Annotated in this window: 102 protein-coding genes, 1 tRNA gene and 1 riboswitch (1 of these 104 cut by a window edge); of the genes, 44 read left to right on the top strand and 59 right to left on the bottom strand. The window is 68.5% G+C overall.

The features are described from left to right. The 9 genes from ACIA12_RS05255 to dop all read right to left on the bottom strand — a co-directional run. Positions 1–551, bottom strand: partial view of a lysophospholipid acyltransferase family protein gene (locus ACIA12_RS05255; protein ID WP_396365545.1) — the 5' portion only. The gene continues 181 nt to the left of window position 1, outside the view; 551 of the gene's 732 nt are visible here — the first part of the coding sequence; the start codon lies at positions 549–551; its stop codon lies beyond the left edge, outside the window. Beyond that, positions 548–1,234: a (d)CMP kinase gene (gene cmk, locus ACIA12_RS05250; RefSeq protein WP_396365544.1), complete on the bottom strand. Its 687-nt coding sequence runs from the start codon at positions 1,232–1,234 to the stop codon at positions 548–550. Before cmk ends, ACIA12_RS05255 begins: the two co-directional genes overlap by 4 nt. 10 nt (positions 1,235–1,244) lie before the next feature. Then, a complete protein-coding gene (locus ACIA12_RS05245) occupies positions 1,245–2,318 on the bottom strand; it encodes a prephenate dehydrogenase (RefSeq protein WP_396365543.1) in 1,074 nt (357 codons plus the stop codon). Then, entirely contained in the window at positions 2,315–2,683 is a 369-nt protein-coding gene (aroH, locus tag ACIA12_RS05240; protein WP_396365542.1) for a chorismate mutase, read from the bottom strand. The genes ACIA12_RS05245 and aroH overlap by 4 nt, the downstream gene beginning before the upstream one ends. Positions 2,684–2,783: 100 nt before the next feature. Beyond that, positions 2,784–3,626: a bifunctional 5,10-methylenetetrahydrofolate dehydrogenase/5,10-methenyltetrahydrofolate cyclohydrolase gene (locus ACIA12_RS05235; RefSeq protein ID WP_396365541.1), complete on the bottom strand. Its 843-nt coding sequence runs from the start codon at positions 3,624–3,626 to the stop codon at positions 2,784–2,786. 30 nt (positions 3,627–3,656) lie between these two features. Then, a riboswitch (ZMP/ZTP riboswitch) is annotated at positions 3,657–3,737 on the bottom strand. Positions 3,738–4,068: 331 nt separating this feature from the next. Next, positions 4,069–4,941: a proteasome subunit alpha gene (gene prcA, locus ACIA12_RS05230; RefSeq protein WP_396365540.1), complete on the bottom strand. Its 873-nt coding sequence runs from the start codon at positions 4,939–4,941 to the stop codon at positions 4,069–4,071. A 32-nt stretch (positions 4,942–4,973) separates the two neighbouring features. Further along, positions 4,974–5,816, bottom strand: a complete 843-nt coding sequence (prcB, locus tag ACIA12_RS05225; RefSeq protein ID WP_396365539.1) for a proteasome subunit beta — start codon at positions 5,814–5,816, stop codon at positions 4,974–4,976. Positions 5,817–5,824: 8 nt separating this feature from the next. Further along, positions 5,825–6,034 carry a ubiquitin-like protein Pup gene (locus ACIA12_RS05220; RefSeq protein WP_328324267.1) on the bottom strand — a complete coding sequence of 70 codons (210 nt, stop codon included), beginning with the start codon at positions 6,032–6,034 and terminating at the stop codon, positions 5,825–5,827. Positions 6,035–6,094: 60 nt separating this feature from the next. Next, positions 6,095–7,615, bottom strand: coding sequence for a depupylase/deamidase Dop (dop, locus tag ACIA12_RS05215; protein WP_363824009.1), 1,521 nt, complete (start codon positions 7,613–7,615; stop codon positions 6,095–6,097). Between the two features lie 73 nt (positions 7,616–7,688). Between dop and ACIA12_RS05210 the strand changes: the two genes are divergently transcribed. From ACIA12_RS05210 to ACIA12_RS05200, 3 genes are read left to right on the top strand one after another with little or no spacing between them, the layout of a single operon-like run. Next, entirely contained in the window at positions 7,689–8,924 is a 1,236-nt protein-coding gene (locus ACIA12_RS05210) for a phosphotransferase (protein WP_396365538.1), read from the top strand. 36 nt (positions 8,925–8,960) lie between these two features. Then, positions 8,961–9,593 (top strand): RNA polymerase sigma factor, encoded by a 633-nt coding sequence (locus ACIA12_RS05205; RefSeq protein WP_396365537.1) that lies wholly within the window; start codon positions 8,961–8,963, stop codon positions 9,591–9,593. After that, the gene (locus tag ACIA12_RS05200) at positions 9,590–10,447 is read left to right on the top strand and encodes a hypothetical protein (RefSeq protein WP_396365536.1); all 858 of its coding nucleotides are present in this window, start codon (positions 9,590–9,592) and stop codon (positions 10,445–10,447) included. Before ACIA12_RS05205 ends, ACIA12_RS05200 begins: the two co-directional genes overlap by 4 nt. On the opposite strand, the gene ACIA12_RS05195 is transcribed toward ACIA12_RS05200, so the two are convergent. The 4 genes from ACIA12_RS05195 to ACIA12_RS05180 all read right to left on the bottom strand — a co-directional run bounded on the left by ACIA12_RS05195 (position 10,444) and on the right by ACIA12_RS05180 (position 15,993). Next, positions 10,444–10,785, bottom strand: coding sequence for a hypothetical protein (locus ACIA12_RS05195; protein WP_396365535.1), 342 nt, complete (start codon positions 10,783–10,785; stop codon positions 10,444–10,446). The two genes, ACIA12_RS05200 and ACIA12_RS05195, sit on opposite strands and share 4 nt — an antisense overlap. 87 nt (positions 10,786–10,872) lie before the next feature. Then, entirely contained in the window at positions 10,873–13,092 is a 2,220-nt protein-coding gene (locus tag ACIA12_RS05190) for a hypothetical protein (protein ID WP_396365534.1), read from the bottom strand. 129 nt (positions 13,093–13,221) lie between these two features. Next, complete coding sequence (gene arc / locus ACIA12_RS05185; RefSeq protein WP_363824026.1) at positions 13,222–14,967, bottom strand: proteasome ATPase; 1,746 nt, start codon at positions 14,965–14,967, stop codon at positions 13,222–13,224. Between the two features lie 69 nt (positions 14,968–15,036). Further along, entirely contained in the window at positions 15,037–15,993 is a 957-nt protein-coding gene (locus ACIA12_RS05180; RefSeq protein WP_396365533.1) for a tRNA (adenine-N1)-methyltransferase, read from the bottom strand. A gap of 39 nt (positions 15,994–16,032) precedes the next feature. Between ACIA12_RS05180 and ACIA12_RS05175 the strand changes: the two genes are divergently transcribed. Continuing rightward, positions 16,033–16,554, top strand: a complete 522-nt coding sequence (locus tag ACIA12_RS05175) for a DNA glycosylase AlkZ-like family protein (protein ID WP_396365532.1) — start codon at positions 16,033–16,035, stop codon at positions 16,552–16,554. Positions 16,555–16,614: 60 nt separating this feature from the next. On the opposite strand, the gene ACIA12_RS05170 is transcribed toward ACIA12_RS05175, so the two are convergent. Then, on the bottom strand, positions 16,615–17,766 hold the full coding sequence (locus ACIA12_RS05170) for a M50 family metallopeptidase (RefSeq protein WP_396365531.1): 1,152 nt from the start codon (positions 17,764–17,766) through the stop codon (positions 16,615–16,617). Between the two features lie 34 nt (positions 17,767–17,800). Beyond that, positions 17,801–18,424 carry an intradiol ring-cleavage dioxygenase gene (locus ACIA12_RS05165; protein ID WP_396365530.1) on the bottom strand — a complete coding sequence of 208 codons (624 nt, stop codon included), beginning with the start codon at positions 18,422–18,424 and terminating at the stop codon, positions 17,801–17,803. 303 nt (positions 18,425–18,727) lie between these two features. Between ACIA12_RS05165 and ACIA12_RS05160 the strand changes: the two genes are divergently transcribed. The 6 genes from ACIA12_RS05160 to glpK (ACIA12_RS05135) all read left to right on the top strand — a co-directional run bounded on the left by ACIA12_RS05160 (position 18,728) and on the right by glpK (ACIA12_RS05135) (position 27,600). Further along, a complete protein-coding gene (locus ACIA12_RS05160) occupies positions 18,728–19,615 on the top strand; it encodes a RecB family exonuclease (protein ID WP_396365529.1) in 888 nt (295 codons plus the stop codon). Positions 19,616–19,700: 85 nt separating this feature from the next. Further along, entirely contained in the window at positions 19,701–21,386 is a 1,686-nt protein-coding gene (locus tag ACIA12_RS05155) for a ribonuclease J (protein WP_396365528.1), read from the top strand. 553 nt (positions 21,387–21,939) lie between these two features. Next, positions 21,940–22,698, top strand: a complete 759-nt coding sequence (locus ACIA12_RS05150) for an ABC transporter ATP-binding protein (protein ID WP_396365527.1) — start codon at positions 21,940–21,942, stop codon at positions 22,696–22,698. Further along, complete coding sequence (locus ACIA12_RS05145) at positions 22,698–25,223, top strand: ABC transporter permease (RefSeq protein ID WP_396365526.1); 2,526 nt, start codon at positions 22,698–22,700, stop codon at positions 25,221–25,223. Before ACIA12_RS05150 ends, ACIA12_RS05145 begins: the two co-directional genes overlap by 1 nt. Before the next feature lie 81 nt (positions 25,224–25,304). Beyond that, positions 25,305–26,063, top strand: coding sequence for an IclR family transcriptional regulator (locus ACIA12_RS05140; RefSeq protein WP_396365525.1), 759 nt, complete (start codon positions 25,305–25,307; stop codon positions 26,061–26,063). 28 nt (positions 26,064–26,091) lie between these two features. Next, a complete protein-coding gene (gene glpK, locus ACIA12_RS05135; RefSeq protein ID WP_396365524.1) occupies positions 26,092–27,600 on the top strand; it encodes a glycerol kinase GlpK in 1,509 nt (502 codons plus the stop codon). Positions 27,601–27,603: 3 nt separating this feature from the next. Here glpK (ACIA12_RS05135) and ACIA12_RS05130 read toward each other — a convergent pair whose 3' ends face one another. Genes ACIA12_RS05130 through ACIA12_RS05115 form a run of 4 tightly spaced genes read right to left on the bottom strand, consistent with a single transcriptional unit; the run spans position 27,604 to position 32,600 of the window. Beyond that, positions 27,604–28,410 carry a GNAT family N-acetyltransferase gene (locus tag ACIA12_RS05130; RefSeq protein ID WP_396365523.1) on the bottom strand — a complete coding sequence of 269 codons (807 nt, stop codon included), beginning with the start codon at positions 28,408–28,410 and terminating at the stop codon, positions 27,604–27,606. A gap of 18 nt (positions 28,411–28,428) precedes the next feature. Next, entirely contained in the window at positions 28,429–30,141 is a 1,713-nt protein-coding gene (locus tag ACIA12_RS05125) for a glycerol-3-phosphate dehydrogenase/oxidase (protein WP_396365522.1), read from the bottom strand. 56 nt (positions 30,142–30,197) lie between these two features. Then, positions 30,198–31,715, bottom strand: a complete 1,518-nt coding sequence (gene glpK / locus ACIA12_RS05120) for a glycerol kinase GlpK (protein ID WP_396365521.1) — start codon at positions 31,713–31,715, stop codon at positions 30,198–30,200. 27 nt (positions 31,716–31,742) lie between these two features. After that, positions 31,743–32,600, bottom strand: coding sequence for an MIP/aquaporin family protein (locus tag ACIA12_RS05115; RefSeq protein ID WP_396365520.1), 858 nt, complete (start codon positions 32,598–32,600; stop codon positions 31,743–31,745). Between the two features lie 221 nt (positions 32,601–32,821). Between ACIA12_RS05115 and ACIA12_RS05110 the strand changes: the two genes are divergently transcribed. The 6 genes from ACIA12_RS05110 (at position 32,822) to ACIA12_RS05085 (ending at position 37,985) form a co-directional block, all read left to right on the top strand. Next, positions 32,822–33,544: an ABC transporter ATP-binding protein gene (locus ACIA12_RS05110; protein ID WP_396365519.1), complete on the top strand. Its 723-nt coding sequence runs from the start codon at positions 32,822–32,824 to the stop codon at positions 33,542–33,544. After that, complete coding sequence (locus tag ACIA12_RS05105) at positions 33,541–34,311, top strand: ABC transporter permease subunit (RefSeq protein ID WP_396365518.1); 771 nt, start codon at positions 33,541–33,543, stop codon at positions 34,309–34,311. Before ACIA12_RS05110 ends, ACIA12_RS05105 begins: the two co-directional genes overlap by 4 nt. Before the next feature lie 40 nt (positions 34,312–34,351). After that, complete coding sequence (locus ACIA12_RS05100; RefSeq protein ID WP_396365517.1) at positions 34,352–35,542, top strand: sensor histidine kinase; 1,191 nt, start codon at positions 34,352–34,354, stop codon at positions 35,540–35,542. Then, on the top strand, positions 35,539–36,201 hold the full coding sequence (locus ACIA12_RS05095; RefSeq protein WP_396365516.1) for a response regulator: 663 nt from the start codon (positions 35,539–35,541) through the stop codon (positions 36,199–36,201). Before ACIA12_RS05100 ends, ACIA12_RS05095 begins: the two co-directional genes overlap by 4 nt. 66 nt (positions 36,202–36,267) lie before the next feature. Beyond that, positions 36,268–36,792, top strand: coding sequence for a SigE family RNA polymerase sigma factor (locus ACIA12_RS05090; RefSeq protein WP_396365515.1), 525 nt, complete (start codon positions 36,268–36,270; stop codon positions 36,790–36,792). Beyond that, positions 36,789–37,985, top strand: a complete 1,197-nt coding sequence (locus ACIA12_RS05085; RefSeq protein WP_396365514.1) for a hypothetical protein — start codon at positions 36,789–36,791, stop codon at positions 37,983–37,985. Before ACIA12_RS05090 ends, ACIA12_RS05085 begins: the two co-directional genes overlap by 4 nt. 69 nt (positions 37,986–38,054) lie before the next feature. Here the strand turns inward: ACIA12_RS05085 and ACIA12_RS05080 are convergent, their stop codons facing one another. The 7 genes from ACIA12_RS05080 to ACIA12_RS05050 all read right to left on the bottom strand — a co-directional run bounded on the left by ACIA12_RS05080 (position 38,055) and on the right by ACIA12_RS05050 (position 46,605). Next, positions 38,055–39,113 carry an ABC transporter ATP-binding protein gene (locus ACIA12_RS05080; protein WP_396365513.1) on the bottom strand — a complete coding sequence of 353 codons (1,059 nt, stop codon included), beginning with the start codon at positions 39,111–39,113 and terminating at the stop codon, positions 38,055–38,057. 14 nt (positions 39,114–39,127) lie between these two features. Continuing rightward, positions 39,128–40,153, bottom strand: coding sequence for an ABC transporter ATP-binding protein (locus ACIA12_RS05075; RefSeq protein WP_396365512.1), 1,026 nt, complete (start codon positions 40,151–40,153; stop codon positions 39,128–39,130). Next, on the bottom strand, positions 40,150–41,163 hold the full coding sequence (locus tag ACIA12_RS05070; protein ID WP_396365511.1) for an ABC transporter permease: 1,014 nt from the start codon (positions 41,161–41,163) through the stop codon (positions 40,150–40,152). The genes ACIA12_RS05075 and ACIA12_RS05070 overlap by 4 nt, the downstream gene beginning before the upstream one ends. An 88-nt stretch (positions 41,164–41,251) precedes the next feature. Next, positions 41,252–43,009 (bottom strand): ABC transporter substrate-binding protein, encoded by a 1,758-nt coding sequence (locus ACIA12_RS05065; RefSeq protein WP_396365510.1) that lies wholly within the window; start codon positions 43,007–43,009, stop codon positions 41,252–41,254. Positions 43,010–43,095: 86 nt separating this feature from the next. Continuing rightward, positions 43,096–44,091, bottom strand: coding sequence for an ABC transporter permease (locus tag ACIA12_RS05060; RefSeq protein WP_396365509.1), 996 nt, complete (start codon positions 44,089–44,091; stop codon positions 43,096–43,098). Between the two features lie 244 nt (positions 44,092–44,335). Beyond that, complete coding sequence (locus ACIA12_RS05055) at positions 44,336–45,931, bottom strand: ABC transporter substrate-binding protein (protein WP_396366029.1); 1,596 nt, start codon at positions 45,929–45,931, stop codon at positions 44,336–44,338. Between the two features lie 23 nt (positions 45,932–45,954). Next, positions 45,955–46,605 carry an HAD family hydrolase gene (locus ACIA12_RS05050; protein WP_396365508.1) on the bottom strand — a complete coding sequence of 217 codons (651 nt, stop codon included), beginning with the start codon at positions 46,603–46,605 and terminating at the stop codon, positions 45,955–45,957. 144 nt (positions 46,606–46,749) lie between these two features. On the opposite strand from ACIA12_RS05050, the gene ACIA12_RS05045 reads away from it, so the two are divergent. The 3 genes from ACIA12_RS05045 (at position 46,750) to ACIA12_RS05035 (ending at position 49,392) form a co-directional block, all read left to right on the top strand. After that, the gene (locus ACIA12_RS05045; protein WP_343972602.1) at positions 46,750–47,595 is read left to right on the top strand and encodes a PAC2 family protein; all 846 of its coding nucleotides are present in this window, start codon (positions 46,750–46,752) and stop codon (positions 47,593–47,595) included. 80 nt (positions 47,596–47,675) lie between these two features. After that, complete coding sequence (locus ACIA12_RS05040; protein WP_396365507.1) at positions 47,676–48,461, top strand: L,D-transpeptidase; 786 nt, start codon at positions 47,676–47,678, stop codon at positions 48,459–48,461. A gap of 34 nt (positions 48,462–48,495) precedes the next feature. After that, positions 48,496–49,392: a hypothetical protein gene (locus tag ACIA12_RS05035; RefSeq protein WP_396365506.1), complete on the top strand. Its 897-nt coding sequence runs from the start codon at positions 48,496–48,498 to the stop codon at positions 49,390–49,392. A gap of 242 nt (positions 49,393–49,634) precedes the next feature. Here the strand turns inward: ACIA12_RS05035 and mshC are convergent, their stop codons facing one another. From mshC to ACIA12_RS05015, 4 genes are read right to left on the bottom strand one after another with little or no spacing between them, the layout of a single operon-like run. Further along, positions 49,635–50,855 carry a cysteine--1-D-myo-inosityl 2-amino-2-deoxy-alpha-D-glucopyranoside ligase gene (mshC, locus tag ACIA12_RS05030; protein ID WP_396365505.1) on the bottom strand — a complete coding sequence of 407 codons (1,221 nt, stop codon included), beginning with the start codon at positions 50,853–50,855 and terminating at the stop codon, positions 49,635–49,637. Positions 50,856–50,914: 59 nt separating this feature from the next. Then, positions 50,915–51,706 carry an SCO1664 family protein gene (locus ACIA12_RS05025; protein ID WP_396365504.1) on the bottom strand — a complete coding sequence of 264 codons (792 nt, stop codon included), beginning with the start codon at positions 51,704–51,706 and terminating at the stop codon, positions 50,915–50,917. Beyond that, positions 51,703–52,278: a DUF3090 domain-containing protein gene (locus ACIA12_RS05020; protein ID WP_396365503.1), complete on the bottom strand. Its 576-nt coding sequence runs from the start codon at positions 52,276–52,278 to the stop codon at positions 51,703–51,705. Before ACIA12_RS05020 ends, ACIA12_RS05025 begins: the two co-directional genes overlap by 4 nt. 13 nt (positions 52,279–52,291) lie before the next feature. Next, positions 52,292–53,002 carry a histidine phosphatase family protein gene (locus ACIA12_RS05015; RefSeq protein WP_396365502.1) on the bottom strand — a complete coding sequence of 237 codons (711 nt, stop codon included), beginning with the start codon at positions 53,000–53,002 and terminating at the stop codon, positions 52,292–52,294. A 49-nt stretch (positions 53,003–53,051) separates the two neighbouring features. Here ACIA12_RS05015 and corA point away from each other — a divergent pair, with 49 nt between their 5' ends. After that, positions 53,052–54,035 carry a magnesium/cobalt transporter CorA gene (gene corA / locus ACIA12_RS05010; protein WP_396365501.1) on the top strand — a complete coding sequence of 328 codons (984 nt, stop codon included), beginning with the start codon at positions 53,052–53,054 and terminating at the stop codon, positions 54,033–54,035. A 36-nt stretch (positions 54,036–54,071) separates the two neighbouring features. Here the strand turns inward: corA and ACIA12_RS05005 are convergent, their stop codons facing one another. Together ACIA12_RS05005 and ACIA12_RS05000 are read right to left on the bottom strand one after the other, a co-directional pair. Beyond that, positions 54,072–54,899 (bottom strand): undecaprenyl-diphosphate phosphatase, encoded by an 828-nt coding sequence (locus ACIA12_RS05005; RefSeq protein ID WP_396365500.1) that lies wholly within the window; start codon positions 54,897–54,899, stop codon positions 54,072–54,074. Positions 54,900–54,905: 6 nt separating this feature from the next. Further along, entirely contained in the window at positions 54,906–55,964 is a 1,059-nt protein-coding gene (locus tag ACIA12_RS05000) for an LLM class F420-dependent oxidoreductase (protein ID WP_396365499.1), read from the bottom strand. Positions 55,965–56,015: 51 nt separating this feature from the next. Between ACIA12_RS05000 and ACIA12_RS04995 the strand changes: the two genes are divergently transcribed. Together ACIA12_RS04995 and ACIA12_RS04990 are read left to right on the top strand one after the other, a co-directional pair. Continuing rightward, positions 56,016–56,957 carry an aldo/keto reductase gene (locus ACIA12_RS04995; RefSeq protein WP_270138833.1) on the top strand — a complete coding sequence of 314 codons (942 nt, stop codon included), beginning with the start codon at positions 56,016–56,018 and terminating at the stop codon, positions 56,955–56,957. A gap of 34 nt (positions 56,958–56,991) precedes the next feature. Continuing rightward, positions 56,992–57,177: a DUF5703 family protein gene (locus tag ACIA12_RS04990; protein WP_185445878.1), complete on the top strand. Its 186-nt coding sequence runs from the start codon at positions 56,992–56,994 to the stop codon at positions 57,175–57,177. On the opposite strand, the gene ACIA12_RS04985 is transcribed toward ACIA12_RS04990, so the two are convergent. Both ACIA12_RS04985 and ACIA12_RS04980 read right to left on the bottom strand, forming a co-directional pair. Continuing rightward, a complete protein-coding gene (locus ACIA12_RS04985) occupies positions 57,174–57,917 on the bottom strand; it encodes an N-acetyltransferase (protein ID WP_396365498.1) in 744 nt (247 codons plus the stop codon). The genes ACIA12_RS04990 and ACIA12_RS04985 overlap by 4 nt on opposite strands. Next, positions 57,874–59,115 carry an MFS transporter gene (locus tag ACIA12_RS04980; protein ID WP_396365497.1) on the bottom strand — a complete coding sequence of 414 codons (1,242 nt, stop codon included), beginning with the start codon at positions 59,113–59,115 and terminating at the stop codon, positions 57,874–57,876. Before ACIA12_RS04980 ends, ACIA12_RS04985 begins: the two co-directional genes overlap by 44 nt. A gap of 73 nt (positions 59,116–59,188) precedes the next feature. Here ACIA12_RS04980 and ACIA12_RS04975 point away from each other — a divergent pair, with 73 nt between their 5' ends. Continuing rightward, positions 59,189–60,070 (top strand): LysR family transcriptional regulator, encoded by an 882-nt coding sequence (locus tag ACIA12_RS04975; RefSeq protein ID WP_396365496.1) that lies wholly within the window; start codon positions 59,189–59,191, stop codon positions 60,068–60,070. A gap of 4 nt (positions 60,071–60,074) precedes the next feature. On the opposite strand, the gene ACIA12_RS04970 is transcribed toward ACIA12_RS04975, so the two are convergent. Genes ACIA12_RS04970 through ACIA12_RS04960 form a run of 3 tightly spaced genes read right to left on the bottom strand, consistent with a single transcriptional unit; the run spans position 60,075 to position 67,282 of the window. Continuing rightward, entirely contained in the window at positions 60,075–64,370 is a 4,296-nt protein-coding gene (locus tag ACIA12_RS04970) for a protein kinase (RefSeq protein ID WP_396365495.1), read from the bottom strand. Continuing rightward, a complete protein-coding gene (locus ACIA12_RS04965) occupies positions 64,354–66,261 on the bottom strand; it encodes a P-loop ATPase, Sll1717 family (RefSeq protein WP_396365494.1) in 1,908 nt (635 codons plus the stop codon). The genes ACIA12_RS04970 and ACIA12_RS04965 overlap by 17 nt, the downstream gene beginning before the upstream one ends. 34 nt (positions 66,262–66,295) lie before the next feature. Then, positions 66,296–67,282 (bottom strand): helix-turn-helix domain-containing protein, encoded by a 987-nt coding sequence (locus ACIA12_RS04960; RefSeq protein ID WP_396365493.1) that lies wholly within the window; start codon positions 67,280–67,282, stop codon positions 66,296–66,298. A 140-nt stretch (positions 67,283–67,422) separates the two neighbouring features. Here ACIA12_RS04960 and ACIA12_RS04955 point away from each other — a divergent pair, with 140 nt between their 5' ends. Continuing rightward, positions 67,423–71,430, top strand: a complete 4,008-nt coding sequence (locus ACIA12_RS04955) for a S8 family serine peptidase (protein ID WP_396365492.1) — start codon at positions 67,423–67,425, stop codon at positions 71,428–71,430. Positions 71,431–71,471: 41 nt separating this feature from the next. Here the strand turns inward: ACIA12_RS04955 and ACIA12_RS04950 are convergent, their stop codons facing one another. Beyond that, a complete protein-coding gene (locus ACIA12_RS04950) occupies positions 71,472–72,233 on the bottom strand; it encodes an SDR family NAD(P)-dependent oxidoreductase (protein ID WP_396365491.1) in 762 nt (253 codons plus the stop codon). A gap of 5 nt (positions 72,234–72,238) precedes the next feature. After that, complete coding sequence (locus ACIA12_RS04945) at positions 72,239–73,567, bottom strand: M20/M25/M40 family metallo-hydrolase (protein WP_396365490.1); 1,329 nt, start codon at positions 73,565–73,567, stop codon at positions 72,239–72,241. 90 nt (positions 73,568–73,657) lie between these two features. Here ACIA12_RS04945 and ACIA12_RS04940 point away from each other — a divergent pair. The 4 genes from ACIA12_RS04940 (at position 73,658) to recD (ending at position 82,279) form a co-directional block, all read left to right on the top strand. Further along, positions 73,658–73,742, top strand: a tRNA-Leu gene (locus ACIA12_RS04940). Positions 73,743–73,908: 166 nt separating this feature from the next. Next, complete coding sequence (gene recC / locus ACIA12_RS04935) at positions 73,909–77,217, top strand: exodeoxyribonuclease V subunit gamma (RefSeq protein ID WP_396365489.1); 3,309 nt, start codon at positions 73,909–73,911, stop codon at positions 77,215–77,217. Further along, positions 77,217–80,513, top strand: a complete 3,297-nt coding sequence (locus ACIA12_RS04930; RefSeq protein WP_396365488.1) for a UvrD-helicase domain-containing protein — start codon at positions 77,217–77,219, stop codon at positions 80,511–80,513. Before recC ends, ACIA12_RS04930 begins: the two co-directional genes overlap by 1 nt. Continuing rightward, on the top strand, positions 80,510–82,279 hold the full coding sequence (recD, locus tag ACIA12_RS04925; protein ID WP_396365487.1) for an exodeoxyribonuclease V subunit alpha: 1,770 nt from the start codon (positions 80,510–80,512) through the stop codon (positions 82,277–82,279). The genes ACIA12_RS04930 and recD overlap by 4 nt, the downstream gene beginning before the upstream one ends. A 15-nt stretch (positions 82,280–82,294) precedes the next feature. On the opposite strand, the gene ACIA12_RS04920 is transcribed toward recD, so the two are convergent. The 5 genes from ACIA12_RS04920 to ACIA12_RS04900 all read right to left on the bottom strand — a co-directional run bounded on the left by ACIA12_RS04920 (position 82,295) and on the right by ACIA12_RS04900 (position 86,376). Further along, positions 82,295–83,578, bottom strand: a complete 1,284-nt coding sequence (locus tag ACIA12_RS04920; RefSeq protein ID WP_396365486.1) for an NAD(P)/FAD-dependent oxidoreductase — start codon at positions 83,576–83,578, stop codon at positions 82,295–82,297. A gap of 141 nt (positions 83,579–83,719) precedes the next feature. After that, positions 83,720–84,175, bottom strand: a complete 456-nt coding sequence (locus ACIA12_RS04915; RefSeq protein WP_396365485.1) for a carboxymuconolactone decarboxylase family protein — start codon at positions 84,173–84,175, stop codon at positions 83,720–83,722. Positions 84,176–84,220: 45 nt separating this feature from the next. After that, positions 84,221–84,685, bottom strand: a complete 465-nt coding sequence (locus ACIA12_RS04910; RefSeq protein WP_396366028.1) for a cupin domain-containing protein — start codon at positions 84,683–84,685, stop codon at positions 84,221–84,223. Positions 84,686–84,804: 119 nt separating this feature from the next. Next, on the bottom strand, positions 84,805–85,698 hold the full coding sequence (gene sigJ, locus ACIA12_RS04905) for an RNA polymerase sigma factor SigJ (RefSeq protein ID WP_396365484.1): 894 nt from the start codon (positions 85,696–85,698) through the stop codon (positions 84,805–84,807). 39 nt (positions 85,699–85,737) lie between these two features. Beyond that, positions 85,738–86,376: an HD domain-containing protein gene (locus ACIA12_RS04900; RefSeq protein WP_396365483.1), complete on the bottom strand. Its 639-nt coding sequence runs from the start codon at positions 86,374–86,376 to the stop codon at positions 85,738–85,740. A 93-nt stretch (positions 86,377–86,469) separates the two neighbouring features. Here ACIA12_RS04900 and ACIA12_RS04895 point away from each other — a divergent pair, with 93 nt between their 5' ends. The 7 genes from ACIA12_RS04895 (at position 86,470) to ACIA12_RS04865 (ending at position 92,191) form a co-directional block, all read left to right on the top strand. Beyond that, positions 86,470–87,477 carry a GlxA family transcriptional regulator gene (locus ACIA12_RS04895; protein WP_396365482.1) on the top strand — a complete coding sequence of 336 codons (1,008 nt, stop codon included), beginning with the start codon at positions 86,470–86,472 and terminating at the stop codon, positions 87,475–87,477. A 62-nt stretch (positions 87,478–87,539) separates the two neighbouring features. Beyond that, on the top strand, positions 87,540–88,115 hold the full coding sequence (locus tag ACIA12_RS04890; protein ID WP_396365481.1) for a TetR/AcrR family transcriptional regulator: 576 nt from the start codon (positions 87,540–87,542) through the stop codon (positions 88,113–88,115). 69 nt (positions 88,116–88,184) lie between these two features. Continuing rightward, the gene (locus tag ACIA12_RS04885) at positions 88,185–88,973 is read left to right on the top strand and encodes an oxidoreductase (RefSeq protein WP_396365480.1); all 789 of its coding nucleotides are present in this window, start codon (positions 88,185–88,187) and stop codon (positions 88,971–88,973) included. Between the two features lie 93 nt (positions 88,974–89,066). Beyond that, positions 89,067–89,570 carry an MFS transporter gene (locus ACIA12_RS04880; RefSeq protein ID WP_396365479.1) on the top strand — a complete coding sequence of 168 codons (504 nt, stop codon included), beginning with the start codon at positions 89,067–89,069 and terminating at the stop codon, positions 89,568–89,570. Continuing rightward, positions 89,567–90,124, top strand: coding sequence for an MFS transporter (locus ACIA12_RS04875; protein ID WP_396365478.1), 558 nt, complete (start codon positions 89,567–89,569; stop codon positions 90,122–90,124). The genes ACIA12_RS04880 and ACIA12_RS04875 overlap by 4 nt, the downstream gene beginning before the upstream one ends. 22 nt (positions 90,125–90,146) lie before the next feature. Then, positions 90,147–90,341, top strand: a complete 195-nt coding sequence (locus ACIA12_RS04870; protein WP_396365477.1) for a MerR family DNA-binding transcriptional regulator — start codon at positions 90,147–90,149, stop codon at positions 90,339–90,341. 41 nt (positions 90,342–90,382) lie between these two features. After that, complete coding sequence (locus ACIA12_RS04865; RefSeq protein WP_396365476.1) at positions 90,383–92,191, top strand: glycoside hydrolase family 127 protein; 1,809 nt, start codon at positions 90,383–90,385, stop codon at positions 92,189–92,191. Between the two features lie 48 nt (positions 92,192–92,239). Here the strand turns inward: ACIA12_RS04865 and ACIA12_RS04860 are convergent, their stop codons facing one another. From ACIA12_RS04860 to ACIA12_RS04850, 3 genes are all read right to left on the bottom strand, one after another. Further along, entirely contained in the window at positions 92,240–95,191 is a 2,952-nt protein-coding gene (locus tag ACIA12_RS04860) for a glycoside hydrolase family 3 C-terminal domain-containing protein (protein WP_396365475.1), read from the bottom strand. A gap of 122 nt (positions 95,192–95,313) precedes the next feature. Next, positions 95,314–96,096, bottom strand: coding sequence for an ABC transporter permease (locus tag ACIA12_RS04855; protein WP_396365474.1), 783 nt, complete (start codon positions 96,094–96,096; stop codon positions 95,314–95,316). Next, entirely contained in the window at positions 96,093–96,992 is a 900-nt protein-coding gene (locus ACIA12_RS04850) for an ABC transporter ATP-binding protein (protein ID WP_396365473.1), read from the bottom strand. Before ACIA12_RS04850 ends, ACIA12_RS04855 begins: the two co-directional genes overlap by 4 nt. 143 nt (positions 96,993–97,135) lie before the next feature. On the opposite strand from ACIA12_RS04850, the gene ACIA12_RS04845 reads away from it, so the two are divergent. After that, a complete protein-coding gene (locus ACIA12_RS04845; protein WP_396365472.1) occupies positions 97,136–98,308 on the top strand; it encodes a sensor histidine kinase in 1,173 nt (390 codons plus the stop codon). Further along, on the top strand, positions 98,305–98,979 hold the full coding sequence (locus tag ACIA12_RS04840) for a response regulator (protein WP_396365471.1): 675 nt from the start codon (positions 98,305–98,307) through the stop codon (positions 98,977–98,979). The genes ACIA12_RS04845 and ACIA12_RS04840 overlap by 4 nt, the downstream gene beginning before the upstream one ends. 47 nt (positions 98,980–99,026) lie before the next feature. Here the strand turns inward: ACIA12_RS04840 and fusA are convergent, their stop codons facing one another. From fusA to ACIA12_RS04820, 4 genes are all read right to left on the bottom strand, one after another. Further along, complete coding sequence (gene fusA, locus ACIA12_RS04835; protein WP_396365470.1) at positions 99,027–101,093, bottom strand: elongation factor G; 2,067 nt, start codon at positions 101,091–101,093, stop codon at positions 99,027–99,029. A 27-nt stretch (positions 101,094–101,120) separates the two neighbouring features. Continuing rightward, entirely contained in the window at positions 101,121–101,261 is a 141-nt protein-coding gene (locus tag ACIA12_RS04830; protein WP_396365469.1) for a hypothetical protein, read from the bottom strand. Between the two features lie 122 nt (positions 101,262–101,383). Continuing rightward, positions 101,384–102,229 carry a glycosyltransferase family 2 protein gene (locus ACIA12_RS04825; RefSeq protein ID WP_396365468.1) on the bottom strand — a complete coding sequence of 282 codons (846 nt, stop codon included), beginning with the start codon at positions 102,227–102,229 and terminating at the stop codon, positions 101,384–101,386. A 20-nt stretch (positions 102,230–102,249) separates the two neighbouring features. Further along, complete coding sequence (locus tag ACIA12_RS04820) at positions 102,250–103,152, bottom strand: glycosyltransferase family 2 protein (RefSeq protein WP_396365467.1); 903 nt, start codon at positions 103,150–103,152, stop codon at positions 102,250–102,252. 161 nt (positions 103,153–103,313) lie between these two features. Between ACIA12_RS04820 and ACIA12_RS04815 the strand changes: the two genes are divergently transcribed. The 3 genes from ACIA12_RS04815 to ACIA12_RS04805 all read left to right on the top strand — a co-directional run bounded on the left by ACIA12_RS04815 (position 103,314) and on the right by ACIA12_RS04805 (position 107,142). Continuing rightward, positions 103,314–105,179 (top strand): glycoside hydrolase family 76 protein, encoded by a 1,866-nt coding sequence (locus ACIA12_RS04815; RefSeq protein ID WP_396365466.1) that lies wholly within the window; start codon positions 103,314–103,316, stop codon positions 105,177–105,179. A gap of 155 nt (positions 105,180–105,334) precedes the next feature. Beyond that, positions 105,335–106,309 carry a glycoside hydrolase family 16 protein gene (locus ACIA12_RS04810; RefSeq protein ID WP_396365465.1) on the top strand — a complete coding sequence of 325 codons (975 nt, stop codon included), beginning with the start codon at positions 105,335–105,337 and terminating at the stop codon, positions 106,307–106,309. Between the two features lie 80 nt (positions 106,310–106,389). Next, positions 106,390–107,142, top strand: a complete 753-nt coding sequence (locus ACIA12_RS04805) for a GntR family transcriptional regulator (protein ID WP_396365464.1) — start codon at positions 106,390–106,392, stop codon at positions 107,140–107,142. On the opposite strand, the gene ACIA12_RS04800 is transcribed toward ACIA12_RS04805, so the two are convergent. Next, a complete protein-coding gene (locus ACIA12_RS04800; protein ID WP_396365463.1) occupies positions 107,122–107,772 on the bottom strand; it encodes a TetR/AcrR family transcriptional regulator in 651 nt (216 codons plus the stop codon). The genes ACIA12_RS04805 and ACIA12_RS04800 overlap by 21 nt on opposite strands. A 60-nt stretch (positions 107,773–107,832) precedes the next feature. Here ACIA12_RS04800 and ACIA12_RS04795 point away from each other — a divergent pair, with 60 nt between their 5' ends. Beyond that, complete coding sequence (locus ACIA12_RS04795) at positions 107,833–108,258, top strand: nuclear transport factor 2 family protein (protein WP_396365462.1); 426 nt, start codon at positions 107,833–107,835, stop codon at positions 108,256–108,258. Then, positions 108,258–109,112 (top strand): SDR family oxidoreductase, encoded by an 855-nt coding sequence (locus ACIA12_RS04790; RefSeq protein WP_396365461.1) that lies wholly within the window; start codon positions 108,258–108,260, stop codon positions 109,110–109,112. The genes ACIA12_RS04795 and ACIA12_RS04790 overlap by 1 nt, the downstream gene beginning before the upstream one ends. A gap of 24 nt (positions 109,113–109,136) precedes the next feature. Here the strand turns inward: ACIA12_RS04790 and ACIA12_RS04785 are convergent, their stop codons facing one another. The 6 genes from ACIA12_RS04785 to ACIA12_RS04760 all read right to left on the bottom strand — a co-directional run bounded on the left by ACIA12_RS04785 (position 109,137) and on the right by ACIA12_RS04760 (position 113,361). Continuing rightward, on the bottom strand, positions 109,137–109,820 hold the full coding sequence (locus ACIA12_RS04785; RefSeq protein WP_396365460.1) for a GAF and ANTAR domain-containing protein: 684 nt from the start codon (positions 109,818–109,820) through the stop codon (positions 109,137–109,139). A gap of 177 nt (positions 109,821–109,997) precedes the next feature. Beyond that, positions 109,998–110,384: a hypothetical protein gene (locus ACIA12_RS04780; RefSeq protein ID WP_396365459.1), complete on the bottom strand. Its 387-nt coding sequence runs from the start codon at positions 110,382–110,384 to the stop codon at positions 109,998–110,000. 14 nt (positions 110,385–110,398) lie between these two features. Then, entirely contained in the window at positions 110,399–111,037 is a 639-nt protein-coding gene (locus ACIA12_RS04775; RefSeq protein WP_396365458.1) for a hypothetical protein, read from the bottom strand. A 70-nt stretch (positions 111,038–111,107) separates the two neighbouring features. Beyond that, positions 111,108–111,551 carry an Hsp20/alpha crystallin family protein gene (locus ACIA12_RS04770; RefSeq protein WP_396365457.1) on the bottom strand — a complete coding sequence of 148 codons (444 nt, stop codon included), beginning with the start codon at positions 111,549–111,551 and terminating at the stop codon, positions 111,108–111,110. 108 nt (positions 111,552–111,659) lie between these two features. Then, positions 111,660–112,676: a DNA topoisomerase IB gene (locus ACIA12_RS04765; protein WP_396365456.1), complete on the bottom strand. Its 1,017-nt coding sequence runs from the start codon at positions 112,674–112,676 to the stop codon at positions 111,660–111,662. Further along, positions 112,657–113,361 carry an HAD family hydrolase gene (locus ACIA12_RS04760; RefSeq protein WP_396365455.1) on the bottom strand — a complete coding sequence of 235 codons (705 nt, stop codon included), beginning with the start codon at positions 113,359–113,361 and terminating at the stop codon, positions 112,657–112,659. The genes ACIA12_RS04765 and ACIA12_RS04760 overlap by 20 nt, the downstream gene beginning before the upstream one ends. Before the next feature lie 35 nt (positions 113,362–113,396). Between ACIA12_RS04760 and ACIA12_RS04755 the strand changes: the two genes are divergently transcribed. Together ACIA12_RS04755 and ACIA12_RS04750 are read left to right on the top strand one after the other, a co-directional pair. After that, a complete protein-coding gene (locus ACIA12_RS04755) occupies positions 113,397–114,446 on the top strand; it encodes an NAD-dependent epimerase/dehydratase family protein (protein WP_396365454.1) in 1,050 nt (349 codons plus the stop codon). A 66-nt stretch (positions 114,447–114,512) separates the two neighbouring features. Then, a complete protein-coding gene (locus tag ACIA12_RS04750; protein WP_396365453.1) occupies positions 114,513–114,743 on the top strand; it encodes a hypothetical protein in 231 nt (76 codons plus the stop codon). Positions 114,744–114,846: 103 nt separating this feature from the next. Here the strand turns inward: ACIA12_RS04750 and ACIA12_RS04745 are convergent, their stop codons facing one another. Continuing rightward, entirely contained in the window at positions 114,847–115,260 is a 414-nt protein-coding gene (locus tag ACIA12_RS04745) for a CBS domain-containing protein (protein ID WP_396365452.1), read from the bottom strand. Positions 115,261–115,343: the final 83 nt, after the last annotated feature.

Genomic DNA, 115,343 nt, shown 5'->3' with positions numbered 1-115,343 from the left:
ACCCGGCTGCCGCGCGGCGGGAAGTGCTCGATATTGCCGCCGGTCAGCCGTGTCCCGAGCAGCGCCACCGGGAGGATCGGCGCTCCGGTGACCATGGCGAGGTAGGCCACACCGCCGCGGATCCGGCGGAAATCGCCCGGACCCCGGTTCCCCTCCGGATAGACGCTCAGCGCGCGGCCTTCGCGCAGGATCTGGATCGCCCGCCGGATCGCCAGCACGTCGTACTGCGAACGGTCGATCGAGATCTGTCCGGCCCGGTGCAGCATGAAGCCCTGGATGCCCTGGAACGCCTCGACCTTGCCGAGCTGGTGCAGCATCCGCGGCGCGATGGCGCCGAGCAACGGACCGTCGAGCAGACTGAGGTGGTTCGGCGCGATCAGCACCGGGCCGCCGGCCGGGAAGCGCTCCTCGTGGTGGATCGTCAGGTCGTAGCGCCAGCGCATGTAGGGCCTGACGACGTGACGCAGGACACTGCCCAGCCGATGCGGGATCGCGGGCAGATCGTCGGTCCGGGGCAGATCGAGATGCCCGGTCAGCTCGTCAGCAGTCATGAGTCCCGGTCGCGTGACGCGGCCTCGGCCTCCTTCGCCAGTCGGGAGATGACGTCGATGACCTCTTCCAACGTCAGGTGGGTCGAATCGATTTCCACCGCGCCGTCGGAGGCCACCTGGAACTGCGAGACGGTCGAGTCGTCGGCGTCCCGGCGGACGATCTGGTCCCGCAACTGCTCCGCGGTCACCGAGCCGTCGGCCAGCTCAGCCTTGCGGCGGGCCATCCGGGCGTCCTGGTCCGCGGTCAGCAACACCTTCAGCTCCGCCTGCGGCGCCACCACGGTCGCGATGTCGCGCCCCTCGACGACCGCGCCACCGGTCGGCTGCGCGGCCTCGATCAGCTCACGCTGACGCCGGATCAGCTCGGCCCGTACGTCGAGATTGGTGGCGATCTTGCTGACGCTGGCGCTGATCCGGGGATCCCGGATCGCCTCGGTCACATCGACTCCGTCCGCCGCGAACCGGGCCCGCTGTGGATCGGTACTGATCGACAGCCGTACCGCCCGGGCTCGCTCCGCCACCGCCGCGAGGTCGTCCAGGTCGAGCCCGTGCTCCAGCGCCGACCAGGTCACCGCCCGGTACATCGCCCCGGTGTCCAGGTACTGCAGACCGAGCCTGGTCGCGACGCCGCGGGCCGTGCTCGACTTACCGGACCCGCTCGGGCCGTCAACAGCGATGATCATGGGGCGAAGATTACCGGTGGACGGACCAGCCCCGCTCGGTCAGTACCTCCACCAGCTGATCCACCGACGCCGGCTTGACCGACAGCTCGACCTCACCGACCGGGCGGCCGGGACTGTGGTCGATCCGCAGGTCCTCTACGTTGGCGCCGGACTCGGCCGCGTCCGCGAACAACCGGGCCAGCTGGCCGGGCCGGTCAGGGATGGTGACGAGCACGGGGACCAGGTCGATATGCGGGGTGCCGTGCTTGCCCGGCACCCGGATCGCGCCGGAGACGCCGCGATTCAGGACCGCGGTCACCTCGTCGGTCGCCTCTTCCTTGCCGAGGGCAATCAGCAGCCGGTCGAGCTCGTCGCGGATCCCTTCCAGCAGACCGCTCAGGGCCGGCGAGTTGGCCGAGACGATCTGGGTCCACAGGCCGGGGTCGCCGGCCGCGATCCGGGTGACGTCGCGGACACCTTGCCCGGACAGCTCCAGATGCGCGGCTGGCGCGTCGACGAGAGTGCCGGCCGCCAGCGACGACATCAGCTGGGGCAGGTGCGAGACGCGGGCCACGGCGAGGTCATGGTCCGCCACGGACAGCTCGACCGTGCGGGCTCCGGCAGCCTCGGCGAGGCGGCGTACCAGCTCTACTGCGTCGGGGTCGCTGGTCTCGTGCGGGGTGATCGCCCAGGTGGCGCCCTCGAAGAGGTCGGCCCGGCCGGCCAGCGGGCCACTGCGCTCCGAACCGGCCATCGGGTGGCTGCCGACGTACCGGGAAAGGTCCTCCGGGGATGCGACCAGGGCCCGGGCGTCGTGGAGTGGCTTCGACTTCACGCTCGCTGCGTCGGTGACGATCGCGTCGGTCTGCTGGAGTTGCTCGACGATGACCGCGCCGACGTGGTCCGGCGGGACGGCGACGACGACCAGTTGCGGCTCGATCTGGACCAGCCGTGAGCCGGCCCCGATCCGCTCGGCCATCAGGGCGTTGTCCGGGTCGGCGTCGACGAGCTCCACGACCACACCGAGCCGCCCGAGCGCCAGGCCGATCGACGTACCGATCAGGCCGGTGCCGACGATGCGGACCGGGCCGCGCAGCTCGGTCACTGGGCGCCGGTCAGGTCGGGGCGCAGACTGACGGCACCGTGCAGGTAGATGTGCTGGATCTTCTCCCGCGACCGCGGCGAGTCGGCGTGCACCATCATCCGGACCACCCGCGGCAACGCGTGCGGCACGTCGATCTCCTGCATGCACATCAGCGGTACGTCGGTCAGCCCGATCTGCCGGCCGGCCACCGCCGGGAACTCCGAGTGCAGATCCGGCGTGACGGTGAACAGGATGCTGATCAGGTCCGCCGACTCGAGGTCGTTGGCCTCCAGCACGGCCCTGACCAGCTCCGCGGACCGCGCGAGCAGATGCTCCCGCTCGTCCACCTCGAGCTGGGTGGCACCGCGGATCGCCCGTACCGCCACAGCGTCTGCCTCCTGGTTCGATGATCTCTACCGTCTCAACCCTAGGACAGAACGTCCATCCGGTGCTCGGCCGTCTCGGATACTGCCCGGTTGCGCCGGCTCAGCGGACCTGCGCTTCGGCCGCGTCGACGGTCTGCTCGAGCAGCAGCGCGATGGTCATCGGGCCGACGCCACCGGGGACGGGCGTGATCAGGCTCGCCACCTCGGCCGCCTCGGCGAAGTCGACGTCACCGACGTTGCCCTCGTTGTATCCGGCATCGATCACGACCGCGCCCGGCTTCAGCCAGTCGCCGCGGACGAAGTTCGCCCGGCCGACGGCGGCGACCACGATGTCCGCGGTCCGCACGATGCCGGCCAGGTCGCGGGTCCGCGAGTGCGTGTAGGTGACCGTCGCGTTCGATGCCAGCAGCAACATTCCGGCCGGCTTGCCGAGGATCGGGCTGCGGCCGATCACGACGGCATGGGCGCCTTCCAGCGGTACGTCGTACGCCCGCAGCAGCCGCAGGATGCCGCCGGGCGTACAGGAGACGAAGCCCGGTTCGCCGAACGCCATCGCCGCGAACCCGTGCATGGTGACGCCGTCGACGTCCTTGCCCGGAGCGATCGCCTCGAACGCGGCCCGCTCGTCGATCTGCGCCGGCACCGGGTGCTGCAGCAGGATCCCGTGCACCTCGGGATCAGCCGACAGCTTCTCGAGCTCGGAGACCAGCTCCTCGGTGGTCGTGGCCGCGGGCAACACGACGCTCCGCGACCCGATCCCGGCCTTCTTGCTGCGGTTCTGCTTCATCCGCACGTAGGTCGCCGAGGCCGGATCATCGCCCACCAGTACCGTCGCCAGACACGGTTGCACACCGGTCTCCTCGTGCAGCTTCCTGGCCCGCTCCCCCGCCCTGACCACCATCTCGGCGGCCAGCTCGGTCCCGACCATCAACTTCGCGCTCACAACCCACTCCTCCAGGCATCGACAGACCAACTCGGATGCCCAGGCGCGCGGCTCAACCAGCAGACCGTTCCCCGGTGGTACCCCACCTCAGCGCCAGTCGCGGTCCACCGACCAGTTTACTGCGTGAGTTGCTAGAGCAATCCGGCATGGTCGAGGGCGACATACGCGGCGTCTGTGCTCGTCATGGCTCCGGCCGCTCGCAGAGCCGAGGACATCCCAGGCGGAGTTCCGGCCACCCGGCATCTGGAACTGCCGCTTCCAGACCTTCTGGTAACCGTCAGCTCCTCCCCCAGCAGAACCCACGGCTCCGGATCCCCAGGCCGAGCAACGGGCGCGGATTCATCGGACAGCCCGCCGTCAGCCCTATCGTGGGCCGTGGACGCGGAGTCGCCGACGCCGTCCGCCCCGGGTGTAGGGCCCGAGGCGGACGGCGTTGACGGTGTCACAGGGGGCGGTTGGTGTCCGGGTCTTCGGGTGGGGCGATCGGGGCGTCGTCGGCGGGTGGTGCCACCGGGGCGTCGTCCGTCGAGGGTGCCGTGTCGCTCTCGTAGGAGCCGCCGTTGACGGTCTCCGCCGGCTCGGCGTGGGCGGCCGGCTCCGTCGGGGACGTGTCGGGGCGCGACTCGGACAGGATCCGGGCGAGCGTCTCGTCCGAGATCCGCTTGAACTTCCGGACCTGGGTCCGGGTCCGGTCCAGCACGGCGACCTCGATCTGGTCCGGCTCGAGCTGCCGGGTCTCGGTGCCGTCGTGGCCGAGCGCGTCGACGGCGAGCCGCAGTGCGCCCGCCAGCGAGATGCCCTCGGAGTAGTGCTCACCGACGTAGTCGGCCACCTGCTCGGCCGGGCCGCCCATCACGGCGTACCCGCGGACGTCCGCGATCGAGCCGTCGTAGGTGAGCCGGTAGATCTGGTCCTCGGCCGTGCTGGCGCCGATCTCGGCGACCAGGATCTCCACCTCGAGCGGCTTCTCGCCACCGGAGGAGAAGATCGCGCCGAGCGTCTGCGCGTACGCGTTCGCCAGCGCGCGGCCGGTGACGTCGCGGCGGTCGTAGGAGTAACCGCGCATGTCGGCCAGCCGGACGCCGGCGATCCGCAGGTTCTCGAACTCGTTGTACCGCCCGACGGCCGCGAAGGCCATCCGGTCGTAGATCTCGGCGACCTTGTGCAGCGCCGGGGACCGGTTCTCGGCGACGAACAAGATGCCGTCGGCGTACTGCAGCGCGATCGCGCTGCGCCCCTTGGCGATGCCCTTGCGGGCGAAGTCGGCCCGGTCCCGCATCAACTGTTCGGGCGAGACGTAGAACGGCGTACTCATCTGGGGTGTCGTCCTCTATCAGTCGATGGTGGTCAGGTCAGCGGCGCGGACGGGCCGTCGGGTCGCTCGTGCCGGGCGGCCATCACGGTGTCGACGATCGTGCCGACCTCGTCTTCGGGAAGCCGCCGGTAACCGTCGGCGGTGACCACGCCGACCACCGGGAAGATCCGCCGCAACATGTCCGGACCACCGGTCGCGGAGTCGTCGTCGGCGGCGTCCACCAGGGACTGGACCAGCACGGTCGCGACCTCGGACTCGTTCAGGTCCGGGCGGTAGAGCTTCTTCAGCGCGCCGCGGGCGAACAACGAGCCGGAGCCGACGCTGTGGTAGCCACCGAGCTCCTCGTACCGGCCGCCGGTCGGGTCGTAGGAGTAGATCCGGCCCGCCTTCCGGTCGTGGTCGTAGCCCGCGAACAGCGGTACCACGGCCAGCCCCTGCATCGCCATCGCCAGGTTGCCGCGGATCAGCGCGGTCAGCCGGTTGGCCTTGCCGTCGAGGCTGAGGGTGGTGCCCTCGAGCTTCTCGTAGTGCTCCAGCTCGACCTGGAACAGCCGCACCATCTCGATCCCGAGCCCCGCCGTGCCGGCGAAGGCGACGCACGAGTACTCGTCGGCCGGGAAGACCTTCTCGATGTCGCGCTGGGCGATCACGTTGCCCATCGTCGCCCGCCGGTCACCGGCCATCACGACGCCACCGGGGAAGATGGCGGCCACGATGGTCGTGCCGTGCGGGACGTCCTTGCCGAAATCACCCGCCCCCAGGTCGCGCCGTCCGGGCAACAGGTCGGGCGCGTGCCCGGCCAGGAAGTCCATGAAGGACGAGCCACCTGGGGTCAGGAAGGCTTCCGGCAACCGGCCGGAGGCATCGAATGTCATCTAGCGGTTCACTCCCCACCCTTTTGCACGAAGCCGCGGACGAACTCTTCCGCGTTCTCCTCCAGCACCTCGTCGATCTCGTCGAGGATCGAATCCACGTCGTCGTCGAGCCGTTCCTTGCGCTCGGCCACGTCCTCACTGGACTTGGTCTCGGCGACCTCTTCCTCGGTCGACGAGCGCTTCGGCTGCTTGTGCTGCTGTCCGCCGTCTTTCGCCATGGCACACACACCTCCTAGAACCGCTGTGGAGGACCGCCCAACCGGTCCTCTACAGCGACCCTACCCGGCAGCGCCCCCAGTAATGGTGCGAACCAGGTCACTCGCGGTGTCGCACTGGTCCAGCAACGCTCCGACATGCGCTTTCGTGCCACGCAACGGGTCGAGCGTCGGGATCCGTTGAAGCGATTCACGGCCGGGCAGGTCGAAGATCACCGAGTCCCAGGACGCGGCGGCGACCTGACCGGCGTACTGCTGCATGCAGCGGCCGCGGAAGTAGGCGCGGGTGTCGGTCGGCGGGTGCGAGACGGCCATCCGGATCTCCTCGTCGCTGACCAGCCGTTGCATCCGGCCACTCTTGACGAGTTTGTAGTACAGGCCCTTGTCCGGGCGCAGATCGGCGTACTGCAGGTCGACCAGGTGCAGCTTGGGGTCGTCCCACTCCAGCCCGTCGCGGTCGCGGTAGGACTGCAGCAGCTTGTACTTCGCGACCCAGTCGAGCTGGTCGGACAGCTTCATCGGGTCGGTCGCGAGCTGGTCGAGCACGCTCTCCCAGCGTTGCAGCACGTCCTTGGTCTGCCGGTCCGCGTCGTCGCCGTACTTGTCCTCGACGTACTTGCGGGCCTGCTCCAGATACTCCACCTGGAGCTGGACGGCGGTGATCTTGCGGCCGTCCTTGAGCGTCATCAGGTGGGTGCAGGTCGGGTCGTGGCTGATCTCGTGCAGCGCGCTGACCGGCCGGTCGACGGACAGGTCGTCGGTCAGCCAGCCGTCCTCGATCATCGCCAGCACCAGGGAGGTGGTGCCGACCTTCAGGTACGTCGAGATCTCGGCCAGGTTCGCGTCGCCGATGATCACGTGCAGCCGGCGGTACCGGTCGGGGTTGGCGTGCGGCTCGTCGCGGGTGTTGATGATCGGCCGCTTGAGCGTCGTCTCCAGACCGACCTCGACCTCGAAGTAGTCGGCCCGCTGGCTGATCTGGAAGCCGTTGGTGTTGCCGTCCTGGCCGATCCCGACCCGGCCGGCCCCGGTGACCACCTGGCGGCTGACGAAGAACGGCGTCAGGTGCCGCACGATCGACGCGAACGGCGTCGACCGGCGCATCAGGTAGTTCTCGTGCGACCCGTACGACGCGCCCTTGTTGTCGGTGTTGTTCTTGTAGAGGTTCAGTTGTGGCGCGCCGGGGATCTGCCGGGCCTGCCGGGCGCCCTCCATGATCACCAGCTCGCCGGCCTTGTCCCAGACCACCACGTCACGCGGGTTGGTGCACTCGGGCGCCGAGTACTCCGGGTGGGCGTGGTCGACGTACAGCCGGGCGCCGTTGGTGAGGATGACGTTGGCCAGCCCGGTCTCCTCGTCGGTGAGCTGGCTGGAGTCGGCCACCTCCCGGCTCAGGTCGAAGCCGCGCGCGTCCCGCAGCGGGTGCTCCTCGTCGAAGTCCCACCGCGTCTTGCGCGCCAGTGGCTGCGTCTGGGCGTAGCCGTTCACCACCTGACTCGAAGTCAGCATCGGGTTGGCCCCGGGCTGGCCCGGAACCGAGATGCCGAACTCGGTCTCGGTCCCCATGATCCGCCGAACACTCATGCGATCGAGCCTACGCGGTACAGCGGACTAAATCCGGTGAAGTGTCCACAGGGTTATCTGTGAGACTTCGGAAATGGACGAACTGGTGGCTCTGCTGGACGCTGACGGCCAGGTGTGCGGGTCGGCGCCACGCTCGGTGATGCGGCGCGAGAACCTGCGCCACGGGGCAACCGGCGTACTGGTCCGGAACAGCGCCGGTGAGATCTACGTGCACCGGCGGACGCCGACCAAGGACGTCTACCCGCACCGGTACGACTTCGCGGCCGGGGGTGTCGTCGCGGCGGGCGAGGACCCGTACGACGCCGTCGTCCGGGAACTGGACGAGGAGCTGGGCATCACCGGTGTCGAGCTGACCCCGCTGCCCGAGGGCGACTACGCCGACGACCACACCAACTACCACGCCTACCTCTACACCTGCGTCTGGGACGGCCCGATCAAGCACCAGCCCGAGGAAGTCGAGTGGGGCGCCTGGATGACCCCCGCCGACCTGCTCGCCAAGTTCGACGACTGGCCCTTCATGCCCGACACCATCGCCCTACTCGGCCCCCTGGTCCGGACCTACGCACTGACCATCGAGGACAACGGCTGGGACAGCCGGGCCTGGCTGGACGGCGAGTGGCTCAACCGTGAGCCCCGCCGCGAGCAGGTCCGCCCGCGGCTGCTCGCCGAGACCACGCTGATGCCGTGGCTGGCCCCGCAACTCCCGGTCCCGGTTCCAGTGCCGGAATTGACGGAATACGGCGTACGCCATCGGGTCCTGCCCGGTGAGCCACTCGAAGAGGGCAGTACTGCGCTCGGCCGCGAGCTAGGCGAGTTCCTCAGCGCTCTCCACTCGGTCGACCCGGCCGAGGCCGCTGCAAGAGGTGCCGTCGACGCAGCGACGGCCGCTGCAGCCAAGACGGTCTTCCTGGATGAGTGCCGCGCACAGGTCATCCCACTGCTCCCCGAAACCTCCCGCCAGACCGCACTCGAACTCCTGGCCCGCGTAGCCACCACCCGCACGGCACTGGTGCACGGGGATCTCGGCGACGAGCACATCCTCGTCCAGGACGGCCGGATCAGCGGCGTGATCGACTGGACTGACGCAGAGATCGGCGACCCGGCCTTGGACCTGTCGTGGCTGCTCAACGACGCCCCCGACGGCATAGCGGCCGGCCTGGCCGAGACCTACGACCTGACCCCGGTACTACGACAGCGGGCGCTCGACTGGCACCGTCTAGCCCCCTGGTACGGCGTCCACCGAGGGCTCCTGCTCGACCTGCCGGATGACGTGGAGAGTGGTCTGGCGGAGATTCTGGCCCGGTTGTGATGCAACCATCGGCGGGCCGAGCGGTCACTCTCCGGTGTGAAGATCATCCTGACCGACGAGACGGAGCCCGCCATGGCGACCGGATCCGCAGGGAGCCCACCGGACCATGAGTTGTGGGAGCGGCTGCGGCAAGGGGACCGGCACGCCCTCGGCGAGCTTTTCGATCGCTATGCGGACGACGTGCATGCTTTCGCGTTCCGGCGTACCGCCTCGTGGAACACCGCCGAGGACGTCGTCCAGACCACGTTCCTGAACACCTGGCGCCGTTTCCAGCGCAACCCGCCCGGCCCACTGACCGCTCCAAGCGCACGCGGCTGGCTGCTGGTCGTCGCCGGCAACGAGTGCCGCACCCTGGCCCGTACCGCAGCCCGCTTCCGCAACCTCGTCGACCGCCTGCCTGATCCTGCGCAAGGCTCCGACCACGCAGCCGAGGTAGCCCGCAGGCTCGACGACGAGCGCCGGATGTCCCGCATCCGGCAGGCAGTCGCCAAACTCCCCCGCCACGAACGCGAAACCCTGGAGCTGGTCGTCTGGGCCGGCCTCACCCAGGCCGAAGCCGCCGACGCTCTCGGCGTCCCGCTGGGCACCGTCAAGGCCCGCCTGCACCGCACCCGCCGCCGATTCCCCGACCTGCTCAGCCAGGTCGCGCTCTCCGAGGAGCTCTCGTGAACCTCAAGCTCGACCCACCCCAGGTCCCCCCGCTGTCCCCCTCGACCCGCAGCCGGCTCCGCAACAACGTGATGGAGCGGACAGCGCCCGTCAGCCGTCCCTCCCACCGCTGGGCCGCGCCGGCGATCACGGCCGCCGCCGTCGCCGCAGTACTGGCCGGCACGCTCGTAGCCGTCGACCAGTACACCGGCTCGAACCAGACCGACATACCGGCAACCGGTGTCTCCGAGGTCATCAGCCGCGACCTTGGGCCGGCCAGCCCCCAGCAGATCCAGGCCGCGATCAAGGCCTGCATGATCCCCCACAGCCGGCCGCTGGAGACAGTGTGGAGCCGCCGCGTGCTCGGACCAGGTGGGCCTGCGGACACCCCGGGCACCATCCTGCTGATGCGCGAGCCCGCGCCGAGACCGGCCGGCCACCCGCCGCTGTCGTTCTGTCTGGCGCCGACTCCCGTGGTCACGGGTCACGAGGAGAGTGAGATCGCCAAGCTCCCGACAGCCACGCAGGGCATCCTGATCGTCGCCCGGACGACGGACTTCAGGTCGCCGGACACCGCACCCGGGCACCTGTCCTCGAGTGGCAAGCCCGGCACGCTGGTCTCGAGTAAGCCGGACAGGAGCAGCGACGGAGCGGAGGTGGGCACCTCCTTGGTGCGGGTCAGGCCCGGGATCGCCCGGCTCGAGTCCCGCTATGTCTGGGACGGCGGTGCGGGGCCGTGGTCCGAAGGCGCCGTCGCCGACGGGTTCGGGTTCACCCAGAGCGTCGCGGACACCGGCACAACGCCCCGCGCCCAGCAGCACGAGGAGTTCCGGGCCTTCGACTCCAGCGGAAACCCGGTGCCGCTGCAGTACTAGGGCTGGCGGCCCATGAAGCGGGAGATCGAGCGGGCCAGGTTGATCCCGACCAAGCCGCCCCAGCAGATGATGATGGCGACCGTGCCTTCCATGTTGGCGGCGATGGCCGTGATCGGGATGCCGGCGGTGACCGAGACGATCGCGAGGGCGAGCCCACCCGGGTCGCCCTCGCGGCTCGGCTTCGGCGCCTGCACCGGCGGCGTCGCGAGATGCTGTGCGGTGTGCGCATCGAGCTTCGAGAGGAACCCCTCTATCACCTCGAGCTCGTACTCCGGCCCCAGCTCCTGCCGCGCCGCCACCGCGGCCCGCAGGTCCTTGCGAATCTCGTCCGTCGCCATACTCGCCAAGGTACGGCGGTACGGGTCCATCAACCATCAGGGACAACCCCGGCCGCACCCTGTCGCGCTAGCCGAGCGGTGGGGGCGTCACCGCCGGCGGTGCGGAGTGCGGCCATCACCAGAAGCCCAGAAGTCCGACACGACCTCCACCCGGCCGTTGCCGTCGTCGGCGACCAGCACCGCCCGGTGGTCGCCCTCGAAGTCCATCAGGTCCGCGAAGACCTCAGAGCCGGTACCGACGCGCTGCCCGTCCAACTCCCAGTGCAACTGCTCATCCGCCAGCGGCCGCCCGAAACAGTCCGTGGCCAGCGCCCACAGCCGTACCAAGGAACCGGCCCGCACAGTCGCCCCGGACTCCGGCGCGAGGATCGATGCCTCCGGTGCTCGTCTAGGCACGTCGAGCCGCGTCCACTCGCTCACTGCCGTGTCGAAGCCGTCCGAGATGATCACCTGGACCAGCGCCGACCCAGCCGGCAGTGGGGCCACCGGTACGGTCGCCTCACCGGCATCGAGAGCAGCGGCGAGTACCTGCCAAGTCTCCCCCTCGTCGGCCGACCACCGCAGCAGCCGGAGCACCTTCTCGGCGTACACCTCCTCCTGCCAGGTCAGCCGGACCCAGTCCCCCTCTACAGCGCCCTGGAGGCCTTCTACCTGCGGTGGAGCACCAGCAGGCTCGCGGATCCAGGTCTCCTCCTCGTCGCGCACTATCCGCAGTGTGGAGCCCCGCGGCGGCTCCGGTATCACCGCACACACCACTCCAGAGCTCCCCACACCTCTACCGCCTCCACAGCCTCCGCCGCAGCCGCCCGGGCCACCACAGCCGCCCTGGCCGTCTCCGCACGCGGCAGTCTCGATCACCTGGACCGGCGCCGTCGCCACCACCCGTCCCACGTCGTCGATCAGATCCAGTCGCGTCCCCGGCAGGCTGCTCCCCAACTGCTGGGCCACCGTCGTCTCGAGCGTGACCACGTGCTGGACCTCGATCTGACCGTCGACCAACCTCCCGAAGACCATCAAGGCCAGCACCGGACTCTGCAGATCGACCACCCACGGTGGCGGCGGATCCGGGACGTAATGCGGAATCGGCCCATCCAGGTCCAGTACCACGTTCGGCGGCCGCTGATCACCAGGCCCCGGCATCCAGGTCGGGTTCAGCGCGGCATGCTGCAGCATCCGCTGGTACTGGTAGAGCGACGGCCAGCGCGGGTTGCAGTACGACATGAAGTCCCGTCCGACGGCCGGCGAGATCATGTTCGGCCCGGCCAGGTCGAAGCCGTACTCCCCGATCGACGCCATCTTGCTGGTGGCCGAGTCGTACGGCTCGTACGCCGGGTAGCTGAGGTCCACCTTGGGATCGTTGGTGAGCCCGCACGGCGCGTGCCTGAAGTCGAGCACGTGGCCGAGTTCGTGGCCCATCGACTCCTGCGATCCGACCGGCCCGGCGCCGAGTCCCGCTCCACCACCGCCGCAACCGCCGGTACCGTCGCGGGGAATCGCGCTCGGCAGCATCCCGTAGTACAGCCAGCCGGGCTTGTTGCCGTCGGCCATCTTCACCAGGTACAGCCACGCCAGCAGGCTGTTCCAGACGTCCGGACACTTGCCTTTGACGATGCCGCCGGTCAGCGGCACGAACCAGTTCATCTGGCCGGCCACTGACAGCTCGGGCGTCTTGGAGACCGGGTACCAGTCCAGGGTCCGCCGTACCGTCGACTGCAGGTCGGCCAGCGACGGCGCCGGCAGATCGAGGTGATTGCCGGCGATGTCGTCGCCCGAATAGTGGATGGGAATCATCCGCACCTTGAGCGTCTGCAGCAGGCTCGCGTTCACCACCTGCGTGTACTCCGCCAGCTGGCGGCCGCTGCCGGCGGACACCTTGAGCCGGAAGGTCCCCCGCATCTGAGCGGCCGGGATGACGAAGTTGAGGCTGTTCGAGAGCGACCCGCGCTCGGTCGCGTAGTCGGGATCGGCGAGCGCCGTGATCGATCCCGGCGTCTGCTGGACGAGCGACCCGGCATCGACCCAGATCCCGTACCGCATCTTCTGCACCGTCACGCTCGCCCGCACATTGGGCACATCGCTGAACACCCCGTGCACGAACACCCGCACGTACGCCGTCTTGTCGGCGACCAGCCGGATCGAGTTGTCCGGACCATGATCGCCGGAGTCGGTCAGGTGCTCGGCGGCGTGCCGGTACTGGATCACCTGGGTGACCTCGACGCCGTCGATGAAGATCCCGGCCAGCAACGGCTTGAGCCAGTCGGCCCGCGCCACCTGCTGAACGATCCCGGACATGCTGAACCTGGGCATGATCGCCCACCCCCTGTAGCCCTCCCCCAGGCCCTTCCCCTTGGAGCCTAAGAAAGCACGAGCGAGCGGCCAAAGCAACAGCCGCCCCGGTCCAGGATCGCGGACCGGGGCGGCTGTCGTCGGAGCTGGTTACAGGTACTGACCCGTGTTCGTCGCCGTGTCGATCGACCGGCCCGGCTCGGTGCCCTGCTTGCCGGAGATGAGCGTGCGGATGTAGACGATCCGCTCGCCCTTCTTGCCGGAGATCCGGGCCCAGTCGTCCGGGTTGGTCGTGTTCGGCAGGTCCTCGTTCTCCTTGAACTCGTCGACGCACGCCTGCAGCAGGTGCTGCACCCGCAGACCCTTCTGCTTGTCGTCCAGGAAGGCCTTGATCGCCATCTTCTTGGCCCGGTCGACGATGTTCTGGATCATCGCGCCCGAGTTGAAGTCCTTGAAGTACAGGACCTCCTTGTCACCGTTGGCGTAGGTGACCTCGAGGAAGCGGTTCTCGTCGGCCTCGGTGTACATCCGCTCGACCGTGCGCTGGATCATCCCGTTCACGCACGAGGCCCGGTCGCCGCCGAATTCACTCAGGTCCTCGGCGTGCAGCGGCAGGGTCGTCGTCAGGTACTTCGAGAAGATGTCGCGCGCCGCCTCGGCGTCCGGCCGCTCGATCTTGATCTTCACGTCCAGCCGGCCCGGCCGCAGGATCGCCGGGTCGATCATGTCCTCACGGTTCGAGGCACCGATCACCAGGACGTTCTCCAGACCCTCGACACCGTCGATCTCGCTCAGCAACTGCGGGACGATGGTGTTCTCGACATCGGAGGAGACACCGGAGCCGCGGGTGCGGAACAGCGAGTCCATCTCGTCGAAGAACACGATCACCGGCATGCCCTCGGAGGCCTTCTCCCGGGCCCGCTGGAAGACCAGGCGGATGTGCCGCTCGGTCTCACCCACGTACTTGTTGAGCAGCTCCGGACCCTTGATGTTGAGGAAGAACGACCTCTGCTCCGCCACCCCGGTCCGCTCGGCGACCTTCTTGGCCAGCGAGTTCGCCACCGCCTTCGCGATCAGCGTCTTGCCGCAGCCGGGCGGGCCGTAGAGCAGCACACCCTTCGGCGGCTTGAGCTCGTGCTCGAGGAACAGGTCCTTGTGCAGGTACGGCAGCTCGACCGCGTCCCGGATCGCCTCGATCTGGCCGGCCAGGCCACCGATCTGGGTGTAGTCGATGTCCGGGACCTCTTCGAGCACCAGCTCCTCGACCTCGGACTTCGGGATCTTCTCGTAGACATAGCCGGAGCGGGGCTCCAGCAGCAGCGAGTCGCCGGTCCGCAGCGCGATGTCGAGCAGCGGCGAGGCGAGCCGGACGACGCGTTCCTCGTCGGCCTGCGCGATCACCAGTGCCCGCTCGCCGTCGGCCAGCAGCTCCTTCAGCATCACCACGTCGCCGACGACTTCGAAGTCGCAGGCCTCGACCACGTTCAGCGCCTCGTTCAGCATCAGTTCCTGGCCGAGCCGGAGCGCGTCCAGGTCGACTGAGGGGCTCGCCGCGACCCGGAGCTTGCGGCCCCCGGTGAACACGTCCAGCGTGTCGTCGTCGTTGCGGCCCAGGAAGGTACCGAAACCGGACGGCGGTTGCGCCAGCCGGTCGACCTCCTCCTTCAGGGCGATGATCTTCTCTCGGGCCTCGCGCAGTGTTTCCGCCAACCGCTCGTTCTGGGCGGTCACACTCGACAAGGACGCCTGGGTTTCGGACAGTCTGCTCTCGAGCGACCGGCTGTCCGCCGGGTGCTCCAACAACCTCCGCCGCAACGCTGCGACCTCGGCCTCCAGGTAACGGACCTGGTTACGCAGCTCTGCCGCGGTAGGACTCTCGTCTCCAGCCACGATCATCACCTCACCATGTGGGGCTCGACCCTATGGACCTTACCCAGAAAAGCACGCCGAGCAAGCTGAATCCCATCACGTGTCGGTTGCGGATGAATCGGTTGTGCCCGGCGTGTCGGCGGGTGTATCGGACTTGCGCGGCCCGGAGTAGTCGTCGCCGTACGCGCCCGGGGCCGGCCGGCGCTTCTTCCGCGGGGCCTGTACGCCGTGCGCCATCCTTCGAGCCGTGACCAGGAAGGCGGTGTGACCTTGCATTCGGTGGCCGGGCCGGACCGCGAGCCCTTCGACGTGCCAGTCCCGCACCAGCGACTCCCAGGCCCGCGGCTCGGTGAACTCGCCATGGGCCCGCAGCGTCTCCACAACCCGGCTCAACTGGGTCGTGGTGGCCACGTACGCGCAGAACACCCCGCCCGGCACCAGGGCACCCGCGGCGGCGTCGATGCACTCCCAGGGGGCCAGCATGTCGAGCACGATGCGATCGACGTCCTCCTCGTCCAGCGACTCCACCAGGTCGCCGACGTGCAGCGTCCAGGCCGGGTGCTCGGCACCGAAGAAGCCGGTGACGTTCTTCCGGGCCACCTCGGCGAAGTCCTCGCGGCGCTCGAACGAGATCACCTGGCCGTGGATGCCGACGGCCCGCAACAGCGCCGTGGTCAGCGCGCCCGACCCGGCGCCGGCCTCGACCACCTTCGCGCCGGGGAAGATGTCGGCCATCGTCACGATCTGGGCCGTGTCCTTGGGGTAGATCACCGCCGCGCCGCGCGGCATCGACACCGAGTAGTCCGCCATCAACGGCCGCAGCGCGAGGTACTCGACCCCGCCCTTGGACCGGATCGTCACCGCGTCGGGCCCGTCGATCAGCTCGTCGTGCTCGATCCCGCCCTTGGTGGTGTGGAAGATCTTCCCGCGCTCGAGGAACACCGAGTGCCGGCGCCCCTTGGAGTCGGACAGGGTGATCCACTCACCGGCCTGCAACGGCCCGTGGTGCACCCCGGAGAACGAAGCATCAGGAAAATCACGAAGATCAGACATAAGGCGCTCACCCTACTTCGCCACCCCGACAAGCCAAGAATGCCGCGATGCCCCTCCCCCTTGATCCAGAGGCACTCAAGTATTGGGAGGCGGCAGCCGACGGCATCTGCCGAGAACTGGCGAGCACAGAGGGCCGCGGCGGACCTCAGAGGAGCCTGCGCGACCGGCCGCCTGGCGTTGCGCTGGACAACTAGTGCCCTGTACTTCCGTGAGGTCTCCCGCCCTGAGATCGATTTCATGGCCGCCCACCGCCGCCTCTGCCGCCTTCATGTCGAGGCGTTCGGCCCCACAACCCCGGCTGCCTTCGCCTGGTGGTCCGGGCTCTCGGCCAAGGACGCCCGCGAGGTCTGGAGGCAGTTGGAGCTACTGGAGGTTGACCTGGACCGTCACCGCGCCTGGATCCTTCCGGAGGCCGAGCAGACCGTCCGCAATGCGCCGGAGCCGACCGGTATCCGGTTCCTGCCAGCCCCTGACCTTCGCCTGCTCGGGCAGGACCGGCACAGGCTCTTCGTGGGGCCGGGTGGCAGTTCCACTCTCAGCGGAGGTTCGAGCTCAGGTTGAGGTCGAGGCTGTGTCGATGCCGGTTCCGGGTGCCGAGATGACGGTGAGGCTCAGGAAGTACTAGCGGTTGCGGAAGGCTTGTTCGACGTCTGTGGTGGCTAGGACGCCGTAGACCTGGCCGTTGGCGTCGAGGACCAGGTACTCCGAGGCGGGGTGCTCGCGGAGGGTGGCGAGGATCTCTTCGCCGGTGTCGTTGACGCCGATGATGTGACCGGCGCCGATCCGGGTGGCGACCTCGCCGACCGTCGTCCACGGGCGCTGGTTCTGGGCGACGGCGTTGACGGCGGATTCCGAGACGAGCGCGTGCGGCTTGTCGTCGCCGTCGATGACCACGACAGCGCCGGCTTGAGCACCTGCGGCGAGTCGTACGGCCTCCGAGATCGGCGTACCGGCGTGTACTGCGATCGCCCGGCGGGCCAGGGTGCGTACCTGCAGGGAGGGCAGCTTGCTCCGGAGCCGGGCCTGCATCAGCGACGCAGTGGAGCCCATCCAGAGGAAGAAGCCGACCGCCAGCGCGATGATGAAGTCGACAAGCGTGGGCTGCCGGTCGAAGACCCGCTCCAGGATCACCGGAGCGGCCAGGACGGCGATCGCGATCAGCCGGCCGGCCCATGCGGCGGCGATCGTGCCCTTGTGCATGTTGCCGGTCAGCTTCCAGACCAGCGCGCGCAGCACCCAACCGCCGTCGAGCGGCAGCCCGGGCAGCAGGTTGGTGACGCCGACGATGAGGTTGGCGATGGCGAGCTCGAACAAGGCGACGTACCCGACGCCCTCGTCCACGGCCCGCGAGCCGAGGTACGCGAGCCCGCCCACCAGCAGCGACGCCAGCGGGCCGACCACGGAGACGGCGAACTCCTCGAACGGGCTCTTCCGCTCCCCCTCGATGTGTGTGCCGGCCGCGAAGAACCCCAGGTTGATCTCGGTCACCGAGATGCCGAACCGCAGCGCGACCAGCGCGTGCGCCAGCTCGTGGATCAGGATCGAGGCGGTGAACGCGACCACGAAGGCGAACGACGCCACGTACCGCCAGCTGCCCAGCTCCGGGAACTGCGCACCGATCACGCCAGCGAAGCCGAGCGCCAGCAGCATCGCCACCGGCAGCCAGGTGAACCGCATGGTCAGCTTGATCCCACGGACACGACCGATCACCCAGGTACCGGGGGTAGGGCCGGCAGGCTGGGCGGGACTCTGGGGATCACGCGACTCAGACATCGGTGCAACGCTACTGGTCCGCTGTTAACAAGCCTTACACCCCCACGGCAAGCCGAGCCGTGAATCCCGTCTTCGCGTCCCCGCTCATCGTCGCCAACTGGTGCACGGCCGCGTCGTCCCGGAACACGTTGTCGGTCTGCAGCGACGTCTGCGCGAGGTTCTGCGCGCTCCCGTCGTAGCCGGAGGTCGCATAGACCGCACTACAGGCATCCTCCGGCAGCGCGAGCTGTGAGGTCGCACTGATCTTCCCTGCGGCGGTTGCCTCGGACAGGGACGAGTAGACCTCGAAGTGGATGTGCGGCCACCTCCCCTGGTACGCCGCTGGGAAGATCGTCGTGAAGGTGACCTCACCGGCCGCATCAGCGGCCTGTACTCCGCGGCAGTAGTTCTCCTTGGTGATCTCCCCGTCGTAGAGCGAGTAGCGGCCCTGGGCGTCGCAATGCCACAGGTAGACCGCAGCACCGGGCAGCGGCGTGTCCTTCCCTGCATCCAGTACTACGAGTTGGACCGTCAATGGGACGCCCTCAGCCACCCCGGTCGCAGTACCGAAGCTCTTGGTGAGGTCACCGCGCACGATGCCCGACTCGGTCAGCACGTTCGGCCCGTTCGACCCATCCCCCGGAAACGGCCCCGCCGTCTCTGCGGGGATCTCATCCACTGAACCAGTTGATGAAGAACTCTCTTGAACTGAGGTCTTCTTGTCGGCCGCACACCCGGCGACGGCAACCAGTCCTGCTCCGGCGAACAGTCTGAGGACATTGCGTCGGCGAAGCATGCCGAGGTCGAATTCGAGGCCTCTGTCGTGGTCGTGCATGTCGGTCTCCCTTGCTCGTTGTCTCCAGCCTGCCGACCGGGACCGATGGTTCACCGAAAGTCCGCTGGGAGTTCGCTGTGAGGGAGTTGTCCACAACCAGTGCGGCGACGGCTCCGACTGTCGGTGCTCTCGCCTAGCCTTGGCGGCATGAGCGTTGCACCAGCAGTCGACAGGCACGGCCATCCGAACGGTGCGCTGTCTCCGTCCCGGGCGGCGGACTTCATGAGCTGCCCGCTCAAGTACCGGTTCCGGGTGATCGACCGGCTGCCGGAGAAGCCTTCGTCGGCCGCCGTCCGGGGCACGGTCGTGCACGCGGTGCTGGAGCGGCTCTTCGACCTGCCCAGTGGGCAGCGCACGCTGGAGCACGCGACCGAGATGCTCGAGCCGCAATGGCAGAAGCTGCTCGAAGCCGAGCCCGAGGTCGCCGAGCTGTTCGCCGAGGACGCCGACGGCGAGGAGCTCGCCAAGTGGCTGGCCGAGGCGCACGGACTCCTGGGTAGGTACTTCAAGCTCGAAGACCCGAACCTGCTGGAGCCGGCCGAGCGCGAGCTCTACGTCGAGACCGAACTGGAGTCGGGCCTGACCCTGCGCGGATACGTCGACCGCCTCGACGTCGCACCGACCGGCGAGATCCGGGTGGTCGACTACAAGACCGGCCGGTCGCCGTCGGAGTTCTTCGAGGCCAAGGCGCTCTTCCAGATGAAGTTCTACGCGCTGGTGCTGTGGCGGCTGCGCGGCGTCGTACCGGCGATGCTGCAACTGGTCTACCTCGGCAACGGGGAGATCGTCCGGTACGTGCCCGACGAGGCCGACTTGCGCGCTTGTGAACGCAAGGTCGGCGCGCTCTGGACCGCGATCACCCGGGCGCTGGAGTCCGGCGACTGGCGGCCGAGCCCCGGCCCGCTCTGCGACTGGTGCGACCACAAGGCCCTCTGCCCGTCCTGGGGCGGCACTCCGCCACCTCTGCCGAACCGCTCGGTCGAGGAGGTCGCGCAGGAGTCCGCGGGCGTCGATCTGGTCGGAGTGGACGGGTGAACGGCCGCCCTATCACCGGGCTGAGTTCCTGCTCACACCCGGTCGATGCCATTGACAACCGCCTGCTCGGGATACGGTCCGCACTATGAGTCATCCGCATCCCGACCTCGGCCAACCGCCCCGCCTGCCCGACACCGCACTCCGTGTGGTCGCTCTGGGCGGTCTGGGTGAGATCGGCCGCAACATGACCGTGTTCGAGCACCGCGGCCGGTTGCTGATCGTGGACTGCGGCGTGCTGTTCCCCGAGGAGCACCAGCCGGGCGTCGACGTGATCCTGCCCGACTTCGGCTACATCCGGGACCGGCTGGACAAAATCGACGCGATCGTCCTCACGCACGGCCACGAAGACCACATCGGCGGCGTCCCGTACCTGCTGAAGGAGCGCGCCGACATCCCGGTGATCGGCTCCAAGCTGACCCTGGCGTTCATCACCTCCAAGCTCAAGGAACACCGGATCACCCCGAAGACGATCGAGGTCAAGGAGGGCGACCGGCGCAAGGTCGGCCCGTTCGAGACCGAGTTCTTCGCCGTCAACCACTCGATCCCGGACGGCCTGGCGGTGGCGATCCGGACCAAGGCCGGCATCGTCCTGCACACCGGCGACTTCAAGATGGACCAGTTCCCGCTGGACCGCCGGCTGACCGACCTTCGCGGCTTCGCCAAGCTCAGCGAAGAGGGCGTCGACCTGTTCATGACGGACTCGACCAACGCCGAGGTGCCCGGCTTCACCACCTCCGAGAAGGACCTCGGCCCGGCGATCGACACGGTCTTCCGGACCGCGCCCGGCCGGATCATCGTCTCCAGCTTCGCCAGTCACGTGCACCGGATCCAGCAGGTGCTCGACGCGGCCAAGCTCGGCGGCCGCAAGGTGGCCTTCGTCGGCCGTTCGATGGTGCGCAACATGGGCATCGCCGGCGATCTGGGCTACCTGAAGATTCCGAAGGGCCTGATCGTCGACCTGAAGGAGCTGGAGAAGCTCCCCGACCGCAAGGTCACCCTGATCTGCACCGGCTCCCAGGGTGAGCCGATGGCGGCGCTGGCCCGGATGGCGAACCGCGATCACATGATCCGGATCGGCGAGGGCGACACGGTGCTGATGGCCAGCTCGCTGATCCCCGGCAACGAGAACGCGATCTACGGCCTGATCAACGGCCTGATCCGTTGGGGCGCGAACGTCGTGCACAAGGGCAACGCCAAGGTGCACGTCTCCGGTCACGCGAGCGCGGGCGAGCTGGTCTACTGCTACAACCTGATCAAGCCACGCAACGTGATGCCCGTGCACGGGGAGTACCGGCACCTGAAGGCGAACGCGGCGCTCGCGGTGGCCACCGGGGTGCCGGCCGATCGGGTGATCATCGCCGAGGACGGCGTGGTCGTCGACCTGGACAAGGGCCGGGCGAGGATCGTCGGCAAGGTCGAGGCCGGGTACGTGTACGTCGACGCGATGACGGTCGGCGGGGTCACCGAGGCGAACCTGAAGGACCGCCGCACGCTGGCCGAGGAGGGCGTCGTCACCGTCGTCCTGCTCGTCGATGCCAACACCGGCCGGCTGGCCGAGCCGCCGGACTTCCTGGCCCGTGGTTTCGTCCACGACGACACCACGTTCAAGGACGTCATCCCGGTCATCGAGGACACCTTGGCCAAGGCCGCCGCCGAGAGCATCGGCGACGCCAACGCCCTGGAAGAGCTCGTCGGCCGCGCAGTAGGCAACTGGACCTGGCGCCACTGGCGCCGCCGCCCGGTCATCATCCCGGTCGTCATCGACGCCTGACACCAGCCGTTCCCGCCCACCACCAACCCAGGCTGGTGGGCCGGGTCCGAACCCCCCTCCAGCAGGACGGCCGAGCAGGTCCCCGGCCAGCGGAACGGCCGAGGCGAGTCGCCGCCCAGCGGAACGGCCGGGGCGAGTCGCCGCCCAGCAGATCCGCCGGGGCAGGTCCCCGGCCAGCGGAACGGCCGGGCAGGTCGCCGCCAGCAGAACGGCCGCGGTAGTCGCCGTCCTGCCGAGCCCGGTACGTCCTGCCGAGCCGGGTACGTCCTGCCGAGCCGGGAACGTCCTACCGAGCCCGGTACGCCCTACCGAACCCGGTACGTCCTGCCGAGCCGGGTACGTCCTGCCGAGCCCGGTACGTCCTGCCGAGCCCGGTACGTCCTGCCGAGCCCGGTACGTCCTGCCGAGCCGGGTACGTTCTACCGGGCCAGCAGATCGGGTTCTCGGGGGCCGGCCGCCCGCAGGGCCGGTGCAGCCCAGTCCGGGTCCTCCGCCGGTCCGTCGTACGGGCTGGTGGGTGGGTGCGGACCTGGTGGGGGTTAGCGTTCTGGCTGTGACGGTGAGAGTTGTTGGGGAGGGTGTGGCCATCCGGACCAGTGGTCTGGGGAAGAGTTACGGATCTGGGGATACCCGGGTGGAGGCGTTGGCTGACGTCGAGCTGGAGTTCGGCAAGGGGCGGTTCACCGCGATCATGGGGCCGTCCGGTTCTGGCAAGTCGACCTTGCTGCACTGTCTGGCTGGGCTCGATCGGCCGACCACCGGTCAGGTGATGCTCGGCGACGTCGAGCTCACCCGGCTGGACGAGAAGCGCCTGACCCATCTGCGGCGCGACCGGATCGGGTTCGTCTTCCAGGCCTTCAACCTGGTACCGACCCTGACCGCGATCGAGAACATCACGCTCCCCCTCGACCTCGCCAACCGCAAGCCGGACCAGGAATGGGTCGACAAGGTCGTCGACGCGATCGGCCTGCGGGACCGCCTTCACCACAAGCCGGCCGAGCTGTCCGGCGGCCAGCAGCAGCGCGTCGCCTGCGCCCGCGCCCTCGCCTCCCGCCCCGAGGTCGTGTTCGCCGACGAGCCGACCGGCAACCTCGACTCCCGCTCGTCCGCCGATGTGCTCGGCTTCCTGCACCGCTCGGTCCGCGAGTTCGGCCAGACCGTCGTGATGGTCACCCATGACCCGACCGCAGCCTCGTACGCCGACCGCGTGGTCTTCCTCGCCGACGGCCACCTGCACGACGAGCTCCTCGACCCGACCGCGGACACCGTGCTCGACAAGATGAAGCAGCTCGACACCCAAGAGGCCGGCTGATGCTCAAGCTCGGCCTCCGGTCGGTGCTCGCGCACCGGCTCCGGTTCGTGCTGTGCACGGTCGCCGTCCTGCTCGGCGTCGCCTTCGTCGGCGGCGCGCTGATCTTCACCGACACGCTCTCGGCAGCGCTGAAGAAGAACTTCGCCGGCGGCCCCTCCGACATCACCGTCACGCCGGTCGAGAACCTCAAGCACAACCCCGGCCTGTCCAACGCCCGCCCCGCCACGCTCACGTCCGACCTCGCGAACCAGATCGCCAACCTCCCCGGCGTCGCCACCACGGACCCGCAGGTACTTGTCCCAGGTGCCCAGATCCTCGGCACCGACGGCAAGCCGACCGAAGCGTTCGGCCTGCCGACGTACGCCACGGGCTGGCCACACGACGCGCGGACGGCGAGCGTCAAACTCCTGGACGGCCGGCCGCCGTTGGGTCAAGATCAACTCGCCCTCGACCAGTCGACCGCGAAGCGCGAGGGCTACGAGGTCGGCGACCAGGTCAAGGTCGTCACCCCCGCCAAGGCCGTCACCGCGACGATGACCGCGATCACCACCCCGAACCTCACCGGCGCGTCGGCCGGCGCCCCGCTGATCACCTTCGACTCGGTCACCGCCCAGCGGCTGCTGCTCGGCAGTGCCGGCTGGACCTCGATCACGGTCGCCGTCCAGCCGGGTCAGGACGTGCAGTCAGTAATCCAGGCGATCACCAAGGTCGCGGGCAAGGACGTCAGCGTCCGTACGGCGGCGCAGGTCTCGGCGGACGGCGAGAGCGCCGTCGACGACACCTTCGGCGGCTTCAGCGCGGTACTGCTGCTGTTCGCGGGGATCGCCCTGTTCGTCGGCACCTTCCTGATCGTCAACACGTTCTCGATGCTCGTCGCCCAGCGCTCCCGCGAGCTCGCCATGCTCCGCGCGATCGGCGCGTCCCGCGGCCAGGTCTCCAGCACGGTCCTGATCGAGGCTCTGATCATCGGCGCGATCGGCTCCACTCTCGGCCTGTTGATCGGCGCCGGCGTCGCGGCCGGCCTGCAAGCCTTCTACCAGTCCCTCGACCTCGCGATCCCCGGTTCGAGTCTCCAGATCAGCGCCCCGACCGTGATCGCCTGCTACCTCGTCGGCATCGGCGTCACCCTCTTCGCGGCCCTTCCGGCAGCACGCCGAGCCGGCAAACTTCCGCCCGTCGCCGCGATGCGCGACGACGTCAGCGTCCCCGAGCGCTCGCTGCTGCTCCGCCTGATCATCGGCAGCTTCCTGCTCCTGATGACGGCCTTCCTCGTCGCGATCGCCTTCACTCTCCAAGGTCTGTCCGCGGCCATCCTCCTCGGCCTCGGCGCCGGCCTGGCTCTACTCGGCGTGGTGATGACCAGCCCCCTGATCAGCCGGTACGCCGTACGTGGACTGATGACCCCGTTCGGCCGTAAAGCCCCGATCACCCTCGGTCGACGCAATGCGGCGCGCAACCCCCGGCGTACCGCAGCGACCGCGTCCGCGCTGATGATCTCGGTCGCGCTGGTCAGCGGCCTGATCGTCATCGCCGCCTCCGCCAAGGCCTCGGTCGACCGCAACCTGCAGGACGCCATCGGTACCGCCGAACTCCTCGTCAGCGGCGACGAGCCGTTCAGCGGCGAGGTCGGCGACAAGATCGCGAAGGTCCCCGGCGTCGCGGCGGTGCACCGGGTCCGGCAGATGCCCGGCGACATCGACGGCCACCGGGTCACCGTGGCCGGTGTCGACGACGGCACCATCGACGGCCCGATCACCACCCGATTCGTCTCCGGCTCGGCGGACGGCCTGAAGAACGGCGAGGCGGTCATCCCGCGCAATCTCGCCAAGCAGCTCGACCTGGTCGTCGCCGAGAAGTTCGAGCTGACCACGACGACCGGCAAGCAGACGTTGCGGGTGGCCGGCATCATCGCGCCGAACCGCCAGCTGAACGCGATCATCCTCGCCCAGCCCGTCTTCACGAAAGCCGGCGGCGCGACCACCGACAACACCCTGTACGTCGATGTTGCCGACGGCACCGATTTCGGCAGGGTCCGGCTGGCCGTGGCCGCCGAACTGACCGACTACCCCGCCGTCGAGGTCCGCGACCAGCAGGCATTCGCGAAGAGCCAGCAGCAGCCGATCGACATGGTGCTCGCCGTGATCGCGATGCTGCTCACGCTGGCGATCATCATCGCCGTGCTCGGCATCGTGAACACGCTCGCGCTCGGCGTGATCGAGCGCACCCGGGAGATCGGCCTGCTCCGGGCGATCGGGATGGACCGGCCGCAACTGCGCAGGATGCTCCAGGTCGAGGCGATCGCGATTGCCCTGCTCGGCGCTCTGCTGGGGTTGCTGGTCGGGATCCTGTTCGGGGCTGCCATCCAGCATGTGATGAGGGAGGACGGCCTCAGCGTTCTCGACATCCCGGTGTTCCAGCTGCTGATCGCCGTCGTCGTGGCGAGCCTGGTCGGCGTACTGGCTGCAGTGTGGCCGTCACGCCGCGCAGCGAAGCTCGACGTCCTGCGGGCGATCGCGGCCGAGTGACCGGGTAGCTACGGCCGAGTGAGTGGGTAGCTGACGAGGCGAGCCGCAGCCACGACACGCAATCGCAGGTAGCCTGCGGGTGTGCCGGGCAGCGTGCAGTCGATCGAGCGGGCCGCGGCCGTGCTACGACTACTTGCCGCGGCGCCGAACGGGTTGGGTGTCGCTGACCTCGGCAACGCGCTCGGGCTGGCCAAGACGACCGTGCACGGCATTCTCAAGACGCTGCACCAGGTCGGCTTTGTGGAGCAGGATCGCAGTGGGGCGCATTATCGGCTCAGTGACGCGTTCGGGCGGCTCGGCGAGACGTACCTGGATCCGAACGAGTTGCGCAGCCGGGCGATCAACTGGGCCGACTCGCTGGCCTCCCGCAGCGGCGAGGTGGTCCGCGTCGGCCGGCTGGTCGAGGGCAAGGTGGTCGTCGTCCATCACGTCTTCCGCCCGGACGACAGCGAGCAGGACCTGGACGTCGGTACCACGCTCCCGCCGCATGCCTGCGCATTGGGCAAGGCGGTGCTCGCCTTCGATGCGTCCGGCGCTGCCCGGCCGCGCAAGCTCGACGCGTACACGACACGGACCCTCACGGACCCCGCCCGTCTCGCCGAGGAGCTGACCGCCGTACGGGCGAAAGGCTGGGCCGGCGAGTTCGAGGAGCACACCGTCGAACTGGCCGGCATCGCCGCGCCGATCCGTGGCTTGGGCGGCCTGGTCGTAGGCGCCGTCGGCCTCACCGGCCGGATCGAACGCATCTGCGACAGCCGCCTCCGCCACCGCACCGACCTCGTCACCATGGTCCGAGCCACCGCCGAAGCAATCGGCCGAGACCTCCGCGAGGACCGATGACGACGGCAGCCGACGAGCGGGTGCGCTGATGGCTGAGCAATATGTTGCTGCGGTGGATCAGGGGACCAACTCGACCCGGTGCATTCTGTTCGATCGGCGGGGGCGGTTGGTGTCGGTGGCTCAGCGGGAGCACAAGCAGCACTTCCCCAAGCCGGGTTGGGTCGAGCACGACGCGGCGGAGATCTGGCGCAACGTCACCCGGGTCGTACCGGCCGCGATCCGGCAGATCGGCGCCGAGGCGTCGCAGATCGTTGCCATCGGCATCACCAACCAGCGGGAGACCAGCCTGCTCTGGGACCGCCGGACCGGCCAGCCGATCGGGCACGCCGTCGTCTGGCAGGACACCCGCACCGACCGGCTCGTCCAGGAGCTCGCGGGCGACGGAGGCACGGACCGGTTCGCCGACCTCTGCGGGCTGCCGCTGACCACGTACTTCTCCGCGCCGCGCCTGCGCTGGATGCTCGACCACACCCCCGGGCTGCGAGCGAGAGCAAATCGTGGCGAGGTGCTGTTCGGCACGATGGAGAGCTGGCTGATCTGGAACTTCACCGGCGGCCCCGACGGCGGTCTGCACGCCACCGACGTGACCAACGCGAGCCGGACGATGCTGATGAACATCGAAACGCTCCAGTGGGACGACGAACTGCTCGCCGCGTTCGACGTACCGCGAAGCGTCCTGCCCGAGATCCGGCCGTCGTCAGGCGTCTTCGCGACGGCGACCACAGTGCTTCCCGGCGTACGAATCGGTGCGGCGCTCGGCGATCAGCAGGCAGCGTTGTTCGGGCAGACCTGCTTCAGCCCCGGCGAGGCGAAATGCACCTACGGCACCGGCTCGTTCCTGCTGCTGCACACCGGCAAGGAGATCGTCCGGTCCACGCACGGCATGCTGACCACGGTCGCGTACCAGATCGGGTCGGAGCCGGCGGCGTACGCGCTGGAAGGGTCGATGGCGGTCACCGGATCGCTCGTGCAGTGGTTCCGGGACGGGCTCGGGCTGATCCACACCGCCGCCGAGATCGAGACGCTCGCGCGGACGGTCGAGGACAACGGCGGCGCCTACATCGTGCCCGCGTTCTCGGGCCTGTTCGCGCCGCACTGGCGCAGTGAGGCCCGTGGGGTGATCGCTGGGCTCACTTCGTACATCACCAAGGGCCATCTCGCCCGGGCCGTGCTCGAGGCGACCGGGTTCCAGACGCTAGAGGTCGTCGACGCGATGAACGCCGACTCCGGGATCGCGCTCAAGGCGCTCAAGGTCGACGGCGGAATGACGGCGAACAACCTGCTGATGCAGTTCCTGGCCGACCTGCTCGACGTACCGGTGGTCAGGCCGATGGTCACCGAGACGGTGTCGCTCGGCGCCGCGTACGCCGCTGGGCTCGCGGTCGGCTACTGGCCCGACCTCGAGGGTCTGCGGAGCAACTGGCACCGAGCCGGCCAGTGGCTCCCCCACATGGACCCCGACCGGCGCGCCACGGAGTACGCGAACTGGCAGGCAGCGGTCCAGCGCACCTTCGGCTGGATCCGCCCCGACCAGTAGTGCTCAGGGACGCCAGATCCAGTTCCTGCGGTCGTACTGGATCTCGAAGCCCGCCCGGGCCAGGTTGTTCAGCGAAACGTTCTGCTCGCCCTCGTCCGGCTTGCCGGTCTCCGCACTGAACCACTGCACGCCCTCAGCGCCCGCCTTCTGCGCCCGCGCAGCCAGCAGCGCCGACTGCGCCCCCTTGCCGCGATGCTCCGGCAACGTCGCCGCACCGCAGAACTCCGCCACCTCACCAGAGATCAGCAGCGTCGCGGCGGCAACCAGCTGGTCACCTTCATAGGCCCCGTACGCCGTCCAGCCCGGCCGGCCCACCACGCTCTTAGCCATCGGCACCAGCAACTCCTCCGGCATCCCGAAGCCACGAGTCAGCACGCTCGCCCACTGTTCGGCGTCGGCCGGCTCGATCTCGGCCACCCGCAACTCCGTGTCCGGCGCGGCGACCGGGCCGGCGGGCCGCGCGAGCTTGACCCAGGTACCGCCGCCCGTGATCCCTTCCTTCGCGCAGATGGCGTCCCAGTCGGCCGGCAGCACCGACGGCGCGAGGTTCAGCACCGCGATCGGGTTGCCGTTGCCACGGTAGAAATCGGTGATCGAGGCAACCACTTCGGCCGTGACCGGCTCGGTGAAGCCGAAGCCGAGCGCCCGGCTCCAGTAGTTCGTCGGGTCGTTCCGCACCGCCAGCGCGACGCCGCCACCGATCCGCGCCGACGCCATCCCGAACCGCTCGATCACCTCCGGTGCCGCATGGGTTTCATACCCCCAGATGGACTCGGCTTCAGCGGTCTCGAGCAGTTCGGCAAGGTCCATGGCGGTCACTGTAATCAGTCAGGCGGGCGAGACGATGTCCGGGGCTTCCAGCCGGACCTTGTCGGCGGATTCGTCGTCGGGCTGGTCCTGGGAGTCGCGTTCGGACTGGACGCGCTGCTTGTAGAAGGAGACCTCGCGGTCGATGGTTTCCTCGTCCCAGCCGAGGACGGGGGCCATCAGGCGGGCGGCTGCTTCGGCTGCTTCCACGCCGCGATCCCAGGCCTCGATGGAGATCCGGGTACGGCGGGCCAGGATGTCGTCGAGGTGGCGGGCGCCCTCGTTCGTGGCGCCGTAGACGATCTCGGCCTTGAGGTAGTCCTGCGTGCCGGGCAGTTGCTCACCCAGCGACGGGTCTTTCTCGACCAGCGCGAGGACTTCGTCGATGAGGGCGCCGTACCGGTTGAGCAGGTGCTCGATCCGGGCGACGTGCAGGCCTGAGCGCTGCGCGATCAGGTGACGCTGGTTCCACATGGCGTGGTAGCCGTCCGCGCCGACCAGCGGCGTGTTCTTGGTGACCGACTTCGGCACCCGCCCGTCGAGCGCGTTCGCGGCCGCGTCGACAGCGTCCTTGGCCATCACCCGGTACGTCGTGTACTTGCCACCGGCAACCACCACGAGCCCGGGGGCCGCATGCGCGACGACGTGCTCACGCGACAGCTTCGAGGTGCTCTCCGACTCCCCCGCCAGCAGCGGCCGGAGGCCGGCGTACACGCCCTCGACGTCTTCCCGCGTCAACGGTGTCACCAGTACGGCGTTCACATGGTCGAGCAGGTAGTCGATGTCCTTGCTGGTCGCGGCCGGGTGGGCCTTGTCCAGGTTCCAGTCGGTGTCGGTGGTACCGATCAGCCAGTGCCGGCCCCACGGGATGATGAACAGCACGGACTTCTCGGTCCGCAGGATCATCCCGGTGCTGGACTGGATCCGGTCCTTCGGCACCACCAGGTGGATGCCCTTCGAAGCGCGCACGTGGTACTGCCCGCGCTCGCCGACCATCGCCTGGGTGTCGTCGGTCCACACGCCGGTCGCATTGACGACCTGCTTGGCCCGTACTTCGAACTCACGCCCGCTCTCCAGATCCTTCGCCTGTACTCCGGTAACCCGCTCCCCCTGTCGCAGGAAGCCGGTCACCTTGACCCGGTTGGCGACATGCGCGCCGTACGACGCCGCAGTACGGGCCAGCTCCATCGTGTGCCGAGCGTCGTCGACCTGCGCGTCGTAGTACTGGAGTGCGCCGACCAGTGCGGACTTCTTCAGCGACGGCGCGAGCCGCATCGCTCCGCGCCGGGTCAGGTGCTTGTGGATCGGCAGGCCCGCGCCGAGACCGGAGCTGAGCGCCATCGCGTCGTACAGGGCGACCCCGGAGCCGGCGTAGAACCGCTCCCACCACCGGTGCTGCAGGGGGTAGAGGAACGGCACCGGCTTCACCAGGTGCGGCGCCAGGCGTTGCAGGAGCAGCCCACGCTCCTGCAACGCCTCGTGCACCAGACGGAAGTCCAGCATCTCCAGGTAACGCAAGCCACCGTGCACCAGCTTGCTCGACCGGCTGGAGGTACCGCTCGCGAAGTCGCGAGCCTCCAGCAGTCCAGTAGTCAGACCCCGGGTCGCGGCGTCGAGCGCCGAACCGGTGCCGACCACCCCGCCACCGATCACCAGGATGTCGAGTTCCCGGCCGTCCGCCATCGCCTCGATGGCCTCGGTCCTTGCCTGCGGTGACAGTGCCACTGCGCCCACTGTGCTGTTCCTTCCGTCGTATCGCTTCGTACTACCCAACGCCTACCGGGCTTGCCTCAGTCCACGTCGACCCAGTCGAGCGTGCGCTGGACGGCCTTCTCCCAGCCCTTGTAGCCCTCGGCCCGCTGCTCGTCGTTCCACTCCGGGCTCCAGCGCTTGTCCTCGTTCCAGTTCTGCACCAGCTCGTCGGTGTTGTTCCAGAACCCCACCGCCAGGCCGGCCGCGTACGCCGCTCCCAGCGCCGTCGTCTCGGCGACCACCGGCTTGCTCACCGGCACACCCAGGATGTCGGCCTGCATCTGCATGCAGAGCTCGTTCGCCGTCACCCCGCCGTCGACCTTGAGGACCTCCAGCTTGACGCCCGAGTCCTTCTCCATCGCGTCGGCGACGTCCTTGCTCTGGTAGCAGATCGCTTCCAGTGTTGCTCGCGCCAGGTGAGCGTTGGTGTTGAACCGGGACAGTCCGACGATCGCGCCACGGGCATCCGACCGCCAGTAGGGCGCGAACAGGCCGGAGAACGCCGGTACGAAGTACACGCCGCCGTTGTCCGCCACCTGCCGGGCCAGCGTCTCGGTCTCGCTCGCGCCGGAGATGATGCCGAGCTGGTCGCGCAACCACTGCACGGCCGAGCCGGTGACCGCGATCGACCCCTCCAGCGCGTAGACCGGGGCGTCGTCGCCGAACTTGTAGCACATCGTGCTGAGCAGTCCCGCCTTCGAGCGGACCAGCTCGGTACCGGTGTTCAGCAGCATGAAGTTGCCGGTGCCGTAGGTGTTCTTGGCCTCGCCCGGGTTGAAGCAGACCTGGCCGACCGTGGCCGCCTGCTGGTCACCGAGGTCACCAGTCAGCGGTACTACGCCGCCGAGCGGCCCGTTGGCGAGCGTCTCGCCGTACTTGTTCGGGTCCGACGACGGCCGGATCTCCGGCAGCATCTGGCGGGGGATGTTGAAGAACGAGATCAGCTCGTCGTCCCAGTCGAGCGTCTCCAGGTTCATCAGCATCGTGCGGCTGGCGTTCGTCACGTCGGTGATGTGGACGCCGCCGTCGGTACCGCCGGTGAGGTTCCACAGCAGCCAGGTGTCGGTGTTGCCGAAGACGGCATCACCAGCCTCGGCCGCCTCGCGCACCCCGTCGACGTTCTCCAGGATCCACTGCACCTTGCCGGCCGAGAAGTACGTCGCCGGGGGCAGGCCGGCCTTCTGCCGGATCACGTCGCCCTTGCCCTCGCGCTCCAGCGCCGAGGCGATCCGGTCGGTCCGGGTGTCCTGCCAGACGATCGCGTTGTAGTACGGCCGGCCGGTCTTCTTGTTCCAGACCACGGCCGTCTCGCGCTGGTTGGTGATGCCGAGCGCCGCCAGGTCGCTCGCATGCAGGCCCTGGGCGTTCAGCGCGGTCCGGATGACCGAGCTGGTCCGCTCCCAGATCTCCACCGGGTTGTGCTCGACCCAGCCGGCCTGCGGCAGGATCTGCTCGTGCTCCAGCTGGTGCTTGCCCACCTCGTTGCCGGAGTGGTCGAAGATCATGAAGCGGGTGCTCGTGGTGCCCTGGTCGACGGCACCTACGAAGTCAGCCATGGAGTTTCCTCTCCTCACACGTGGTGGTCATACCGTCTGCTCGCCCTCGGCCGTCTCGACGTTCGGGATCCGGCCGGGCTCCTCGTCCGCGTCCGCGATCGGGAGGTTGCGGCCGACCAGCAGGTCGTACAGGAACGCGCCGACGAGCGCGCCGATGATCGGTGCCACGATCGGCACCCAGAAATAGACGTCCCCGAACTGGTCCTTGAACGCTCCCCCGTACCCGGTGAAGAAGGACGCCAGCCGCGGGCCGAAGTCACGGGCCGGGTTGATCGCGTACCCGGCGTTGGTGCCCCACGCCATCCCGATCGCGACCACCAGCAGGCCGACGATGAACGGCGCCAGGTTGGCCGCCGGGGAGGTGTTGCGCAGGTCGGTGATGGCCAGGATGACCATCATCAGGATCGCGGTGCCGATGATCTGGTCCCGGAAGCCGCCCCACATGTGGACGCCGAGATCCATGCTGCCGTTGCCGGGCAGCGTCGAGAAGACGCCCTGGGTCTTGATCGTCAGGCCCGGGTCGACCTTGTGCAGTGCCTCGGTGTAGTTCCAGCGAACCACGAGCGCCGCCAGGAACGCCCCGAGGAACTGTGCCACCGAGTACGGCAGCACCTTCTTCCAGCTGAACCCGCGGAACGCCGCCAGCGCGATCGTCACCGCCGGATTCAGGTGCGCGCCGGTCATCCGGCCCGCCACGTAGATGCCCAGGGTCACACCGATGCCCCAGGCCCATGCGATGGAGTCGTGGTCCCCGATCCCGCCCCCGACCACCTGCGCGACCACGCCACAGCCGAACAGGATCAGGATGAACGTACCGGCGAGCTCGGCGGAGCACTCCCCCAGAAGGGTCTTCGCCTTGACCGCCTCAGTAGCTGTCGTAGCCATTCCGAAACTCCCTTCCACTCCGTGACGACCACGGAGAACTGGAATCTAGGAGCGTTAGCGAGGCGGCACAACGCCAGTCGTTCGACATTGTCGAACGAGACCACCTTGCCACAGGTCTACGACACCCGGGCGGTCCGTACGACCTTCGGCGTACCGCGTGGCGGCGGTTCGCAGACCTTCGGCAGACGCCGGGGAGGGCGGTCGGTTCCTAGCGTCGGGGCATGATCGAAATCGACCGACTGACCAAGCGGTACGGCGGCGCGACCGTCGTCGACGACCTGTCCTTCACCGTAGCGCCGGGGCGGGTGACCGGGTTTCTCGGCCCGAACGGAGCCGGCAAGTCCACCACGCTGCGAATCCTGGTCGGACTGGCCAGGGCCACGAGTGGGAGCGCGACCATCGACGGACGCCAGTACGCCGACTTGCCGGATCCCCTGCGACAGGTCGGGGCCTTGCTGGAGGCGACTCCGGTGCAGCGGGGGCGTACGGCGTACCGGTATCTGCTGGCGCTGGCCCAGACTCACGGGATCGCGCCCGGCCGGGTGGACCAGGTGCTCGCCAGGGTCGGACTGACCTCGGCGGCCGGCCGGCAGGCGGCGGAGTTCTCACTCGGGATGCGGCAGCGGCTCGGGATCGCGGCGGTGCTGCTGGGCGAGCCGCGGACCTTGATCCTCGACGAGCCGACGAACGGCCTGGACCCAGCGGGCGTGCACTGGCTGCGCAATCTGCTCCGGGAACAGGCGGCGGAAGGGCGGACGGTACTCGTCTCGTCGCATCTGATCAGCGAGATGGCTCTGACCGCTGACCAACTCGTGGTGGTCGGGCGCGGCCGGTTGCTGGCCGATCTGCCGATGGCCGAGTTCACCTCCGGCCATGCCTCGCTCGAAGCGGCCTACCTCCGGCTGACCGGTGACGCGGTCGAGTTCTCGGGAGGATCGCGATGACCGGACTGACCTTTCCGCACGTGCTGCGGTCCGAATGGACCAAACTGTCGTCGTCGAACTGGGGCATGCTGATCGCCCTGCCCGTGGTGTTCAGCGCGTTGTCCGGCTGGATCGGGCACACCAACCATGCCCGGCCGACCGACCCGACGCTCAGTGTGGGTGGCGGATTCCTGCTGTTCGCGGTGGCGATCGGGGTGTTCGGACTGACCATGATGTCCGGTGAGTTCCAGTCCGGCGTGATCCGGGCGACCTTCACCGCCGTACCGCGGCGGCTGCCGGTGCTGTGGGCCAAGGCGATCGTCCTGGTCGTGCTGGCGACGCCTGCCTTGCTCGTCGCGTACTTCGGCGCGTTCCTCACGTACCAGGCGTTCACCGACAGCGCGCTGCGCCTTTCCCTGGCAGATCCGGGGATTGTCCGGTCGTTGTTCGGAGCGGTCGGCGCGACTGTCGCCGCCGGGCTGATGGCGCTGGCGTTGGGGACGTTGCTGCGGAGTACGGCGGGCGCGCTGTCGGCGTACATGGTCGTGCTGGTCGTCCTGCCGTCGGTGCTGCTGTCCGCGCTGCCTTTGTCGTTCCAGGGCGCCCTGCCGTACTTCCCTACCCTCGCGCTGCAGGGCATGTTCCGGAACGCATCGCAGGCAATGGTCCAGGTCGGGAGCGCACCAGACGTGACGCTGTCCCCAGGCGTCTCGGGCGTGGTGGTCCTCGGGTGGGTCATCCTGATGCTGGCGTGGGCCGCGGCACTGCTCCGGCGCCGCGACGTCTGACACCGGAGGATCCGTTGAGAGACCGTTGGAGCATCCGCCCGTGAGGGACCGTTGGAGCATCCGACCGCCCCGGCTGGTCGACGCGTGCCTCACGGCGCTCGTGGCGCTGATCGTGCTCCCAGCGACGGTGGGCGGATCGACCGCACCAGGAGCGATCGGTTCGGGTCCGGGGATCGCCGGTGCGACCTGGCTGCTGTTCACCGCCGTCCATCTGCCGCTCATCTGGCGACGGCGCGCGCCGGTCCTGGTCTTCTGGTCGATCCTCGCCCTGGTCGGCTGCTGCGTTCTGCTGGATGTCGCTGGGGTGTACCTCGTCTTCGCCCCGCTGTTCGCGCTCTACGGCGTGGCCCGGTATGCCCGGCTGCTGCAGCTGTGGCCAGCGCTCGCCGCAGTACTGACTGCGGTGGTCGTCGCGACCCTGACCAGCGACGGCCAGCTGTCGACCTTGATCGGGATCTGCTCGATCGTCGCCGTTGTGTGCCTGCTGGCGATCTCCCTGCGGCTGCGGGAGACGGCCGAGCAGGAACGGATCCGGCACCGCCAGCAGGAGCTGGAAGCGCAGACGAGGATCGCGGTCGCGGCCGAGCGGACGCAGTTGGCGCGCGAGGTCCATGATGTGGTGGCGCACAACCTGGCCGTCATGGTCGCGCTCGCCGACGGCGCCGCCGCGACTGCCGCGACCGATCCCGGCCAGGCGACCGAGCTGATGCGGCAGTCGTCCACCACGGGGCGAGCGGCCCTGACCGACATGCGTCGGCTGGTCGGCGTCCTGCGGGACGGTCAGTCACTCGCGAACGGGCAGTCGCTGGCCCCGCAGCCAGGGATCGCCGACCTCGACGACCTCGTCACCCAGGTACGGGACGCCGGCCTGTCCGTCGACCTAACCGTCGGGGAGCTCAGTGAAGCGCTGTCGCCCGGCGTCGGCCTGGTCGTCTACCGGATCGTCCAGGAAGGCCTCACCAACACCCTCAAACACGCCGGCCCCGCCGCCCAGGCGACAGTCAGCCTGAACCGCACCCCCGACGGACTGGACCTCGACATCACCGACGACGGCGCCCGTACGCCGGCCCCAGCGCCGATCCCCGGCGGTCATGGCCTCCTCGGCATCACCGAACGCGCCACGGCCTACGGCGGTACGATCCGTGCCCTCCCGCTCCACCCAGCCGGCTGGCACCTGCACGCCCACCTCCCGCTCGATCTCTCCCCGATGCCTACTGAGGTGCGGGCATGATCAGAGTTCTTCTCGCCGACGACCAGGCCCTGCTCCGGCTCGGATTCCGCGCGTTCCTCGGCCAGGAGCCCGATCTTGAGGTGGTGGGCGAAGCCGGGAACGGCCAGGAAGCGCTCGCGCTGACCAGAACTCTCACCCCCGACGTCGTCCTGATGGACATCCGGATGCCGGTCCTCGACGGCATCGAGGCGACCCGCCGAATCGTCGCCTCCGGCTCCCCCGCCCGGATCCTGGTCCTGACCACTTTCGACCTCGACGAGTACGTCTACGCCGCCCTCCGCGCCGGCGCCTCCGGATTCCTCATCAAAGACGCCCTCCCCGCCGACCTGATCAACGGCATCCGCGTAGTCGCCTCCGGCGCAGCCGCGGTCGCGCCCACGGTCACCCGCCGACTGATCGAGAAGTTCACCCCACATCTCCCCCAGCCCCTCCAGCCCCCCGCTTCGGAGCCTCTCGACAGCCTGACCGACCGGGAACGCGAGATCCTCCTCGAGATCGCCCGCGGCCACTCGAACCGCGAGATCGCCGAACACCTCCACATCTCCGAACCCACCGTCAAGGTCCACGTCGGCCGGATCCTCACCAAGCTCGCCCTCCGCGACCGCGCCCAGGTCATCGTCCACGCGTACGAAACCGGCATCGTCCGCCCGGGCAGCTAGCCACCCAACCATCCACCGGCTTCATCACGTCAGGGTGGATACAAGGGCCGAGGTGAAGGAGAACCGATGGCGGGCAGGACGGACCGGACTGGGTTCGAGGAGTTCGCCACCAGCAGGTACGGCGCCCTCTACCGCTATGCCTACCTGCTGGCCGGCGACCGCGGCCTTGCCGATGACCTGGTCCAGGAGGGCCTCACCAAGACCTATGTCGCCTGGCGCAGACTGCGCGACCCGGGCAACGCCGAGGCCTACACCCGGAAGGTGATCACCAACGTCGCCATCGCCTGGTGGCGGCGGAAGGCGTGGCATGCCGAGCGCCCGCATGACGACGTACCGGAGCAGCCGACCGCCACCGAAGACAGTACGGCGCGGCTCTGGCTCTGGGACGAGCTCAAACAACTGCCGCCCCGGCAGCGTGCCGCAGTCGTCCTCCGGTACTACGAAGACCTCACCGAGGCCCAGACGGCCGAAATCCTCGACTGTTCGGTCGGCACGGTGAAGAGCCAGGTCTCCGACGCCCTGAAAAAACTCCGCGCCAGGCTCGGCACCGACGCGGACCGGATCATGGACAAGGCGGGGATGAGCGAATGACCGACCTACTGAAAGACACCCTGACCCAGCGCGCGGACCTGACCGAGCCGCCGCCCCTCGACCTCGACGCGATCATCAGCATCGGCGACCGTCGCCTGCGCCACCGCCGGGTGGCCACGATCGCCGGTACTGCGCTGATCACGCTGGCCGTCCTCATCACCAGCCTCACGCTGATCAAGCCTTCCGAACAACCGGCCCCCGCGTCCGTCCCGTTCACCGAACGCCGCGCGACCTACGCCGTCGGCAGCGAGATCCACTTCGGCCCGGACGTCATCTCGACTGCGCCGTACAAGCTCCGCGCCTTCGTCCAGACCAACTCCGGCTTCGTCTTCACCCGCACCGACGGCGGCAGCCTTTTCCTTGCCGACGGCAAGCAAGTACGCCGGATCGGCAGCGGCCCCGGCAACCTCGGCGCCCTTACCGTCAGCGGGGACGGCAACCTGGTCGGGTGGGTCGAGGCGCTCGCGGGCCGCGACGAGTCGGTCATCTACGACGTAGCGGCCGGCCGCGAGCTCGTCCGCACGCCGATCGGCAACCAGCGCGGTCCGCTCGTCGACCCCGTGTCCGGGCCCCGGATCATCGCCATCGACGGCGACTACGCCTATTTCGGCACCTACCGGGGCGTGTACCGCTGGAACCTGAAGACCGGGCAGGCACAGACAGTCGGAAAGAACCTCTCCCCGAACGCCATTCGCACGGTCGCGAACCTCAGGCATCTCTACCAGATCCCGCTGATCGTTCCCGGCGAAGGCACCAGCATCGCCGTAGCAGACAACCCAAGCGACGACACCCTCCACGTCTACCCGGGTCAGCAAGGCTGGCTGTCCCCCACCGCCGACTACCTACTGACCGCCCCCAACGACCCAGGACACGTCACTCCCCCGCCAGCCCCTCTTCGCCTCTTCCACACCGCCACCGGCAAAGAACTCACCCTGACCCACCCCGGCCACCCCCGCCTGATCTTCAGCCAATGGCTGACCAACGACACCTTCACCGCAGTCGGCCTACGCCCAGCCGCCAATAAGCCCCACACCAACTCGCCCGTAGATCTCCTCACCTGCTCCACCAAATCCCTGACCTGCTCCACCACCACCCCCGCCTTCTCCACCTACACCTTCACCCAAACCCCCGCCGGCACCACCACCCCCTTCGCCCTCCCCATCGGCACACCCATCTACCGCCTCAACCGCTGACCCCACGACCGCGTCGCCCAGCAAGACCGAAGCCCGGGATCCCTTTGGATCCCGGGCTTCAGGTTGGTGTCAGTTGGCGGTTGCCTTGCGGGCTGCTTCGCCGCCTGGTTGGTTTTCTGGGAAGTGGCAGGCTGTTTGGTGGTTGGGGGCTATCTGGAGGAGCGGGGGTTCCACCGTTTTGCAGATGTCCTGGGCTTTCCAGCAGCGGGTGTGGAAGCGGCAGGCCGGGGGCGGGTTGATGGGGCTGGGGACGTCGCCCTGGAGGCGGATGCGTTCCTGTTTGCCGCGGCGCTTGACGTCCGGGATCGGGACCGCCGACAGCAGGGCCAGCGTGTATGGGTGCATGGGGGTCTCGTAGAGGTCGACGCGGTCGGCGATCTCCACGATCTTGCCCAGGTACATGACCGCTACCCGGTCCGAGACGTGCCGGACGACCGAGAGGTCGTGGGCGATCATCACGTAGGTGAGGTCGAACTCGTTCTGCAGGTCCTCGAGCAGGTTGACCACCTGCGCCTGGATCGAGACGTCGAGCGCGGAGACCGGCTCGTCGGCGACGATCAGCTTCGGGCGCAGGGCCAGCGTGCGGGCGATGCCGATCCGCTGCCGCTGACCACCGGAGAACTCGTGCGGGTACCGGTTGTAGTGCTCCGGGCTCAGGCCGACCAGTTCGAGCAGCTCCTGGACGGCCTTCTTGGTGCCGCCCTCGGTCTTCACGTTCTGCAGCTTGAACGGCGCGCCGACGATCTTGCCGACGGTGTGCCGCGGGTTCAGCGAACCGTACGGGTCCTGGAAGATCATCTGGATGTCTTTGCGCAGCGGCCGGATCTTGCCCTCGGACATATGCGAGATGTCGCGGCCGTCGAAGACGATCTTGCCGTCGGTCGGCTCCAGCAGCCGGGTGAGCAGCCGGCCGGTGGTGGTCTTGCCGCAGCCCGACTCCCCGACCAGCGAGAGCGTCTCGCCCTTCTTCACGGTGAAGTCGAGGCCGTCGACGGCCTGGACCGCGCCGACCTGGCGCTGCAGCAGGCCGCGCCGGATCGGGAAGTGCTTGGTCAGGTTCGTCACCGAGAGCAGGTCGTCGCCGTCTGCCCGGGCAGGCGTCGCCGGTTCGGTATCAGCAGTAGTCACAGTGGGTTGCTCCGTCACAGCTTCGGCTTGATCTCGGTGTCCCAGATCTTCTGGCGTTGCCCCGGGGACAGGTGGCAGGCCACCTTGTGCCCGGCGCCGATGTCCAGAAGTTCCGGCCGATCGGTCTCACTCGCACCCTCGTTCAGGTGGGCGTAGTTGCACCGCGGGTTGAACGCGCACCCGCTCGGCACGTTGATCAGACTGGGCGGCGAGCCCTTGATCGGGGTGAGGCGCTCGGTCCGTTCCCGGTCGATCCGCGGCATCGAGCCGAGCAAACCCCAGGTGTAGGGGTGCTGCGGCCGCTCGAAGATGTCCTCGGCCGTGCCGTACTCGATCGCGCGGCCGGCGTACATCACCTGGATGTCGTCGGCCAGCTCGGCGACCACGCCCAGGTCGTGGGTGATGATGATGACGGCCGAGTTGAACTCGCGCTGCAGGTCCCGGATCAGGTCCAGGATCTGCGCCTGCACGGTCACGTCGAGCGCGGTGGTCGGCTCGTCCGCGATCAGCAGGTCGGGGTCGCAGGACAGCGCCATCGCGATCATCGCGCGCTGCCGCATTCCGCCGGAGAACTGGTGCGGGTAGGCGTCGACGCGCTTGTCCGGCTGCGGGATGCCGACCCGGTCGAGCATCTCGATCGCGTGCTTGCGGGCGACCGCCTTGGTCACCTTGTTGTGCACCCGGTAGGCCTCGATGATCTGGTGGCCGACCGTGTAGTACGGGTGCATCGCCGACAGCGGGTCCTGGAAGATCATCGCCATCCGCTTGCCGCGCAGCTGCCGGACCTCCTCCGGAGTGGCGTTCACCAGCTCCATCCCGTCCAGCACGATCTCACCGGAGATCCGCGCCGTACCGCGCTTGTGCAGGCCCATCACGGACAGGCTGGTGACGCTCTTGCCGGAGCCCGACTCGCCCACGATGCCGAGCGTCTTGCCGCGATCGACCGAGAAGGACAGACCGTCGACCGACTTGACCAGGCCGTCGTCGGTCGGGAAATGCACCTGGAGATCCCGCACCTGCAGGAACGGTTCGGTAGTCACTTGGCTCGCACCCTCGGGTCGATGACGGCGTACAAGAGGTCCACGATCAGGTTCGCGAACACGATGAAGACGGTCGCGACCAGCACCACGCCCATCACCTTCGGCATGTCCTGGTCGCTGATCGCGGTGACGGCGTACATGCCCAGGCCGTTGATGCTGAACACCTTCTCGGTCAGCACCGCGCCACCGATCAGCAGGCCGAAGTCCAGGCCGAAGATGGTCAGGATCGGGGTCAGCGCGCCGCGCAGCCCGTGCTTGACCACGACGTCGCGCTCGACCAGTCCCTTGGCCCGGGCGGTCCGGATGTAGTCCTCGTTCATCGTCTCGAGCATGCCCGCGCGGGTCAGCCGGGCGTACTGCGCGGAGAACAGGAAGGCCAGCGTGATCCACGGCAGCAACAGGCCCTGCGCCCACTGGAGCGGGTTCTGGGTGAACGGGACGTACGACCCGCCACCCTTGAAGATCTGCAACTGGTAGGCGAAGATCGCCAGCGCCATCAGGCCGGTCCAGAAGATCGGCATCGAGACGCCGGCCAGGGCGACCGTCATCGCCGCCCGGTCGAAGATCGAGCCTCGCTTCAGCGCCGACAGCACACCGGTGCCGATGCCGCTGAGCAGCCACAGCACCGCGGCGCCGATGGCCAGCGAGAACGTGACGGGTATTCGGTCCAGCAAGTCGGGCCAGACCGGTGCCCGGTTGATGAAGGAGTAGCCGAGGCAGGGAGCCGGGCAGTGGTCGATCGACGTCCCCATGTCGTAGTCCGCGCCCGCCACCAGGCCCTTCGCCCAGTGCCAGTACTGCACGGCGATCGGGTCGGTGAACCCGAGCCGCACCGCGGTCGCGTGCACCGTGTCGGCGGTCGCGGTACGCCCGACGTACCGGGCGGCCATCGTGTCAGGTCCGGCCCCGGCGATCCGCGGGACCAGGAAGAAGATGGCGAAGGTGATGATGCTGATGACGAACAGCAGTCCGACTGCGGCGATCAGGCGCCTGATGATGTATGTGACCACTACCGATGGCGCCGGTGGCCGGTCCGGCGGACTCCGCCGGACCGGCCACCTTCTGCCTTCACCTACCTAACAGGTTTTGAATGCTGACTTACGAGTGGCCGAGATTCAGGTAGTCGTACATTCCGTACTGCGCGTTGACGAAGACGTTCGTCAGGTTCTTGCTGCGCAGCAGCAGGCTCTTGGCCCACACACCCGGGTAGACGACGGCCTGCTCCATCACGAGCTTGTCGATCTGGCCCCAGTACGCCTCGCGCTTGGTCTTGTCCAGCTCGTTCTGCGCGGCGTCGAGCATCTTGTCGACCTCGGGGATCCGGACGCTGGTGTTGGACGAACCACCGGTGTCGCGGATGACGCGGGAGTCGAAGATCTGCGACTCGAAGCCGAAGCCGTCGTTCCAGTCCGCGCCCCAGCCGTTGACGACCAGGCCCAGGTTGTTCTTGACCACGTACGGCGGGTTGCCGGCGTAGGTCGAGAAGTAGTCCTTGCGCGGGTAGCCCTTCGGGGTCAGCTTGATGCCGATCTTGGCCAGCTGCTGCTGGAACGCCTCGGCGGCCGCCTTCTCCTTCGGACGCTCGATCCGGTAGGAGATCTGGGTCGAGAAGCCGTTCGGCATACCGCACTTGGTCAGTGCTTCCTTGGCCTTGGCCAGGTCGCCCTTGCCGTCCGGCGTCGGGAACGCGTCGTTCTGGGCGTAGCCCGGGATGATCGGGGGCAGCATGCTGCTGGCCAGGTCACCACCGGCGAACGCGCCACCGTAGGCGGTCTGGTAGGCCGTCTTGTCCATCCCGTACATGACCGCCTTGCGGCACTCGATGTTGTCGAACGGCTTCACCGTCGGGTTGATCGAGGTGTACCAGGTCCGCGCCAGGGTCGGGTTGTCGGCCCGCGCCTTCAGGTCCGGGTTGCTCAGCACCCGGCTCTGGCTGGCGGTGGTGACACCGGTTCCGGTGATCGCGATGTCGAGGTCGCCGGAGGTGATCCGGTTGTCGATGTCCTCGGCGTTGACGTTCATCAGGACCTGGAAGCCGTCCGGCAGCGCCTTGCGGTTCTTGTCGGTGTCCGCGCTCCAGTTCGGGTTCCGGACGAGCGTGTAGCTCTTGCCCTCCTGGTAGTCGGAGAACATGTAGGGACCGGAGGAGATCGGATGTTCCTTGTACTTCGCGCCGGTGTCCTTCGCGGCCGGGGCCGGAGCACCCTGCGGCGTGGTCAGCACGTAGTCGAAGCCGGAGAACGGCTTCTTCAGGTGGAACACGATCGTGTAGTCGTCCGGCGTGGTGATCGCCGAGTCGACGTTCATGCCCTTGGACTTGTACGGGCCCTTGTAGGCGGCCGGCCAGTCCAGCATGTCGTTGAAGTACGTCGGGCCGTCGGGGTAGATCTCCTTGTCGAACGAGCGCTCGACACCGTACTTGACGTCCTGCGCCTTGATCTCGGTGCCGTCCTCGAACTTGACACCCTTACGGATCTTGTAGGTCCAGGTCTTGCCCTGGTCCTCGGTCTTGCCCAGCGTCTCGGCCAGGTCGGGGACCACGTTGTCGCTGGTCTTGCCCGGGCCTACCTCGAACATGGTCAGCGTCCGCACGTAGTTGCGGACCATGTTCCACTGGCTGCCGTAGTAGGTGTCGGCCGGGTCGGTGGAGTCCGGCACGCTCTCGTCGGCGATCTTGATGATGCCGCCCTTCTTGTCAGAAGGGTTGAACACCTTTTCCAGACCGGCGTTGAACTCCGCCTTGGTCGTCCCAGAACCTCCGCCCGAGGTGTTGTCGGAGCCGCCGCCACAGGCCGAGAGGCCGAGAGCGAGCACTGCTGCCGCGGCGATCGCCGTTCGCAGTCGTCTGGTGTTCATCGTTTCCGATCCACCCCTTCTTCCATCTTCTACTCAGCCTCGGCGAAACTGCCGGGAGCTCTTTGATCGGTCGGTTCGTGCGCGGGTCAGCGGGACCTGGGGTCGAGCGCGTCCCGCAGCCCGTCACCGAACAGGTTGAAGGCCAGCACGGTGACGAAGATCGCCATGCCGGGCCAGAACATGAAGTACGGCATCGTGTAGTACGCCACGGCCTCGGACAGCATGCCGCCCCAGGTGGCCAGCGGCGCGTTCACGCCGACACCGAGGAAGGACAGCGCCGCCTCGAACAGGATGTTGGTCGGGATGATCAGCGTCGAGTAGACGAGGATCGGGCCGATCAGGTTCGGCAGCAGCTCGGTGAACAGGATGTACGGCCGGCGGGCGCCCAGGCTGCGGGCCGCGTCGACGAACTCGCGTTCGCGCAGCGACAGCGTCTGGCCGCGGACGATCCGGCCGATGTAGGGCCAGTTGAAGAAGCCGACCAGGAAGATCAGCAGCGCGATCCGCAGGGCGTTGCCCTTCAGCCCGAACGCCTCGTCCGGCATCACGCCGGCCAGCGCCAGCGCGAAGACGATCAGCGGGAAGGCCAGGAACATGTCCATCAGCCGGCTGATCAGCGCGTCCACCCAGCCGCCGAAGAAGCCGGCGATGATGCCCATCGTCGTGCCGATCGCGACCGACAGCAGGGTGGCCAGGAACGCGATCAGCAGCGAGACCCGGGCGCCGTAGACGACCCGGGAGAAGATGTCGCGGCCCTTCTCCGGCTCGATCCCCATCGGGTGCTCCCAGGAGATGCCGCCGAACTTGCCGAGCGGAGCCAGCGTGCCGCCCTTGGTGTCGATCAGGTCCTGGTGGTACAGGTTCGGCGACTGACCGATGGCCTTGCAGATCAGCGGGGCGAAGATCGCCACCAGCATCAGCAGGATCACCACGACCGCGCCGGCCAGGGCGACCTTGTCACGCTTGAGCCGCCGCCAGGCGATCTGCCCGAGCGAGCGACCCTCGATCTTGCCGGCACCCTTGAGGACGGCCTCAGGATCTGCGCCCATCGCACCGGGCTCGACCTCGAGTGGTGTGGTCACGCGTCGTGTACCCCTGCCTGATGTCGTCGGACCGGCCAAAGCGAAAAGCCGGTATGGCTGCGGCCTTAACCTGCCGCGATTACTGCCCGGAGTCAAACGCCGAAAGTGCTGCGTTGCCCGATCGTGATGAGCAGGAAATCGTCCCGTATCGTGGGACAACTCGCAGTACAGCATGCACCCACAGAGGGTCGCTGGCGGTGCCGTGACCACACACTGTCACTGGCACCGACGGGCCACCGGGCGGCTACTTGCGCAGCGGCGAGAAGTACACGAACGACAGCGGATCCAGCGTCTTGCCGACGTTCTCGATCCCCTGCGCCGCGACCACCGTCTGGCGGCCCTGCCAGACCGGGATCACCGGCGCTTCCTGGGCCAGCAGGTTCTGCAGGCCGGTCAGTAACGCTTCGCGTTCGAGCTGGTTCTGCTCGGCGATCTGCTGGTCCATCAACTTGTTCGCCGCCGAGTTGCGATAGCCGTTCTGGAACAGACCACCGTCGCGGACGAAGGGCTGCAGGTAGTCACCGCTGTCCAGGTAGTCCGGGATGAAACCGGCCTGGTAGAGGTCGTACGCGCCGGCCCTGGCCAGCTGCTGGTACCTCGGCCACTCGGCGCTCTTCAGCACGACCTTGAACAGCCCGGACGCCTCCAACTGCCGCTTAAGCTCCAGTACTTCGGCCTTGGCGCCTGCGCCATACTGCACCGGCGTCCATCCGACCGTCAGTGTCACCGGCGCCGTGATGCCCGCTTCGCGCAGGATCGCGGCCGCGGCCGTCTTGTTCGGGTCCTTGTACTGCGTCCGGAACGCGTCCACCTGCCCGGCGAACCCGGGTGGGACCACGGAGTACAGCGGCGTCACGTGGTCGCCGTACGCCTTCTTCGCGATGGCCGGCCGGTCGATCAGTTGGGCAACGGCCCGGCGTACCGCGGGCTTGCGCGAGACCAGCGAGGCCATGTGGAAGGAGAAGAAGCGGATCTCGGCCGATCCCGCGTCGACGACCTGCAGCTTTCCATCGGCGCGCAATCTGTCCAGCGCGCTCGGGCCGAACCCATGGACGCCGAAGTCCGCCTTGCCGGTCTTCAGCGCATGTTCCAGCGCGGCTGCCGTCGTCAGCAGGCTGACCTCGATGGTGTCGTTCTGCGCCGCCCGCGGTCCGCGGTACCCCTTGAACTTGCCGAGCACCGCCTCGGAGCCCGCCTTGTACGACTTCAGCTGGTACGGCCCGCTGCCCATCGCGTTGTCGCTGAGCAGCTTGCCCGCCGGATAGAACTGTTCGTCGACGATCGATGCGGCCGTGGTGGTGAGCAGATACGGCAACCGCGCGTCGGGCTTCTTCAGCGTGAAGACGGCGGTGAGCCGGTCCGGCGTACTGACCGAGGCCACCGAGCTGAACAGCGCGGCCGCTCCGCCGGGCGTCTTCAGCCGCAGCATCCGGTCGAAGCTGAACTTCACGTCCGACGATTCGAGCTCATGCCCGTTCGGGAAGGTCAGGCCGTCCTTCAAGCTGCACGTGTACGTCGTCGGCGCGTCGTACTGGCAGTCGGCGGCGTCCGGCACCGGCGTCGGCTTGTCCGGCAGGATCGTGAGCAGCGTCTGGTACAGGTTGGCCTGCAGGGTGCGGGAGCCGATGTCGTACGGTCCGGCCGGGTCGAGCGAGCTGACCGCGTCGGTGGTCGCCACCTTGATGGCCATCTCCTTCGGCGCCGTCCCACCCTGGCTCGGGTGATTCGCGTTCGGCTTGCCGCAGGCCGCGAGCGACCCCGCCAGCACCCCGACCGCCGCCAGCCACACGGCCCGCCGCTTGATCACCGTCACCATCTCACTCCCCCAGAACACCCCCATAGGCACTCAAAGAAGGTAGCCCCTCAGCGGAGCAAGTCGCGCAGCGCATCCGGGCTGAGTGATTCAAGTGACTCCAGCACCAGCCGCCGCGGGGCCGGCGGGATCGTCACCCACTGCGGTACGGCGACCACGAACGCGCCTGCCGCCGTACCGGCCTGAGTGCCGCCCGGCGAGTCCTCGATCACGATGCAGCCGGCCGGTTCGACACCGAGCTCGGCCATCGCGGTCAGGTACGGCTCTGGATGCGGTTTGCCGTTGGTGACCTCGTCGCCGGCCACCACCACGTCGAACAGGTCCGGCGGCAGATGGGACAGCACCGCCTCGATCATCGTCCGGTACGACGCCGACACCAGAGCGCACGGGATCCCGGCAGCCTTCAGCCCGGTCAGCAACTCCAGCGCGCCGGGACGTACCTCGACCTCGTCCTTCAGCGTGCGGATCACCTCGCCGTAGATCCGCGCCGCGAGTTCGTCCGGCTCGATCAGACCCGCCGGCAACTGCGCCATCCAGACCTCGAGCGCGTCGCTGAGGTCACTGCCGACCAGCGCGAGCGAGTCCTCCGGGGTCCAGGTCGCCCCGAGCTCGGCCAGCACCGAGATCTGGACCCGCACCCAGACGGGCTCCGAATCCACCAACGTGCCGTCCATGTCCCAGAGCACCGCTTGGAGCGTCATGGCTCGATCCTATGTACGGGGCGGGGCGACACCTTCCGCTGGCTGCGAAACGACCGCCGCCGGGTGGGCGAGGGAAGTAGGCTGGGCAGTCCGACAGTGCACGAACTTCGGGGCACAACAGACGACTAGGACAGGGGATGGCGAGTGGCAGATCTCGCGAACCTTAGGGATCCGGTCGTGATCGCCGCGTTCGAAGGCTGGAACGACGCGGCCGAGGCGGCCACCGGAGCGGTCGATCACCTGATCGAGGAATGGGACGCCGAGCTCGTCTTGGCGATCGACCCCGAGGACTACTACGACTTCCAGGTGAAACGGCCGGAGGTCGAGTTCGACGACGAGGGCGTCCGGCGGCTGACCTGGCCGACCACCCGGATCTACCTGGCGCGCCCGGACGACACCGGCCGCGACGTCATCCTGATCCGCGGCATCGAGCCGAACATGCGCTGGCGGGGTTTCTGCCGGGAGCTGCTCGAGGTCGTCGACGAGTCGAACACGCAGCTGGTCGTCGTGCTCGGCGCCCTGCTCGCCGACTCGCCGCACACCCGGCCGATCCCGGTCACCGCGTCGTCGTCCGACCCGGAGCTGAACGCGTCGTGGAGCCTCGAGCCGTCGAGCTACGAGGGCCCGACCGGCATCACCGGCGTCTTCGCCGACCTGTGCACGACTCTGGGCGTACCGGCCGTGTCGATCTGGTCGGCGATCCCGCACTACATCGCGGGGACGCCGTGCCCGAAGGCCTCGCTGGCGCTGCTCAGCAAGGTGGAGGCGTTGCTGGACCTGCCGATTCCGGAGGGCGACCTACCTGAGCTGGCCCGGGCCTGGCAGCGTGGGGCGGACGAGCTGAGCGAGGAGGACCCGGAGGTCGCGGAGTACGTCGCGTCGCTGGAGGAACAGCGCGACACGACCGATCTGCCCGAGGCGACCGGCGACGCGATCGCCGCCGAGTTCGAGCGGTACCTGCGCCGGCGCAACACGGACCGGCCGGAATAGATCTGTACTGAGGAGTAGCCTCTTCGCTTCAAGCGTTCTATTGTCGAGCGGGACGCTGGGGACCGACGGGGAGCTTTGCTATGCGGAAGGTACGCGCCGACGAGCGCGGTGGTGGATCGATCGGGGCACTTGCCGTGCTCCTGGTCCTCGGTGCCGTCGCGGTCGTCGGGATCCTCGGCAACCGCAAGCACGCCGAGGCCGCGGTCGACCTGACCACGCTGACCGGTTCGTCGACCCAGATGACGATCCCGTCGGCGCCGCTCGACCCGGATCCGTTCGCGCTGACCGACGGTCTCGTCGTCCACCCGCGCGGCCAGACCGCCCTGTACTCCGCGCCTGACGCCGACGCCTTCGCCAAGATCGGGCCGACCCAGTTCGGCCCGACCTGGCTGCCCGTCGTCGAGCAGTCGGACGGCTGGCTGCGCGTCCTGCTGCCGTCGAAACCGAACCGCTCGACCGGGTGGATCCGCGACGAGGGGCTGGACCGCGCCTCCTCGTCGTACCTGATCCGGGTGCACACGGGGTCGCGGACGATCGAGTTGTTCGAGCAGGGCAAGAGTCTCGGCACCTGGAAGGCCGGGGTCGGAGCTCAGAAGACGCCGACGCCGCCCGGGCGGACGTTCCTGCTCGGCTCCATCATCGACAACAAGCGGTCGGCGTCCCCGATCGTGTTGCCGTTGGGTGCGCACAGTCCCACGTTGGACACGTTCGGTGGCGGTCCTGGTACCGTCGCGATCCATGGCTGGCCCAGACCTGATGTCTTCGGCGCCGCGATCAGCGCCGGTTGCGTGCGGGTGCCGAAGGTCGCGCTGGCCAAGCTCCAGAAGGTTCCGTTGGGGACGCTCGTTCTGATCGACAGCAAGTGACCGTGTTTTCAGGCTTTTGGGAGTGGGTTTCTTGATGCGACGACAGTTGGTACCGACGATCACGACGTTCGCCGCCGTGACCGGGGTCGTGGCGTTCACGCTGGTGGCGAGTGCTCCGGTGGGCAACGCGGCCGCGCGGCCCTCCTCGGCGTACGCGATCAGTGCTGAGGGACAGGTCCCAGTGGCCCGTACTCCGTACGCCGAATCGCTGGACGGCAAGCGGCACAGCACGTCGGCGCTCGAGCTGCCGAAGAACCCGCTGATCTCCGTGCGGGCCGGCACTGCGACCGCCGGCAACGACGCGGCGTCGGTCGAGCTGTTCGACATCACCGTCGGGCCGGACATCCTGGATCAGGTCAAGCTGCCGCCGGACCTGAAGAAGAGCTGCGACACGCTGCCCGCGACGGGCGCCGACGACCTGCCGATCCCGAAGCTGCCGCTGCCCGAGTTGGGCATCCCGCTGCCGGACCTGAGCACCATCGACCTGCCGGTCAAGAACCTCCCTGACCTGTGCAAGCTGCTGCTCACGCCCCCGAGCTCCCTGCTCGGCATCGAAGGCGTCAACGTCTGGTGCTCGGGCGACACGGGTGGCGTCGACATCGGCGCCTTGACCCTGCTCGGCCAGCGCATCGCAGTACCGACCGTCAAACAGAGCGCCACGATCCCCGCCGCTCCCCTGGCGACGATCACCGTCAACGACCAAACCAAGCACTCAGACGGCGCCTTCACCATCACCGGCCTGACGATCAACCTAGGCGGCGGCGCCGAGGTGATCCACCTAGCCTCAGCCACCTGCGCCAAACCCGCCGCCAAACCAACCCCCAAGCCGACCCACCCCACCACCACGATCCCGCAACCACCCCGCGAGGCCCCAGCCCCCGCAGCCCCGGTCCCCACCCCGGTCAAAACCCACCACCCAGTCACAGGCTAACCACCACCAACCAGCTCGCCGACTAGACACACGTCCGCCTGCACCCGCTCCGCGGGTGTAGGTGCCAGCGCGCCTGTCGGTGCCGGGTGTCCGCGGCGCGGCCGCGGCGCTAGCGCGCCCGGGTGCGCGCTTAGCTCGCACGCCGGCTCGCCGCCCCGGTTCCCGCCGGTTGAGCTGCTTCCGCAACGCTTTCCACGACGCGCGCCGGCTGACCGCAGGTCAGCGGGCGCGCGTCGTGCTGGTTAGAGCTTGATGCCCAGCAACGCGTCCACTGCTTGGGACACCAGGGCCGGTGCTTGGGTGTCGTCGCCGTTGGTTTCGGCCCACTGGTCTACAGCGGCCAGTGCTGCGACGGTGTCCAGGTCGTTGGTCAGGGCGGCTCGGAGTGCGTCTACAGCGGCGGCGCCGTCGGGGCCGGAGCCGCGGGTGATGGCGCCGCGCCAGACGTCGAGGCGCTCCTGCGACGCCAGCAGGTCTGACTCGGTCCAGAACCAGTCGGTGCGGTAGTGGTGGGCCAGCAGCGCAAGGCGGACCGCCATCGGGTCGGTACCGGCCTGGCGCTCCTTCGAGACGAGTACCAGGTTGCCCTTGGACTTGGACATCTTCTCGCCGTCCAGCCCAACCATCGCCTGATGAACATACGCACGTGCGAACGGATGCTCCCCGGTCGCCACCTGCGCCCCGCTCGCCGACATCTCGTGGTGCGGGAAGATCAGGTCACTCCCACCGCCCTGTACGTCGAACGTCATCCCGAGATGCTTCAACGCGATCGCCGAGCACTCGACATGCCACCCCGGCCGACCACGTCCGAACGGCGAGTCCCACGCCGGCTCCCCCGGCCGCTCGGCCCGCCACAGCAGGCTGTCCAGCGGGTCGTCCTTGCCCTCGCGATCCGGGTCGCCACCGCGTTCGGCGAACAGCGCCCGCATCGTCTCCACGTCATAGCCCGACACTCCCCCGAAGGTCGGGTCCGCCTTCACCGCGAAGTACAGGTCGTCGTCCACCGAGTACACGGCCCCCGCCCGCCGCAGGTCCTCGATCGCGCCGACAACCAGGTCGATCGACTCGACCACGCCGACGTAGTTCTGCGGCGGGATCACCCGCAGCGCGGTCATGTCGTCACGGAACAACTGGATCTCGCTCTGCGCCAGGTCGGTCCAGTCGACGCCGGTCGCGGTCGCCCGTTCGAGCAGCGGGTCGTCCACGTCGGTGATGTTCTGGGTGTAGTGCACGTCGTAGCCGGCGTCGCGCCAGAGCCGGTTGATCAGGTCGAATGTGACGTACGTCGCAGCGTGCCCCATGTGGGTCGCGTCGTACGGCGTGATCCCGCAGACGTAGATCCGGGCCGTCCCGTCGGCCCCCGGCGGCACCTCGACCGGCCCCGCCGAGGCGGTGTCGTAGAGGCGAAGACGCCGCGCCGGCCCGGGTACGACCGGGATTTCTGGTTTCGTCCACGCCTGCATAGGACGGAGCCTATCCAGTCAGCGAATTCGCGCCACGACCTGGCTCACTCCCCGAGCAGCTAGAAGGCCGGCCAGGGGATGGCGGGCCAGTCGTCGCTGGGGAGGGGGAAGTTGCCGGTCTTCAGGATCGTGGCGCAGCGCTCGCGGGTGACCGCTAGCTCGAGCGGGGTGATCAGGTCGGCCAGCTCCGCGCCTACCTCACCGGCCAGGCCGTCGGCCAGCTTGCGGACGTCGTCGAGCAGCTCTGGCGGTACCGGCGTACCGGCCCAGCCCCACAGCACCGTGCGCAGTTTGTCGTCGGCGTTGAAGGTGACGCCGTGGTCGACGCCGAACACCCGTCCGTCGCCGGGGTTCAGCACGTGGCCGCCCTTGCGGTCCGCATTGTTGACGACGGCATCGAACACCGCCATCCGCTGCAGCTCCAGATTGTCCGCGTGCACCAGCGTCACCGGCTTGTGCCGGCCGTCCAGTGCGTCGAGGACGCCGACCCACCCCTTCGGCACCCGCCCTTGCGGGACGATGTCGACCAGCTCCGTCTTGCCCGGCGCCAGCTCGATCTCGTCGATCCACAGCTGCACCATGCCGACCCCGAGCGGCCCGTCCCGAAGCAGCGTCGGCGGTACCACGTGCCAACCGAGCGCCTCGGAAACCACGTAGGCCGCGTACTCCCGCTCGGCCAGCGTCCCGTCCGGGAAGTCCCACAGCGGCCGCTCACCCTCGACGGGCTTGTACACGACCGTCGCCGACTCGCCGTCGAGGCTCACCGTGCCCTGGAAGGTCCCGTTGGACGCGGCCACCAGGCGGCCGAGCAGATCCAGCTCGCCACGTGCGAGCAGGTCCGGGTCGATCATTCGCGGACGTGCCTGCGGTAGCCGTTGGCGCGCGGGCAGATGTGCCCCTCCGGGTCGATCGGTCGGCCGCAGAACGGGCAGCTCGGCCGGCCGGACGCGACCAGCGCGACGGCCCGGCGGGCGAACGCCCGGGCCTGCTCCTCGCTGATCCGGACGATGAACACCTCGGCGTCGTCGGCCTCCATCGCCGCCGCGACCGGGTCCGGCTCTTCTTCGGCCTGCTCGCCGGCCGCCACCACCGCGAAGACCTCGATCACCACCTTCTCGGCGTCGGCCTCCCAGGCCAGCGTCATGGTGCCGGCCCGGAACTCCTCCTCGATCGGCTGCTCCAGCGGATCGGTGTCGTCGACCGTAGTCAGCCCGGCCGGCTCGCGGTCGAACCGCCGCGCGACCTCGTCCAGCATCACGTCCAGCCGCTCCGCGAGCGCCATCACCTGTTCCTTCTCACAGGCCACCGAGGTCAGCCGGTTACCCGCCCTGGCCTGCAGGAAAAAGGTCCGGGCACCGGGTTCACCGACGGTGCCGGCGACGAACCGGTCGGGATCGTCATACGAATGCACTACGCGCGCCATGCCTTAGACCCTATTACCGTCCGCCTACTACGGCGTCAGAGGACTGTACTGCGGACTTCTTGGCGCGGCCCTTCGCCTTCTCCGCAGGCTTCGGGACGAGCGAGGTGAGCTCACTGCCGGAGTCGTTCAGGCGGACCAGGAACGGGCGGGTCTTGGTGTAGGTGATGATCGTGGTCGAGGCGGTGTCGACGACGATCCGCTGGAAGCTGTCCAGGTGCTGGCCGAGGGCATCGGACACGATCGCCTTGATCACGTCGCCGTGCGACACGGCGACCCAGACCGCGTTCTCCCCGTGCGATGCCGCGATCGCCGCGTCGTGCGCCCGGATCGCGTCCACCGCGCGCTGCTGCATCCCGCGCATCGATTCGCCGTTCGGGAACGTGACGCCTGACGGGTGCTGCTGGACGACTGCCCAGAGCGGGTCCTTGGCCAGGGTGGCGATCTTCTGCCCGGTCCAGTCGCCGTACCCGCACTCGGTCAGCCGCCGGTCCGTTGCCGGACGCAACGCCGGGTGGTGCTTGGCGATCGCAGCAGCGGTCTGCTTGCAGCGGTCCAGAGGCGAGGTGACGAGCGCCGCCAGCGGCAGCGAGGCGAGCCGCTCGCCCACCGCGGCCGCCTGCTGGATGCCGGTCACGTCGAGCTTCACCCCTGGCGTCCGCCCGGCCAGTACGCCGGAGGTATTGGCACTGCTGCGTCCGTGCCGGACCAGAATCACCGTGGGCATAGACCGCACGTTATCCGGTCGGGCAAGTCACCGATGCCATGATGTGTCCGTGATCGTGGATTGCGGCGTCTACTCCGAAGGGCAGCGGCACGACCTGCCCAAGGATCCCGAGACGGTCGCGCGGACCATCGGCGACGACCAGCAGGCGTTCGGCTGGATCGGCCTGTACGAGCCGACCGAGGCCGAACTGACCCGTGTCCAGGGCCTGTTCGGCCTGCACCCGCTCGCCGTCGAGGACGCGCTCGAACCGCATCAGCGGCCCAAGGTCGAGCGCTACGACGACTCGTTCGTGATGGTGCTGCGCACGCTCTGGTACGTCGACGCCGAGGACGCCGTCGAGACCGGCCAGGTCAGCATCTTCGTCGGCCGCCGGTACGTCGTCACCGTCCGGCACGGCGAGGGCGCCCCGCTGACCACCGCCCGCCAGGACCTGGAGGAGCGGGCAGCGGTCCTGGGGCACGGCCCGGCCGCGGTGCTCTGGGCGATCTGCGACTCGATCGTGGACGGCTACGAGACGGTCGCCGAGGCGGTCGAGGTCGACGTCGACGAGGTGGAGTCCTCGGTCTTCTCCCCCGAGCGCACCAGCGACGCCGCCCGGATCTACACACTCAAGCGCGAGGTGCTGGAGATGCGCCGGGCGATCGCCCCGCTGCGGGAGCCGATCGAGGCGTTCGCGCACGGCGCCGTACCGGGGATCAGCCACCAGGCCGCGCCGTTCTTCCGCGATGTCGCCGACCACGTGATCCGGGTCTCCGACCAGACCGAGGCGCTCGACACCCTGCTCAGCTCGGCCCTGAACGCGCACCTGGCCCGCGTCTCGGTCCAGCAGAACGACGACATGCGCCGGATCTCCGCCTGGGTGGCGATCGCAGCGGCCCCCACGATGATCGCCGGCATCTACGGAATGAACTTCCACAACATGCCCGAGCTGACCTGGCACTACGGCTATTACGGCGTCGTCGCGCTGATGGTCGTGACCTGCAGCACGATGTACGCCGGCTTCCGCAAGGCGGGCTGGCTCGGCCCTTCGTAGTACCACCCGCATTTCGAAGTACGGGCGGTACTGCCGTCAGGTGGCGGTGATCGTGCTGGTGGCGAGCAGGATCAGGATGACGACGCCGAGCAGGACGCGGTAGAAGGCGAAGATCGAGGTGGAGTGCTTGGCGACGAAGCGGATCAGCCAGGCGACCGAGGCGTAGCCGACGACGAAGCTGACGATCGTGCCGACCAGCAGCGGTACCGGACCGATGTCGCCGCCGAGCGCGTCCTTCAGCTCGAAGACCGCCGCACCGACCAGCGCCGGGATGCCGAGCAGGAACGCCATCCGGGTCGAGGCAACCCGGTCCAGGCCGCGGAACAGCCCGGCCGTGATGGTCGCGCCGGACCGGGAGACACCCGGGATCAGCGCCAGGCACTGGATCAGGCCCATCACGACCGCGTCGATCAGCGTGATCCGGGTCAGCGGCCGGGTCTTGCTGCCCAGTTTCTCCGCCGCGACCATGAAGAACGACCAGACGATCAGCGAGCCCGCGACCCACCACATGCTGCGCAGCGGGCCGGAGATGATGTCCTTGGCCAGGAAGCCGATGATGCAGATCGGCAGCGAGCCGACGATCACGAACCAGCCCATCCGGTGGTCGAACTCGCCGCGGTGCTCGGGGTGCCGCAGGCCGCGGAACCAGGCGACGGCGTACCGGCTGATGTCCTTCCACATGTAGAGCACCACGGCCGCGATCGCGCCGAACTGGATCACCGCGGTGAACGCGGTGACGGCCGGGTCGTCGATCTTCATGCCGAGCAGCTTCGAGGCGATGGTCAGGTGGCCCGTGCTGGAGACGGGCAGGAATTCGGTCAGGCCCTCGACGATGCCGAGGATGATGGCGTCCCAGATCGACATGGGGTGTCAGTCACCGATCCCGGCGAGGTCGAGCGCCTCGGCCACCGTTCGCAGGGTCGCGATGCGCTGCTCCACGGTCGGCTCGAACGGGGTCAGCGCGACGGTCGTCGTACCGGCTTCGGCGTACGCCGTGAGCTTGTCGGCGATCCGTTCCTTGCCGCCGAGCAGCGCGATCGAGTCGATGAAGCCGAACGGTACGGCGGCCATCGCCTCGCGGTGCTTCTTGGCCAGGTACAGGTCCTGGATCTCCTTGGCCTCGTCGGCGTACCCCATCCGGACCGCGAGGTTGTTGTAGAAGTTCTTCTCCCGGCTGCCCATCCCGCCGATGTACAGCGCGGTGTAGCCGCGGATCGGGTCCGCGCCGGCCTCGATGTCGTCGCCGACCACGACCGGGACCGACGCGACCACGTCGAAGCCGTCCATGCCGAGGCCCTCTTGACGGGTCGCGCGACCCGCCTTGATCAGGTTCAACTGCTCTCCCAGGTAGGCCGGGTCGTTCAGGATGCCGAGCCAGCCGTCGGCGATCTCGCCGGCCAGCTCGAGGTTCTTCGGCCCGACCGCGGCCAGATACACCGGTACGTGATCGCGGACCGGGCGGATGGACAACTTGAGCGGCTTGCCAGGGCCGTCGGGCAGCGGCAGCGTGAAGTACTTGCCCTCGAACTCGACGGTCTCCCTGCGCATCGCCGAGTTCACGATCTCAACGTACTCACGGGTCCTGAGCAACGGCTGAGCAAACCGGACGCCGTGCCAGCCCTCGGACACCTGCGGACCCGACACGCCCAGGCCGAGGCGGAACCGGCCTCCGGAGAGCCGGTCCAGGGTGGCTGCCGTCATCGCCGTCATCGCCGGGGTCCGGGCCGGGATCTGGAACACCGCCGCCCCGATGTCGATGGTCGAGGTCTGGGCGGCGATCCAGCTGAGCAGCGTGGCGGCGTCCGAGCCGTACGCCTCCGCGGCCCAGGTGACCGAGAATCCGAGTGCCTCGGCCTCCTTCACCAGCCTCAGATGATCGAGGTGGTCGTCGCCACCGAAGACGAAGCCGATGTTGAGTCCGAGTCGCATGACAGGCGAGCCTAACGAGCCCTTGCCGGTGCCCCGCAATAGGCTCGCTCCATGCAGCAGCGCTATCTCGGTCACAGTGGCCTCACGGTGAGCAGGCTCGGCCTGGGCACCATGTCCTGGGGACGCGACACCGACGAACACGAGGCGCGCGAGCAGCTCGCGGCGTTCGTGGCGGCCGGTGGCACCCTGGTCGACACCGCGGCGGCGTACGGCGACGGTGACAGCGAGCGGCTGATCGGGTCGCTGCTCGGTGACGTGGTGGACCGCGACGACCTGGTGATCGCGACCAAGGCCGGCTTCAGCGTCCGGCGGGGCGAGCGGATCACCGACACCTCCCGCGGCGCGCTCCTGCGCGACCTGGAGGGCTCGCTGCGGCGGCTGAACGTCGACTACATCGATCTGTGGCAACTGCACACGTGGTCGGATGATGTGCCGTTGGAAGAGACCCTGTCGGCTTTGGACCACGCGGTGAGCTCAGGCAAGGTCCGGTACGTCGGCGTGTCCAACTACGCCGGCTGGAAGTCCGCCCGAGCGGTCACCTGGCAGCAGGCGTGGCCGGGGCGCGCAGTACCGGTGTCGAACCAGGTGGAGTACTCCCTGCTCGCCCGGGACGCCGAGGCGGACGCCATCCGGGCCGCTGGTGGGCTCGGCATCGGCGTACTGGCGTGGTCGCCGCTTGGGCGGGGTGTGTTGACTGGGAAGTACCGGACCGGTATCCCCGCTGACTCGCGGGCGGCGTCTCAGCATCTGTCCAGATTCGTCGACCCCTATCTCGACGGGCGAGGTTCGGGCATCGTGGAAGCGGTCGCCCGTGCCGCTGACGGACTGGGCTGGACCCCGCTCGAGGTGGCGCTCACCTGGGTCAGGGACCGGCCCGGGGTGACCGCGGCGATCGTCGGGGCCCGGACGGCGATGCAGCTGAAGTCGGTACTGGGTGTGGAGGAACTCACTCTGCCGCCGGCCATCGTGGCGGCGCTGGAGGATGTTTCGTGAGGCAGTAGGTGTTCCGAGAGGTTCGGAGGTGCGGATGGCCGAATACGAGTTGCAGCAGTTCGAGGTGTCCAGGACGGAGACGCGCGGGGCCGTGCGCCGGCTGCTCACCGAGCACGCCGAGTACGGCGGCTGGGAACTCGCCCGGCTACGCCGCTACCCCGACGGCACCCGCCGGGTCTGGCTCCGCCGCCGCATCATCAAGGTGATGCGCACCCTCTAGAGGTCGTGCCGGACCCAGACGTTCGGTTCGACGTACACGGCGTAGTTGTGCTCGATGTCACAACGCACCGGCACCAGTGCCTTCGGGACGATGACCTCTCCGGTCTGGTCGAACGGCAGGCCGGTCCATTCGCGCCATTCGTCGAGCGAGCCGGCCATCACCATCGAGCGCTCCGCGACCTGCACGATCTCGGCGCCGGCCTTCACATGCACCCGCAGCCACGGGTCGACCGGCAAGCCGTCCTCACGGAACTGCTGGATGTACTCCGTCATCGGCTGGTGCGGATCCTGCTTGCCGTTCGGGCGTACCGGTGCGTAGAGGGTCGTGAGGCCCATCGCCTGGACGTTGCGGCGCATGGTCGCGAGCATCTCGTGGGACAGGCCACGGCCGAGATGGCTGGCGGTGATCGAGATCTCCAAGGCGCTGGCGACTGTCGGCGTACGGCCGTGGCGGTGGTCCGCGACGCCCCAGATCAGGGCACGGTCCCAGCCACCGCTGGGCAGGTCGGTACGGTCCTCGTTCGGGAACTCGAACGGGATGCTGCGCCCGTGCGCGACCAGGACGTCGCCCTCCATCGCCATCAGGCAGTGCTCGGGGAACAGCTCCGGCACGCGGCCCATCAGCGAGCCGCCGATCGGGTCCTGCGCCATGAACGTCGGCCAGCCGCTCTTGAAGTCGTGCAGCAGCTCGAACAGCTCAGGCCGCTCGGCCAGGGTGGTGATCACGATCCCGTCGGACATGTTCCGCAGTCTGGCAGGGAGCGCTCTCCACCGCAGCCGCATTTCTCCTCAGTACCAGGACCGCGACGGCGACTGCGGCAGTCAGGCAGCCGGCCCCGATCAAGGTGTTCTCCGCGCCCGCGGCCGCGATCACCGATCCACCGACCAGCAGACCGGCCGAGCTGCCCGCGTTCACCACCACGGTCTGTCCGGAGAGCAGCGCGCGCCGCTCCGCGCCGGTCGACGATCTCGTGATCACTCGTGAGATCGCCGCGATCCCGAGCACCAGCGTCGCCCCGGAGAGCACGGCCAGCGCGGCGACAGCGGTCGGCGTCGTCCAGATTCCCATCCCTATCCAACACAGCCCGGTCATCGTCCACGCGAGTGTGGCCAGCGGCGCCGGAGAGAAACGCCGGACCACGGCCAGCGACACGACCGTACCGAGCACGGACCCGACGCCGTAGCCGGACATCCCAGCCGCGACATACACCCCGGGCCAGCCGCGGTCAGCGCCGATCACCGATAACCCGAGAGGGAACGCGAACCAGGTCAGGCAACCGGTCCCCCGCACGATCCACCCGTAGAGCACATCCGGCCGACCGGCCAGGCTGCCCCGGATCGAGGGCACCGGCGCAGCAGCGGGAGAGCGCTCACCGGTGACCCCGATCGCGAGCAGTCCTGCGATCAGTACGGCGACCGCCTCGACCCACAGCAACTCGTCCGTGAACCCGGCAGCCACCGCCAGCGCCCCAGCCGGTGCACCGACGACCATTCCCACCCGCCGAACCCCGTCCTGCCAGGTGAGCAACAGCACCGCGCGATCGGGTCCCCAGCGATCTCCGGTGTCGGCTAGCAGCGCACTCCGCCCCGGACCCGACAAAGCGTCTCCACACCCCAGCAACAGACCGCTCGCGATCAAAACCCAGGCGTGCAGCAAGTCGAGCATGGCCGCCGCGGGAACCATCGCCAGCGCGACTGCCTGAACCACAGCCAGCATCGCCAGCCGCGCTCCCGAATCGACCCACTGCCTCGCCCGCCGAGCCCACCACGGCGACAGCAGGACAGGAATCCCGGCACACCCGCCGGCCAATCCCGTCGCCGCCACCGAACCTGTCTGCTGCAGCACCACCAGCGGCAACGCCACCTGCGTGAACCGAAGGGCCAGATCTGCAGAACCACCGCCTGCCAACAAGAACAACGCATCCCGACGAGCTCTCACACCCTTGATGGTCGTCGTGTTGTGTTGCCGCAGGTAGCCGGCAGCAACGAGCCACAAGCCATAGGCTGTCCCTATGGCTTCATTACCCTCGGTCGAGGATCTGCAACTCGTCCTGGCGATCAGCAGGACGGGCTCGGTCGGTACCGCGGCCCGCGAACTGCGGATCTCCCAACCGTCGGCGTCCCAGCGCCTGGCCCGGATCGAACGCAGTAGCGGCACCAAACTCTTCAGCCGCGACACCCGAGGCGCGCGCCCCACCGCCGCCGGCCACGAATTCGCCCGCCAGGCCGAGCACATCCTCGGCCACCTCGACAGGGTCTACGCCGCCACCCGGGCAGCCGTCGCCGGCGAGCGCCTCTCGATCGGCACCTTCGCCAGCCTCGCGCCGGTCCTCTTCCCGATCCTGGACGCCGAGCTGCCCGACGTCGACATCGACCAGGCGGTCGACCACGGCCGGTACCTGGCCGGACTCGTTGCCGAAGGCACCATGGACGCCGCCTTCATCGCGATCGCCGACCAGATGGTGCTCCCCCGCGGCGCCGTCGCCCGCCCGGTCGGCCGCGACGAACTGGTCCTCTTCGTCCCGGCCGGCGTCGCCCCGCCCGGCACCGGCAAGTACCCGCTCAGAGCGCGCGATCTTCCCTTCTCCACCTACGATCTCGGCGCCGACGAGATCCGTGCCCGCCTGATCGCCCACGGCGCCAACGCCCGCCGCGGCATCACCCTCACCACGACCGTCGCCATGGCCCGCCGCCGCTCCCAACTGGCCCTGGTTCCCCGAAGCGCCCTCTCCCACGAACTGGGCCCTGGCGAGCGCCTGGTCGCCGCTCCCTTCCGCTACCGCCTGACCCTCAGCATGGTCACCGGTGCGACTCCACCCCCACGCCTGGTGGCCCTGCTCCCCCGCCTCCGCCACGCGATGCACCTGAGCGCGGTACGTCGCCCCGCCCGCTAGGGCACTAGACCCGCCGACGGGTACGCATGCCTCGCCGGACGAGATTCACCATCGTCCGATCGCCCAGCCGGTCCGCGATCTCGATCAGCTCCATTCCGATCGCCACGGGGAGACAGAGGTTGTTTCTGCTTTGCATGATCCAGCGTGGCCAGAGGATCAGCAGCCGGGTGAGCCGGGACTTTGCCTGGGCTTCCTCGCCGGCGTACATGAGCAGGCGGGCGGAGGCACAGAGCGAGATGACGAGTCCGGGGAGCGCGCTCCGAGCCGGAGTCATCTGCTCGTACTGAGTCACCAGCCCTTGGACGACCGGCAGATCCTCACTCGCATGCGCGGGGTCCAGCGGATACCGCACACCCGGGAGGTACTTCGTGTAGGTGCTCCCGGCGAATTCGGCGTTGATGGTGCCCCACAGCTCCTCGACGGCAGCCCGGTCCTTCATGCCGCTGAACAACACGGCCTGGTTGTGGAGCAGTACGGACAACGGCGTCGCCCACCCTGGCTGCCGGGCGGTCCGGCAGCGATGAATCGCCTCTTCGTTGATCTGCACGGCCTTCTCCGGCTGCCCCTGGCGGCTGAGCCAGACGGAGTATGTGAGCAGGCGGGCGATCAAGTCGTGCCGGTAGGCCTCCGGGGCGGTCGCGACGAGGCGACGAAGGATCCCGACCGCCTTTCCGTCCGCCTCGATCGCCGCCGGGAGCTTGCCGTCCGCCGCGCGCTCCGCTGCGTGGTTGGCCAGAATCACCACCTGGTACGCCGCAATGCCCGCCGACTCGAGCCGCTGCACATCGACCGCATGAGCACCGTCCACGAGACGGTGCAGCTCGCGTTCCACGTCGTCGCTGCTCAGCCCACCGAAACCCAGTGCGGTCAGCTTCTCGCGCAGCAGAACGAAGTCCTCGTCACTCCACAGCGGACGGCTCTTCGACTGCCCGAAGAGCCGCCGGCGCGGGCGGGCGGGACGCCGGGCGGCACATCCGGCGAGAAAAACGCCGAGGTACTGCTCGATCGCGGTCTGCCAACCGGTCAGCTCCCGGACAGCGAGATCCCAGTCCAGCTCCCAGACCCGCAAGGTGCTGTCGTCGCCGGCGGACGCGATCCGGCGGCCGTCGGCGGAGACGTCCACCGAGTTGACCGGCCCGGTGTGGCCGCGGAGGGTGCGCAGGCAGCGTCCGGTCGCGAGTTCCCACAGCCGGACGGTCTTGTCGCTTCCAGCCGTCACTGCATAAAGGTCGTCGGCAGTGAGACAGACCGAGTTCACGTCGCCGCTGTGTCCGTTGAGTTTGCGCAGGCATTCGCCGGTGATCAGATCCCACGTCCGCACGTGCCCGTCCGAACCGGCGGTCACCAGTTGTCGGCCGTCACCGGTGACGCGACCCGACCGAGTGAAGGCGGTACCGCGGCTGAGGGCTCGCACACACCACCCGGTGGCGAGGTCCCACAGCCGCAGTGTGCCGTCGAAGTGGGTGGAGACGGCGTGCCGTCCGTCGGGGGTCACGCACAGCACCCTGGCCCAGTGGAAGTCCCGCTCGTCGCACTTGATCGAGAAGGTCGCCTCGCACTTGCCCGTGGCCAGGTTCCAGACGCGGACGTCGCGATCCAGATCCGTGGAGAGCAAACGCCCACCGGGCACGGCATGGAGCAGTTCGACGACGCGCGGATGCGGCAGCGCATGCTTCAGCTCTCCGGAGTACCGGTGCCAGACCTTGACTGAGTTGGTACTGGCCGCCGCGAGGTAGGCACCGTCAGACGTCGCGCAGACCGACTCGGTCACTCCCGGCTCGGCGCCGAGATCCATGGTCGCGGCGCCGTTGGCCAGCTCCCACACCTGCACCTTGCCGTCAAAGCCGCCGGTGACCGCGTACCCGCCGTCAGGTGTGACCGCTACCGCAGTCACGGCCTCGCGGAACCCGCTCGCCAACGCTGCCTGACGGGCGTCTTCAAGGGTGACGTGTTCACAGTGACCGTCGAGCCCGCGCCAGGCCTCTCCGATCTCCCCTGCTCGCTCGTACCCCGGTCGCTGCCGAGCCTCGCGGAGTAACCCGAGCGCACTCCGGATGTCTCCACTGGCCTTGGCCGCCAGCGCCTGCTCGACCAGTGCGCCGACTGCTCCCTCCGCTGCAAGGATGTCCGCGGTACTACGGGGACGGGCGACCTGGAACGCGGCCGGCTCGCCGCCGCGCGAGCGCACGGCGTACACGTCCCGGGAAGGCGTGGTGACCAGGACGGTCTCGTCGTCGATCGGCCCTGCCGACTCCGCGGGCGCGATGGTGCGCAGGCACCGTCCGGTGGCGAGCTCCCACACCCTGGCCGAGTGCTCGTCGCGGGTGATGACGTGTCGTCCATCCGGGCTCGAACGCACGGACAGCACCGAGTTGAGCTCCGTGGACAGAGTCCGGACCAGCTGCCCTGTCGCCAGGTCCCAAACCCGTGCGGTCGCGTCCCAGCCGGCCGTCAGGGCATACCGGCTGTCCGGGGTTGTGGAGACCGCGCTGACGCTGTTCGTGTGGCCGGTCAGAACATGGACCAGATCTCCGGACGCGTAGTCACAGACCCACACCCGCCCGCCCGACGAGCACAGGATGACGCGCCGGTCGGCGGAGACGCAGACCTCGTCCGTGCTGGCTCTGACCTGGACAATCGGCGCGTAGTCGACCGGGAGCGGCGGCGCGGTCTTCCAGTCCAGGCGCAGTACGCGCAGGCAGCGACCCGTCGACAGTTCCCACTCACGCACGGTCGCGTCCGAGCCGGCCGACAGCACGGTGTCGCGGCCGGGGACCGGGCAGACCGAGTACACGCTCGTCACGTGGCCGACCTCGCTCTCGGTATGACCGCTGAGGATCCGGACGCACTTCCCGTTCGAGGTGTTCCAGACGCGGAGTGTGCCGTCTCCGCTGGCCGTCACGGCGCGCCTGCCATTGGGTAGCACTGCGAGCCCGTAGACCGTGCCGGTGTGTCCCGCGAGAGTGCAGAGCTTCCGGCCCGACGGAAGGTCCCAGACCGTGACGGTGTTCTCGTCGGACGACCAGGCATGGCGGCTGTCCGCGGTCAGCTCTACCCGTGATTTGGAGCCGAGGTGGCCGATGGGTCCGGTGGAAGCGTCGCCGCGTTCGAGGTTGATGCGGGCCAGCAAGGGGGCGATTCGCTGTGGGTCAGTGCCGCCCGACTCGATGTGCTCCAGCTCGTTGAGCAACTGCTCGTCGGTCTTGTCGCCTTGACGCCATTGCAGCAGACCTCGGTTGTAGGCGGCCTCCGGGTGCTGCGGGTCGGTGGAGCAGGCTTGGTCGAGAGCGGTCAGCGCCTCGTCAGGGCGGCCGAGGTCGAGCAGGGACAGGGCGCGGTTGTTGAGTTCGTCGGCGCGCAGGTCTGCGGGGCGCGGCGATGAACGCGGGTAACGGTGGTGTGCGATTTCGGCGTACAGGTCGGTGAGTTCGCCTGCTACCTGGGCCATCTCGGGGCGCGTGGCGGGGTCCGGGCGTAGGCAGCGGGCCAGGAGATCGTCCAGGGCCGGCGGGACTTTGATTGCCGCGGCGCTGAAGCCTCCTCCACGCAGCCCGGCGAGGACTGCACCGGCGGCGGGTCCCGCGCTCCAGGTGATGCCGCCGACGAGCATCTCGAGGATGCTGACGGCGAAACTCCACACGTCGCTGCGCCGCCCGACCGCAGTGCGCGAGTACTGCTCCGGAGACGCGTAGGCCCGGGTCATACCGCCGAACGACACCCGGAGACTCTGCTGCGCGTCCCCTGACTCCACAACGGCCTGCGGGGACTGTGCGCGGGACAGCCCGAAGTCGGTGATCTTCGCGGTGCCTGCGGTGTTGAGCAGGATGTTGGCGGGCTTGACGTCTTGGTGCACAACGCCTTGGCCGTGGGCGTACATCAGCCCCCAGGCCGCTTGGATCGCGATGTCCAGCACCCGGGTCAGCACCTCTTGCTGAGTCCCTTGGTAGAGCCTGCCGCCGGCGATCCACTCCGCCAGGCTTCCGCCGTCGACGTACTCGATGAACAGCCGCGGTACGCCGTCCAGCACGCGAAGGTAGTGGCAGGCGCAGACATGAGGGTGCGGCCCGAACCCGACCCAGGTCTCGGCTTCCTCGATGAATCGGTCGCGATCGGTGGTACCGGGCGTCCCCGCTTCGAGGGGCGACTTCACCGCCAGATCGGTGTCCCAGCCCAGGTGCCTGACCTGGTAGACGATTCCCATCCCGCCTTCGCCCAGGACGGCACGGATCTCGTACGTGTCGGCGACCAGTTGACCGAGCTGCCAGGAGCGGTCCGGTCCGGCCTCATGACCTGCTGTCACCGGAACTCCCGCTGGAGCCGCCGACACTGGCGATCAAGTGGCGTGCCTCGCCGGCGATACGGGCACTTACATCGTCGATGCCTGTCAGGCCGCTGGCGAGGAGCTGTGCGGCGAGCGCCTCGAGATACGTCGCGGCGGCGAGAACGTGGTCGTCGACGTCGATCCGGCGGCCGTCCCGCTGCGCGTCCGACGCTTCCCGCGTGTTCCGCATGATCCGGCTCACCTGGGTGGCGATCTCGTTGCGGGTGTCCATCGGCAGGTCGACCGCTCGCCCGATCTGGTTGAGAATTGTGTGGCAGCTGCGATCGAGCGCTTTGAGCAGCCGGTATCCACGGTCGCGGGTCGCTGCTCTCGGCGTCGAGGTGCGCACGTTCCCGCCGGCGACCTGGCCGTGGATCGCGGTGAGGACCAGCGGCGTGTACGCGTGGATGTCCACCGCGTTCGTCGCGCCCAGCGACTCGCGGAAGCACGGGTGGATGTGGAATTCGGCTTCGTACGGCTGGACCGGGAGGTCTGCCCCACCCGCGTAGACGACATCGTTGCCACGCCGTACGCCGAGGAAGCCGACGGAGTAGAGGGTGTCGACGATGCCGGGAAGCGTGAAGGAATGCTGGTACGCGGGGAACTGCGCGTGCAGGGTGCCCGCCGTCCGGTCCAGGCGGGTCGCGAGTACGTCGCGCATCACGACGTACCCCATGTTCTGGAAGAGCGGGAAGAGGCGTTCGAGGTACGGGTACGCGACCAGGTACTCCTGGGTGAGGTCCTTGAGTTTCCACTCGGAGAACTGCCTGGTCGCGAGCAGGACGTCCTGTTCGCGCATCCGGGACTGGCCGCCGTGGACGGCGATGTCGCGCGCCAGGTTGAGGTACTGGATCAGGTCGCGCGGTCGTGGGAGCGCCCGCGACAGCACGAACTCGGTCGTCGCCTGCTCGCCGACCCGCGCGGGGAACAGCTCGGTCCAGAGCTGCTCGGAGGTCAGTCCGGCGCCGGCTGACGTGCGAGCCCTGGCGAGCGCCAGCTCCATCAGGGCGTCGTCCGACCAGCCGAGTCGCAGCTCGTCGCCGCGGAACTTGTCGCCGTCGGGGAACGACAGGGAGTCGTAGATGTCGGATCGCAGGAAGACGAGGCAGCGCATCGCGCCGCCGTAGTACGCGGTGACGTGTTTGGCGGCCAGGAGCAGACCGATGATCATCGAGTGCGCGTCGGGCTCCGACGACCAGACCTGTTCCAACTGGTCGGCCAGGAGCAGTACCGAGGCCGTTCTGCCCGCTTGGTCGAGCTCGGCGAAGGCGTCGGCGACGCCACGCTCGACGACCTCCAGCTGGCGGCTGGCCTGGGCGCCTTCCGACGGTACCCGGCCGAGCTCGAGACCGGTCTTGATCCCGAACGCCTCCAGCGAAAGGGATGTCTTCTGCAGCCCGCTGACCGCATGTGCGAGCTTGCCCGCGGCATCCTGATTCGGCAGCTCCCCATTGGCTTTGAGGAACCGTCGCAGCACTCTGATCGACTTGGGCTTGCGCAGGCTGCGACGAGCCCGCTGGGCGTTCAGTACCAGATGACGGGCGGCGTGGACGGCGAAGATGTATCGCCAGACAAGGGCCTTGGCAGTGTCGCCGGTCAAGCCCTGGAGCTCGAAGCGGCGGATCTCGCTGCCCAGCGCGTCGTCAGGGGTGATGAAGATCGTGCCGCCGGCGTGCTCCGCGGCCAGCCGCAGGCAGATCGCGCTCTTGCCGACGCCCTTCCGGCCGATGACCAGCATCTTCCGGCCGGACATCACCGCCTCGTAGGCAGGCGTCGAGATGAAGCTCTCGCGCAGCAGGCCACTGGCGATGTCGCGTTCGGCGTCCTCATAGCCGAAGTGCAACCGGTGCAGTGCGGGCGGCTCGGTCATATGGACTCAGTATGACGCCAGGCAGGGTTCGTCGTCACAGCCAGCCACGGCGGGCCGCGGTGAGGCTGGCCTGAAAGCGGGTCGACGCTCCCAGCTCGTGCATCAGCCGATGGATCCGTCGTTGCGTGGTCCGTTCGCTCCAGCCCTGCGAGCGGGCGATGGCGGCATCGGTGAGGCCGGCGGCGAGCAGGTCCAGGAGGCGGCGGGTGTCATCGTCCGGGTGGGCCCGGTCGTCACCGGCCTGCGGTCCGGCAGGTCCGGCAGCTGGGAGGGCGACGGCGCGTTCCCATTCGGCTTCGAAGAGGGCGCCGAGCGCCGCCAGCATGGGCGACTGGTGGATGAGGTAGGCCGCCGACTGACCACCGGCCGCGAGGCTGAAGGGGATGATGGCCACCTGGTTGTCGCTGATCACCAACTTCAGCGGCAGCTCGGGCCGTACCCGGGCCTTCTCCCCCGCTCTGATGCTGGGCTCGATGTCGGAGGTCATCCGGCCCGGCCAGGCCACCGCTTCCTGGCTGTAGATCACCCGATGGCTCACCCCATGGCGCTGGCGCTCGATCTGCAGATCGAGATTGACGCCCGGCCGGTCGACGTACGGCGGCCGATCGAACGCGCGGATCTCACGGCGGGCATCGGCCGTCATCCGGCCCACCGCCGAGCTGATGTCGTCGCGGTCGGTGAGCAACTCGACCGCCAGCTCCGGATGCGTGATCCGGGCCGCCTCCCGGTAACTCTCCATCAATTGGTGGACCAGGGAACGAGCCTCGTCCAGCCGATGTTGCTGCTCGTCGATCAGGGCGGCGACCGAGACATCCGGGACGGTGGCGGCGAAGCGCGGTGGCCGGCCGGCAGTACGGGTGGCGAGGCCGTCCCTGATCAGAGTGGACAGCAGGCGCCCGACGACAGCCGACGACAGTCCGCAGATGCCGGCCAGCTCAGCGGCCGTGCACCGCGGTTGGCCGACCAGAGCGACGTACACCTGCTCTGCCTCGTCCGTGAGTCCCAGCACGTTCAGTCTCATGAAACCTCCGCCGAGCCGGGTGGCGGGTGTCCGCCACGCGGCGTACTTCAGCCACCGACATTCCTTGTGCCGTTGGTGTCCGCGTTGACATCCTCCAGCTGCAAGTCCTCACCACTCTGTACTATCCGAAGGGCCCGCCAATGCCCCATGCCCAGTTCCGGTACGGCGCCGCGATTCTCACCGTGCTGACTCTGACAGCCACCATCGTCTCCGGCAGCTCCGCCACTGCCTCCGCCGCACCCAGCACGCCTGCTCAGCCGCCCACCGCCAGTACTCCGCTGGGCAACTTAGCCACGCCACCCGCCCAGCGTCAGGGCGTAGTACCGGGGCAGGTACTGGTCACGCTGAACCAGAACACCTCGGTGACCGGGCCTGTGCTCGCCGGACCTGCTCAGAACCGGCTGGCCGCCCGTGCCCCGCGGACCAGCGACAAGGCCCTCGACGCCAAGCTGCGCGCGGTGGGAGCCACCTCCCTGCAGCCGCTCCTCCCCACGCTCTCGACGCGGACCTATGTGGTCAACGTGCGCGAGAAGGATTCGACGGCTGTCGCCAGGGCCCTCCAAGACACCTCCGGAGTCGCGTACGCCGAACCGGACCGCTACGTGAACACAATGAACCCCGGACCGCAGCCACTGCCCGCCTCGGCAACTGGGAACCCAGCACCTGCCTCTAAGCCGCTGCCCGCGTCCGGTTCCGCCGAGCTGCCGTCGAACTATGCCGTGTCGAACTCCGCCCAGGCCTTCCTCAATGCCGGTGGCGTCAACGCGATGGGTGCCTACAGCATCCTTCAGAAGAACTTCGGCCAGCAGCCGGGCACCGGCGAGATCATCACCAACGTGTCCGTCGGCGACCTCACCGACCAGTCGATGGCCGATGCCGGCGACGGCTATGTGCAGGGGTACGGCCCGACGACGGTCCTGAAGGACGGCCGGCGCTACCTCGATCTGCCCTCGATGCCGCTGATCCCCACCTACGTCGCGGGCGCCGACGGCTCACTCGACCCGGCCGGCTCGACCAAGAACCAGGACCCCCTGCTCGGCGAGGTACTCCTCGACTTCAGCGTGATGGCACCGCTGCCCCACGATCAGCAGCGCGCGGACGCCGCTGGCACCGGCTACACCGACCTGCTCGGGATCGCTCCGGGCGCCGACTATCGGCTCGTCGTGCCGCAGGAGCCGACGATCAGGCAGATCGCCGGCGCGTTGCTGGCCGCCGCCCACCAGACGCCGCGGCCGAGTGTGATCACCGCGAGCCTCGGCTTCGGCACCGACTCGGTCGGCTTCCCGGGCCGCTATCTCGAGGACGACCCGTACGTCCGTTCCGTGGTCGCCTCGATCGTCAAGCAGGACGGCATCGTGGTGTCGATCTCCTCCAACGACGGCACCCGGCTCTACACCCCGGCCGCGGTCGGCCCGGACGGCGGCAGCACTCCGACCGACAAGGCCGGCAACACCGCGTCCGCGACCACGATCGACGACGTCGCGATGACCACCACCCCGTCGGAGGTTCCCGATTCCGGCGCGATCGCCGCCGGTGGGACCACCTTGGACGACACTCTCGCAGTACCGGCGAACGCCAACGGCCCGTACGCGGAGACCCGGATCAGCGGCTTCGGCACCTTCTCGTCCGGCTTCGGCAGCCGGCTGGACCTGTCCGCGCCCAGTGACAACATCATCGCCTTCCAGCACTCGGCGGGCGGCAGCGCGCAAGCTGTCGCTCCCGTGTTCAACGGTGGAACGTCCGCGTCCGCGCCAGAGATCGCCGCAGCCGCCGCGGTCGTGCTCCAGGCCGGCCGGCTGGCCGGTCATCGGCTGAGCCCCGAGCAGGTCCGGGATCTGCTGAAGCAGACCGGCCGTGCGGTCCAGACCCCGCCGCAGATCGACCGGAAGCTGCAGGTCGGACCGCAGATCGACGTGACGGCCGCGACCGAGAAGGCGCTGGGTGGCAAGCTGAAGAATCTCTCGATCATCAGGCTCTCGATCGCCCATCGGGTCACCGTGGCCGGCCTCGGCGGCAACTTCGTCGAGGCCACCGACCAGAACCGGATCGACCTCGGGGACATGGCCTCCGGCGGCAACGGCGAAGGTCTGGTCGGTCCGGTGACCTTCGCCGCTGACGTCACCGGCATGCCGCGCGGGGGCAATCCGCAGTACCGGCTCATCGTCGGCAAAGACACCTTTTCCTCCACCACCCCGGCGATCAGGGTGACGCCCCGTCAGCTTCTGTCCGCCGCAGGGCTCCCGGTCACCTCCACTACCGACCGCAACGTCGACCTCACCTTCGAGGTGCTGGACAACGGCACGGTGCAGGCCGCTGTCGACCGCACCCTGGCCGTCGGCCCGAGCGACGGCCGGTACGTCGAGTCCACCGCGCCGCTCGCACCGGCGACCGCCCGGGAAGGCAAGCCGGTCACCGTCTCCTACGACCTGACCGGAGTCACCACCGCGACCGCTCCCGAACTGGTCGTCTCCACGGTCGGCCACTGGAACCCGTCCCTCGGGCCGATCTTCTCCGCGGGCTGGCACCAGCCTCTGACCGGGTCGGCCGGCACCGTCACCATTCCCGCCGACGCGTTCAAGGGCGGCGGTGGCCTGTATGGCATCGGCATCGTCCTGTCCGGCTACGGAGGCAACCCCAGCTTCACCAAGTACGGCGAGTTCGCCCCGATCCGGATCGACGGCGGCTCCGAGTTCAGCCGGCCGCAGGCACCGACCTTCGCTGCTGGTGTACACACCGCCGAGGTGACCCGGAGCGCCCCCACCTTCGAGCTGAGCTACGACGTGCACGACGTTCCCGGCGCGAGGTCGGCGATCGTCGAGTTCTCCGCTACGGCGCCGACCCTGTTCAACTCGCTGAACACCTTCACCAACGCCAACGGCACGGCGCTGGACCACGACGGAGTGAACACTCCGTCCGCAGCGACCAGGACGCTCCCCTCGACGTCGGGAACCGTCCGTCTCAACGCGCTGTCGCTCGGCCTGAACACCTCCGCCAGCTACAGCGTTCGGGTCCTGGCGGTGGACAGCAAGCAGCGCATCACCGGCCAGGCGTCACCCGTCTCGAACCTGGTCGTCGACGACGGTCGCGCGCCGGACGGCAGTACGGTCCTGAGTTTCATTGCTTCTGGCAACAATTCGGTCGTTGCCCTGCGCACCGTCGCCGGTGGTACGGAGGTACGGCGCTACTCGACGGCGACCGGCAACTACGGCCCGGTACTGACCTCGGACGCCGGCATCGCTTCCGACTACCACGTGATCGGGGTGACCCCCCACCGAGTACTCCTCGCGCACGCGGCCCAAGCAGGTGGCGACGTCCAGCTCGAGACCTGGGACACGGCGACCGGCACGTTGGTCGGTACGTCGGTACTGCGTGCTTCGGAGTACCGGATTGCTGCGGGAAGGGTCGATGCCAAGCGCAACCGGGCCGCGGTGCTGGTTCGTGCCGTCACCGGCAACGTCGACTCGGTACTCCCGGTCGACCTCGCCACTGGCACCGTCGGAACCGCGATCATTGCTGATGGCAACGGTACGATCCCGGCCGGCACCTACAGCCTGCTGGAGTTCGACCAGTCCACCGGCAGTGTGTTCCTCGGCAAGGTCGGCAGCGCGATCATCTGCCTCGGTGGGGTGGCGCCGGCCAAGGTCGACCTCGACGCCGGGACGGTGACCACGGCCGGATCGGTGTCCGCCTGCGGCCGTGGCATCGCCTCGGACGGCGCGGGCACGCTCTACAACCTGGCGGCCGGGTCGGTCAGCACGAAGATCGCGCCCACCACCACGCTCACGCCGTACGACGAAACGACCCAGACCGCCGGCAGCGGGTTCGCGTTGCGCAAGGGCACGCCGAGCACACTCGCCGTGGACGGTGTCCATCACCTCGCCCTGGTCTCGTTCGCGGCCCCGGAAGGCGTCGTCTATTTCGGTGCGCAGCAGGGCGTCATCTCGGACAACAACGCGACCAGCCAGGTGGCGATCGTCGACCTCGGTACGGGAGAGGTGCTCCGCACCCTGAACACCGGGATCGTCACCAACCGCGGCGGCCTCCTGCTGCACGGCGTACAGGACACCTCTCTTCAACTGGACCCGAGCACCCGGACAGCCTGGACCTACAGCCCGGACGGCACCCAACTCCAGCAGTTCTCCTACTGATCAGCGTGGACGGGGAGCAGTGTGATACCGCTCCCCGTCCATCAGAACTGCACGCCGCGAGTCAGGGCGCCGTCGACGACGAGGTTGGTGCCGGTGATGAAGCTGGCCACCGGGCTGGCCAGGAAGACCGCGGCGCGGGCGATCTCGTCGGGGTGGGCCATCCGGCCGGTTGGGTTGAGGGCGAGCGCTTCCTGGAAGAACTCGGGGTTGTTCTGCTCGATGCTCTCCCAGACGCCGCCCGGGAAGTAAGTGTTGCCGGGAGAGATCGAGTTGGCCCGGATGCCCTTCTTCGCAAGCTGGTAGGCAAGTCCCTGGGTGTAGTGGACGATGGCCGCCTTGAAGGTCCCGTACGCGCCGGCGGCGAAGTCGATCTCCCGGCCGGACACGCTGGACACGGTGACGATCGACGGCGCCCGGCTTTCCTCGAGGTACGGCATCGCGGCATTGACCAGCCGGACCGTGCCCAACATGTCGACCTGGAAGCTCTGCTGCCAGAACTCCTCGCCCTCGCCGATCGCGAGGGCGCTCACGTTGGAGACCACGACGTCGATGCCACCCAGTTCGGTCGCGCTGTCGCGTACCCACTGAGAGAGCGCTTCCGCGTCACCGACGTCCACGGCCCGCCCGCTCACGGTCGCGCCGGCTGCTTTGAGCTTCTCGACGGATGCCGTCACATCGGCCTCGGTCCGCGCACAGAACGCGACGGCGGCGCCTTCCGCCACCAGACCCTCGACGATCGCGTGCCCGATCCCCTTGGTCCCACCGGTCACCAACGCCCTGAGCCCCGCCAGCTGAAGATCCATCGTTGTCAGGCCTCCGTGAAGAATCGGTCGAGGACGCGGGAGCCGAACTCGAGCGAGGCGGTCGGCACGCGCTCGTCGATGCCGTGGAACATGCCCATGAAGTCCAGATCCGGCGGGAGCTGCAGCGGTACGAACCCGAAGCAACGGACCCCGAGCCGGGACCAGGACTTCGCGTCCGTACCGCCTGACATCAACAGCGGCGCCGTCCGGCTCTGCGGGTCCTCTGCCTTCAGTACGGACTTCATGATCTCGACCAGCCGGCCGTCGTAACTCGTCTCCAGCGCGATGTCCTCGATCACCGTCTCGCGCTGCACCTTGTCACCGAGCAACTCGTCGATGGTGGCGAAGAACTCGTCCTCGTACCCCGGCAGGAACCGCCCGTCGATATGCGCCTCGGCGTCGCCGGGGATCACGTTGACCTTGTACCCGGCGTTGAGCATCGTCGGGTTCGCGGTGTTGCGCAGGGTGGCCCCGAACATCCGGCTGAAACTGCCCAGCTTGGCCAGCGTCTCGGTCATGTCCTCGGGATCGAGCTCGGTACCGAGTACGTCCTCGAGCGTCTTCAGGAACTCCCTGACGGTCGGCGTCAGCCGCAGCGGCCACTCGTGGTTGCCGATCCGGGTGACCGCCTCGACCAGGTTCGTCACCGCGTTGTCGTTGTTGACCATCGACCCGTGACCGGCCGTACCGCGCGCCTTGAGCCGCATCCAGTTCATACCCTTTTCGGCGGTCTCGATCAGGTACAGCCGCAGGTCGTCCTTCATCGTCACCGAGAACCCGCCGACCTCACCGATCCCCTCGGTGCAGTCCTGGATCGTCTCCGGATGGTTCTTGATCAGCCACTGAGCCCCGTACAGCCCGCCGGCCTCCTCATCCGCCGTGAACACCAGCCGCACCGGCCGCCGCGGCTTCACCCCGGCCCGCTGCCGCGCCCGTACGACCGAGATCACCATCGCATCGAAGTCCTTCATGTCGACCGCGCCGCGCCCCCACACGCACCCGTCAAAAATCTCCCCCGCGAACGGATCAACCTTCCAGTCCTTCGGATCCGCCGGCACCACATCCAGATGCCCATGCACCAGCAACGGCTCCGCCGTCGCGTCCTCGCCCTCCCAGTGCGCCACCAGGCTGGCTCTGCCCGGCTCCGACTCGTAAATGGTGGACTCGATCCCCACCTCCCCCAACTTCGCCGCGACATACTCCGCCGCGTCCCGCTCCCCGTTGCTCTTCCCGTTCCCGTAGTTCGTGGTGTCGAACCGGATCAACTCACTACACAGCTCCACCACCTCGGCATCAGGCGTGTACGACTGGTCACCGGGCGTCGAAAAAGTCATACCCCCACCCTGCCAGCACCCGATGTGAAAAACACCCGTGGGGTTTGCTAAGGTTCTCCAGTCGACGCCGCACAACGGCAGACACCACTCGTCCGGGTGGCGGAATGGCAGACGCGCTAGCTTGAGGTGCTAGTGTCCTTTACGGGACGTGGGGGTTCAAGTCCCCCCTCGGACACAACAAGCCGCAGACCCAAAGGTCGGCGGCTTTTTTGTTTGCTGGGCGTGACAGGGATTGCAACAGTCTCGTCAAGATTCGCGCGGCTGTGGGTTCCTGCTTGTCGGCGGGGACAGTGGGGGCCCGGCAGCAAGCCGGTGTCGGCGGGGCGTGGGATGCTGCGGCGGTGACTCTGTATTTGCATCGGGCCGGGCGCACGGATGTGCTGGCTGATGGGCTGGGGGAACTGCTTGCCGTGCCTCTTGGCGATCCGTTTGCCGAGGAGCTCGTGGTGGTGCCGGCCAAGGGGGTTGAGCGGTGGCTGTCTCAGCGGCTGGCGCGTCGGCTGGGGGCCGGTGCGGGGCGGGGTGACGGAGTTTGCGCGGGGGTCCGGTTCGCGACGCCGGGGTCGCTGGTGGCGGTGTTGCTTGATCTCGGCCAGGACGATCCTTGGGCCGCGGACGCGATGGCTTGGCCGTTGCTGGCGGTGATCGACGAGTCATTGGACGAGGCTTGGTGCGAGCCTGTTGCCCGGCACCTCGGCCATTTCGAGATCGGCGCCGAGGCCGAGTTGCGTCAGGGCCGTAGGTACGCCGTTGCCTCGCGGCTGGCGCGGCTGTTTGCGTCGTACGCCGTGCAGCGGCCAGCTCTCCTCGCGGACTGGAGCGAAGGTCGCGACACCGATGGCCGCGGTGAGGCGATCGACGACGATCTGGCCTGGCAGCCCGAGCTCTGGCGGCGACTGGTCGATCGGATAGGTGCACCAACGCCGAACACTCGCCACTCCGACACGCTCGCCCAGCTTCGCGATCGGCCAGAGTCCGTCGACCTGCCGGCTCGACTGTCGCTGTTCGGGCACACTCGGCTCCCGGTCACCGAGGTCGAGTTGCTCTCCGCGCTGGCCGAGCACCGCGACGTACACCTTTGGCTCCCCCACCCCAGCAACGCCCTCTGGGAACGCTTGACGTCAGCCCGTACCACGACCGGTGACCGCGCCGACGACACCAGCCATCAAGAGGCCGATCATCCGCTTCTGGCGACACTCGGGCGCGACAGCCGTGAGCTCCAGTTGACCCTCGCCTCCGTACCGACCGCCGATCGCCACATGGCATCGCCACCGGGACCGGACACGCTGCTGGGCTGGCTACAAGACGACCTACGCGAAAACACCCTCGCCCCGGATGGCCGGCAAATGGCCACCGGCGACCGCAGCGTTCAGGTCCACGCTTGCCACGGCACCGCTCGGCAGGTCGATGTACTGCGCGAGGTCCTGCTGGGCATGCTGCAAGCCGACCCGACGCTGGAGCCTCGCGACATTCTCGTCATGTGTCCCGACATCGAGACATACGCGCCGTTGATCAGCGCTCGCTTCGGCCTTGGAGACCTCCGCAATGACGGCCACCCCGCGCATCGGCTGCGGGTGCAACTGGCCGACCGGTCGCTCACCCAGACCAATCCCCTGCTAGGAGTCGCGTCCCAACTGCTCGGGATCGCCGGCAGCAGAGCCACCGCCAGCCAACTGCTCGACCTGGCCGAGACCGAGCCGGTACGCCGTCGCTTCCGGTTCACCGATGACGACCTGGACACCATCACGGCCTGGGTCCGCGAGTCGGGCGTCCGCTGGGCGTTCGATCAGGACCACCGCGCACCGTACGGCCTGGCCGACTATCCACAGAACACCTGGCGATTCGGCCTCGACCGGATCCTCGCCGGCGTGACGATGTCGGCCGACGCGCACGCCTGGATCCACACGACCCTGCCACTCGACGACGTCGGCAGCACCCGGATCGAGCTGGCCGGCCGGTTCGCCGAGTACGTCGATCGGTTGCAGGCGGCAACCAAGCGACTCGATGGCACGCGTCCGCTCGCGGACTGGCTCGACGCGTTGCGCGCGGGCATCGATCAGCTGACCCGGGTGGTGCCTGACGACAACTGGCAGCTCAGCCAGGTCCACCGCGAGTTCGCCGAGGTCGCCGCCGACGCCGGCCAGCTGGCTCAGACACCGTTGCGGCTCCCCGATATCCGGGCCCTCTTGTCCAGTCATCTGGCCGGCCGACCGAGTCGCGCCAGCTTCCGGACCGGCACGCTGACCGTCTGCACGATGGTGCCGATGCGATCGGTCCCCCACCGCGTGGTCTGTCTGCTGGGGCTCGACGACGGCGTCTTTCCGCGGTTCGGCCTGACCGACGGGGACGACGTACTGGCCAGGACGCCGATCACCGGCGAGCGCGATGTCCGCAGCGAGGACCGCCAACTGCTGCTGGACGCGATCCTCGCCGCCACCGAGTCACTGGTGATCACCTATACCGGCGCCAACGAGTACTCCGGACAGCGCCGCCCACCCGCAGTGCCACTGGGCGAGCTGCTCGATGTCCTTGACCGCACCACCGAGTCGAACGTCCGGGAATCAGTCCTGGTCAAACACCCGCTCCAGCCCTTCGACCGCAAGAACCTCGAACCCGGCCGGCTCGGCACGCCAGGGCCCTTCACCTTCGACCCGACGGCGCTGGTCGCAGCCCGGGCCGCCGCAGGTACCCGGCCACCGCGACCCGAGTTTCTGGCCGGGCAACTCGCGGTGCCGAGCGACGAGGACCTCGCGTTGGCCGACCTCCTGGCGTTCTTCCGTCATCCCGTGCGGGGTTACTTCCGGGCGCTCGACCTGACCCTGCCGTGGGAGGTCGACGGCCTCTCTGACGAGATGCCGGTGGAGATCGACAACCTCCAGAAGTGGTCGGTCGGCGACCGGCTGCTCCGCGACATGCTCGCCGGAGTCAATCCGAACGACGCCCTGCAGGCAGAGTGGCGACGCGGCACACTGCCGCCCGGCCGGCTCGGCTGGCGGACCGCGACCGACGTACGCGACGAAGCCAAGCAACTCGCGATCGCTGCCCATCAGCATCGACTGACGACTCCGCGGGCCTTCGATCTGGATGTCGAGCTCGGCGGCGGCCGGCGGCTCACCGGCACGGTGCCGAGTGTCCACGGCCACCGGCTGGTGTCGGTCGGATTCTCCCGGCTCGACGCCAGACAGTTGCTGGCCTCATGGATCCAGCTGCTCGCCCTGTCCGCCCACGACGAGGATCACAACTGGACAGCACTGGTGATCGGACGGGGACGGAACAGTCCGGCGAGTCGGCTCCTGGGGCCGGTCGGGCCGGAAGCCCGTACTTTGCTTGCCGACCTGGCCGCCATCTACGACGCCGGCCGCCGGGAGCCGCTTCCACTTCCGCTCAAGACCTCGCTCGCCTGGCACGAGGCACGCCGCACCGGCGACGACCCGGTATTGGCTGCCGGCCGGCGCTGGCGACCGAGCGCGTACGACGGGGAGAACGCCGACCCGGCGCACGTTCGGGTCTGGGGCCCGCACACCAGGCTCGACGTACTGCTGGACCCGACGCGTCCCGATGAGGAGCGCCCAGGCGAGCCGACCCGGCTCGGCGCCTATGCCGCCCGGCTCTGGGAACCGATGCTTCGCTTCGAGCAGGCGACGACGTGATGGAACCCTTCGATCTACTCGGAGAACTACCGACCGGCACCATCGTCCTGGAGGCAAGTGCCGGTACCGGCAAGACCTATGCGCTGGCGGGGCTCGTCACCCGCTTTGTGGCTGAGGGGCGGGCCAGGCTCGACCAAATGCTGCTGATCACCTTCGGCCGCGCGGCCAGCCAGGAACTCCGCGAACGCGTCCGCACCCAGCTGCTCGACGCCGAACTCGCGCTCGCCAATCCCGAGAGCTGGCAGGGCGACCCGGGCATACTCGGCCACCTGGTCCACGGCAGTACGGACGAAGTCGCCTTGCGCCGCTCGCGTCTTCGCGATGCGCTGGCCAACTTCGACGCGGCCACCATCGCCACCACACACCAGTTCTGCCAGCTCGTACTGCGCTCGCTCGGCGTCGCCGGTGACACCGATGCCGGCGTGACTCTGGTCGACGACCTGAGAGACCTCGTCACGGAGGTGGTCGACGATCTCTACCTCAGCCGCTTCGGGACCTCCGCGGACCAGCCGCCCATCACGCGCGGGACCGCCCTCGAGATCGCACTCAAGGCGGTCAGCAACCCGCATACCAAGCTGGTTCCGGACGAGTACGCCGAGGGCTCGCCGGAGGGCGTGCGGGTCGAGTTCGCGCGCGCGGTACTGGCCGAGATGGAGCGCCGCAAACGCCGCCTGGGCGTTCTCGGCTACGACGACCTGCTCACCCGCCTCGCGGCCGCATTGGAGCAGCCCGATGCCCCAGCGCGGCAGCAGATGCAGCGCCGGTGGTCGGTGGTCATGGTCGACGAGTTCCAGGACACCGACCCGGTGCAGTGGAAGGTGATCGACGCCGCGTTCAACGGGCACAGCACCCTGGTACTGATCGGCGACCCCAAACAGGCCATCTACGCGTTCCGCGGCGGGGACATCGCGACGTACCTCGCGGCAGCGGCAACCGCTGGGAAACGCCGCACCCTCGACACCAACTGGCGTAGCGACCAGCCGCTGGTCGACTGTCTCCAGGTGGTCCTGGGCGGCGCCGAGCTCGGCGACCCCGGCATCGTTGTTCACCCGGTTGCCGCTCACCATCAGGGCAGCCGGCTCGCCGGAGCACCGTCCGACGCGCCGTTCCGGCTCCGGGTCGCGCAGCGGGAGCTGTTCGGCTCGGCCAGGCGCAAGAGCATCCCGATGGATGACCTCCGCGACTACATCGCTCGCGATCTGGCGGCGGATATCGGTGGGCTGCTGGCCTCCGGAGCGACGTACGACGGCCGGCCGCTCCGCGCCGGTGACGTCGCGGTGATCGTCGAGACGCACAAGGACGCGCGGGTCTGCCGGGAGGAACTGGCCCGGGCCGGCATCCCTGCCGTCTACTCCGGTGACCTCGACATCTTCGCGTCGGACGCCGCCAAGGACTGGCTGTGCCTGCTCGAGGCATTCGAGCAGCCGCATCGCTCCGGACTGGTCCGGGCCGCGGCGACCACGATGTTCTTCGGGGAGACGGCGGCAAGCCTGCGAGCCGGCGGCGAGGAGCTCACCGACCGGACCGGACAGACCCTGCGAGCATGGGCGGACCGGCTGCGAACCAGTGGCGTCGCGGCCGTCTTCGAGGCGGCGCAGATCAACGGGATGACCGAGCGAGTACTTGCCTGGCGCGGCGGCGAGCGCGACATGACCGATCTCGCGCACCTGGCCGAGTTGCTCCACGAGACCGCGCACCGCGAAGGCTTCGGACTGCCCGCCCTTCTCGACTGGCTGCGCGAGGAGTGCAGCGGCGGTGGACGCACGACGGAGCGGACCCGTCGGCTCGACAGCGACGCGGCCGCCGTACAGATCATGACGGTGTGGGTCAGCAAGGGCCTGCAGTACCCAGTCGTCTACCTGCCGTTCGGCTTCACCCGCCACGTTGTGGAGGACACCGAGCTGCTGGTCTTCCACCAGAACGGTGAACGCTGCCTCGACCTCGGCGGCAAGAGGCACCGTGGCCATCGAGCCAACCAGAAACTCTGGCGGGCCGAGGAGGCCGGCGATGACATCCGGCTCACCTACGTCGCACTGACCCGGGCACAGTCGCAGGTCGTGGCCTGGTGGGCGCCATCCTGGGATGAGATCAACGGCGGGATCTCGCGGCTGCTGCGGGGCCGCAAGCAAGGCGAAGCGGTCGTACCCGACACGTTGGACCGGCCATCCTCCGACGACGAGGTGCTGATCTGGCTCCGGCGCTGGCAGCAAGCCGGTGGTCCGGTGATCGAGGACTCGGTCATCGCCGGGCAGGTCGAGCCTGTTCTCGAGGAGCTGCCCGGTGGGCTCTCGACCGGTTGCTTCTCCCGCGAGGTCGACCTCGCCTGGCGGCGTACGTCGTACTCCGGCCTGATCCGCGCAGCGGACCAGCAGGTTGCCGGCGTCGCCAGCGAACACGAAGAGAGCCAGCTCGAGGACGAGTCCGTCGATCCGGCGCCGACGCCTGAGTCCGCACCGGCTGACGCGCTCCCGTCGCCGATGGACGGACTGCCGGCCGGAGCCACGTTCGGATCGTTGGTCCACGCGGTGCTGGAGGAAGCCGATCCACAGGCGCCAGACCTGCACGCCGAGTTGGCCGCAAGGATCCGCGAGCAGCTGCGATTCTGGCGGGTCGACGTGACCGCCGATGCGTTGGCCACCGCGATGTTGCCGCTGCACCGGACGCCACTCGGTCCGCTTGTTCCCAACCTGACCCTCGGCGAACTGGGCCGCGCCGATCGTCTCCGCGAACTCGACTTCGAGATCCCGCTGGCCGGCGGCGACGATGCGGTGGCGACCGACGTACGGCTGGCCCAGCTGGCGCCACTCCTGCGCGCCCACCTGCCGGCAGACGATCCGCTCCTCACCTACGCCGACCGGCTCGAACAGCCGCTGCTCGGTCAGCAGAGTCTGCGGGGCTACCTCTCCGGTTCGATCGACCTAGTACTGCGTATTGGGCACGGCGAGAGCCAGCGGTTCGTGGTTGTCGACTACAAGACCAACCGGCTCGGCGACCCGGAACAGCCTGCCACCTCAGCGGAGTACGGGCCGGATGAGCTGGCCGCCGCGATGCTGCACTCCGACTATCCGTTGCAGGCGATGCTCTACTCGGTGGTACTGCACCGATACCTCCGTTGGCGGCTGCCGGGCTACGACCCCGAAGTACATCTCGGTGGGGTGATCTACCTGTACCTGCGCGGGATGTGTGGACCGGAGACGCCGCACGTGGACGGGCACCCGGCAGGGGTGTTCAGCTGGCCGTTGCCGCCGGCGCTCGTGCTGGCGTTGTCCGAACTGCTCGATGGGAGAGCGCCATGACCACCATCGTCGACGAGTTCGACTCGACCCTGGCCCTCGGTGCGAGCGGCGTCCTGCGGGACTTCAACCGGGCCGGCGTGATCGTCACCGGCGACGTCCACGTGGCCACCCGGCTTACCACTCTGCTTGCTGAAGGCAACCAATGGGTCGCGCTCGCCTGTGCGCTGACGGCGCGCGCGGTCCGGGCCGGATCCATCTGTCTCGACCTGACCGAGGTCCGGGACGAGGTCGGTGAAGACGGCGCGGAATTGGCCTGGCCCGCCCCGGAAGAATGGCTGGCGGCACTCAGGGCCAGTCCCCTGCTCGCCGCCCCGCACCCGCTCCACCTGGAGGACACCCGCCTGTACTTCGATCGGTACTGGCGAGAGGAGGAGCAAGTCGAGCAGGACCTTCGCCGCCGGGCCGGCCGTCCCTCGCCGTCGATCGCAAACGAAGCCGCTCTGCTCGCGGGACTTGACCGGCTCTTCCCCGGTACGGACTACGTCGAGCAGCGGACCGCTGCTGAGACGGCCGCTCGACAGTGGACGACAGTACTGACGGGCGGCCCAGGTACAGGCAAGACCACCACCGTCGCCGGGCTGCTCGCCCTGCTCGCGGAGCAGGCGCAGCTCGCCGGGGATCGCCGCCCGTGGATCGCACTGACCGCGCCGACAGGCAAGGCGGCGGGTCGCCTCGAGGAAGCAGTCCGGCGCGAGATGAACGAGCGCCTCGATCCGGACGACCGGGACCGGCTCGGCGAGTTCCACGCCGTGACCCTGCACATGCTGCTCGGCGGGCGCCCTGATTCGTCGACCCGGTTCCGCCATGACCGGGACAACCGCCTGCCACATGACATCATCGTCGTCGACGAGACCTCCATGGTCTCGCTGACAATGATGGCGCGGCTCCTCGAGGCGGTCCGGCCCGGGGCGCGGCTGATCCTGGTCGGCGACCCTGACCAACTGGCCTCGATCGAAGCAGGGGCAGTTCTCGCCGACCTCGTCGCCGGACTGGTCGCCGGCGGGCACACCGAGGCAGCCGAGCTGCGGACGTCCCATCGCTTCGGAGGCGAGATCGGCAAGCTGGCCCTGGCGGTCCGGGACGACCAGCCGGAGGTCGTTCTCGACGTGCTACGAGCCGGCAGCGACCGGGTCCGCTTCGTCGAGGACGACGACCCCCGCGAAGCCCTCCGCTCGACGCTGCTCCCCGACGTACTGGCAATCCGCGAAGCCGCCGAGCTAGGCGACACCGACGCCGCCCTGGCCGTGCTGGACCGCCACCGCCTCCTCTGCGCCCACCGCGAAGGCCCCTGGGGCGTCAGCCACTGGAACCGAACCGTCGAACGCTGGATCACCGAGGAAACCGAGGACCCCCTCTGGGACACCTGGTACGTCGGCCGACCGGTACTGGTGACTGCCAACGACTATGCTCTGGGCATCTACAACGGAGACGTCGGCGTAACCATCCGCCGCCCCGACGGCACCCTCCGAGTCTGCATCGACAGCTCCCGCGGCCGGCTCGACTTCGCCCCCAGCCGACTCGGCAACATCGAAACCCTGCACGCCATGACCATCCACAAAGCCCAAGGCAGCCAGGCCACCGAGGTCACGGTCCTCCTGCCAGGCGAAGAATCCCGCCTGCTGACTCGCGAACTCTTCTACACAGCGATCACCCGCGCCCAAGAACGAGTACGGGTCGTAGGTACCGAGGCTGCCGTCCGCCAGGCCCTCGGCCGCAGAGCCCGCCGCGCGACAGGCCTCCGCCAACGGCTGGTCGGCAACGACTGACGGCGTTGCCGGTTGTCAGTTGGTGGCGGTGCAGTCGAGGCGGACGCGGTCGGCGCCGATCAGGCCGAGTTGTACGGCTTGGGGTGGCATCAGGGTGTTGATTGCCCAGTCTGTCGCGGTCCGGGTTCGGTTGCCGGGGAGGGAGAGCAGGTGGTAGCCGCGGGTGACCGCCTTGGCCGGCAGGCCGGACAGGGGAATGCCCAGCGGGCTGGCGGCTGACTGCCATCCGCCGAGGTCGACCAGGAAGCCGAGGTCATGGTGTTTGTACGGCGTCAGCTCGGCGCCTTCGAGTGAGGCGGCCACGTTGTGAGCGACCAGCTTGCCCTGGCGCTGGGCGTGCTGCGCGGTCATCCCGGTGAACGATCCGGGCTGTGTGACGTCGGGGACGGCGGCGCAGTCGCCGACGGCGAACACGTGCGCCCGGCGCTCGACGACGAGCGTCTCGTGGACCCGGAGACGGCCGCGATCGGTGGGCAGCGAGAGCCCGTCGACCAACGGGTCCGGCCGTACTCCGACGCACCAGATGAGCGACCGGGTGGGGATCTCCTCACCCTTCGTCATCCGCAGGCAGTCCGGCGCGGCGTACGCGACCGATTCGCCGGTACGGACCTCGACGCCGCGCTTGCGCAGTACGCGCTCAGCCGTCGCCGACATCCTCGGGTGGAGTCCCGGCAGGAGCCGGTCCGCGAGGTCTGCCAGCACCCAGCGCACCCGCTGGTTCCGCAGGGCCGGCAGCTGCCGCGCCAGGCGTCGCGTGAACAGCTGCCCCTGCGCGGCGACCTCGGTGCCTGTGTACCCGGCGCCGATCACGACGAAGGTGCACCGCGCGTCGCGTTCGTCCTGGTCGTTGGTCGCCGCCGCCAGTTCCAGCTGGCGGGTGATGTGGTCACGCAGGAACAGCGCCTCGGAGATGCTCCGGAACCCGTGCGCGTACTCCGCGACGCCCGGGATCGGCAGCAGCTTGTTGACACTGCCCGACGCGAGGATCAGCCGGTCGAACTCCGTCGTACCGCGCCGTCCCTCCGGATCGACCCACTCGACGCCGTGGCCGTTGATGTCGATGCCGGTGACCATGCCCAGCTTCAGCTTGACCTTCGGCAACCGGTTGGGCAGCGACACGCAGATCCGGCGCGGCTCCAGCACCCCGGCCGCGACCTCGGGTAGCAGCGGGAGGTACAGGAAGTAGTCGGTCGGATTGATCAGGACGATCTCGGCGCCGGGCGCGCTGCGCTGCAGGCCGCGCGCCGCGTGATACCCCGCGAACCCCGCCCCGACGATCACCACTCGTGCAGTCTTCATCGGCAACCGGGGCCACCACGATCGGTGACCCCTCCTCCTCTCGTCCACGCACGAAAGACCACGACCCCCCGCCCAGCATGACTGATCGATCGCGCGATGAGCCAACAATCCGCTCCGTCGACGAGTTGTCGTCGGCGCGGATCAGGCGGCGACCGGATACCGGCTGGTGATCGCTACCCGGTTGAAGGCGTTGATCACCGTGACCAGCCAGGCAACAGCCGAGATCTGGTCCGCGGTGAGGACGGCCGCCGCGGCGTCGTAGTTCTCGTCGCTGACGTGCCCGTCTGGTACCAGGGTGATCGCCTCGGTCAGGCGCAGGGCGGCGCGATCGGTCTCGGAGAAGTAGCCGGTCTCCTCCCACGCGGGCAGGACGGCGATCCGGTCGGGGTTCTCGCCCTTCTTGAGGGCGTCACGGGTGTGCATCCGCAGGCAGAAGGCGCAGCCGTTGAGCTGGGACGCCCGGATCCTCACCAGCTCTGCCAGGAGCGGGTCGATGCCCGCCGCGGCGGCGCCGTTCTCCGCCTCCACGGACAAGGCGATCAGGGCCTTGTACGCGGCCGGGTGCTGCTTGTCGATGCTGACACGTTCGGTGTTCACAATTCCTTCGTTTCTTCGATTGAGGTTGCCTGGGGCAACTTCGGGTTATCGGTGCGGGTCGTCGATCTTGAGCTCGTCCCCGGTGTCGGCGACGAAGACGACCAGGAGCTTGGCCGGTTGGGTCGAGCTCGTGTTCTCGGTACGGACGTGGTGCGCGCCCGGCTGCTCGACCCAGCTCTTGCCCGGGCCGAAGGTGGTCACGGGCTGGTCGTCGACCTGGCTGCGCACGGTGCCCTCGAGCACGTACGCGTAGACGAACGCGTCGCCGTGCCGGTGCGGCAAGGCGTGAGCGCCGGGCGGGAAATCGACGATCGCCGAGGTGAAGGTCTTGCCCGGCACGTTCGGCAGGGCCTGCCGTTGCAGAGGCGTGAGGCTTTCGGCGGGCGGTGATGCCGTACCGGCCGTCGGACTGGTTACGGCGGCCGGCGTGGCGCGCGTCTCGTCTTGGGTGGAGCAGGCCGTGGCGCCGAGCAGCAAGACAACAGCCAGTAGGCCGCCTGCGATCCGCATTCTGGTCACGAGCAGCCTCCTGTACGCCGCCCGGGCACCGCGACTGATGGTCTTGATGACGTGCATGACCGTCCTTGACTTGAAGTGACCTGCTCTCGGCAGGGAGACGAGATAGCTCCTCAGGGTGTGACAGCTCGGACGTGGGTGAGTTTGTCCGGGTTGACGACCCTGCGGTACGCCGTGATCCGGCCGCCGGTGATCTGCATCGTGTCGACGGAGTACACGAGTCCCCGCCGGTGGAAGACGAGGGACAGCTCCCCACCGACCTCGACGAGGTCGACCTGATCCAGTCCCCGCTGGCGACCGACCCGGACCATCACCTCGGCGATGCGCTCGCCACCCTCGATGAACTTGCGTGCAGCCGCGACCTTGCCGCCTCCGTCCGTGACATAGACGGCGTCCGGATCCAGCAGCTCGACCAGGCCGGCCAGGTCACCGGATTCGTAGGCCGCCCGGAAGGCGGTGAGCACCCGTTCACGCTCCGCCCTCGGTGCCGGCGGAACGGACTCCTTCTCCTTGGCCACCCGCCGCCGCGCCCGCGATGCGAGCTGCCGGGCGGCCGGTACAGAGACATCGAGGACCTCCGCGATCCGGCCGAACTCGAGACCGAAGACATCGTGCAGTACGAAGGCCACCCGCTCCGGTGGGCTCAGCTGTTCCATGATCAGCAGCATCGCCGCGCTGACGGACTCGTCGACCAGTACCGGCTCGGAGGCGTCCGGACCCGTCAGCAGCGGCTCCGGCAGCCACGGCCCGACGTACGTCTCACGACGCACGCGAGCACTCTTGAGGATGTCGTACGAACGCCGCGCGGCCACCGTGACCAGCCACGCCCGCAGGTCGTTCACCTCGGCCAGGTCCGAACCGGCCGCCCGCAGCCACACGTCCTGAACCACATCCTCGGCGTCGGCCACGCTGCCGAGAATCCGGTACGCCGCACCGAACACCGCCGGCCGATGAAGCTCCCACTCGGCACCGAGCCGGTCGTCAACCTGTTCGTGCTGGTCAGCCATCCGAACGCAACCTCCTCCGACCTGCGTACCGGACGACCCTCAGGTCGGCCAGGCCGCTGACCTGACGCGCTCGACGACGCTGAGCCGGCGGAAGCCGGGCACGAACTCCGCCAGCACATCGGCGTTCATCGTGCCGAAGGTGGTGTCCGGCCGGTCCTTCAGCGCGTCGACGAACGTCTGGAGGAACTCCTGCTTGAAGTCCCCCCGCGGGTCGGCCGCCGTCACCGCCGCCACCTCCGCGGGATCCAGCAGCTCGAGACCGTACCCGATCGCGTCGGTGAGCACGCCGTACGTCGTGGCGGCGATCTCCGGTCCCATCCGGACCGGCACGCCTGGCGTCGTGTGCAGCGCGATCGCCGTCCAGACCACGTCCGCGGCGGCGCTGCTGAACCCGCGATCGAGCAGGAACCGGCGGGCGTGGTCCGCGCCGTCCAGCTCGAACCGCTGCTCGGTGCGCGAGTAAGGCGTGAGCAGACCGGCATCGTGGAACATGGCCGAGTAGTAGACCAGCTCCGGATCCGGCTCCAGCCCGAGCAGCCGGGCGTGCATCATCGCGAAGGCGAACACCCGCCGGGAGTGATGGTAGATGAGCGGGCTGGTGTGATCACGGACCCACTGCGCCGCGTCGGCCGCCGCCGCTGTCTCGGGGATCTGGGCTGCTGGGATGATCTCGCTCATGGACCTTGCACTTTCCGGTGTCGTCGCGGCGAACGGTTCGCCCGATCTCCACGATCGCGCACAGACCGGCCGGCGCGCTGCCTCGGTCCGGCCATGAACCACTCGCATCCGGACATGTCCGCCGGTACGCCGAGGTCCTCGCCGCACCGGGTCGCAATCCTGGTGTATGACGGCGTCAAGCTGCTCGACGTCGCCGGCCCGGCCGACGTGTTCGCCGAGGCCAACCGGCTGGGCGCGCGGTACCAGGTGGTGCTGGTCTCCCCCACCGGTGCGGACGTCACCTCATCGATCGGTATCCGGATGGCGGTGGACGGCGACGCCAGCTCCGTGCCCACTGCTGGAACCTTCCTGGTTGCCGGTGGCGACGTCTTTCCGCGTACGGCGATCGACGGCGGCCTGGTCGACGCCGCCCGCACGCTGGCAGCACGGGCGGTTCGGGTCGGGTCGATCTGCACCGGCGCGTTCGTCCTGGGCGCGGCCGGTCTGCTCGACGGCAAGCGGGCGACCACACACTGGAAGGTGGCCCACGAACTCGCGTCCCGGCATCCCACGACGACCGTCGAGCCCGACTCGATCTACGTCCGCGACGGGACGACGTACACGTCAGCCGGAGTGAGCGCCGGCATCGACCTCGCTCTGGCGCTTGTCGAAGATGACCACGGGCCGGAACTCACCCGGAGCGCCGCTCGCCATCTTGTTGTCTACCTCCAACGTTCGGGCGGTCAGTCACAGTTCTCCATCCCCCTGCAGGGCCCGCCGCCGAAGACACCGGCGCTGCGCACCATCGTCGATCTGGTGACTGCCGATCCGTCCGGCGACCACTCGCTCGCCGAGCTCGCCCGGCACCTCAACCTCAGCGCCCGTCATCTCACCCGGCTCTTCCGCGACGAGCTGGCCACCACACCGACGCGGTACGTCGAGCTGATCCGCTTCGACCTGGCCAAGGCGCTGCTCGACCAGGGCCACACGGCGACCCAGGCCGCGGCCCGCGCCGGCTTCCCGGGCTACGAGAGTATGCGCCGCGTCTTCGCCCGCGAACTGGCGATCTCGCCGGCGGCGTACCAGCGCAGCTTCAGCACCGCAAACCGCGAAACAAGCTAGCCGGACCGCCGTGCGCACCACGGTTGTGGACTGATCAGTTCCTAATGCTGTACTGTCGCACCATGGGCAGGCCGAGGACGTTCAACATCGACGTGGCAGTGGACCGCGCGATGGAGTTGTTCTGGCGCCAGGGGTTCGAGGCCACCTCGACGGAGGACCTCGTGGAGGGTCTCGAGATCACCCGGGGCAGCCTGTACAAAGCGTTCGGATCCAAGGAGCAGCTGTATGCGATGGCGCTTCGGCGCTACTGCCAGCAGCATGCCGGCGGCCTCATCGAGGTCTTGGACCGGGCGGCGTTGGTGCGGCCGGCGATCCGTGCGGTGCTTCTCGAGCTGGTGGAGGCGGATCTCGCGGATCCTGAACGGGGCTGCCTGCTGGTCAACGCGGCCACAGAGCGCTCGTCCCATCCGGAGACGGTGCGGCAGGTCTCCCACACCATGCACCAGGTCGAGTCAGCACTGGCCGGAGCGTTGGAGCGGGCCCAGGTTCGCGGGGAGATCGCAGCGGACAAGAAGCCGCTCGAGCTCGCCCAGTTCCTCACCACGTTCGTGCAGGGACTGCGCGTGATGAGCAAGGCCCGCGCGGGGCGCGCGTTCCTCGAGAACGCGGTCGCGGTTGCGGTGAGAGCGCTCGACTGAATCATCCCTCCGCCCCGGCTTCTCTGCTGCCCGAATTAGGAACTGATCAGTCTACAACTAGGAGTCGTCGTGAATCTCGAACTGCAGGACAAGGTCGCCATCGTCACCGGCGCGAGCAAAGGTATCGGCCTGGCCACCGCCTCGGCCTTGCTGGACGAGGGTGGTCACGTGGTGGCGAACAGCCGTACCAGCACGCCCGAACTCGACGCCCTGACGGCGCGTGGCGCCACCGTGGTGCTGGCCGACATCACCGAGGCAGACACACCACAGCGGCTTGTGGATGCCGCACTGTCGACGTACGGACGGCTGGATGTCCTGGTCAACAACGTTGGCGCGACCTCGGGCCGGGCCGGCTTCCTTGACGTCGCCGACACCGACTGGGCACGGATGTTCGACGTGACGTTCTTCAGCGCGGTACGCACCAGCAGGGCCGCCCTGCCCGCGCTGCTCGACGCCCGCGGAGCGATCGTCAACATCAGCAGCATCAATGCCCGGCTGCCGTTCCCGATGGTGGTCGACTACTCGGCCGCGAAAGCGGCGATGACCAATCTGACCAAGGCCCTGTCGGAGGAGTTCGCGCCGCGCGGCGTCCGGGTCAATGCGGTCTCTCCCGGGCCGGTGCGAACGCCGCTGTGGACCGGTCCGGAAGGCATGGCACAGGGCATCGCCGCCGGGGCCGGGGTCACCGCCCAGCAGGCGCTCGACGAGGTCGTTCCGCAGAGCATGGGAATCAGTACGGGCCGGATCGCCGAGCCGGAGGAGGTCGCCGATCTCGTACTGTTCCTCGCCTCGGCCCGCTCCGCCAACACCACCGGCGCCGAGTTCGTCCTGGACGGTGGCCAGATCAAGACACTTTGACGGCCGTGGTCCGTATCGGTGGGCGGCCTGTGACTGAGTTCATAGCCGGCCCGCTTGACCCTCACACTGCTGTGAGGGTTCGAGCCTGGGGGCATGCGAAACACAACGTCACAGCCGACCGGCAGTCCGGCGGCCGACACGAAACAGCGGCTCCCCTTGGCGCCACTGGCCGCAATGGCCACGGCTTCCTTCATCACCGTCCTCACCGAGGCTCTGCCCGGAGGCCTGTTGCCCGCGATGAGCAGCGATCTGCAGGTGAGCGAGTCGGCGATGGGTCAGGCAGTGACCATCTACGCGATCGGCTCCGCGGTCGCCGCGATCCCCTTGTCCGCCGCCACTTCCGGGTGGCGGCGGAAGAGGTTGCTCCTGGCCACGATGGCTGGGTTCGCCGTCGCCAACACGCTCACCGCGGTCTCGGACCAGTACCTGCTGACGATGCTCGGCCGGTTCATCGCGGGAGTGTGCGGTGGGCTGGTCTGGGCGATGATGGCAGGTTACGCGCGGCGCATGGTGCCCAGCGCGCTGCATGGCAAGTCCCCGGTGAACATCGCGAGCGCCGGTTCCGGATCGCCCACACGGTACGTGTTCCTGGGGTGACACCGGTTCTCCTCGTCGTCCTGACCGTCGTCTTGGCGCACACCATTCTCTACACCTACATCGCGACCTTCCTCGACAAGTTCGGCATGGTCGGCTCCACTGCGCGAGTGCTGTTCGTGTTCGGTACGGCCTCGGTGGCGGCCATCTCGTTGGTGGGATTCCACATCCACCGTCACCTGCGCCGACTCATGATCACCGGCACCTTTCTGTTCGCTGCCGGGGCGACCCTGCTGGCGACGCTGGCCGGCAGCCCGGGCATCGTGTACGCCGCGGCGGCCCTGTGGGGACTCGGTTTCGGTGGCATGGCGACCCTTCTCCAGACAGCACTCGGCCAAGCGGCCGGCGCCGCCGCGGACACCGCTCAGGCCATGCTCGTCACCTTGTGGAACACCGCGCTCGCTCTGGGCGGAGTAGCGGGCGGTCTGCTCCTCGACGGACTGGGCGCGGGGTCGTTTCCCTGGTCGGTGCTCGCGATCCTCGCGCTGGTTCTGCTCACCGTGGTCGTCGACAGGCACGGATTTCCCGCACCTCGGTCACGGACTTCGGCGCGATGATGCCGGTCGTACCGTGGAAGCCATGAAGACCGGAGAGCTTGCAGAGCGCGCGGGCGTGTCCCGTCGCCTCCTGCGCCACTACGAGGAGCAGCGGCCCCGCCTGTCCGAACGCATCGAATGCCTGAGGCGCAACCGCAGCGCCATCGCCGACTACCTCCACACGGTCCTGTCGATCAAACCGGCGAACGGCGACCCGATCGAGTGGGATCGGTTGTGACCGGCGCTGTCGTGCCGCGGAGGGGTGGGCGGTTGAGGCCGGTGCCGTTGGATGCTGTCCGGCTGGATGCGGAGTCCTTGCTGGGGAGGCGGCAGGAAGTCAATGCGGCGGGCACCATTCCGCATTGCGTGGACAACCTGGGGCGGACTGGTGTCATCGCGAACTTCCAGCGGCTTGTGGGCGACGTGCCGGGAGAGTTTCGAGGGTTCTGGTTTGCTGATTCGGATCTCTACAAGACGCTCGAAGCGATCGGTTGGGAGATGGCCCGGACCGGTACCGACCGGTGGGACGGATTGCTGTCCGAGGTTGCCGACTTGCTGGAGCAGGTGCAGACACCGAACGGCTACCTCAACACCCGGGTCCAGGGAACACCGGGCGAGGAGCCGTTCAAGCATCTCGAATACAGCCATGAGCTGTACTGCGCCGGCCATCTCATCCAGGCCGCCGTGGCGATCCACCGGGGTGGTCGCGATCCGCGGTTCCTCGCGATCGCGCGGAGATTCGCCGACCTGATCGTCCGCACCTTCGACCCCGGTACCGGTCCCCTGCTCGACGGGCACCCGGAAGTGGAGACCGCGCTGATCGAGCTCTACCGCGAAACCGGCGAGGAGTCCTATCTGCGGTCGGCGGAGCTCCAGATCGAGCGACGTGGGCACCGGGTGCTGCCGGCCGGACACTTCGGATCGCAGTACGCCCAGGATCATCTGCCGGTGCGGGCGGCGACCGAGGCCATCGGTCACTCGGTCCGGCAGCTCTATCTGGCCGCCGGTGTCACCGATCTGCACCTGGAGACCGGCGACGAGACCTTGCTGCACGCGATGGAGCAACTCTGGGACAGCGCCTTCGGCACGAAGATGTACATCACCGGCGGGCACGGTTCGAGACACCGCGACGAGGCGTACGGTGATCCGTTCGAGCTGCCACCCGACCGCGCCTACGCCGAGACCTGCGCCTCGATCGCAGCCCTGCAGTGGTGCTGGCGAATGCTGCTGGCGACCGGGCAGGCACGGTACGCCGAGGAGATGGAGCGTGCCCTGCACAACGCCATCGCGGCGTCGACGAGCCATGACGGCACTGCCTTCTTCTACTCCAACCCCCTGCAGTTGCGCACCGGACACGACGGCTCGCACGAGGACTCACCCAGCGAGCGCCTGCCTTGGTACGACTGCGCCTGCTGCCCACCGAATCTCGCCCGCCTGCTCGCCTCCCTGCACGGCTACACCGCTACGTCGGACGGGTCCGGGCTTCAGTTGCACCTGCTGACAGCTGGATCGTTCGAGGCCGGCCCGCTGACCGCGGTTGTCGAAACCGACTATCCATGGCGCGGTGACGTGCTCGTCACCATCGCAGGTCACGGGGACCTGGCAGTACGAATCCCCAGCTGGGCTGAGGGCGCAACCGTCGCAGTCACGGCTGCCGAGGTCCTCGCGGAGCCGGCGCCGGGCGAGTATCTGCGGGTGTCCTGCCAGGATGGCGCGACGGTCCGGCTGACCTTGCCGATGACGCCGCGATTGGTGCGCGCGGACCGGCGTACCGACGCAGTCCGCGGGTGCGTGGCAATCCAGCGCGGACCGATCGTGTACTGCGTCGAGCAGGCAGACCTTCCCGACGGAGTCGTGATCGAGCAGCTGAGCCTCGACCCTTCGGCAGCCATTGTCGAAGAGGTCGCGCCGGACGGCGTCGTACGGCTTCGGCTGTCTGCTGTGGTCAGCGCCCTCGATCAGACTCTCTATCAGCCGTACCAGGCAGCATCGCCCACCGGCACTGCGCTCACTGTCACCGCGATCCCGTACTACACCTGGGCGAACCGAGGTCCCGGCGCCATGCGAGTGTGGCTCCCGCTGGCCTGAGCCGCCGGCGCCGCAGACCGCGGCACCGACGGCAAGCTCGCTGGTGAGCTACTTGATGGTCAGGTCGCGGATGTTCGTGCCGGCGCCGGTGAACACCAGGTAGACGTCTCGAACGCCGCGGGCCACCCGTGGGTCGAGCTGGGCCGTCGCCGACGTCCAGCTGTAGCGGTCGGTGGTGGCGGGGATGGCGAGCGTGCCGGCGATGGGTCCGGTCGGGCTGTCGAGGTGGATCTCCACCTTCGCAGTTCCGGCCGAAGCCCGTGAGACGGCAGCCTCCAGGCGGGTGGCGCCGCGGCCGAGTCGGACGTCCTGGAAGGAGATCCAGTCGCCCGCGGTCGTCTTGCCGACCGCGTCGCCGCGCACCTTGGCGGCGTCGATCAGCTCGATCCCGGAGTAGTCGTCGAAGTCCGTCGCCGCCGTACGCCTGCTCAGGTCCCGGGGCGGGATCACCTCGCCGCGGACGGCAACTGTCGTACGGGCTCTGATGTTCGCCGACGAGCTGCCCACCTGGACGTCCTGGTCACTGGACTCAACCACCCATTTGTTCCTGGTCACGTCCCAGAACGCCAGGTCACTCGCCTTCACGTCGAAGGAGACGGTACGACGTTGGCCTGGCGCGAACGACAGCCGCTGGAAGCCCCGCAGCGTCTTCACCGGCTGAGCGACTCGCGAGGTGCGTTGAGCCGTGTAGAGCTGGACGACCTCCTCGCTCGCGGTCCGGCTGGTGTTGGTGACGTCGACGCTGACCTTGAGCCGCCCGTTCGCCTTGACGACGGGCGAGCCGACCCGCAGCCGGGAGTACTGGAAGGTGCCGTACGTCAGGCCATGGCCGAACGGGTAGAGCGGAGCGGCCCGGTGGTACTGATAGGTCCAGCCGGCCTTGATGACATCGAAGTCGAGCGGATCCGGCAACTCCTTGTCCGTGCGGTACCACGTCTGCGGAAGCCGACCCGACGGTGAGTAGTCCCCGAAGAGCACGTCCGCCAGCGCCCGGCCGGTCTCCTGGCCCGCGTGCGACGTCCACAGCACCGCCTTCGCCTGGGCCCAGTCCCCCGTCAACGGATAGCTGCTCTCCAGCACCACAACGGTCCTGGGGTTGGCAGCGGTGACGGCCTTCACGATCGCCTGCTGGCCTGCGGCGAGTGCCGTGTCCTGACGGTCGTCGTCCTCGCGCCCGTTGACGAACGGAGTACTGCCGACCACCACAACCGCGGTCTCCGCCTTCTTCGCGGCCTCCACCGCAGCCGCCGTACCGCTGACGAGGACCTCTCGGGTGAACTGAGCCGCCGCGTCCCGAGTGGCCGCGCTGACGGTCAGCTTCCCATCGGCCTGCAGGGCGACGTACTGATTGGGGCCGTACCACGGTTCCTTGACCTCGTTGCCGCGATACCGCAGCACGTAATTGCCGTTGGCAAGCCTCTCGAGGCCGAACTGCTGCTGCACGAACCAGCCGTTGGGCTTGTCCTGGTCGTTCACCAGCCCCGCCCCGCTCTTCGAGACGTACTTGCCATTGGCAGCCGAGCGCAACGTCAGAGTGCCGCCGCCCCAGTCGAAGACATCGAGTGACTGCGCTGTTCCCGCCGTCGCGGCGTCAGCGATCAGCTCACCGCCGGTGGCTCCGGCGGGCGCCGTCACATACTTGCCGCTGGCAACGGAGCGGAGAGCGATCCGGTCCACGCCCTCGGTCGCGGTGACGGCGTGGCCGGCCCCGAGCCGCTCGGCGATACCGGCTCTCGGCGTGATCCGGTACGGCATCGTGCCCGAGTACCAGTCCTCGGAGACGGTGTCGGCCAGCTGGCCGATCACCGCAACGTCCTTGGTGCCGGCTGGGTCGAGCGGCAGCGCCCGGTGCTTGTTCTCGAGCAGGACGAGTTGCTTGCGGGCAGCCTCGCGGGCAAGCTCCCGGTGCGCCGGGCTGTCGATGCTGTCCGGTTCGATCTGCTCGTACGGGTTCCGTCCGGCCGGGTCGAACTCACCGAGCCGGAAGCGGATCGAGAACAGATGCCCGACCGGCTTGTCGATGTCGGCCTCGGTGAGCAGGCCCTTGGCCAGCGCATCCTTCACCGCGGTGACCGTCGGCCCGCCGTTGGCGTCGTTCTCGGTGAAGCTGTCGAGGCCGGCCTTGATCGACGCCGCAACGCCCTCGGTAGCCGTCGGGTAGTACTGCTGCGAACCGCTGACGTTGCCCGCGCCGGAGGCGTCGCCGACGATCATCAGATCATCAGGCGACCAGGAGCGCACGGTCTCGCCGAGCTCGGGCGACACATGGGTCGGCCTTCCGTTCAGCAGGTTGTACGACGCCATCACGCCGGTGGCTGCCCGCGCGGTCAGGGTCGGCTGGAACGCTTTGTACTCGTACTCGCGCAGTACTCGCGGCCGGACGCTCGCCGACACCCGGCTGCGGTCCGTCTCGACGTTGTACGAGGCGAAGTGCTTCAGCGTCGGAGCGGTCTTGAGATAGCGCGGGTCATCACCCTGCAAGCCGCGTCCGTACGCCGTCGCGATCTCACTCGTCAGCAACGGATCTTCGGCGTAGCCCTCCTCGTTGCGACCCCACCTGGGGTCACGCAACTGGTTGACCACCGGCGCCCACAGGTTCAGCCCGTTCTTCGCCGGGTCGAGCTTGTTGAAGGCTCTGGCCTCATCGCCGACGGCCGACCCGACCCGCTTGATCAAGTTCGGGTCCCAGGTACTACCGAGCCCGACAGCCTGCGGGAACACCGTCGCCTTCCCCAGCCAGGCGACGCCGTGCAACGCCTCTGTCCCGGTCTTGAACGAGGCGATCCCGAGTCTCGGTATGGCGGGCTGGTACTGGTGCAGCAGCGAGATTTTCTCGTCCAGCGTCAGCCGGCTGGTCAGGTCATCCACCCGGGCCTTCAGCGGCAGGTCAGGATTGCGGAACTCCGGCAGGGGCTCGGCCTGCACCGGCTGCGCCACGAGGAACGCGGGAACGAGCAGCAACGCCACGAGTGCGCCTCCGACTCGGCTGAGGTAGGTCATGGCGGTCCCTTCCGAAGGTTATCGAAGCGCTTCGACTATCGAGGCAAGAAGCCGGTCCGTCAAGAGCTCGGCGCCATCGCCGCCCTCCGGACCGGCGTCTCCAGCCAGCAGCTATCAGGTGGTCAGGCCGACTTCACTTCTCGGTGGAGTAGGCGCAGGAGGCCTAGTACGAGTGGCAGGAGTACCCAGATGCTCCCGGCGACGGCGATGTGGGCCCAGTCGGCGCCGTGGAACGTCTGGTGGTCGAAGGCGGGTGCCATCGCGGTGTTGAGGTCCAGCCAGGGCGCGACCTGCTCCAGCGCGTCCACCATCGAGAAGAGGATGTTCCAGGCGATCGGGATCACGTAGTACAAGACGATCGCCGCGGCGGTGTTCATCAGCAGCATGCCGAAGGCGAAGCCCTGGATGATGCCGATCAGTTGCAGGGCGAAGAAGTCCCGGACGTTGGCGGGCCCGACGTTCCAGCTGCCGGCGCCGTCCAGGAACACCATTCCGGCGACGTTGCTGAGCGCCGCTATGCCAAGAGCCACGCCGACCGCGACCAGGCCGACCAGAGTCACAGCGACCAGCTTGGCGACGGCGATCCGGATCCGGCTCGGTTCGAGAGTGAAGGTGACCAGGCCGGTACGCTGGCTCCATTCGGCGGTGACCGCGAGGATGCCGAGGACCGGGAGCAGGAGGCTTTGCGGTGTCGCCGTCGCCCCGACGAAGTTGATGTACGTCAGTTGGTCCGGATCGGCGACGAACAGGAACACGCCGATCACGACGACCGTGATCACGATGATTGCCGTCAGCAACCAGAAGCCTGCCCTGGTGTCGACGAGCTTGCGCAGCTCGACCCGAAGCAGCCGGCCGAAGGGGATGGACCGGACGTCCGGGTCCGGGCAGACGGTTGCGGTAGTCATGCGGTGACCTTCTCTCGTGCGTCGACTGCGGTGAGCTGCAGGAACATGTCCTCGAGCCCGGCGCCGTCCGCGGCCCGCAACTCGGTGACGACGATGCCGTGGTGTGCGGTCAGCTGGGCGATCTGCTCGCGGGTGGCCTGTACGACGTACGCGCCGTCCGCGGCCGTCCGATGAGTGAAACCGCCGCCGTCGAGACAGTTGCCGAGGGCAATCGGTTCGAGACCGCGGACCAGCGTGCCGGCCGCGTCCAGCAAACTCGCCTTGCTGCCGTCGGCGACGATCACGCCGCGGCCGATGACGACCAGGTGGTCGGCGATGATCTCGATCTCGTGCAACAGGTGCGACGACAGCAGGACGGTTCCGCCACGGTCCGCGAAACCCTTGAGCAACCCGCGCATCCAGTGGATGCCGGCCGGGTCGAGCCCGTTGGCGGGCTCGTCCAGGACGAGCACCTGTGGATCGCCGAGCAGGGCATGCGCGATGCCGAGCCGTTGCCGCATCCCGAGCGAGTAGTTGCCGACCCTGCGGTCACCCTCGTCGGCCGACAACCCGACGATGTCGAGCATCTCTTCCACCCGCTGCCGGCGAAGGCCCATCATGGTCGCGCCGAGCCGGAGGATCTCGCGCCCGGTACGCCCGGTGTGCTGCGCGGAGGCATCGAGGAGGACCCCGACGTGCCGGCCGGGGTTGGGAAGGTCGACGTACGGTACGCCGAGGACCGTACTGCGCCCCGCCGACGGCGGCGTCAGGCCGGTCATCATCCGCATCGTCGTCGACTTGCCCGCACCGTTCGGACCGAGGAAGCCGGTGACGGACCCGGGCAGCGCCCGGAAGGAGACTCGGTCGACGGACTGGTGTGCGCCGTACCGCTTGCTGAGTTCTTCGACTGTGATCATGAGGTCGAGCGTGGTCGCCGGGGCGATGCCGGCGCATCGGCCGCGGAGCCATACCCGCCAGCCACGGGCTGGACGTGACCAGACCACGGTAGGGGGCCGGCCCCTGCCATGGTCCCTGCCCCGCGTGACGGATGTCCCGTACGGTGAGCAAAGTGGACGCCTTCCAGATCGCTCCACCACTTCCGCTGAGCCGCTGGCAGTCGACGTGGCGCTACCTCTTCGCCTCGATCTGCGGCGCCGGCTTCTGGATCGCGACCTTCTACAACGCCTACCACCTGAACTTCCGGCCGTACCTGGCCTTCGATCTCGTCCTCGGAGTCATCAGCGTCGTCTCGATGCGCTGGCGGCGGCGCTACCCACTGGCCATCGCCCTTCTCGCCAGCGCCATCGGCGGTGTCTCCTCCGCTGCCTCGGGAGCCGTCATCGTCACGGCGGTCTCCCTGGCCACCCGGCGGAAGTGGCCCGAGATCATTCCGCTGGCCGTGGTCGGAGTCGTCGCCTCGGTCGTGTACTTCGAGACGCAGCCCGGTCAGGCCGCGTTGGCGGTCTCCATCGTGTTCACGGCCGTGTTCGTCAGCGCCCTGATCGCCATCGGCATGTACGTCGGCGCCCGCCGCGACCTGCTCGCCACGCTGCGCGAACGAGCGGACCGGGCCGAGAGCGATCAAAGCTTGCGGGTGCAGCAAGCGCAGGCAACCGAGCGGACCCGGATCGCCCGCGAAATGCACGACGCCCTCGCCCACCGCTTGTCGCTCGTCGCCCTGCACGCCGGTGCGCTGGAGTACTGCCGCGAGCTGACCGACGACGAAGTGGCCGCGGCTGCCGCCATCACCCGGCAGAGCGCCCACGACGCCTTGCACGACCTGCACGAAATACTAGGAGTACTGCGAACCCTCGAACCCAACTCGCTCCCGGAGCGGCCACAACCGACGCTGACCGACCTGCCGTCCCTGGTCCAGGAGGCTGTCGGAGCCGGTACCAGGGTCAGGCTGGTCAACCGCATCGGTGACCTGGCCAGCGCGCCCGACGCGATCGGGCGCAGCGCGTACCGGATGATCCAGGAAGGCCTGACCAACGCGCGCAAACATGCTCCGGACACCACAGTGGACGTCACTCTCAGCGGCACGGCGGGCACCCGGATGGTGCTCGAGATCCGCAACCCCCTCCGGGTCGGCGCTCCGATCGCAACGCCACCCGGCTCGGGCCTCGGTCTGCTCGGGCTGACCGAACGCGCCGAACTGATGGGCGGCCAGCTCGAACACCTGAGCGCCGACGGGGACTTCCTGATCCGGGCCTGGCTGCCGTGGCCCGCATGAACCAGCCCGCTGACGCACCGATCCGGGTCGTGATCATCGACGACGACGCACTCGTCCGCACCGCCCTGGCGATGATCCTGCGCGACGACACCACGATCGAGGTGGTCGGCGAGGCGGCCGACGGCCAGGCCGGCCTTGACCTGGTCGGACGGGTGGCGCCTGACGTCGTACTGATGGACATCCGGATGCCACGACTGGACGGCCTCGAGGCGCTCGGCCGGCTGATGGCCCGGCCGGTGCCCGCCAAGGTGATCATGCTGACGACGTTCGACGCCGACGACCTCGTACTGCGGGCGCTCGGCGACGGAGCCAGTGGATTCCTTCTCAAACACACCCCACCCGCGGAGATCGTCGCCGCGGTCCACCGAGTCGCTGCCGGCGAGCACATGCTCTCCCCCAGCGTGACCGCACAACTGATCGCCCGGCTGCGGAAGACCGCACCCGAACCACAGCGGGTCCTCCAGGCCCAAGCACTCGCCGTCACCCTGACCGACCGTGAACGCGACGTCGCCATCGCAGTCGGCGAAGGCAAGCTCAACGCGCAGATCGCCGCCGAGCTCCATCTCAGCATGGCCACCGTGAAGGCTCACGTCTCCCGCATCATGACCAAACTGGTCGTCACCAACCGAGTACAACTCGCAAACCGCATCCACGACGCAGGCCTCCTCTGACCCACCACCCGTCGTCGGTGGGCTGGGTGGTGGGTCAGAGGCTGGCGCTACCGGGATTCCCCGGATTTCACGCCTGGTGCCAGGACGTAGCCGGTGAGCCGGGTGGTGAAGGTTCCCCGGCCCTGGGTCCGGCTGCGCAGTTGGGTTGCGTAGCCGAACACCTCGGCCAGGGGGACGGTGGCGACGATCACCATCGTGCCTGGGCGGGAAGTCGTGGCCGAGATTCGGCCGCGGCGTGCTGACAGGTCGCCGAGGACGCCGCCGACGGTGTCCTCGGGCACGGTTGCCGTGAGCTCTGCGACTGGTTCCAGGAGCGCCATCGTGGTGGCCCGCAGCGCTTCGCGGAGGCCCAGCCGGCCCGCCGTACGGAACGCCAACTCCGACGAATCCTTCGGATGGGTTGCTCCATCCGTCAGCGTGACCCGCACCCCAGTCACCGGGTGTCCACCGAGGGGACCCTCGGCCAGAGCATCCCGGCAGCCTGCTTCGACTGCGCGGACGTACTCCTGTGGCACCCGGCCACCGACGACGACCGACCGGAACTCGAAGCCCTCCGGACGATCATCAGGTACCTCCAGCGGTTCCACGTCGAGAGTGATCTGGGCGAACTGACCGGCGCCGCCGTCCTGCTTGACGTGCCGGTACACGAACCCGGACACCCCGGCGGCGACGGTCTCCCGGTAGGTCACCTGCGGCCGGCCGACGCGGACCTCCAGCCCGTGAGCACGACGGATCTTCTCCACCGCGACCTCGAGGTGCAGTTCGCCCATGCCGGACAGCAGCGTCTGACCGGTTTCGGAATCGGTCCGGACCGTCAGCGACGGATCCTCCTCGACCAGCCGCGTCAGTGCCGACGCGAGCCGGTCCGTGTCGGTACTCCGGCGCGCCTCGACTGCGACGGAAACGACCGGATCGGCAACGCTCGGCGGTTCGAGAACCAGCGGTGCTGCCGGCACGCACAGGGTGGCGCCGCTTCGGGCCAGCTTCGGCCCGACGACCGCGACGATGTCGCCTGCGACGGCCTGCTGCACCTCCGCGTGCTGGTCGGCCTGCACTCGCAGGATCCGGCTGATCCGCTCAGTGCGTCCCGTACCCGCGTCCACAACGGTTTCTCCCTTCCGAATCGTCCCCGAATACACCCGCAGGTACGTCAGCCGTCCGGTGGCGGTCGAGTTGACCTTGAACACGAGCGCGGCGAACGGCGCCGTCGGGTCGGCGGTCCGCTCCTGCACGGCGCCGTCCCACAGCCCGCGAACTGCCGACACCTCTTGTGGTGAAGGCAGATAGGCGACGACAGCGTCCAGCAGCGGCTCGATCCCACAGTTGCGGTACGCCGAACCGCACAGCACCACCACGCCGGTACCGGACCGGGTCAGGTCCCGCAGGGCAGCAGCCAGCGTCTCCCCCGAGACCGTTGACCGCGCGTAGAACTCGTCCAGCGCGACCGGATGGAGCTCCGCGACGGCCTCCTCGAGCAGCCGACGCCGTCGCATCGCCTGTTCCACAAGGGCATCCGGTACCGGACCCTCCGTCAAGGTGTCGTTCCAGCTGTACGCCCGCATCGTGAGCAGGTCGATCACTCCACTGAACTCGGCTTCCTTTCCGATCGGCAACTGGACCACGAGCGGAGTCACGTGCAGCCGCCTGCGGATCGAGTCCACCGCCGCGTCGAGGTCGGCGCCCGGACGGTCCATCTTGTTGACGAACGCGATCCGCGGTACGCCGTGCCGGTCGGCCTGCCGCCAGACCGACTCGCTCTGCGGTTCGACTCCCGCGACGGCGTCGAACAGTGCGACGGCGCCGTCGAGCACCCGCAGCGAGCGCTCCACCTCGTCGGAGAAGTCGACGTGGCCGGGCGTGTCGATCAGGTTGATCGAGTACCCGTCCCAGTCGCAACTGACGGCCGCGGCGAAGATCGTGATGCCACGATCGCGTTCCTGCGAGTCGAAGTCGGTGACGGTCGTGCCGTCGTGGACCTCACCGCGTTTGTGGGTGGTACCGGTCAGGTACAGGATCCGTTCGGTGACGGTGGTCTTGCCTGCGTCCACATGGGCGAGGATGCCGACGTTGCGCAGGCCGGACAGCTGTTTACGGTGGTTGAGGTTCGTACGCATGGCCGATGGCCTTTCGGGTGATCCGGATCAGGACAGCGCGATCCCCGCGACGAAGCCTGCACTCAGGAGCACGTGGGTCAGTTCGTCGCGGGCAGGTGCAGGCCGCGCGGCCTGCACCTCATACCCGAAGACACCAGGATCACGTCGTACCGTGACCGGGGAACGCACACAGCGATGCGATGACGCACGGCCGGGCTCCCCTCACTCGTCAAAGGCGCCTGCCGGGATGTTGTGGCGGCGCTCAGTTCGACCCCAGGGTAAGGGGATCGACGGTGCCGGACCACTGGATTTCACCGCCGGCCGTTGGTTTGCCAGGTTTCCAGGAGGGTCAGACGCTGTTCCAGGGGCGGTGGGATTTTGTGGCGGGCAGTCAGGGCGGCGGGTAGCCGGGGTATGGCGGTCAGGATGGCGCGGAGGCCCGGGCGGCCATGTCGTACGGCGTGGCGGAGGTTGCGTAGGACGACGGGCCAGGGGCGGCGCATGGTGGCTGTCAGTAGGTGGTTTCTCAGGATCAGGAGTTCGCGGTCCTGCGGGGCGCCGCGGGTGGGGGAAGGATGGTGGTGGACGATCAGGTCGGGTTCGTAGGACAGGGCCCAGCCGTTGGTGGCCAGGTCCAGAGCGAGGCGCTCTTCCTCGCCGCCGAAGAAGATGACGGGGTCGAATCCTTGCGAGCTGAGGAAGGCATCCCTTCGGACTACTGCCGCGCACGCGACGAAACCGAGGATCGGCTTCGCGGAGCTGCCGGGGTCGGGGCTGAGCGGCGAGTTGGCCATCAGCTCGCAGACCGGGTCGGGGATGTTCTCCTCACCGAGCAGGATCCGCGCCGCGAGCAGGCCGACGCCGGGCTGCTTGTCCAGGATCTCGGCGGCGGTGTCCAGGGCGCCCGGCTCCCACCACGAGTCGTCATCGGCGAAGGCGACGTACGGCGTGGTCGCGAGTGCGACACCCACATTGCGTGCCGTCGCGCCCTGGTTGGTGCTCAGGCGGACCACCTGTACCGACGGATGGGCTTGCTCGACCGCCTCCGCCGTACCGTCGGTGGATCCGTTGTCGACCAGGATGACGGGCGACGGATGACGGCCGAGCGTTTCGAGCAGCTCGGACCGACGGTTGCGGCTGGCCACCACAACTGTCACAGCACTCTCGTTGGGCGAGTTCACGACACGTACCGGCGCGCCTTGCTGGTCAGTTGCATCTCATCGAGCAGCCGGTAGCCACGCTCGACGTGTTCCGGTACGACGTGGCGCTCGCGAAGCACCCAGGGCAGACCTCGGAGCGCGTCAGCAACGGCGTACAGGCTGGTGCGGTCACGCGGTACCCGAGACAGGTGCCGGACGGTTCGGACGATGGCGCTCCGCAGTGGCCTTCGCAGCCAGGTGAACCACAACGTGTTGCGGATCCCGTGGCGTCGACGCAGGTGAGCATCGCGAAGCTTCGACGCCTGATGGTGGGCCACCACCTCGGGTACGTAGGACATGGACCAGCCGTACCGGGCCAGATCCGAGGCGAGAAGCTCTTCTTCCCCGCCCAGCCAGAGGCGATGCGAGAAGCCGCCCGCCGCCAGGAACGCCTCCCGCCGTACGACGGACACCCCAGCGAGGAAGCTGAGCAGGGGATGCCCTGGCAGACCCGCCGGCCGTTCCAACGGGCTCTGCGCCATCTCGACGCAGATGGGATCAAGTTGCCCGCCAGGCTCGACCAAGATCGTCGCCGTGACCACCGCCAGTGTCGGATGGTCGTCCAACAGGTTCGCCGCGAGTGTCAATGCGCCCGGATCGTAGAACGTGTCGTCGTCACAGAAGGCGACGTAAGGGGTGTCGACCGCGGCGACTCCGAGGTTGCGTCCGACCGCGCCGAGGTTGCGTCCGGGGCGGATCAGCTTCACCTGCGGATGCTTCCTGAGTACCAGCTCGGCCGTACCGTCCTCCGAACCGTTGTCGACCACGACGACGGGTGGTTGCTCGGGGAGCTCCGCCAGCCGATGAAGCGCCAGGTCGAGCTCGTCACGCCGGTTGTACGTGATGACGACGACCGATAGGCGCAGGTCCGGTCCCTGCACGCGACCTCCTTCGAACGAAGACCCCAGGTACCCGTTTCTGGCCCGCGTACGGCATTGACAGCGTTGTCTGGTCGGACGACGATACTTCCGACCGCTGACTGAAACGTTTCCACCCTCGGTCCGCCCGAGCCGCCCTGAAGCAGTCGAGGAGATCATTCGCCGTGATACGTGCTGCCCGAACCCTGCAGGTACTGATGGCCGGAGCCATCCTCGTCGCCGGCGCCCTGGCCGCACCGGCCGCCGATGCCGCCCCGGCACCCAGCGGTCCGACCGCGGTCGCGCGAGCCCGGGTCGCCGCCGAGGAGCTGATGAGCTCGTACGACCCGAACAAGGCATGGTTCCCCTCCAGCTGGTGGAACTCAGCGGTCGCCTTGCAGACCATCGGCGACTACATGGAACGCACCGGCGACCGGCGCTACCTGCCCCAGCTGGACAACACCTTCGAGAAGGACAAGGGCGTGTTCCCGGCCGGGTACCTGTCCGGCGATCCGCTGCTCGGCAACTTCACCAGCCGGGCCATCGACGACTCCGAGTGGTGGGGCCTGACCTGGATCCAGGCGTACGACCTGACCAAGAACCGCAAGTACCTCGACATGGCGGTCACGATCGCGGAGTACGTCGAGGGCTACTGGGACCCGAGCACGTGTGGCGGCGGTGTCTGGTGGAACGGCGAACGCACGTACAAGAACGCCGTCACCAACGGGCTCTGGATCCGCCTCACCGCCGAACTCCACAACCGGCTGCCGCGCGACAAGCATTGGCTCGGCCGCGCGCAGGAGGGCTGGAACTGGTTCACCGCCAGCGGCATGATCAACTCCGCCGGCCTGGTCAACGACGGCCTCAAAGACAATTGCGAGAGCAACGGCGACACGGTCTGGAGCTACAACCAGGGCCTGGCGATCGGCGCAGGGCTCGAGCTCTACCGGGCAACCCGCGACCCGAAGCTGCTGACCACGGTACGAGGGTTGGCCGACGCGGCGATTGCACCGGGCGGGCTGGTGTCGGACGGCGTCCTCACGGAGTACTGCGATGCGCCCGGCCGCACGTGCGACGACAACGGCAAGCAGTTCAAGGGTATCTTCCTGCGCTACTGGATGGACCTGGCCGACACCACGCATGACCGCCGCTACACCGATTTCGTTGCCCAGCAGGCCGCCACCGTCTGGAGCAACGACCGGGACGCGTCCGATCGACTGGGCGAGCGTTGGTCAGGCGCCGAGCCGAACGTCTTCGACTGGCGTACCCAGGCCAGTGCACTCAGCGCGCTGATCGCCGCCGTGCCGTCCACGCCGCCGGTACGGTCGTTGTCAGCGACCACTGACCCGGCCTTGCCAGTAGTGATGCCGTCGACCGGCGCGGCCACCCACGTGAAGCTGACAGTCGACGTCCAGGCCACCGGATACGAGCCGCTCCAAGTCACCGTCCGAGCGGCCGCCCCGTCAGGATGGGCTGTCACTCCCCCGCGCTCGACCGTCCTGCTTCGCCCGCACGGCAACGCCGTACCGGTGCACTCCTCGGTCCAGCTCGACGTGACGATCCCAGCCGGTACGCCGGACGGTCGCTACTCGGTGACCGCGACGGCGACGTCCGGATCGCAACTGTCGTTCAGCACGCGCGCCGACATCCTGATCGCGAACACGGCCGACTTCGACACCGGCACGGCGGCCGAGACGCCGTGGCTGTGGGACGCGGACGGCTCCCAGAGCAACGGGGTGCAGAACCGGTTCGCCGACGGGCACTCGTACTTCGTCTACCGCTTCCCGTTCCCCTCCGACACCACCACGGCGTCCGCGACGCTGACGATCGACAACGAGTTCGTCGTCCAGGTCAGCGGCGACGGGCAGCAGTGGACCACGGTGGCGACCGAGACGCAGCAACTCCACGACGGTCAGAACAAGGCGGCGCGGACCTTCGATCTCACGCCGTACCTCGGACCGGACAAGGCGGCCTATGTCCGGATCGCCGACTCGTTCCCCGACGACGGCTGGGGCGGCCGGGTCTATCACGTGACCGCCACCCACGACTGAAGCAACTGGTAAATACCATCTGGAGTCGCAATCAGCACCCTTTGGTATTTACCAGTGCATTAGACAAATGGCATTCCTGATGAATATCGATGGGTCCGTTCGGAAAGATCGGTGAAACTCTTGCGATTCATTCGTTCGGCATTCATGCTCAACCCATGTCACGTCAGCGAACGACAATTTTCATCGCCGCCGCCGCCTCGATAGCCTCGATGGCGACCGGCGCCACCGCCGCCGTCGGCTCGACCGGTCAGGCCGACAGCAAGCCGAGTCACTGCGGCGTGCTGTTCGACGACTTCGGGTACAAGTCGGCCACCGATCCTGACCTGGCCGCGCACGGCTGGAACGCCCGAAGTGAGGTCGGCGGTCCAGGCGTGCCGGGCGCGGCCTGGCCGGCGAGCAATGTCTCGTTCGTCCAGCAGGGCGGGCAGAACGTCGCTCAGCTCCAGGCGACGACGAACGGCACTCCGGCCGGTACGACCCATGCCGAGCTCCGCCGGACCACCATGAACCTGCGGAACGGGACCTACGCCACCCGCGTCCGGTACGCCGACAAGCCGGCCGCCGGACCGGACGGCGACCACATCAACGAGACCGCGTTCGCGATCGGTCCGACGAAGTTCGACTACGACCCGATCTACAGCGAGCTCGACTTCACCGAATACCTGCCGAACGGCGGCTGGGGCGAGACCGGCCCGATCAACTACCAGACGAGCTGGCACACCTTCCGGGAGGATCCGTGGGACGCGCGAACCGCGGAGAATCACCAGAACAGGTCGCTCGACGGCTGGCACACCTATGTCACGCAGGTCGGCAACGGCCACGCGAAGTACTACATCGACGGCCTGCTCACTGCCGACCACACCGTGGACCAGGACGGCAACACCATCCTGCCGCGGCAGGACATGAGCATGAACTGGAACCTGTGGTTCATCGATCTGGACGCGCATCAGGGCACCGCCACGAGTGAGTACCACGAGCAGATCGACTGGGCCTATTACGCCAAGAACGAGACGGTCTCCCCCACGAAGGCCGAAGCCGCCGTCACGAAGTACCGCGCGCACGACACCGGCTACCAGGACACCTTGATCAACACCGGGAGCTGCGAGAACTACCAGCCTCCGCAGCATTGATTCTCTGAACCAGGGCGTAGCGACGTGGCCGAATGGGCTATGTTCGCGTAAACGTCCGGCAGGAACAGAGGTGGGTGCTCGTGGCAGACAGATTGCGAAAGCGAGATCTGGCCCGCGAGCACCTGCTCGGGCTGGTCGAGTCACGAGCAGCTGGTCAGGCAATCCCGTCCGAGCGGCAGCTCTCCGCTGAACTCGACATCTCCCGCCCGACCCTCCGGGCAGTGGTCGACGACCTGGTCCGCGATGGCCGGCTGGTTCGTGAGCACGGCCGCGGCATGTTCGTCGGCAACCACAGAATCGCTCAGCAGATCACCGGCGCCCACGGAGCGACGTACCCGAGAGCGTCGGAGGCCTGGACCAGCAGGGTGCTCAGCCACGGGCCGATCCAGGCCGGCAACCTGATCGGTAACCGGCTCGGGATCCCGCCGCACACCGCCGTACTGCGAATCGCCCGGCAACGCCTCGTCAACGGCGAGCCGATCTGTCTGGAGACGATCCATGTCCTGCAGGAGATCGTCCCCGATTTCGACGTCCGGTCGATCGAGCAGGACTCGTTCTACGCGCTGCTCCGGGAACGGTACGGCGTGATCCCGACCGACGCCGAACAGACTCACTCGGCAGCGGCGTCCGACGCCACCGAGTCCGCCCTGCTCGGCCTCGCGCTGGACGCTCCGATCCTGGTCCTGGAACGAACCACCCGCGACCAGAACGGCCGCAGGTTCGAGTTCACCCGCGCCGCCTACCGCGGCGATCGCTACCAGGTCAGCACCCAGCTGACCCTCTCCAAGCCCACCGACCCGAACACCGAACGGTCACTCGGCGGCGTTGGGTAGCAGCGCCGCGATCATGGTGTCGCCGACGAACCGCGCGAAGCGCTCCGCCGGCCAGCCGCGCTGCAGTACCAGCAGGTCGTAAAGCTCGGCCGAGCTGCAGGTCCAGAACACGTCAGTGGCGTCGTCGACCGTCACACCATCGCGCAGCTGGCCGCGGTCGGCGAGGAACGTCGCGTGGTGCCGCATCCGGTCGAGGCGCTCGGCGTCGATGTCGCGGACCAGCGCGGCCATCTCCGGGTCGGTCGCCGCGGCTGTACGCATCAGCAACCGGATCGGCGTGACCACCGACCCGACTTCACTGGTCAGCACTCCCCAGTTGCGCATGATCGTCGCCGGGTGGGGCTCGTGCTCGCGCATCTCGTCCGAGCGCTCGTACGCCGGTACGGGGCTCCGCCCGGCCAGACCGCGGTCGTAAAGCGCCCTGACCAGGCCCGACTTCGAGCCGAACGCCTTGTACACGGTCTCCACTGAGACTCCCGCGTCGGCCGCGACGGCGGCGACCGTGGTGGCTCCGTAGCCGGTCGCCGTGAACCGGCGCTCGGCGGCGTTGAGGATCCCCTCACGGTTACGGTGCGCCCGCGCGCGGCGACCGCTGGTGTCGTACGGGCGTGAGCTCTTGACGTTCGCCACGGGCGGTCCCATCCTCAAATTAATTACAGGTCACTGTATCTAATTGTTGGTGGGGGCGTCATGACACGACAAGAGGGCTCGGCGGCCGTGCTCGACCGCCTGATCGGAGCCGTGAACGCCCACGATCTCGACGCACTGGTGTCGTGCTTCGCCGACGACTATCTGAACGAGACCCCGGCCCACCCGCTGCGCGGATTCCGCGGACGCACGCAGGTACGGGCCAACTGGGCGCAGATCTTTGCCGGTGCCCCCGATCTGCACGCGAAGGTGCCGCGCAGTGTCGTCGACGGTGACCGGCTGTGGACCGAGTGGGACATCTCGGGCACCCGGCCGGACGGCACCGCGCTGGCGATGCGGGGCGTGGTGATCTTCGGGGTGGAGCCTCCGCTGATCACCTCGGCGCGGTTCTATCTGGAGCCGGTCGAGGAAACCAGCGGCGACGTCGACGCGCACACGCAGCGGGTCATGCACACCGAGGTGCCGTGATGATCCTGGTGGCCGGCGGCACCGGCACGCTCGGCACCGAGGTCGTACGTCTGCTGACCACGCGCGGTGAGCAGGTCCGCGTACTGACCCGGGACCCGGCCCGTGCCGCGCACCTCTCCGCCGGTGTCGGGACGGTCGTCGGGGACCTCCGCAATCCGGACACTGCGGCCATCGCCGTGGACGGCTGCAGGACAGTGGTCTCGGCGGTGCAAGGCTTCGCTGGGCCGGGCAAGGTCAGCCCGGAGTCGGTCGACCGGGACGCGAACCGCAACCTGATCCGCGCCGCGGTCGCGGCCGGCGTCGAGCATGTCGTGCTGATGTCCGTGCACGGCTGCGCGGCCGACCACCCGATGTCGCTGTTCCGGGCCAAGTACGCCGCCGAACAGGAACTCCTGGCCAGCGGCCTGGAATGGACCATCATCCGTCCGACCGCCTACCTGGAGACGTGGAGCGGCATCGTCGGCGCCGGCCTGGAGCGCGGCAAGGTCCAGGTATTCGGCCCGGGCCGCAACCCGATCAACTTCGTCTCGGCGCACGATGTCGCGGCACTTGTCCACCTCGCGGTGAGCGACGCATCGCTTCGCAAGCAGACCTACGAAGTCGCCGGCCCGGAGAACCTGACGTTCAGCCAGCTCGCCGACCGTCTCGTCGCCGCAAGCGGCCGACCGGCCAGGATCCAGCACATTCCCCTGCCGATGCTACGAGCGATGGCACTGCTGGCCCGCCCGATCTCCCCCGCCTTCGCCCGGCAGGCCCAGGCAGCGGTCGTGATGAACTCGATCGACCTGACCGCCACCCCCGACCCCCAACTGCCGATCGTCCCCACCACCACCCTCACCGACATCCTTGCCTAGGCAACCTGCTGGTGGGGCGGCCGGCTAGTTGCCGGTCTTGGAGTCGGCGTCGGCGACGAGGCGTTCGGCGACCTTGTTGAGTTTCACGTTGCCGTGCTGGGACAGCCTGGTCAGGAAGGCGAACGCGCGCTGGTCGGACAGCGAGTAGCGCTCCATCACGATGCCGATCGCCTGGCCGATCGTCCGGCGGGTGCGCAGCGCTTCCTGCAGGTTCTGGATCTCCTGGGCGTACGCGATGGCCATCGCCGACTGGTGCCTGAACAGCAGGCCGATCGAGCCGAGGTCCTCGAAGGCGCCGATCCTGGTCGAGTACAGATTGAGCGCGCCCTGCGACTTCGGCGCGTCGAAGAGCCGGATGCCCGCCTGCGCCCGGATGCCGACGGCCGTCGCGGTCACGGCGTAGCGCGGGAAACGCGGGTCATTGGCGAGATCGGGTGCCAGCACGTGAGCCGCTTCGACAGCCGCGTCGTAGCACGGCCCCTCCTGCAGGTCGTACTGCGCCGCGTCCACTCCCCACAGCACGTCGTCGGTGGGCGCGGCCGTCTCCAGCCTGCCATCGCTGTGCTTCACGGTGATACTGGCGTACTCGACCTCCGGCAGCACCTCGACCGCCGCTGCCGTGATCCGGCTCAGCGTATGGTCCAGGTCTCCCGGTGTCAGCGACTTGGCCAATCGCCGGGCAGTCTCGTCGAGCTCGTTCTCGCCCATGGCCATCGAGTACCCCATCCGATCCGGCGCATTCCCCCGGCAGACCACCGGAGGGCGGTCACGCGCGCTGGTTGGCGCAACGCGCGCGACCTGGCAACCGGTCTCCCCGCGGGATTCATGGCTACTTGTAGCGTCGGTTCCCAGCCCGGCCGGTTTCACACATCGAGGCCGGTACGTTCAGCCGGCCATCGCGTAGATGGAGAACGAGGACGCGGCCTCCGTGCCCAGGTAGGGATGTGGGTCGAGCAACCGGATACAGGTGCCGGTACGGTCGGCGAACACGGCGTACCGGCCGAGTGAGCTGGTGACGGGCGCGATCAGCCAGTCCAGGCCGGGGTGGCCGTCGAAGAAGGCGTCCACGTCGCCGACCTCGTACACGCCCCCGCTGCCCAGGGCCGCCTCGGCCGGATCGCGGACGAGCACGATCGTGGTCTCTCCATCACGCGGGGCCAGCAGGGCGGTGTCGTCATCGGGCCAGCCGAGCGGCTCCAGGCCGAGGGCGCGATAGTAGTCGACACTGGCTTCCAGGTGTTCGACCGGACGGATCTCGAACAACAGCTTCATCGCTACCCTTTCTGCTACGTCTGATCTGTGGACGCTCGTTCGGCGGTGCGGAGCCGGCTGCCCTGGCGGACCTCGTCGGTCTGGTCGGTGAGGTGCGAGATGCGGTCGGCCAGCGCCGGATGATCGCGGCTGAGGTCGGCCTTCGCCGCGGCCAACGGCTCGAGCAGCGCAAGGGAATCGTCGTCGCCCAGCGCCACGCTGACCCGATCGACGCTTGCCTGTACCGCCGGGTCCGGATCGTCCAGCGAACTGATCTGCCCGGCCAGCCGGCGCAGATCCGCGGCGTTCTGCCTGGCCCAGGTCGCCACCGCCCGGTCGCTGGCCCGCTGATCGCGCACCGCCTGGAGCCGCTGCTCTCCGTTCATCGAGGGGTCAGCCGCGTTCGGACGCAGCCGGAGATAGCGCCGCTCGGCCGCCTGCCTGCTGGCCACTCCGAGCGCGGACGCGAGCTGGGCCCAACTCACCCCACGACGCCGGGCCGCGTCGATCAGTTGGGGCTCGTACTTCGTGAGCTGCTCGCGCAGGTCCCGGATCCGGGCCAGTGCCTCGAGGAAGTCAGCAGGCTCCCGGTTGTCCGGCCCGGTCACGACCTCCCGCACGAAGTCCAGGGCGCCCGGGTCGTCCGGCTCGCTCATGGTCTGCTGCTCGGTCATGCTCGTGGTCCTCGCGTCGAAGTGGCCGCAGGCAAGCGGCTGGTCAGGCGGCCGATGTCAGGCGCCGGTGTCAGGCGTCGATCTGCTGCTGACCGTCGGTCTTCGCGCCGATGCTGATCTTGCGTGGTTTCGCCTGCGCCGCGACCGGGATCCGCAAGGTCAGCACACCGTTGTCGTACGCCGCCTCGATCCCTTCGGTGTCGAGGGTGTCGCCCAGGAACAGCTGCCGGGAGAACACCCCCAGCGGCCGCTCGGACACCTGCATCTCGACGCCCTCGGCCAGCGCCGCCGGCCGGCGCTCGGCCTTCACCGTCAGCACGTTCCGCTCGACATCGAGGTCGATCGCGTCCGCCGAGACGCCGGGCAGGTCGAAGACCACCACGTACTCGTCACCGGAGCGGTAGGCATCCATCGGCATCGGGCTCGGCTTGGACCAGGTCCCCGGGGCGGTGCCGCCGGTCACCAGCTGGGCCAGCCGGTCGAACTCGCGGAACGGGTCGGTGCGCATCAACATCGTTCCACCTCCTGACTAGTCGTTCGTCGGTGTCAACACGCACGACTTTTATAGCGCGTCATCGAACCGTTGACAAGTCTCTCGTCATCAATTCGTTGACAGCGGAGGTCAGGTCGGTTCGTCGCTGACCAGCCGGGCCACCGAAGGCTCGAGTTCCTCCCGAACCTCCTGGCTCTCCAGCTCGTCCGAGCCCGTCCGGCTGATCGCCCGGGCGATCGTCCGGCCGTTCTCGTACTGCTCGATCACCCGCGGATCGACGTACGAGCTCCTGGCCACCGACGGAGTGTTGCCCAGGTGGTGGGAGACCTCCGTCAGCATCTCCTTGACCGCCTTCTTCGCGGCCTTCTTCGTCTTCGCCGGCTCGGCTTCGGCCAGGTCCACCGCGGCGTGCACGGTCGCCGTCCAGGTCCGCAGGTCCTTGACCGTGTACTGATCGCCGACGATCTCCTGGAACCGCTCGTTGATCAGTCCGGCGTTGATCTCGTGCCAGCCGTCCTTGTCGCGGTAGACCAGCAGGCGCGGGTTGTCGTGCCTGCTGCGCTTGAGCGCGCTCACCGCCGCCGCCAGCTTGTCGTCGTCCAGCTCGAAGGATCGCTGGATGCCACCCTTGGCGACGTAGTCGAACACCAGCAGGCCCTTGCGGACCCGGACATCCTTGCGGAGCAACGTCGCGGCGCCCCGGCTGCCCGACTCGGCGGCGTACCGATCGTTGCCGGTGCGGAAGACACCGTGGTCGAGCATCCTCAGCGCGGTGGCCAGCACCCGCTCCCGGGTCAGGCCCTTCGCACACAGATCCCGGTCGACCGCGGCGCGGAACTCCGGGAGCCGGTTGGCCAGCGTCTTGACCCGCTCGTGCTTGTCGGCGTCCTTCGTACTGCGCCACTCCACGTGGTACAGGTACTGCCGGCGACCGGCCTCGTCCGTGCCCACTGCCTGGATGTGCCCGTTCGGATGCGGGCTGATCCAGACGTCCTTCCACGCGGGCGGGATGACGAGCGCACGGATCCGGTCGAGCACCTCGGGATCCGAGATGCGGTTGCCGTCGGCATCGAGATAGCTGAACCCCTTGCCGCGGCCCCGGCGGCTGAGCCCGGGGCCGTGCGGGTCACTTCGCCTGAGACGCACTGTCAGCAGTCCCTTCGTCGATCGCACCAATCGTTGTGTCCAGGGAGTCGATCAGGTCACCGGGCGTGTCGTAGATGGCTTTGGCGCCGGCCTCCAGCAGCTCGTCGTCGCCGAACCCGCCGGAGCGGACGACGATCGCGGGCATCCCGGCCCTGGCGGCCGCCTTGACGTCCCAGACCGAGTCACCGATGACCACACTGGCGGCGTCCGACGGCACGCCCAGTTTCCGCAGCGCCACCTGGAGCAGGTCCGGCGCCGGTTTGGACTTCTCGACGTCGGCGCTGGTGGTCCAGCCGTCGACGATGCCGCGGGCATCGAGTTTGTCCAGAAAGACGTCGACATGACGTTCCTGGGCAGAGCTGGCCAGGACCAACTGGTGACCGCGTTCCTTGATGGCCACCAGCAGTTCGCGGGCCCCCGGCAACAGCGCCATCTCCTCGAGCAGCGCGTCGACCTCCTTGCCCTGTGCCTCCCGGGCCTGGTCGCCGACCCTGCGCTCCAGCTCCTCGCCTCCGACGGCCTTGACCACCTGATCGCCACCCATGCCGATCAACCGGTGCAGCCGCCACACCGGGTAGGTCTCCCCCACCGAGCGCAGCGCCCGGTACCAGGCGAGTGCGTGGTGGTAGTTCGAATCGATCAGGGTGCCGTCGATGTCGAGAACCGCGATAACAGACTCAGTCATAGGGCTGCGGTTCCCCGAAATGGGTACAGCGAAGCATGCGTATCGTCATCACGGGAGCGACCGGAAACGTCGGTACTGCGCTGGTCCGCCGGCTCCGCCGCGAGGATCACTCGGTGGTCGGACTATCCCGCCGGCCACCGGGCGCAGAGGGCATCACCTGGCACGCCGTCGATCTGACGAGCGCGGACGCGGAAACCCTGCTCCGGCGGGCCTTCGACGGCGCGGACGCGGTCGTCCATGCGGCCTGGGCATTCCAGCCCTCGCATCATCCCGGCTATCTTGAGCAGGTCGGCGTCGGCGGCACGCGCCGGGTCGCCGATGCGGTCGCCGCCGTCGGAGTACCGCACCTCGTGCATCTGTCGTCGATCGGCGTCTATGCCCGCAAGACCGACGACCTGCCGGTCGACGAGTCGTGGCCGAACACAGGAATTCCCACCTCGCCCTACAGTCGGCACAAGGCCGCGGCCGAGCGGATCCTCGACAGGCTGGAGAACCGGTCCGGAATCACGGTGACTCGCCTGCGGCCGGGAATCATCGGACAGGAGTCCGCGGGCAGTGCGCTCCTTCGCTACGCGCTGCCGGCGCTCGTACCGGCCAAGGTCCTTGATCTCGTACCGATCGTCCTGCTGGACCGTGCTTTGGCCGTCCCGGTCGTCCACGCGGATGACGTGGCGGACGCGATCGTCCGCGTGTTGCAGCGTGGTGCCGGTGGCCCGTACAACCTCGCTGCGCCTGGACCCATCACCGTCGACGACATCGCGGCGGCATTGGGAGCCCGCTCGTTGCAGGTACCGGCACCCGTCGTGCGGGCCGTGGCCGCAGGCGCGTGGCACAGCCATCTGCAACCACTCGATCCCGGCTGGCTCGACCTGGCCTACTCGGTGCCGTTGCTCGACACGACGCGCGCCGAGCATGACCTCGGCTGGCGGGCTCAGCACGACGGTAAGGCGGTACTCCGCGAAGTACTCGCCGGCCTCCGCACCGCCGCGGCAGGCCGCACCCCGGTACTACGGCCGCGCACGGTCGCTCGCCAACTGGCGGACCTGCTCCACCGTGGCCCGGTCAGCCAACGCCGCCGAACCTGACGGGCGCCCTGGTTGCGGTGCCCTGGTTTAAGGGCGGGAACCGGCACCCCGACATTGGAGGCAAGAATGATCTTTCAACGACCTGGCGAAGAAAGTCACAAGACCGTCAGCGACACCGAAGTCAATGAGGCCCTCGAGACCGGCGACCCCGACCAGGACCTGCAGGACGTCGACAAGATCGAGCACGACAACGGACGCCGCTCCCCCGGCCCAGTAGACGAACCCGACCGGCGCCCACCCCGGGACGAGGACGTCACCCCCGGCACCCAAGGCACGCCAATCGAACCACCCGACTGAGCCATCACCGAGGCAACGAGAACGCGGGACGTGTTACAGACAACGGCTCGGCAACGCCCGCGGGCGTGAAGGGCACGCTCGCGGGCGTGGGGGTTCGGCGAGGTCAGCGGGAGATGTCCTCGACTGTTTCGCCGGTGGCCTCTCCGGGCAGCGCGCGGGCGATGTCGGCCTGGGCGAGCATGCCGACCAGGTCGTGGCCGTCGATCACCGGCAACCGGCGGACCTGGTGCTTCGACATCGTCGCCAGCGCTTCCTCGATACTGTCGTCGGCGCCGATCGTGACCGGCTTGCCCTGTCCCAGCGAACCGGCCAGCGCGGTCGAGGGGTCACCACCCTCGGCCAGGCAGCGGACCACGATGTCGCGATCGGTCAGCACGCCCTTGAGCCGGTTGTCCTCACCACAGATGGGCAGCGCGCCGACGTCGAGATCACGCATCTTGCGGGCCGCGTCCACCAGCGTCTCGTTCTCCCCGACGCATTCCGCGCCGGGCGTCATCAGGTCCCGTGCAGTCGTCATCACACAGCTCCTATCGTGTTCCCGTAGCGATCAGATGCCTTCGCGGTTCCCCGCCGGATCGCCCCGAAACAAGAACCTGGGAC

The organism is Kribbella sp. NPDC051620 (genome assembly GCF_044453825.1).
Taxonomy (GTDB): domain Bacteria; phylum Actinomycetota; class Actinomycetes; order Propionibacteriales; family Kribbellaceae; genus Kribbella.
This window is presented reverse-complemented; position numbering and strand designations above follow the sequence as displayed.

Bases quoted from the DNA above. Each gene is read 5' to 3' on its own strand.
- cmk (WP_396365544.1), bottom strand. From the start codon at position 1,234: ATGATCATCGCTGTTGACGGCCCGAGCGGGTCCGGTAAGTCGAGCACG.
- prcA (WP_396365540.1), bottom strand. From the start codon at position 4,941: ATGAGTACGCCGTTCTACGTCTCGCCCGAACAGTTGATGCGGGACCGG.
- prcB (WP_396365539.1), bottom strand. From the start codon at position 5,816: ATGACATTCGATGCCTCCGGCCGGTTGCCGGAAGCCTTCCTGACCCCA.
- ACIA12_RS05220 (WP_328324267.1), bottom strand. From the start codon at position 6,034: ATGGCGAAAGACGGCGGACAGCAGCACAAGCAGCCGAAGCGCTCGTCG.
- dop (WP_363824009.1), bottom strand. From the start codon at position 7,615: ATGAGTGTTCGGCGGATCATGGGGACCGAGACCGAGTTCGGCATCTCG.
- ACIA12_RS05210 (WP_396365538.1), top strand. From the start codon at position 7,689: ATGGACGAACTGGTGGCTCTGCTGGACGCTGACGGCCAGGTGTGCGGG.
- ACIA12_RS05195 (WP_396365535.1), bottom strand. From the start codon at position 10,785: ATGGCGACGGACGAGATTCGCAAGGACCTGCGGGCCGCGGTGGCGGCG.
- ACIA12_RS05190 (WP_396365534.1), bottom strand. From the start codon at position 13,092: ATGCCCAGGTTCAGCATGTCCGGGATCGTTCAGCAGGTGGCGCGGGCC.
- arc (WP_363824026.1), bottom strand. From the start codon at position 14,967: ATGATCGTGGCTGGAGACGAGAGTCCTACCGCGGCAGAGCTGCGTAAC.
- ACIA12_RS05180 (WP_396365533.1), bottom strand. From the start codon at position 15,993: ATGTCTGATCTTCGTGATTTTCCTGATGCTTCGTTCTCCGGGGTGCAC.
- ACIA12_RS05175 (WP_396365532.1), top strand. From the start codon at position 16,033: ATGCCGCGATGCCCCTCCCCCTTGATCCAGAGGCACTCAAGTATTGGG.
- ACIA12_RS05170 (WP_396365531.1), bottom strand. From the start codon at position 17,766: ATGTCTGAGTCGCGTGATCCCCAGAGTCCCGCCCAGCCTGCCGGCCCT.
- ACIA12_RS05160 (WP_396365529.1), top strand. From the start codon at position 18,728: ATGAGCGTTGCACCAGCAGTCGACAGGCACGGCCATCCGAACGGTGCG.
- ACIA12_RS05155 (WP_396365528.1), top strand. From the start codon at position 19,701: ATGAGTCATCCGCATCCCGACCTCGGCCAACCGCCCCGCCTGCCCGAC.
- ACIA12_RS05145 (WP_396365526.1), top strand. From the start codon at position 22,698: ATGCTCAAGCTCGGCCTCCGGTCGGTGCTCGCGCACCGGCTCCGGTTC.
- glpK (WP_396365524.1), top strand. From the start codon at position 26,092: ATGGCTGAGCAATATGTTGCTGCGGTGGATCAGGGGACCAACTCGACC.
- ACIA12_RS05130 (WP_396365523.1), bottom strand. From the start codon at position 28,410: ATGGACCTTGCCGAACTGCTCGAGACCGCTGAAGCCGAGTCCATCTGG.
- glpK (WP_396365521.1), bottom strand. From the start codon at position 31,715: ATGGCTGACTTCGTAGGTGCCGTCGACCAGGGCACCACGAGCACCCGC.
- ACIA12_RS05115 (WP_396365520.1), bottom strand. From the start codon at position 32,600: ATGGCTACGACAGCTACTGAGGCGGTCAAGGCGAAGACCCTTCTGGGG.
- ACIA12_RS05110 (WP_396365519.1), top strand. From the start codon at position 32,822: ATGATCGAAATCGACCGACTGACCAAGCGGTACGGCGGCGCGACCGTC.
- ACIA12_RS05105 (WP_396365518.1), top strand. From the start codon at position 33,541: ATGACCGGACTGACCTTTCCGCACGTGCTGCGGTCCGAATGGACCAAA.
- ACIA12_RS05095 (WP_396365516.1), top strand. From the start codon at position 35,539: ATGATCAGAGTTCTTCTCGCCGACGACCAGGCCCTGCTCCGGCTCGGA.
- ACIA12_RS05090 (WP_396365515.1), top strand. From the start codon at position 36,268: ATGGCGGGCAGGACGGACCGGACTGGGTTCGAGGAGTTCGCCACCAGC.
- ACIA12_RS05085 (WP_396365514.1), top strand. From the start codon at position 36,789: ATGACCGACCTACTGAAAGACACCCTGACCCAGCGCGCGGACCTGACC.
- ACIA12_RS05065 (WP_396365510.1), bottom strand. From the start codon at position 43,009: ATGAACACCAGACGACTGCGAACGGCGATCGCCGCGGCAGCAGTGCTC.
- ACIA12_RS05055 (WP_396366029.1), bottom strand. From the start codon at position 45,931: ATGGGGGTGTTCTGGGGGAGTGAGATGGTGACGGTGATCAAGCGGCGG.
- ACIA12_RS05050 (WP_396365508.1), bottom strand. From the start codon at position 46,605: ATGACGCTCCAAGCGGTGCTCTGGGACATGGACGGCACGTTGGTGGAT.
- ACIA12_RS05040 (WP_396365507.1), top strand. From the start codon at position 47,676: ATGCGGAAGGTACGCGCCGACGAGCGCGGTGGTGGATCGATCGGGGCA.
- ACIA12_RS05035 (WP_396365506.1), top strand. From the start codon at position 48,496: ATGCGACGACAGTTGGTACCGACGATCACGACGTTCGCCGCCGTGACC.
- mshC (WP_396365505.1), bottom strand. From the start codon at position 50,855: ATGCAGGCGTGGACGAAACCAGAAATCCCGGTCGTACCCGGGCCGGCG.
- ACIA12_RS05025 (WP_396365504.1), bottom strand. From the start codon at position 51,706: ATGATCGACCCGGACCTGCTCGCACGTGGCGAGCTGGATCTGCTCGGC.
- ACIA12_RS05020 (WP_396365503.1), bottom strand. From the start codon at position 52,278: ATGGCGCGCGTAGTGCATTCGTATGACGATCCCGACCGGTTCGTCGCC.
- ACIA12_RS05015 (WP_396365502.1), bottom strand. From the start codon at position 53,002: ATGCCCACGGTGATTCTGGTCCGGCACGGACGCAGCAGTGCCAATACC.
- ACIA12_RS05005 (WP_396365500.1), bottom strand. From the start codon at position 54,899: ATGTCGATCTGGGACGCCATCATCCTCGGCATCGTCGAGGGCCTGACC.
- ACIA12_RS05000 (WP_396365499.1), bottom strand. From the start codon at position 55,964: ATGCGACTCGGACTCAACATCGGCTTCGTCTTCGGTGGCGACGACCAC.
- ACIA12_RS04995 (WP_270138833.1), top strand. From the start codon at position 56,016: ATGCAGCAGCGCTATCTCGGTCACAGTGGCCTCACGGTGAGCAGGCTC.
- ACIA12_RS04990 (WP_185445878.1), top strand. From the start codon at position 56,992: ATGGCCGAATACGAGTTGCAGCAGTTCGAGGTGTCCAGGACGGAGACG.
- ACIA12_RS04985 (WP_396365498.1), bottom strand. From the start codon at position 57,917: ATGTCCGACGGGATCGTGATCACCACCCTGGCCGAGCGGCCTGAGCTG.
- ACIA12_RS04975 (WP_396365496.1), top strand. From the start codon at position 59,189: ATGGCTTCATTACCCTCGGTCGAGGATCTGCAACTCGTCCTGGCGATC.
- ACIA12_RS04965 (WP_396365494.1), bottom strand. From the start codon at position 66,261: ATGACCGAGCCGCCCGCACTGCACCGGTTGCACTTCGGCTATGAGGAC.
- ACIA12_RS04960 (WP_396365493.1), bottom strand. From the start codon at position 67,282: ATGAGACTGAACGTGCTGGGACTCACGGACGAGGCAGAGCAGGTGTAC.
- ACIA12_RS04955 (WP_396365492.1), top strand. From the start codon at position 67,423: ATGCCCCATGCCCAGTTCCGGTACGGCGCCGCGATTCTCACCGTGCTG.
- ACIA12_RS04950 (WP_396365491.1), bottom strand. From the start codon at position 72,233: ATGGATCTTCAGCTGGCGGGGCTCAGGGCGTTGGTGACCGGTGGGACC.
- ACIA12_RS04945 (WP_396365490.1), bottom strand. From the start codon at position 73,567: ATGACTTTTTCGACGCCCGGTGACCAGTCGTACACGCCTGATGCCGAG.
- ACIA12_RS04930 (WP_396365488.1), top strand. From the start codon at position 77,217: ATGGAACCCTTCGATCTACTCGGAGAACTACCGACCGGCACCATCGTC.
- recD (WP_396365487.1), top strand. From the start codon at position 80,510: ATGACCACCATCGTCGACGAGTTCGACTCGACCCTGGCCCTCGGTGCG.
- ACIA12_RS04920 (WP_396365486.1), bottom strand. From the start codon at position 83,578: ATGAAGACTGCACGAGTGGTGATCGTCGGGGCGGGGTTCGCGGGGTAT.
- ACIA12_RS04910 (WP_396366028.1), bottom strand. From the start codon at position 84,685: ATGCGGATCGCAGGCGGCCTACTGGCTGTTGTCTTGCTGCTCGGCGCC.
- sigJ (WP_396365484.1), bottom strand. From the start codon at position 85,698: ATGGCTGACCAGCACGAACAGGTTGACGACCGGCTCGGTGCCGAGTGG.
- ACIA12_RS04900 (WP_396365483.1), bottom strand. From the start codon at position 86,376: ATGAGCGAGATCATCCCAGCAGCCCAGATCCCCGAGACAGCGGCGGCG.
- ACIA12_RS04895 (WP_396365482.1), top strand. From the start codon at position 86,470: ATGAACCACTCGCATCCGGACATGTCCGCCGGTACGCCGAGGTCCTCG.
- ACIA12_RS04890 (WP_396365481.1), top strand. From the start codon at position 87,540: ATGGGCAGGCCGAGGACGTTCAACATCGACGTGGCAGTGGACCGCGCG.
- ACIA12_RS04880 (WP_396365479.1), top strand. From the start codon at position 89,067: ATGCGAAACACAACGTCACAGCCGACCGGCAGTCCGGCGGCCGACACG.
- ACIA12_RS04870 (WP_396365477.1), top strand. From the start codon at position 90,147: ATGAAGACCGGAGAGCTTGCAGAGCGCGCGGGCGTGTCCCGTCGCCTC.
- ACIA12_RS04860 (WP_396365475.1), bottom strand. From the start codon at position 95,191: ATGACCTACCTCAGCCGAGTCGGAGGCGCACTCGTGGCGTTGCTGCTC.
- ACIA12_RS04855 (WP_396365474.1), bottom strand. From the start codon at position 96,096: ATGACTACCGCAACCGTCTGCCCGGACCCGGACGTCCGGTCCATCCCC.
- ACIA12_RS04850 (WP_396365473.1), bottom strand. From the start codon at position 96,992: ATGATCACAGTCGAAGAACTCAGCAAGCGGTACGGCGCACACCAGTCC.
- ACIA12_RS04840 (WP_396365471.1), top strand. From the start codon at position 98,305: ATGAACCAGCCCGCTGACGCACCGATCCGGGTCGTGATCATCGACGAC.
- fusA (WP_396365470.1), bottom strand. From the start codon at position 101,093: ATGCGTACGAACCTCAACCACCGTAAACAGCTGTCCGGCCTGCGCAAC.
- ACIA12_RS04810 (WP_396365465.1), top strand. From the start codon at position 105,335: ATGTCACGTCAGCGAACGACAATTTTCATCGCCGCCGCCGCCTCGATA.
- ACIA12_RS04795 (WP_396365462.1), top strand. From the start codon at position 107,833: ATGACACGACAAGAGGGCTCGGCGGCCGTGCTCGACCGCCTGATCGGA.
- ACIA12_RS04790 (WP_396365461.1), top strand. From the start codon at position 108,258: ATGATCCTGGTGGCCGGCGGCACCGGCACGCTCGGCACCGAGGTCGTA.
- ACIA12_RS04785 (WP_396365460.1), bottom strand. From the start codon at position 109,820: ATGGGCGAGAACGAGCTCGACGAGACTGCCCGGCGATTGGCCAAGTCG.
- ACIA12_RS04780 (WP_396365459.1), bottom strand. From the start codon at position 110,384: ATGAAGCTGTTGTTCGAGATCCGTCCGGTCGAACACCTGGAAGCCAGT.
- ACIA12_RS04775 (WP_396365458.1), bottom strand. From the start codon at position 111,037: ATGACCGAGCAGCAGACCATGAGCGAGCCGGACGACCCGGGCGCCCTG.
- ACIA12_RS04770 (WP_396365457.1), bottom strand. From the start codon at position 111,551: ATGTTGATGCGCACCGACCCGTTCCGCGAGTTCGACCGGCTGGCCCAG.
- ACIA12_RS04760 (WP_396365455.1), bottom strand. From the start codon at position 113,361: ATGACTGAGTCTGTTATCGCGGTTCTCGACATCGACGGCACCCTGATC.
- ACIA12_RS04755 (WP_396365454.1), top strand. From the start codon at position 113,397: ATGCGTATCGTCATCACGGGAGCGACCGGAAACGTCGGTACTGCGCTG.
- ACIA12_RS04750 (WP_396365453.1), top strand. From the start codon at position 114,513: ATGATCTTTCAACGACCTGGCGAAGAAAGTCACAAGACCGTCAGCGAC.
- ACIA12_RS04745 (WP_396365452.1), bottom strand. From the start codon at position 115,260: ATGACGACTGCACGGGACCTGATGACGCCCGGCGCGGAATGCGTCGGG.